97 protein-coding genes, 2 tRNA genes, 2 pseudogenes and 1 riboswitch (1 of these 102 running past the window's edge) are annotated in these 113,812 nt (G+C 72.1%); of the genes and pseudogenes, 60 read left to right on the top strand and 41 right to left on the bottom strand.

All coding sequences use genetic code 11. The features are described from left to right. Positions 1-1,216 carry the 5' portion of a dolichyl-phosphate-mannose--protein mannosyltransferase gene (locus tag ACJ9NR_RS16525; RefSeq protein WP_412488322.1) on the bottom strand. The gene continues 527 nt to the left of window position 1, outside the view, so only the first 1,216 of its 1,743 coding nucleotides appear in the window; the start codon lies at positions 1,214-1,216; its stop codon lies beyond the left edge, outside the window. Between the two features lie 122 nt (positions 1,217-1,338). Between ACJ9NR_RS16525 and rsmI the strand changes: the two genes are divergently transcribed. From rsmI to ACJ9NR_RS16475, 10 genes are all read left to right on the top strand, one after another. Continuing rightward, positions 1,339-2,187, top strand: coding sequence for a 16S rRNA (cytidine(1402)-2'-O)-methyltransferase (gene rsmI, locus ACJ9NR_RS16520; RefSeq protein WP_412488321.1), 849 nt, complete (start codon positions 1,339-1,341; stop codon positions 2,185-2,187). A 258-nt stretch (positions 2,188-2,445) separates the two neighbouring features. Further along, on the top strand, positions 2,446-2,889 hold the full coding sequence (locus ACJ9NR_RS16515) for a hypothetical protein (RefSeq protein ID WP_412488320.1): 444 nt from the start codon (positions 2,446-2,448) through the stop codon (positions 2,887-2,889). Between the two features lie 48 nt (positions 2,890-2,937). Continuing rightward, a complete protein-coding gene (locus ACJ9NR_RS16510; protein ID WP_412488319.1) occupies positions 2,938-3,837 on the top strand; it encodes a TatD family hydrolase in 900 nt (299 codons plus the stop codon). 166 nt (positions 3,838-4,003) lie between these two features. Further along, on the top strand, positions 4,004-5,380 hold the full coding sequence (locus ACJ9NR_RS16505; protein WP_412488318.1) for a resuscitation-promoting factor: 1,377 nt from the start codon (positions 4,004-4,006) through the stop codon (positions 5,378-5,380). Between the two features lie 94 nt (positions 5,381-5,474). Further along, a complete protein-coding gene (gene rsmA, locus ACJ9NR_RS16500; protein WP_412488317.1) occupies positions 5,475-6,359 on the top strand; it encodes a 16S rRNA (adenine(1518)-N(6)/adenine(1519)-N(6))-dimethyltransferase RsmA in 885 nt (294 codons plus the stop codon). Then, entirely contained in the window at positions 6,356-7,270 is a 915-nt protein-coding gene (locus ACJ9NR_RS16495; protein WP_412488316.1) for a 4-(cytidine 5'-diphospho)-2-C-methyl-D-erythritol kinase, read from the top strand. The genes rsmA and ACJ9NR_RS16495 overlap by 4 nt, the downstream gene beginning before the upstream one ends. 109 nt (positions 7,271-7,379) lie before the next feature. After that, on the top strand, positions 7,380-9,185 hold the full coding sequence (locus ACJ9NR_RS16490; RefSeq protein ID WP_412488315.1) for an ABC-F family ATP-binding cassette domain-containing protein: 1,806 nt from the start codon (positions 7,380-7,382) through the stop codon (positions 9,183-9,185). 192 nt (positions 9,186-9,377) lie between these two features. Continuing rightward, positions 9,378-11,180: an outer membrane protein assembly factor BamB family protein gene (locus ACJ9NR_RS16485; protein ID WP_412488314.1), complete on the top strand. Its 1,803-nt coding sequence runs from the start codon at positions 9,378-9,380 to the stop codon at positions 11,178-11,180. A 52-nt stretch (positions 11,181-11,232) separates the two neighbouring features. Continuing rightward, entirely contained in the window at positions 11,233-13,083 is a 1,851-nt protein-coding gene (locus tag ACJ9NR_RS16480) for an outer membrane protein assembly factor BamB family protein (protein ID WP_412488313.1), read from the top strand. Positions 13,084-13,349: 266 nt separating this feature from the next. Continuing rightward, entirely contained in the window at positions 13,350-14,075 is a 726-nt protein-coding gene (locus ACJ9NR_RS16475; RefSeq protein ID WP_412488312.1) for a helix-turn-helix transcriptional regulator, read from the top strand. A gap of 222 nt (positions 14,076-14,297) precedes the next feature. Here ACJ9NR_RS16475 and ACJ9NR_RS16470 read toward each other — a convergent pair whose 3' ends face one another. Continuing rightward, complete coding sequence (locus tag ACJ9NR_RS16470) at positions 14,298-14,651, bottom strand: hypothetical protein (protein ID WP_412488311.1); 354 nt, start codon at positions 14,649-14,651, stop codon at positions 14,298-14,300. 29 nt (positions 14,652-14,680) lie between these two features. Next, a complete protein-coding gene (locus tag ACJ9NR_RS16465; RefSeq protein WP_412488310.1) occupies positions 14,681-16,372 on the bottom strand; it encodes a sodium:solute symporter family protein in 1,692 nt (563 codons plus the stop codon). Positions 16,373-16,573: 201 nt separating this feature from the next. Here ACJ9NR_RS16465 and galT point away from each other — a divergent pair, with 201 nt between their 5' ends. The 3 genes from galT to galK are packed head-to-tail and all read left to right on the top strand — an operon-like array spanning position 16,574 to position 19,787. Continuing rightward, on the top strand, positions 16,574-17,659 hold the full coding sequence (gene galT, locus ACJ9NR_RS16460; protein ID WP_412488309.1) for a galactose-1-phosphate uridylyltransferase: 1,086 nt from the start codon (positions 16,574-16,576) through the stop codon (positions 17,657-17,659). Then, positions 17,659-18,633 carry a UDP-glucose 4-epimerase GalE gene (galE, locus tag ACJ9NR_RS16455; protein WP_412488308.1) on the top strand — a complete coding sequence of 325 codons (975 nt, stop codon included), beginning with the start codon at positions 17,659-17,661 and terminating at the stop codon, positions 18,631-18,633. Before galT ends, galE begins: the two co-directional genes overlap by 1 nt. Further along, positions 18,633-19,787, top strand: a complete 1,155-nt coding sequence (galK, locus tag ACJ9NR_RS16450; protein WP_412488307.1) for a galactokinase — start codon at positions 18,633-18,635, stop codon at positions 19,785-19,787. Before galE ends, galK begins: the two co-directional genes overlap by 1 nt. On the opposite strand, the gene ACJ9NR_RS16445 is transcribed toward galK, so the two are convergent. Continuing rightward, positions 19,780-20,223: a GNAT family N-acetyltransferase gene (locus ACJ9NR_RS16445; RefSeq protein ID WP_412488306.1), complete on the bottom strand. Its 444-nt coding sequence runs from the start codon at positions 20,221-20,223 to the stop codon at positions 19,780-19,782. The genes galK and ACJ9NR_RS16445 overlap by 8 nt on opposite strands. 302 nt (positions 20,224-20,525) lie before the next feature. Here ACJ9NR_RS16445 and ACJ9NR_RS16440 point away from each other — a divergent pair, with 302 nt between their 5' ends. Continuing rightward, the gene (locus ACJ9NR_RS16440) at positions 20,526-21,299 is read left to right on the top strand and encodes a LuxR C-terminal-related transcriptional regulator (protein ID WP_412488305.1); all 774 of its coding nucleotides are present in this window, start codon (positions 20,526-20,528) and stop codon (positions 21,297-21,299) included. Between the two features lie 174 nt (positions 21,300-21,473). Here the strand turns inward: ACJ9NR_RS16440 and tamR are convergent, their stop codons facing one another. After that, entirely contained in the window at positions 21,474-21,971 is a 498-nt protein-coding gene (gene tamR, locus ACJ9NR_RS16435) for a MarR family transcriptional regulator TamR (protein ID WP_412488304.1), read from the bottom strand. Positions 21,972-22,084: 113 nt separating this feature from the next. Here tamR and ACJ9NR_RS16430 point away from each other — a divergent pair, with 113 nt between their 5' ends. From ACJ9NR_RS16430 to ACJ9NR_RS16420, 3 genes are all read left to right on the top strand, one after another. Next, on the top strand, positions 22,085-22,903 hold the full coding sequence (locus ACJ9NR_RS16430; RefSeq protein WP_412488303.1) for a trans-aconitate 2-methyltransferase: 819 nt from the start codon (positions 22,085-22,087) through the stop codon (positions 22,901-22,903). A 4-nt stretch (positions 22,904-22,907) separates the two neighbouring features. Next, positions 22,908-23,276 (top strand): VOC family protein, encoded by a 369-nt coding sequence (locus tag ACJ9NR_RS16425; RefSeq protein WP_412488302.1) that lies wholly within the window; start codon positions 22,908-22,910, stop codon positions 23,274-23,276. Between the two features lie 66 nt (positions 23,277-23,342). Beyond that, positions 23,343-23,516 carry a CsbD family protein gene (locus tag ACJ9NR_RS16420; protein ID WP_412488301.1) on the top strand — a complete coding sequence of 58 codons (174 nt, stop codon included), beginning with the start codon at positions 23,343-23,345 and terminating at the stop codon, positions 23,514-23,516. 83 nt (positions 23,517-23,599) lie between these two features. On the opposite strand, the gene ACJ9NR_RS16415 is transcribed toward ACJ9NR_RS16420, so the two are convergent. Both ACJ9NR_RS16415 and ACJ9NR_RS16410 read right to left on the bottom strand, forming a co-directional pair. Beyond that, the gene (locus tag ACJ9NR_RS16415) at positions 23,600-24,277 is read right to left on the bottom strand and encodes a TetR family transcriptional regulator (RefSeq protein WP_412488300.1); all 678 of its coding nucleotides are present in this window, start codon (positions 24,275-24,277) and stop codon (positions 23,600-23,602) included. Next, on the bottom strand, positions 24,274-25,281 hold the full coding sequence (locus tag ACJ9NR_RS16410; RefSeq protein WP_412488299.1) for an acyl-CoA desaturase: 1,008 nt from the start codon (positions 25,279-25,281) through the stop codon (positions 24,274-24,276). Before ACJ9NR_RS16410 ends, ACJ9NR_RS16415 begins: the two co-directional genes overlap by 4 nt. 310 nt (positions 25,282-25,591) lie before the next feature. Here ACJ9NR_RS16410 and ppc point away from each other — a divergent pair, with 310 nt between their 5' ends. Further along, positions 25,592-28,321 (top strand): phosphoenolpyruvate carboxylase, encoded by a 2,730-nt coding sequence (gene ppc, locus ACJ9NR_RS16405; protein ID WP_412488298.1) that lies wholly within the window; start codon positions 25,592-25,594, stop codon positions 28,319-28,321. A 99-nt stretch (positions 28,322-28,420) separates the two neighbouring features. On the opposite strand, the gene ACJ9NR_RS16400 is transcribed toward ppc, so the two are convergent. The 8 genes from ACJ9NR_RS16400 to ACJ9NR_RS16365 form a co-directional block, all read right to left on the bottom strand. Beyond that, positions 28,421-29,128 (bottom strand): LPXTG cell wall anchor domain-containing protein, encoded by a 708-nt coding sequence (locus tag ACJ9NR_RS16400; RefSeq protein WP_412488297.1) that lies wholly within the window; start codon positions 29,126-29,128, stop codon positions 28,421-28,423. A 136-nt stretch (positions 29,129-29,264) separates the two neighbouring features. Beyond that, positions 29,265-29,780 (bottom strand): hypothetical protein, encoded by a 516-nt coding sequence (locus ACJ9NR_RS16395; protein ID WP_412488296.1) that lies wholly within the window; start codon positions 29,778-29,780, stop codon positions 29,265-29,267. 42 nt (positions 29,781-29,822) lie between these two features. Continuing rightward, entirely contained in the window at positions 29,823-30,425 is a 603-nt protein-coding gene (gene pth, locus ACJ9NR_RS16390) for an aminoacyl-tRNA hydrolase (protein ID WP_412488295.1), read from the bottom strand. A 69-nt stretch (positions 30,426-30,494) separates the two neighbouring features. Further along, entirely contained in the window at positions 30,495-31,088 is a 594-nt protein-coding gene (locus ACJ9NR_RS16385; protein ID WP_412488294.1) for a 50S ribosomal protein L25/general stress protein Ctc, read from the bottom strand. Between the two features lie 242 nt (positions 31,089-31,330). Further along, positions 31,331-32,305 carry a ribose-phosphate diphosphokinase gene (locus ACJ9NR_RS16380; RefSeq protein WP_412488293.1) on the bottom strand — a complete coding sequence of 325 codons (975 nt, stop codon included), beginning with the start codon at positions 32,303-32,305 and terminating at the stop codon, positions 31,331-31,333. A 115-nt stretch (positions 32,306-32,420) separates the two neighbouring features. Beyond that, the gene (gene glmU / locus ACJ9NR_RS16375; RefSeq protein WP_412488292.1) at positions 32,421-33,869 is read right to left on the bottom strand and encodes a bifunctional UDP-N-acetylglucosamine diphosphorylase/glucosamine-1-phosphate N-acetyltransferase GlmU; all 1,449 of its coding nucleotides are present in this window, start codon (positions 33,867-33,869) and stop codon (positions 32,421-32,423) included. A 112-nt stretch (positions 33,870-33,981) separates the two neighbouring features. After that, a tRNA-Gln gene (locus ACJ9NR_RS16370) sits at positions 33,982-34,054 on the bottom strand. A 15-nt stretch (positions 34,055-34,069) separates the two neighbouring features. Then, entirely contained in the window at positions 34,070-34,930 is an 861-nt protein-coding gene (locus ACJ9NR_RS16365; protein ID WP_412488291.1) for a hypothetical protein, read from the bottom strand. 167 nt (positions 34,931-35,097) lie between these two features. Between ACJ9NR_RS16365 and ACJ9NR_RS16360 the strand changes: the two genes are divergently transcribed. Next, positions 35,098-36,402: a sensor histidine kinase gene (locus ACJ9NR_RS16360; RefSeq protein ID WP_412488290.1), complete on the top strand. Its 1,305-nt coding sequence runs from the start codon at positions 35,098-35,100 to the stop codon at positions 36,400-36,402. Positions 36,403-36,431: 29 nt separating this feature from the next. Here the strand turns inward: ACJ9NR_RS16360 and ACJ9NR_RS16355 are convergent, their stop codons facing one another. Then, on the bottom strand, positions 36,432-36,962 hold the full coding sequence (locus ACJ9NR_RS16355) for an SUKH-3 domain-containing protein (RefSeq protein ID WP_412488289.1): 531 nt from the start codon (positions 36,960-36,962) through the stop codon (positions 36,432-36,434). Positions 36,963-37,143: 181 nt separating this feature from the next. Next, on the bottom strand, positions 37,144-37,680 hold the full coding sequence (locus tag ACJ9NR_RS16350) for a YwqJ-related putative deaminase (protein ID WP_412488288.1): 537 nt from the start codon (positions 37,678-37,680) through the stop codon (positions 37,144-37,146). A gap of 358 nt (positions 37,681-38,038) precedes the next feature. Here ACJ9NR_RS16350 and ACJ9NR_RS16345 point away from each other — a divergent pair, with 358 nt between their 5' ends. The 3 genes from ACJ9NR_RS16345 to ACJ9NR_RS16335 all read left to right on the top strand — a co-directional run bounded on the left by ACJ9NR_RS16345 (position 38,039) and on the right by ACJ9NR_RS16335 (position 43,025). Then, entirely contained in the window at positions 38,039-39,127 is a 1,089-nt protein-coding gene (locus ACJ9NR_RS16345) for an SMI1/KNR4 family protein (RefSeq protein ID WP_412488854.1), read from the top strand. A gap of 7 nt (positions 39,128-39,134) precedes the next feature. Next, on the top strand, positions 39,135-41,948 hold the full coding sequence (locus ACJ9NR_RS16340; RefSeq protein WP_412488287.1) for an SUKH-4 family immunity protein: 2,814 nt from the start codon (positions 39,135-39,137) through the stop codon (positions 41,946-41,948). 189 nt (positions 41,949-42,137) lie between these two features. After that, complete coding sequence (locus ACJ9NR_RS16335; protein WP_412488286.1) at positions 42,138-43,025, top strand: coiled-coil domain-containing protein; 888 nt, start codon at positions 42,138-42,140, stop codon at positions 43,023-43,025. Between the two features lie 30 nt (positions 43,026-43,055). Here ACJ9NR_RS16335 and ACJ9NR_RS16330 read toward each other — a convergent pair whose 3' ends face one another. Together ACJ9NR_RS16330 and ACJ9NR_RS16325 are read right to left on the bottom strand one after the other, a co-directional pair. Then, positions 43,056-44,660, bottom strand: a complete 1,605-nt coding sequence (locus tag ACJ9NR_RS16330) for a sodium/solute symporter (RefSeq protein ID WP_412488853.1) — start codon at positions 44,658-44,660, stop codon at positions 43,056-43,058. 26 nt (positions 44,661-44,686) lie between these two features. Beyond that, a complete protein-coding gene (locus tag ACJ9NR_RS16325) occupies positions 44,687-45,133 on the bottom strand; it encodes a DUF485 domain-containing protein (RefSeq protein WP_412488285.1) in 447 nt (148 codons plus the stop codon). A 666-nt stretch (positions 45,134-45,799) separates the two neighbouring features. Between ACJ9NR_RS16325 and ACJ9NR_RS16320 the strand changes: the two genes are divergently transcribed. The 3 genes from ACJ9NR_RS16320 to mfd all read left to right on the top strand — a co-directional run bounded on the left by ACJ9NR_RS16320 (position 45,800) and on the right by mfd (position 53,148). Beyond that, a complete protein-coding gene (locus ACJ9NR_RS16320; RefSeq protein WP_412488284.1) occupies positions 45,800-46,588 on the top strand; it encodes an ABC transporter ATP-binding protein in 789 nt (262 codons plus the stop codon). Then, a complete protein-coding gene (locus ACJ9NR_RS16315; protein ID WP_412488283.1) occupies positions 46,585-49,164 on the top strand; it encodes an ABC transporter permease in 2,580 nt (859 codons plus the stop codon). Before ACJ9NR_RS16320 ends, ACJ9NR_RS16315 begins: the two co-directional genes overlap by 4 nt. Positions 49,165-49,593: 429 nt before the next feature. Beyond that, complete coding sequence (gene mfd / locus ACJ9NR_RS16310) at positions 49,594-53,148, top strand: transcription-repair coupling factor (protein ID WP_412488282.1); 3,555 nt, start codon at positions 49,594-49,596, stop codon at positions 53,146-53,148. 140 nt (positions 53,149-53,288) lie between these two features. Here the strand turns inward: mfd and ACJ9NR_RS16305 are convergent, their stop codons facing one another. Beyond that, a complete protein-coding gene (locus ACJ9NR_RS16305) occupies positions 53,289-53,474 on the bottom strand; it encodes an antitoxin (RefSeq protein WP_412488281.1) in 186 nt (61 codons plus the stop codon). A gap of 227 nt (positions 53,475-53,701) precedes the next feature. On the opposite strand from ACJ9NR_RS16305, the gene ACJ9NR_RS16300 reads away from it, so the two are divergent. After that, entirely contained in the window at positions 53,702-54,418 is a 717-nt protein-coding gene (locus ACJ9NR_RS16300) for an HNH endonuclease family protein (RefSeq protein ID WP_412488280.1), read from the top strand. 230 nt (positions 54,419-54,648) lie between these two features. Here ACJ9NR_RS16300 and ACJ9NR_RS16295 read toward each other — a convergent pair whose 3' ends face one another. Together ACJ9NR_RS16295 and ACJ9NR_RS16290 are read right to left on the bottom strand one after the other, a co-directional pair. Next, a complete protein-coding gene (locus ACJ9NR_RS16295; RefSeq protein ID WP_412488279.1) occupies positions 54,649-55,452 on the bottom strand; it encodes a hypothetical protein in 804 nt (267 codons plus the stop codon). A 43-nt stretch (positions 55,453-55,495) separates the two neighbouring features. Continuing rightward, complete coding sequence (locus ACJ9NR_RS16290; RefSeq protein ID WP_412488278.1) at positions 55,496-56,206, bottom strand: Rv1352/Rv1906c domain-containing protein; 711 nt, start codon at positions 56,204-56,206, stop codon at positions 55,496-55,498. A 193-nt stretch (positions 56,207-56,399) separates the two neighbouring features. Between ACJ9NR_RS16290 and ACJ9NR_RS16285 the strand changes: the two are divergent. The 6 genes and pseudogenes from ACJ9NR_RS16285 to ACJ9NR_RS16260 form a co-directional block, all read left to right on the top strand. Then, positions 56,400-56,792 (top strand): annotated as a pseudogene (locus tag ACJ9NR_RS16285) (helix-turn-helix transcriptional regulator); the annotation flags it as partial. Between the two features lie 420 nt (positions 56,793-57,212). After that, a complete protein-coding gene (locus tag ACJ9NR_RS16280) occupies positions 57,213-59,252 on the top strand; it encodes an N-6 DNA methylase (protein ID WP_412488852.1) in 2,040 nt (679 codons plus the stop codon). 103 nt (positions 59,253-59,355) lie between these two features. Beyond that, positions 59,356-59,946: a hypothetical protein gene (locus tag ACJ9NR_RS16275; RefSeq protein ID WP_412488277.1), complete on the top strand. Its 591-nt coding sequence runs from the start codon at positions 59,356-59,358 to the stop codon at positions 59,944-59,946. A 38-nt stretch (positions 59,947-59,984) separates the two neighbouring features. Further along, positions 59,985-61,478 carry a protein kinase domain-containing protein gene (locus ACJ9NR_RS16270; protein WP_412488851.1) on the top strand — a complete coding sequence of 498 codons (1,494 nt, stop codon included), beginning with the start codon at positions 59,985-59,987 and terminating at the stop codon, positions 61,476-61,478. A 198-nt stretch (positions 61,479-61,676) separates the two neighbouring features. Further along, a complete protein-coding gene (locus ACJ9NR_RS16265; RefSeq protein WP_412488276.1) occupies positions 61,677-62,321 on the top strand; it encodes a SurA N-terminal domain-containing protein in 645 nt (214 codons plus the stop codon). Between the two features lie 186 nt (positions 62,322-62,507). Then, on the top strand, positions 62,508-63,485 hold the full coding sequence (locus tag ACJ9NR_RS16260) for a nucleoside triphosphate pyrophosphohydrolase (RefSeq protein WP_412488275.1): 978 nt from the start codon (positions 62,508-62,510) through the stop codon (positions 63,483-63,485). Positions 63,486-63,593: 108 nt separating this feature from the next. Here the strand turns inward: ACJ9NR_RS16260 and ACJ9NR_RS16255 are convergent, their stop codons facing one another. Next, the gene (locus tag ACJ9NR_RS16255) at positions 63,594-64,832 is read right to left on the bottom strand and encodes a cytochrome P450 family protein (RefSeq protein ID WP_412488274.1); all 1,239 of its coding nucleotides are present in this window, start codon (positions 64,830-64,832) and stop codon (positions 63,594-63,596) included. Positions 64,833-65,038: 206 nt separating this feature from the next. Here ACJ9NR_RS16255 and ACJ9NR_RS16250 point away from each other — a divergent pair, with 206 nt between their 5' ends. The 6 genes and pseudogenes from ACJ9NR_RS16250 to ACJ9NR_RS16225 all read left to right on the top strand — a co-directional run bounded on the left by ACJ9NR_RS16250 (position 65,039) and on the right by ACJ9NR_RS16225 (position 71,148). Continuing rightward, positions 65,039-66,127, top strand: a complete 1,089-nt coding sequence (locus ACJ9NR_RS16250) for a transglycosylase family protein (protein ID WP_412488273.1) — start codon at positions 65,039-65,041, stop codon at positions 66,125-66,127. 195 nt (positions 66,128-66,322) lie between these two features. After that, positions 66,323-66,492: riboswitch (cyclic di-AMP (ydaO/yuaA leader) on the top strand. 3 nt (positions 66,493-66,495) lie between these two features. Then, the gene (locus tag ACJ9NR_RS16245) at positions 66,496-67,176 is read left to right on the top strand and encodes a transglycosylase family protein (RefSeq protein WP_412488272.1); all 681 of its coding nucleotides are present in this window, start codon (positions 66,496-66,498) and stop codon (positions 67,174-67,176) included. Between the two features lie 372 nt (positions 67,177-67,548). Continuing rightward, positions 67,549-68,829 (top strand): phosphopyruvate hydratase, encoded by a 1,281-nt coding sequence (eno, locus tag ACJ9NR_RS16240; RefSeq protein ID WP_412488271.1) that lies wholly within the window; start codon positions 67,549-67,551, stop codon positions 68,827-68,829. A 125-nt stretch (positions 68,830-68,954) separates the two neighbouring features. Continuing rightward, positions 68,955-69,431, top strand: coding sequence for an FtsB family cell division protein (locus tag ACJ9NR_RS16235; protein WP_412488270.1), 477 nt, complete (start codon positions 68,955-68,957; stop codon positions 69,429-69,431). Between the two features lie 85 nt (positions 69,432-69,516). After that, positions 69,517-70,026: pseudogene (locus ACJ9NR_RS16230) on the top strand (DUF501 domain-containing protein); the annotation flags it as partial. Positions 70,027-70,182: 156 nt separating this feature from the next. Continuing rightward, complete coding sequence (locus tag ACJ9NR_RS16225; protein WP_412488850.1) at positions 70,183-71,148, top strand: Ppx/GppA phosphatase family protein; 966 nt, start codon at positions 70,183-70,185, stop codon at positions 71,146-71,148. Positions 71,149-71,174: 26 nt separating this feature from the next. Here ACJ9NR_RS16225 and ACJ9NR_RS16220 read toward each other — a convergent pair whose 3' ends face one another. After that, positions 71,175-71,444 carry a type II toxin-antitoxin system RelE family toxin gene (locus ACJ9NR_RS16220; protein ID WP_412488269.1) on the bottom strand — a complete coding sequence of 90 codons (270 nt, stop codon included), beginning with the start codon at positions 71,442-71,444 and terminating at the stop codon, positions 71,175-71,177. Next, on the bottom strand, positions 71,441-71,713 hold the full coding sequence (locus ACJ9NR_RS16215; RefSeq protein ID WP_107478212.1) for a type II toxin-antitoxin system Phd/YefM family antitoxin: 273 nt from the start codon (positions 71,711-71,713) through the stop codon (positions 71,441-71,443). Before ACJ9NR_RS16215 ends, ACJ9NR_RS16220 begins: the two co-directional genes overlap by 4 nt. A 539-nt stretch (positions 71,714-72,252) precedes the next feature. On the opposite strand from ACJ9NR_RS16215, the gene ACJ9NR_RS16210 reads away from it, so the two are divergent. Both ACJ9NR_RS16210 and ACJ9NR_RS16205 read left to right on the top strand, forming a co-directional pair. Continuing rightward, positions 72,253-73,635 (top strand): NAD(P)/FAD-dependent oxidoreductase, encoded by a 1,383-nt coding sequence (locus tag ACJ9NR_RS16210; protein ID WP_412488268.1) that lies wholly within the window; start codon positions 72,253-72,255, stop codon positions 73,633-73,635. Between the two features lie 208 nt (positions 73,636-73,843). Continuing rightward, complete coding sequence (locus tag ACJ9NR_RS16205; protein WP_412488267.1) at positions 73,844-75,169, top strand: class I SAM-dependent methyltransferase; 1,326 nt, start codon at positions 73,844-73,846, stop codon at positions 75,167-75,169. A 58-nt stretch (positions 75,170-75,227) separates the two neighbouring features. Here ACJ9NR_RS16205 and ACJ9NR_RS16200 read toward each other — a convergent pair whose 3' ends face one another. Together ACJ9NR_RS16200 and ACJ9NR_RS16195 are read right to left on the bottom strand one after the other, a co-directional pair. After that, positions 75,228-77,756: an ABC transporter permease gene (locus ACJ9NR_RS16200; RefSeq protein ID WP_412488266.1), complete on the bottom strand. Its 2,529-nt coding sequence runs from the start codon at positions 77,754-77,756 to the stop codon at positions 75,228-75,230. Continuing rightward, positions 77,756-78,559, bottom strand: a complete 804-nt coding sequence (locus ACJ9NR_RS16195) for an ABC transporter ATP-binding protein (protein ID WP_412488265.1) — start codon at positions 78,557-78,559, stop codon at positions 77,756-77,758. The genes ACJ9NR_RS16200 and ACJ9NR_RS16195 overlap by 1 nt, the downstream gene beginning before the upstream one ends. Before the next feature lie 404 nt (positions 78,560-78,963). Between ACJ9NR_RS16195 and ACJ9NR_RS16190 the strand changes: the two genes are divergently transcribed. The 3 genes from ACJ9NR_RS16190 to ACJ9NR_RS16180 all read left to right on the top strand — a co-directional run bounded on the left by ACJ9NR_RS16190 (position 78,964) and on the right by ACJ9NR_RS16180 (position 81,477). Further along, positions 78,964-79,047 (top strand) — tRNA-Leu (locus tag ACJ9NR_RS16190). 154 nt (positions 79,048-79,201) lie between these two features. Then, positions 79,202-80,377 (top strand): 4-hydroxybenzoate 3-monooxygenase, encoded by a 1,176-nt coding sequence (locus ACJ9NR_RS16185; RefSeq protein WP_412488264.1) that lies wholly within the window; start codon positions 79,202-79,204, stop codon positions 80,375-80,377. Between the two features lie 194 nt (positions 80,378-80,571). Then, complete coding sequence (locus ACJ9NR_RS16180; protein WP_412488263.1) at positions 80,572-81,477, top strand: Bax inhibitor-1/YccA family protein; 906 nt, start codon at positions 80,572-80,574, stop codon at positions 81,475-81,477. An 86-nt stretch (positions 81,478-81,563) separates the two neighbouring features. Here the strand turns inward: ACJ9NR_RS16180 and ACJ9NR_RS16175 are convergent, their stop codons facing one another. After that, entirely contained in the window at positions 81,564-81,794 is a 231-nt protein-coding gene (locus ACJ9NR_RS16175) for a DUF4287 domain-containing protein (RefSeq protein WP_384263702.1), read from the bottom strand. Positions 81,795-81,899: 105 nt separating this feature from the next. Between ACJ9NR_RS16175 and ACJ9NR_RS16170 the strand changes: the two genes are divergently transcribed. After that, positions 81,900-82,211 carry a hypothetical protein gene (locus tag ACJ9NR_RS16170; RefSeq protein ID WP_412488262.1) on the top strand — a complete coding sequence of 104 codons (312 nt, stop codon included), beginning with the start codon at positions 81,900-81,902 and terminating at the stop codon, positions 82,209-82,211. Between the two features lie 80 nt (positions 82,212-82,291). On the opposite strand, the gene ACJ9NR_RS16165 is transcribed toward ACJ9NR_RS16170, so the two are convergent. From ACJ9NR_RS16165 to ACJ9NR_RS16155, 3 genes are all read right to left on the bottom strand, one after another. Further along, positions 82,292-83,062, bottom strand: coding sequence for a hypothetical protein (locus tag ACJ9NR_RS16165; protein WP_412488261.1), 771 nt, complete (start codon positions 83,060-83,062; stop codon positions 82,292-82,294). A gap of 272 nt (positions 83,063-83,334) precedes the next feature. Beyond that, a complete protein-coding gene (locus ACJ9NR_RS16160; RefSeq protein ID WP_412488260.1) occupies positions 83,335-84,555 on the bottom strand; it encodes an acetyl-CoA C-acetyltransferase in 1,221 nt (406 codons plus the stop codon). Between the two features lie 125 nt (positions 84,556-84,680). Beyond that, positions 84,681-85,745, bottom strand: a complete 1,065-nt coding sequence (locus ACJ9NR_RS16155) for an SGNH/GDSL hydrolase family protein (protein WP_412488259.1) — start codon at positions 85,743-85,745, stop codon at positions 84,681-84,683. A 179-nt stretch (positions 85,746-85,924) separates the two neighbouring features. On the opposite strand from ACJ9NR_RS16155, the gene ACJ9NR_RS16150 reads away from it, so the two are divergent. After that, a complete protein-coding gene (locus ACJ9NR_RS16150) occupies positions 85,925-87,310 on the top strand; it encodes a cystathionine beta-synthase (protein WP_412488258.1) in 1,386 nt (461 codons plus the stop codon). Positions 87,311-87,637: 327 nt separating this feature from the next. Here ACJ9NR_RS16150 and ACJ9NR_RS16145 read toward each other — a convergent pair whose 3' ends face one another. Further along, the gene (locus tag ACJ9NR_RS16145) at positions 87,638-88,066 is read right to left on the bottom strand and encodes a hypothetical protein (RefSeq protein ID WP_412488849.1); all 429 of its coding nucleotides are present in this window, start codon (positions 88,064-88,066) and stop codon (positions 87,638-87,640) included. A gap of 181 nt (positions 88,067-88,247) precedes the next feature. Between ACJ9NR_RS16145 and ACJ9NR_RS16140 the strand changes: the two genes are divergently transcribed. The 3 genes from ACJ9NR_RS16140 (at position 88,248) to ACJ9NR_RS16130 (ending at position 91,299) form a co-directional block, all read left to right on the top strand. After that, a complete protein-coding gene (locus ACJ9NR_RS16140) occupies positions 88,248-89,765 on the top strand; it encodes an aromatic amino acid ammonia-lyase (protein ID WP_412488257.1) in 1,518 nt (505 codons plus the stop codon). Further along, complete coding sequence (locus ACJ9NR_RS16135) at positions 89,762-90,622, top strand: MurR/RpiR family transcriptional regulator (RefSeq protein ID WP_412488256.1); 861 nt, start codon at positions 89,762-89,764, stop codon at positions 90,620-90,622. The genes ACJ9NR_RS16140 and ACJ9NR_RS16135 overlap by 4 nt, the downstream gene beginning before the upstream one ends. 92 nt (positions 90,623-90,714) lie before the next feature. Beyond that, positions 90,715-91,299: a hypothetical protein gene (locus ACJ9NR_RS16130; protein ID WP_412488255.1), complete on the top strand. Its 585-nt coding sequence runs from the start codon at positions 90,715-90,717 to the stop codon at positions 91,297-91,299. Positions 91,300-91,302: 3 nt separating this feature from the next. On the opposite strand, the gene ACJ9NR_RS16125 is transcribed toward ACJ9NR_RS16130, so the two are convergent. From ACJ9NR_RS16125 to ACJ9NR_RS16105, 5 genes are all read right to left on the bottom strand, one after another. After that, positions 91,303-91,677, bottom strand: coding sequence for a hypothetical protein (locus tag ACJ9NR_RS16125; RefSeq protein WP_399135891.1), 375 nt, complete (start codon positions 91,675-91,677; stop codon positions 91,303-91,305). Between the two features lie 22 nt (positions 91,678-91,699). Further along, positions 91,700-92,200, bottom strand: a complete 501-nt coding sequence (locus tag ACJ9NR_RS16120) for a roadblock/LC7 domain-containing protein (RefSeq protein ID WP_412488254.1) — start codon at positions 92,198-92,200, stop codon at positions 91,700-91,702. Between the two features lie 13 nt (positions 92,201-92,213). Further along, the gene (locus ACJ9NR_RS16115; RefSeq protein WP_412488253.1) at positions 92,214-93,029 is read right to left on the bottom strand and encodes a transcriptional regulator; all 816 of its coding nucleotides are present in this window, start codon (positions 93,027-93,029) and stop codon (positions 92,214-92,216) included. Beyond that, positions 93,026-93,433 (bottom strand): hypothetical protein, encoded by a 408-nt coding sequence (locus tag ACJ9NR_RS16110; protein WP_412488252.1) that lies wholly within the window; start codon positions 93,431-93,433, stop codon positions 93,026-93,028. Before ACJ9NR_RS16110 ends, ACJ9NR_RS16115 begins: the two co-directional genes overlap by 4 nt. A 170-nt stretch (positions 93,434-93,603) precedes the next feature. Next, positions 93,604-94,980, bottom strand: a complete 1,377-nt coding sequence (locus tag ACJ9NR_RS16105; RefSeq protein WP_412488251.1) for a type III PLP-dependent enzyme domain-containing protein — start codon at positions 94,978-94,980, stop codon at positions 93,604-93,606. A gap of 179 nt (positions 94,981-95,159) precedes the next feature. On the opposite strand from ACJ9NR_RS16105, the gene hutU reads away from it, so the two are divergent. The 4 genes from hutU (at position 95,160) to hutI (ending at position 100,793) form a co-directional block, all read left to right on the top strand. Next, positions 95,160-96,875, top strand: coding sequence for a urocanate hydratase (hutU, locus tag ACJ9NR_RS16100; protein WP_412488250.1), 1,716 nt, complete (start codon positions 95,160-95,162; stop codon positions 96,873-96,875). A gap of 95 nt (positions 96,876-96,970) precedes the next feature. Next, positions 96,971-98,173 (top strand): allantoate amidohydrolase, encoded by a 1,203-nt coding sequence (locus ACJ9NR_RS16095; RefSeq protein ID WP_412488848.1) that lies wholly within the window; start codon positions 96,971-96,973, stop codon positions 98,171-98,173. Then, positions 98,170-99,531: a formimidoylglutamate deiminase gene (locus tag ACJ9NR_RS16090; protein WP_412488249.1), complete on the top strand. Its 1,362-nt coding sequence runs from the start codon at positions 98,170-98,172 to the stop codon at positions 99,529-99,531. The genes ACJ9NR_RS16095 and ACJ9NR_RS16090 overlap by 4 nt, the downstream gene beginning before the upstream one ends. Before the next feature lie 53 nt (positions 99,532-99,584). Beyond that, positions 99,585-100,793, top strand: coding sequence for an imidazolonepropionase (gene hutI, locus ACJ9NR_RS16085; protein WP_412488248.1), 1,209 nt, complete (start codon positions 99,585-99,587; stop codon positions 100,791-100,793). A 1-nt stretch (position 100,794) separates the two neighbouring features. On the opposite strand, the gene ACJ9NR_RS16080 is transcribed toward hutI, so the two are convergent. Beyond that, a complete protein-coding gene (locus ACJ9NR_RS16080; RefSeq protein ID WP_412488247.1) occupies positions 100,795-102,333 on the bottom strand; it encodes a ricin-type beta-trefoil lectin domain protein in 1,539 nt (512 codons plus the stop codon). Between the two features lie 207 nt (positions 102,334-102,540). Beyond that, positions 102,541-103,461, bottom strand: coding sequence for an RNA polymerase sigma factor SigF (locus ACJ9NR_RS16075; RefSeq protein ID WP_412488246.1), 921 nt, complete (start codon positions 103,459-103,461; stop codon positions 102,541-102,543). A gap of 237 nt (positions 103,462-103,698) precedes the next feature. Between ACJ9NR_RS16075 and ACJ9NR_RS16070 the strand changes: the two genes are divergently transcribed. The 6 genes from ACJ9NR_RS16070 (at position 103,699) to ACJ9NR_RS16045 (ending at position 109,152) form a co-directional block, all read left to right on the top strand. Next, the gene (locus ACJ9NR_RS16070) at positions 103,699-104,076 is read left to right on the top strand and encodes an STAS domain-containing protein (protein WP_412488245.1); all 378 of its coding nucleotides are present in this window, start codon (positions 103,699-103,701) and stop codon (positions 104,074-104,076) included. 211 nt (positions 104,077-104,287) lie between these two features. Further along, a complete protein-coding gene (locus tag ACJ9NR_RS16065; protein ID WP_412488244.1) occupies positions 104,288-104,812 on the top strand; it encodes an ATP-binding protein in 525 nt (174 codons plus the stop codon). A 342-nt stretch (positions 104,813-105,154) separates the two neighbouring features. Next, positions 105,155-105,841 carry an LPXTG cell wall anchor domain-containing protein gene (locus ACJ9NR_RS16060; protein WP_412488243.1) on the top strand — a complete coding sequence of 229 codons (687 nt, stop codon included), beginning with the start codon at positions 105,155-105,157 and terminating at the stop codon, positions 105,839-105,841. 103 nt (positions 105,842-105,944) lie between these two features. Further along, complete coding sequence (locus ACJ9NR_RS16055) at positions 105,945-106,772, top strand: hypothetical protein (RefSeq protein ID WP_412488242.1); 828 nt, start codon at positions 105,945-105,947, stop codon at positions 106,770-106,772. Next, positions 106,769-107,845, top strand: coding sequence for a hypothetical protein (locus ACJ9NR_RS16050; RefSeq protein ID WP_412488241.1), 1,077 nt, complete (start codon positions 106,769-106,771; stop codon positions 107,843-107,845). Before ACJ9NR_RS16055 ends, ACJ9NR_RS16050 begins: the two co-directional genes overlap by 4 nt. Positions 107,846-107,907: 62 nt before the next feature. Further along, positions 107,908-109,152 (top strand): hypothetical protein, encoded by a 1,245-nt coding sequence (locus ACJ9NR_RS16045; protein ID WP_412488847.1) that lies wholly within the window; start codon positions 107,908-107,910, stop codon positions 109,150-109,152. A 138-nt stretch (positions 109,153-109,290) separates the two neighbouring features. On the opposite strand, the gene ACJ9NR_RS16040 is transcribed toward ACJ9NR_RS16045, so the two are convergent. Further along, the gene (locus ACJ9NR_RS16040; RefSeq protein WP_412488240.1) at positions 109,291-110,787 is read right to left on the bottom strand and encodes an oligopeptide:H+ symporter; all 1,497 of its coding nucleotides are present in this window, start codon (positions 110,785-110,787) and stop codon (positions 109,291-109,293) included. A gap of 296 nt (positions 110,788-111,083) precedes the next feature. Here ACJ9NR_RS16040 and ACJ9NR_RS16035 point away from each other — a divergent pair, with 296 nt between their 5' ends. Both ACJ9NR_RS16035 and ACJ9NR_RS16030 read left to right on the top strand, forming a co-directional pair. Beyond that, a complete protein-coding gene (locus ACJ9NR_RS16035) occupies positions 111,084-111,761 on the top strand; it encodes a response regulator transcription factor (protein WP_384267095.1) in 678 nt (225 codons plus the stop codon). A gap of 35 nt (positions 111,762-111,796) precedes the next feature. Next, entirely contained in the window at positions 111,797-113,071 is a 1,275-nt protein-coding gene (locus tag ACJ9NR_RS16030; RefSeq protein WP_412488239.1) for an ATP-binding protein, read from the top strand. Between the two features lie 18 nt (positions 113,072-113,089). Here ACJ9NR_RS16030 and ACJ9NR_RS16025 read toward each other — a convergent pair whose 3' ends face one another. Further along, the gene (locus ACJ9NR_RS16025) at positions 113,090-113,632 is read right to left on the bottom strand and encodes a GtrA family protein (protein WP_412488238.1); all 543 of its coding nucleotides are present in this window, start codon (positions 113,630-113,632) and stop codon (positions 113,090-113,092) included. Positions 113,633-113,812: the final 180 nt, after the last annotated feature.

Below are 113,812 nucleotides of genomic sequence, written 5' to 3'. Positions count from 1 at the left end.
GCGGCGAGGACAGGCCGACGTGGAACTTGTAGACCTCGTACTCGTAGTGCCACAGGCTGCGCCACCAGTCCGGGAACAGCCAGGTCCAGTGACCGCCCCTGCCGTCGGTGGCGGCCCAGTTGCGGAAGTAGCCGCCGGAGCCGTCCGTGGGGGAGAGGATCCAGCCGATCCAGGAGAGCAGGTAGGTGGCGATGGCCACCGGCACCGTCGCCAGGACCGTGATGCCCGTGTCCCGCTTGAGGACCGTGCTGTACGGGTGCCGCGCGCCGGCCACCCTGCGCGAGCCGACGTCCCACAGGACCGCCATCACGCAGAAGGCGGCCAGGATGTACAGGCCGTTCCACTTGGTGCCGGTGGCGAGGCCGAGCATCAGGCCGGCCGCCCAGCGCCAGGGGCGCCATCCCAGGCGGGTGTGCTCCGCGGTGTGGGCGTCCGGGCGGACCCTTCCGTCCGCGTCGGCCGGCAGCGCGGCGGCGAGTTTCTCCCGGACCCGGTCGCGGTCGATGACCAGGCACCCGAACGCGGCCAGCACGAAGAACGTCAGCACGCCGTCGAGCAGCGAGGTGCGGGCCATCACGAAGGCCAGCCCGTCCACCGCCATCAGCGCGCCCGCGAGGCAGCCGAGGAAGGTCGAGCGGAAGATGCGTCGCCCGATGCGGCACAGCATCAGCACCGACAGCGTGCCGAGCAGCGCGGTCATGAACCGCCAGCCGAACGGGTCGAAGCCGAACATCAGCTCGCCGAGCCCGATGACGTACTTGCCGACCGGCGGATGCACGACGTACGAGGCGTCGGACGGGATCGTCACGTGCCCGTGCGTCTGCAGGATCAGGTCGTTGGCGTTCTTGTCCCAGTTGACCTCGAAGCCGCGGTGGACGAGCGCCCAGGCGTCCTTGGCGTAGTACGTCTCGTCGAATATCACCGCCTTCGGGCTGCCCAGGTGCCAGAACCGCATCACGCCCGCCATCAGCGTGACCAGCAGCGGACCGCCCCAGCCCGACCAGCGCGCGATCCGCTCGGCGAGCGCCGGCGGCACTCCGAGGACCTGCCACACCCGCGGGCCCGGCCGGACGTACGGCGGCACCAGACGCTCCCGTACGTCGCTGCTGGGCCCGGTCGTGTGGCCGAAGCGGCGCAGCCGCTGCTGCCACGACGGCCGCTGGTCTCGCGGGGCCTGGCCTTGCCGGGTGTCCGGGGAGGACGCGGTACTGGTCACCGCGCCATCGTAGGGAACCGTGCTGTGTGAGTCCCGTGCATGGGCGGTAACGGGCCGGTACGCGTCCGGCCGGGGGCCCCACCCGGGGGTGCCGGGCGGGCGGGTCCTGCGAGGATGGGGGCGTGACTGGAACCCTTGTCCTGGCGGGCACCCCCATCGGCGACGTCGCGGACGCTCCGCCCCGGCTGGCCGAGGAGCTGGCCGGGGCCGACGTGGTCGCGGCCGAGGACACCCGGCGGCTGCGGCGGCTGACGCACGCCCTCGGGGTGACGCCCAAGGGGCGGATCGTGTCGTACTTCGAGGGCAACGAGTCGGCCCGTACGCCCGAACTGGTCGGGGAACTCGTGAACGGTGCTCGCGTGCTGCTCGTCACGGACGCCGGGATGCCCTCGGTGTCCGACCCCGGCTACCGGCTGGTCGCCGCCGCCGTCGAGCAGGACGTCCGGGTCACCGCCGTGCCCGGCCCGTCCGCCGTGCTCACCGCGCTGGCGCTGTCCGGGCTGCCCGTGGACCGGTTCTGCTTCGAGGGGTTCCCGCCGCGCAAGGCGGGGGAGCGGCTGACCCGGCTGCGGGAGGCCGCGGGGGAGCGGCGCACCCTGGTCTACTTCGAGGCCCCGCACCGGCTCGGCGACACCCTCGCCGCGATGGCCGAGGCGTTCGGGGCCGAGCGGCGCGCCGCCGTCTGCCGGGAGCTGACCAAGACGTACGAGGAGGTCAGGCGCGGCACCCTGGCCGAGCTGGCGGAGTGGGCGGCCGAGGGCGTGCGCGGCGAGATCACCGTGGTCGTCGAGGGGGCGCCCGAGACCGGGCCCGAGGAGCTGGACGCCGCCGAACTGGTGCGCCGGGTGCGGGTGCGGGAGGAGGCAGGGGAGCGGCGCAAGGAGGCGATCGCGGCCGTCGCGGCGGCGGCGGGACTGCCGAAACGTGAGGTGTTCGACGCGGTTGTGGCCGCGAAGAACGCCGCTTCCTGAAGTGGCGCCTGAGCAGTCGGCAACTTGCGTCACACCCCCTCTGAGCAGGGCGCATCTCCGCTGAGCGAGCGCCCCACGCGCAGGCAAAGGGCTGTCGCGGAAAGCAAAGCCCCCGCCGCCCCGCCGGGGCCGGTATGGCAAGGAAGGCCCAAATCGCCTCCAACAGTCGACAGGCCTGATGCATTCGCCGCGGCAGAAGCGTCCACTGGTTGAAGGGGACGTATCGGTCCCTTTGTCCAGCGGACAAGAGGAGCTGGCATGAGCGAGATCGCAGGGCACACCGGCCTCCGCGGCGCGGCCACCGCTGTCGTCCACGAGTCGTATTCCTTCGCCTGCATGCACTGCGGGCACGGCTGGGAGCAGTCGTACGAGATAGAGCACCACATGGACGCCGACGGCCACGAGTTCGTGATGTACGTGGCGGGCGGGCAGGTCGTCCCGTCCCCGCTGACCAGGCCGACGTGCCACAACTGCGACAGTCACGTGCTGCGGATCATGCGCCCCGGGCGGGTCTCCTCGGCCCGGGAGGCGGTGCACCGGTACCACGAGGTGCCCGCGGCCGGGCCCGTCGGGGCACCGCGGCCGGGGACCGGGAGCGCCGGGGACAGCGAGGCTTCCGGGGACTCCGCGCACCGCGAGCGCGGCCGTCACCACTGGCACCTGTCCGACCTCCTGCACCCCTTCCGGCGCAGGGCGAGCTGACGGCTGCGGGCGGCGGGGCGGGCATGCCCCCTTCCGTAGGATCGGGGCATGCCTTCGAACACCTCCGGCCCCCGTGAGAAGACCGTCGAGAAGAGCGAGCCGCCGCTCCCGGAACCCCTCCGGGTGGCCGTCGCCGACTCCCACACCCATCTCGACATGCAGTCCGGCACGGTGGAGGAAGGGCTCGCGAAGGCCGCCTCGGTGGGCGTGACGACGGTCGTGCAGGTCGGCTGCGACGTGCGCGGCTCGCGATGGGCCGCCGAGACGGCGGAGCGGTACGACGCCGTCCGGGCGACCGTCGCGCTGCACCCCAACGAGGCGCCGCGCATCGTGCACGGGGACCCCGACGGGTGGTCGCGGCAGGGGGCGCGCGAGCCGGGCGGCACGGCGGCGCTCGAGGAGGCGCTCGCGGAGATCGAGCGCCTGGCCGCGCTCCCGCAGGTCAAGGGCGTCGGCGAGACCGGCCTGGACTTCTTCCGCACCGGGCCCGGGGGCAAGGAGGCGCAGGAGTCCTCCTTCCGCGCCCACATCGAGATCGCCAAGCGGCACGGCAAGGCCCTGGTCATCCACGACCGCGACGCCCACGACGACGTGATGCGCGTGCTCAAGGAGGAGGGCGCGCCCGAGCGGACGGTGTTCCACTGCTACTCCGGCGACGCGGAGATGGCGCGGGTGTGCGCCCGCGCCGGATACTTCATGTCCTTCGCCGGCAACGTCACCTTCAAGAACGCCCAGAACCTGCGGGACGCGCTGGCCGTGGCGCCGCTGGAGCTGGTCCTGGTGGAGACCGACGCGCCCTTCCTGACGCCGGCGCCGTACCGCGGACGGCCCAACGCCCCGTATCTCATTCCGGTCACGGTGCGCGCCATGGCGGCCGTACGCGGCATCGGCGAGGACGCGCTGGCGACAGCCCTCGCGGCGAACACGGCGCGCGCCTTCGACTACTGAGGGTGGATGATTCATAACCCTCGGATAACACCGACGGATCGTCATCCCGGGCCCTACCGCCACTCTGTGTAGTGACATGGCTTTGGAGAGTGACCCGGGCTCCGCTAGGTTCTGATGGCCCGATCCGGACCCTTCTGGACCCCTACGGCCCCTGGAGCGTGTCGGCGTGAGCAGGTCGCAGTACGAGGTGTACGAGGTGTACGAGACGTACGAGGCGCACGGGCCGGACCCGGCGTACCGGCCGCCGGAGTACGGCGGATTCGACGTGCACAGCGCGCAGACGCTGGCGTACGGAATGCCCGGCGCCCACCAGGACACCTACCGGCCCGCCCACGCGGTCCCCCGGCCCGCCGACGCCCCCGAGGCACCCGGGGCACCCGAGCCCGCCGGGCGGACCGCGGCGGGGCGGAGGGGCGCGCGGCGGCGCAAGGCGCGCTACGGCGAGCGCCCGGACGGCACGGTGCGCCGGCTGCTGCCGCAGGCACTGGTCGTCGCCTTCCTGGCCGGCGGCACCACCGCCTTCGTCGCCAAGGACAAGGCGGTCGAGCTGAACGTCGACGGCAGGCCGCGCACCCTGCACACCTTCGCCGACGACGTCACCGAACTGCTCGCGCAGGAGAACGTCGACGTCGGGGCGCACGACGTGGTCGCGCCCGCCCCCGGCACGAAGCTCGCCAGCGGTGACGAGGTCAGCGTGCACTTCGGCCGTCCCGTACGGCTCACCCTCGACGGGCACCGGCACGAGGTGTGGACGACGGCGCACACGGTGCGGGAGGCGCTGGAGCAGTTCGGGGTGCGCGCGGAGGGCGCGTACCTGTCCAGTTCGCGCTCCATGCCCATCGGACGCCACGGGCTCACCCTCGACGTGCGCACCGAGCGCTCCGTGACGGTCATGGCCGACGGCCGCGCCCGCACGGTCCGCACCAACGCGGCGACCGTGGGGGAGGTCGTGGAGGAGGCCGGGGTCACCCTGCACGGCCAGGACACCACCTCCGTCCCGGCGGACAGCTTCCCGCGCGACGGGCAGACCGTCACCGTGCTGCGGATCAGGGGCACCAAGGAGGTCCGCGAGGAGGCGATCCCGTTCAAGGTGCGGCGCACCGAGGACCCCTCGCTGTTCAGGGGCACGGAGGTCGTCGAGCGCGCGGGGCAGCCGGGGCTGCGGCGGGTCACCTACTCCCTGCGCATCGTCAACGGCGTGCGGCAGAAGCCCCGCAGGACCGGTGCGGAGGTGGTGCGCGAGCCGCGGCCCGAGGTCGTGAGGGTGGGCACCAAGGCGATGCCGACCTCCGTGCACGGCGCCGACGGCCTCAACTGGCGGGGCCTCGCGGCCTGCGAGTCGGGCGGCCGGCCGGACGCCGTCGACCCCTCGGGGACCTACGGCGGCCTGTACCAGCTCGACTCCCGGACCTGGCACGGCCTCGGCGGCAGCGGGCGGCCGCAGGACGCCTCGGAAGAGGAGCAGACGCTGCGCGCGAAGAAGCTGTACGTGCGCCGCGGGGCGAACCCCTGGCCGCACTGCGGGGCGCGGCTGCACGGGTGAGCGGCGGCCCGGGCGCGCCGCCGGCAGCGCCGTCGCCGCCTTCCGCCCGCCACCTCCGGCGCGGGCCCGGGCACCGCCCCGTACCCTTGTCGCCGTGAGCACCAGCCCCGTCCCCGACGCCCTCCTGGGCCCCGCCGACGTCCGCGAACTCGCGGCGGCCCTCGGTGTCCGGCCGACCAAGCAGCGCGGTCAGAACTTCGTGATCGACGCGAACACCGTCCGGCGGATCGTACGCACCGCCGACGTCCGGCCGGACGACGTGGTGGTGGAGGTCGGACCGGGGCTCGGCTCCCTGACGCTGGCGCTGCTGGAGGCCGCCGGCCGGGTCACCGCGGTGGAGATCGACGACGTCCTGGCCGCCGCGCTGCCCGCCACCGTCGCGGCCCGGACGCCGGAGCGCGCGGACCGTTTCGCGCTCGTGCACCGCGACGCGATGGACGTCACCGAACTGCCCGGCCCCGCCCCGACCGCCCTGGTCGCGAACCTCCCCTACAACGTCGCCGTGCCCGTCCTGCTGCACATGCTCGAGACCTTCCCGAGCATCGAGCGCACCCTCGTCATGGTCCAGTCGGAGGTCGCCGACCGCCTCGCCGCCGCGCCCGGCTCGAAGGTGTACGGCGTCCCGTCCGTGAAGGCCAACTGGTACGCCGAGGTCAAGCGGGCGGGCGCCATCGGACGCACCGTCTTCTGGCCCGCGCCGAACGTCGACAGCGGTCTCGTCTCGCTCGTGCGCAGGTCCGAACCGGTCGCCACCACCGCCTCGCGGCGCGAGGTGTTCGCCGTCGTCGACGCCGCGTTCGCCCAGCGGCGCAAGACGCTGCGGGCCGCGCTCGCCGGATGGGCCGGCTCGGCCGCCGCGGCGGAGGCGGCCCTCGTGGCCGCCGGGGTGTCGCCGCAGGCGCGCGGGGAGGACCTGACGGTCGAGGAGTTCGCCCGCATCGCGGAGCACGCAGAGCACAAGGAGCAGGGTCACAAGTGAGCGTCACCGTCCGCGTCCCCGCCAAGGTCAACGTCCAGCTCGCGGTGGGCGCAGCCCGCCCCGACGGCTTCCACGACCTGGCCAACGTCTTCCTCGCGGTCGGCCTCCACGACGAGGTCACCGCGACGCCCGCCGACGCGCTGCGCGTCACCTGCGAGGGGCCGGACGCCGGGGAGGTGCCCCTGGACACCACCAACCTGGCGGCCCGCGCGGCCCTCGCGCTCGCCGGGCGGCGCGGCATCGAGCCGAACGTGCACCTGCACATCGCCAAGGACATCCCGGTCGCGGGCGGCATGGCCGGCGGCAGCGCGGACGGCGCGGGCGCGCTGCTGGCCTGCGACACGCTCTGGCAGACGGGCGCCTCCCGGGCCGAACTGCTCTCCATCTGCGCCGAGCTGGGCAGCGACGTGCCCTTCGCCCTGGTCGGCGGGGCGGCCCTGGGCACCGGGCGGGGCGAGAAGCTGCGGGTGCTCGAGGTCGGCGGCACCTTCCACTGGGTCTTCGCGATGGCCGGCCGCGGGCTGTCGACCCCGGCCGTCTTCCGCGAGTTCGACCGGCTGGCGGAGGGGCTGGAGATCCACGGACCCGTCGCCTCCGAGGAGATCGCCGAGGCCCTCGCCAAGGGCGACCCGGAGGCGCTCGCCGCGGCCGTCTCCAACGACCTCCAGCCCGCCGCCCTCTCCCTCTTCCCCGGCCTCGCCGACACCCTCGCGGCCGGCCGCGCCGCCGGCGCCCTCGCCGGCCTCGTCTCCGGCTCCGGACCCACCACGGCCTTCCTCGCCCGGGACGCGGAGTCGGCGGAGAGGGTGGCGCGGGCGCTGACGGCGTCCGGCACCTGCCGGACGGTGCGCACGGCGCCGGCTCCCGCACCGGGCGCGACGGTGCTGGGCGCGCCGGTCACGGGCGGCTGACCCCGGGGCGCGGGGCCCGCCGCCGGCCCACCCGTTGCCGTACCCGTGAGAGGCGGTGCCCGCGGCCGACTACCCTGGAGGGTCGATCGATCCCCGGGGCAGGAGAGTCATGGCCGTCAATCTGGTCAATGTCGAGAACGTCAGCAAGGTGTACGGCACCCGTGCCCTCCTCGACGGCGTCTCCCTCGGCGTCTCCGAAGGCGACCGGATCGGCGTCGTGGGGCGCAACGGCGACGGCAAGACGACCCTCATCCGGATGCTCGCCAAGCTGGAGGAGGCCGACACGGGGCGGGTCACCCACTCCGGCGGACTGCGCGCGGGCGTGCTCACGCAGCACGACTCCCTCGACCCCGGGGCCACCGTCCGCCACGAGGTCATCCGGGACCTGGCCGACCACGAGTGGGCGGGCAACGCCAAGATCCGCGACGTGCTCACCGGCCTGTTCGGCGGCCTCGACCTGCCGGGCTTCCCGCAGGGCCTGGACACCGTCATCGGACCGCTCTCCGGCGGCGAGCGGCGCCGTATCGCCCTCGCCAAGCTGCTCATCGAGGAGCAGGACCTGCTCGTCCTCGACGAGCCCACCAACCACCTCGACGTCGAGGGCATCGCCTGGCTCGCCCGGCACCTGCGCGAGCGGCGCTCCGCGCTCGTGTGCGTGACCCACGACCGGTGGTTCCTCGACCAGGTCTGCACGCGCATGTGGGACGTGCAGCGCGGTGCCGTCTACGAGTACGAGGGCGGCTACTCCGACTACGTCTTCGCCCGCGCCGAGCGCGAGCGGATCGCCGCCACCGAGGAGACCAAGCGGCAGAACCTGGTCCGCAAGGAGCTCGCCTGGCTGCGCCGCGGAGCCCCCGCCCGTACGTCCAAGCCCCGCTTCCGCGTCGAGGCGGCCAACGAGCTCATCAAGGACGTACCGCCGCCCCGGGACAGCAGCGAGCTGATGCGGTTCGCCTCCTCGCGGCTGGGCAAGACCGTCTTCGACCTGGAGGACGTCACCGTCCAGGCCGGCCCCAAGGTGCTGCTCAAGCACGTCACCTGGCAGCTCGGGCCCGGCGACCGGATCGGCCTCGTCGGGGTCAACGGCGCCGGCAAGACCTCCCTGCTGCGGGCCATGGCGGACGCCGCCCGCAGCGAGGGCGAGGTACAGCCCGCCGGCGGGCGGGTCGCCGTCGGCAGGACGGTCAGGCTCGCCTACCTCTCCCAGGAGGTCGCCGAGCTCAGCCCGCAGCTGCGGGTCCTGGAGGCCGTCCAGCAGGTCCGCGAGCGCGTGGACCTCGGCAAGGGCCGGGAGATGACCGCCGGGCAGCTCTGCGAGACGTTCGGCTTCAGCAAGGAGAAGCAGTGGACGCCCGTCGGGGACCTCTCCGGCGGTGAGCGGCGCCGGCTGCAGCTGCTGCGGCTGCTCATGGACGAGCCCAACGTCCTCTTCCTCGACGAGCCCACCAACGACCTCGACATCGAGACCCTGACCCAGCTCGAGGACGTCCTCGACGGCTGGCCCGGCTCGATGATCGTCATCTCCCACGACCGGTTCTTCGTCGAGCGCACCACCGACCGGGTGTTCGCCCTGCTCGGCGACGCCACCCTGCGGATGCTGCCGCGCGGCATCGACGAATACCTGGAGCGCCGCCGGAAGATGGAGGAGGCGGCGGCCGCCTCCGCCCCGCAGGCCCCCCAGAAGGCCGCGCCCGAGAAGAGCGCCGCCGACCAGCGCGCCGCCAAGAAGGAGCTGCAGAAGATCGAGCGGCAGCTCGACAGGATCTCCGAGCGGGAGGCGAAGCTGCACACGCGCATCGCCGAGAACGCCACCGACTTCGCGAAGGTCGCCGAACTGGACGCGGAGCTGCGCGGCCTGACGGGCGAACGGGAGGAACTGGAGCTGCGGTGGCTGGAACTGGCCGAGGACGCGTGAAGGGTGCGTGAAGGCGCATAACAGGGGCGTCACGGGCCGGTCCTCCCTTGGGAACAGGGGGTGAGACGGCCCGGTGCGGTGTCGGTACCGAGTGATAGAAAGAGCCGTCTGAGAACTTTCTGAGTGCGACTCTGGGTCATCACGTACCTCAGGGCGTGGCTAAAAATCAGTGAACGAGGGGGAGACGCGCTGATGACTCAGCCGCCCAGCCAGCCGCCGCGGCCGGAGCCGCAGGGCGGTTTCGGAGCTCCGCAGACTCCACCGCCGCCGCAGGGTCCGCCACCGCCGCAGGGCCCGCCCCAGACGCCGCCGCCCCCGCAGTCCCCGCCGCCCGGCGCCCCCCAGCCCGGCTACGGCTACCCGCAGGTACCGCAGCAGCCCGGCCCGTACTCCCCGCCGCCCGGCCCGTACGGGCAGCCCGGCCCCTATGCCCAGCCCGGTCCCTACGGCGGGCCGGCCGGTCCCTACGCGCAGCCCGGCCCGTACGGCCCGCAGCCCCCTCACGGCTATCCGCAGCCGCAGTTCCCCGGCGCGCCCGGCACCCCGCCGCCCGGCTCCGGCTCCAGGAACCCGTTCAAGGGCAGGCCCGCTCTCGCCATCGGCGCGGCGGTCGCCGCACTGGTCGTCATCGGCGGCACTGTCTTCGCCCTGACCAGCGGTGGTGGCGGCGACGGCAAGAAGCCGGTGGTCGCCCGCAAGAGCGACGACCCGAAGCCCTCCGCCAGTGTCCCGGTCAACCCCGGTGACGGCAGCGGCGACGGCGGCGCGGACCCCGAGGACCTCAACTCCGGCCGCCGGCCGGGCGAGGCGAAGGTGCTCTGGTACAAGGAGGCGCCGGACGCGCCCGGTTCGGGTGCCGACGCCCCCGGCATGTGGATCACCGACAAGACGGCGGTGAAGGCGGCGTACAAGGAAGTCGTCGCCTACGACGTCGGCAACGGCAACCCCGCCTGGGACCCGATCACCTTCCCGCAGAAGATCTGCGCCGTCACCCCGCGGCAGTCGTCCGACGGCAAGGTCGTGGTGGCGTACGAGAGCGGCACCAGCGACCGCGCGAAGTGCAACCAGCTCCAGCAGATCGACCTGGCCACCGGCAAGAAGGGCTGGAAGACGCAGCTCGGCGAGGGCGCGCTCTTCGACAGCACCATCACCGTCTCCCTGTCCGTCACCGGCGGGACGCTGATGGTGGGCCGCTCGCAGTCGGGAGTGGCGTACGACATCGACTCCGGCAAGAAGCTCTTCGACAAGCAGAAGTACGGCGACGCGTGCTTCCCGACGGCCTTCGCCGGCGGCAGCAGGCTGATCGCCGTGTCCTCCTGCGACGCCACCGGGTCGAAGGAGCACGACGAGATGCAGGAGCTCGACCCGAAGACCGGCAAGGCCAGGTGGACGCGGAAGTTCGCCAAGGGCTGGACGGTCGCGCGGACGTACTCGGTCGACCCGCTGGTGGTCTACAGCACGAACGAGGACAAGAAGGCGTGGAACATCTCCGCCTTCAACTCCAACGGCACCTTCAGGTCGCAGGTGAGCTTCGACGAGCACTTCGCCCCCCAGTGCGGCTGGGCGATCCTCCAGCGTGACCTCCAGGGCTGCAAGGGCGTGGCCTCCGACGCGAGCACCCTCTACCTGCCGACCGAGGCGACCACCGGCGCCAACGAGGTCGTCGCGATCAACCTCGCCACCGGCAAGGAGAAGTGGCGGGTGAAGTCCCCGGCGGACGAAACGATGCTGCCGATCAGGACGGAGGGCGGCAAGCTCATCGCCTACGTGGAGCCCTCGTACGACGCGGGCGGCGAGGTCGTGTCGATCGCGACCGGCGGTTCCGGCCACAAGCCGGTGAAGCTGCTGCAGAACCCTTCCGGCGCCGCGCAGGTCGAGAACGGCTTCTTCTCCAAGGACTTCGACTGGGTCGACGGGCGCTTCTACCTCTCGACCACCCGGCTGAACGGCAACGACGACACGAAGGAGAAGTTGATGCTCGCCTACGGCAAGTGACTCCTCCTTCGCCCGTGCCGTCCCCGCCGTTCCTCCCCGAGGTGCCCACGTCATGACCCAGCCCCCGCCCCCGCCGCCCAACGAGCCGCCCCAGCAGGGTGGTTTCGGCCCGCCGCAGGACACACCGCCGTCCCTGGACAAGGCCGAGCAGCAGCCCCAGCAGCCTCCGCAGACGCCGCCCGCGCCGCCGCAGCAGCCCGGCTTCGGTGCCCCGCAGCAGCCGGGATACGGCGCCCCGCAGACGCCCCCGCCGCCGCCCGGGCAGCAGCCCGGCTACGGCTACCCGCAGGCGCCGCAGGCGCCGCAGACGCCGCCGGGCTACGGCTACCCCGGCCGGCAGCCGAACCCGTACGGCCAGACCCCCAACCCCTACGGCCAGCAGCCCGGTTACGGCTATCCGCAGCCGACCGTGCCGCTCCAGCCGCAGCCCGGCCGGCCCGGCGGCCGCAAGGGGATCAACGCGCAACTGGCCATCATCGTCGCGGCGGTCGTCGCGATCGCGCTGATCGTCGGCGGCGGCATCTGGTACGCGCACTCCGGCAAGAGCGGGGGCAAGAAGGACGACACTGCGAACTCCAGCGGCGGCAGCGGCGGCAGCGGCGGCAAGGACGCCGGGGGCGGCACCGGCGGCACGTCCGGCAAGGGATCGGAGAAGGTGCCGTCCGACCCCGCCTCCAAGGTGCTCTTCCAGGTCCCGGAGCCCAAGGTGGACGACAGCACCGTCGTGTCCGGTTCATGGCTCACCGACAAGGCGTACGTCAAGTCCGGCGTCGCCGAGATCAACGGCTACGACCGGGACAAGGGCACCAAGCTGTGGACCATCAAGCTGCCCGGCCCGGTGTGCGAGGCCAGCACCCACACCACGGCGGACGGCAGGACGGCCGTCGTCTACCAGCCGAAGATGCCGCCGAAGAACAGCTCGGCCGGGTGCAGCCAGGTCTCCGCGATCGACCTGGGCGCGGGCAAGAAGCTGTGGACGAAGACGGTCAAGTCCGGTGACCGGCCCATCAGCCTGGACAACGTGACGGTCAGCGCGAACACCGTCGCCGCGGGCAGCACCAGCGGCGGCGCCGCCTGGGACATCACCTCCGGCAAGCCCCTGTGGGCGCCGAAGCCGACGGACACCTGCTACGACGCCGGGTACGGCGGCGGCGCGAAGCTGGTCGCCGTGCGCAAGTGCGGCACCTACGACCAGCGTGAGCTGCACATCCAGACCATCGACCCCAGGTCCGGGAAGGTGATCACGGAGTACCGGATGACGACGGGCATCGAGTACGCCTCCGTGGTCTCGACCGACCCGCTGGTGGTCGCCGCCGACGTGGGCGACAGCGCGGGCGACGGCAGCGGCATCTCGGACTTCTTCTCCATCGACAACAAGACCGGCAAGCTGATCACCCGGATCTCCGCGCCCGGCGACAAGTACGCGGCCAGGTGCGACGGCATCACGAAGATCGAGTCGTGCACCGGCATCGCGGTGGGCAACGGCAAGCTGTACATCCCGACCGAGCAGCACGACGGCACCGGGAACTACAGCCGGACCAACGAGATCGTCGCGTTCGACCTGGCCACCGGCAAGCAGACCGGCCAGCGCGCGGACGCCGGCGACGGGTACACGATCACGCCACTGCGCATGGACGGCGCCAACGTGATCGCCTACAAGCGCCCGCCGTACGACAAGGGCGGCCAGATCGTCAGCATCGACGGCGGCTCGTTCAAGGAGACCAAGCTGCTGGAGAACCCGTCCACGGAGCAGGTGCGGGACGCGGAGACCCGGATGTCGCCGGACTACTCCGAGATCCTCTACAGCCAGGGGCACCTCTACATGTCCGGGGTCTACGCGGACAAGCCGTCGACGACGGGCGACAAGGAGTACCTGGCGATCGCCTTCGGCGCCTCCGGCTGACGCCCCGCACCGCCCGGCCGCGACGGCCCCGTCCCTGTTCAGGGGCGGGGCCGTGCGCGTACCGCGCATCGTCCTCGAATGCCAGAATTTCCGTCGATCCGGGGCACTTATCACCGGTAGGGGGAGCGCTTCGTCGAACAAGCGTGTAGCTTCCGGGGGCATGAAGAGCGGGGGAGCCGGGAGGGGGCTTCTCTCCGCGTGGACCAGTGGACATCCATAGTGGGGCTCGGCGTGGAAATCCATTGGGGGGACTGGGGGGTTGCTCGATGGGAGTGCGGCTCATGGTGGTCGACGACCACCGACTGCTCGCGGAGGCACTGGCCTCGGCGCTGAAGCTGCGGGGGCACCGGGTGCTCGCCGCGGCGGCGCCCGCGGCGGGGGCGGCGGAGCTGGTGATCACGCGCGCGCCGGAGGTGTGCCTGCTGGGTACGGCGACACCGGCCGAACCGGGCATCTTCGACCCGGTGGTGAAGATCAAACGGGAGCGGCCGCAGGTGGCGGTGCTGGTGCTGGGGCCGGTGCCGAGCCCGCGCGGCATCGCCGCCGCCTTCGCCGCGGGCGCCTCCGGCTACGTACGCCACGACGAGCGCATAGAGGGGGTCGAGCGCGCCATCATGAAGGCGCGGGCGGGTGAGGCCGCGGTGGCCCCGCAGCTGCTCCAGGGAGCCTTCAGCGAACTGCTCAATCCCGCGGCCCAGCCGGACGACGAGGGCCAGCGGCTGCTGCAGATGCTCACCCCGAGGGAGGTCGAGGTCCTGGTCCGGGTCGCCGACGGCGAGGACACCCGGAGGATCGCGGCCGGCATGGGCATCGCCCCGTCCACCGCGCGCACCCACGTCCAGCGGGTCCTGATGAAGCTGGGCGTCGGCTCCCGTCTGGAGGCGGCGGCCCTGGCGGCCCGGACGGGCCTGCTGGACAGAGCGGGACCGGTGCCGCACTCGCCTCCGGCGGGTCCGGAGTCCGGGCCGGGCCCGGGGCCGAGGGCGCTCTGACCCGTCACCCGGCACCACCGGGTGTCGGTTGACGGGTGACGTCGGTGTGCGGGCGGGGTGGCCCCGGCCGGGCGGGCGGGACGGGGTCTGCCCCGTGCGGCCGGGGCAGTGGACGCACCCGGCCCCGTGACCCGCCGCCGGGCCCGGCGGAGCGGGCGGTGCCGGACCTCGTGCACCCGCCGCCGGGACCGGGGCCGTCGTGGTCTGCGGCCCCGGCGGTCCTCACTCGCCCGGCGCGGCCGGTTCGTCGTCCGGTCCCGGCGTGATCTCCGGGGCGGGGGGCGGCGTCGGCCGCAGCGTCAGCCAGACGAGGAAGAAGACGCCGAGGAGCAGCATGGCGATGCCGGTCCAGAGGTTGATGTTGACGCCCTGGGCCTTGTCGATGGCGGCCTGGCCGTCGGTGATGCCGGTGATCGTGACGATGATCCCGTACAGCACGAACAGGCCGCCGATGATGCGGCGGAGGTCGAAGATGCGGGCCGCGGTCGCGGACTTCTGCTGCAGCTCGCTGACCTCGCGCTGGACGTCCTTCTCGGAGTATCCGAAGGATCCGGGGTTCGGGGACTGATCGGTCATGGTGGTTCGTACTCCTCAGTCGGATGCCGTCAGATCGAGAAGGGGATGTAGCAGGCGGCGGCGATGGCGATCGCGCCCCAGCCCAGCAGGGCCGGCTTGCGGTACCAGGCGTCGTCGCCCTCGCCGGGTGGTTCGTCCATGCCCGGGGAGCGGGTGCCGTAGACCAGGCCCTCCAGCTCCTCGGCCGGCTTGGGCCTGGTGAACAGGGACACCACGAACATGACGACCGCGCCGGTGACGAAGCCGACGATCGCGGAGACGAAGTTGGCGCCCTGGTCGGAGGGGATGCCGATGACGCCCTGCTTGTAGATCCAGAAGTAGTTGACCATCGCCGACACGGTGCCCGCGAGCAGGCCCCAGAACCCGGACCTGGCGGACGCGCGCTTCCAGAACATGCCGATGATGAAGACGACGAACATCGGCACGTTGAAGAAGGAGAACAGCGTCTGCAGGTAGGCCATGATGTTGGAGAACGACGACGCCAGGAAGGCCGTGCCGACCGAGGCGCAGACGCCGATGACCGTGATCAGGCGGCCGAAGCGGACGTAGTAGCCGTCCTCGCGGCCCCGGACGACGTACCGGGCCCAGATGTCGTTGGTGAACACGGTGTTGAAGGACGAGACGTTGGCGGCCATGCCCGCCATGAAGGCGGCCAGCAGTCCGGTCACCGCGATGCCGAGGACGCCGTTGGGCAGCAGTTCCTGCATCAGGTAGGGGATGGCGTCGTTGTACTGGTAGCCGGAGCCGGGGGTGCCGAACTTGGGCACCAGGGCGGCGGCGACCAGGCCGGGGATCATCACCAGGAAGACGATGAAGATCTTCGGGTAGGCGGCGATCAGCGGGGTGCGCTGCCCGGCGGAGAGGTTCTTCGCGGACAGGGCGCGCTGCACCTCGGCGAAGTTGGTGGTCCAGTAGCCGAAGGAGAGCACGAAGCCGAGGCCGAGGACGATCGTCAGCCAGTTGGCGCCGAGCGGGTTGGTGCTGCCGATGCCGGTGCCGCCCCAGGCGGTGGTGAAGTTCGCGCCGTGCGTCGCGGTGAGCTTGTCGGTCAGGCCGCCCCAGCCGCCGACCTTCCTCAGGCCCAGCACCACGATCGGGATGAGGGCCGCCAGGATCACGAAGAACTGGAGCACCTCGTTGTAGATCGCGGAGGAGAGACCGCCGAGGGTGATGTACGCGAGCACGAACGCGCCCGCGACCACGATCGCCACCCACTGCGGCCAGCCCAGCAGTGCCTCGACCACGATGGCGAGGGCGTACAGGTTGACGCCGGCGATCAGGATGGCGGCGAAGGCGAACAGCAGGGAGCTCAGCAGGTGCGCCCACTTGTCGAAGCGCAGCAGCAGCATCTCGGGGACCGAGCGCACCTTGCTGCCGTAGTAGAAGGGCATCATGACCAGGCCGAGGAAGACCATGGCCGGGATGGCGCCGATCCAGTACCAGTGCACGGTGTAGGCGCCGTACTGCGCGCTGTTCGCGGCCATGCCGAGGATCTCGGTGGCGGCCAGGTTGGCCGAGATGAAGGCGAGGCCGGTGATCCACGCGGGCAGCGAGCGTCCCGAGAGGAAGAAGTCGAGGCTGGTCTTCACCGATCTGCGGGCCGCGAAGCCGATGCCGAGGACCACGGCGAAGTAGATGCCGAGGATCGTGTAGTCGAGCCCGTTGGTGGGGAGTCGTAGCTCGGCGGCCAGCTGCACGGCTGGATGTGTGGGGGTTTGCATAGAAACTCACTTCGTTGCGTGAACTGATCCAGAGCGGAAACTACGCCTCTGTGTTCAGTAATTGAACACTTTTGTTGATCCTCTTTGTTGGATTGTGATGTTGACGACTGTGGGGAGTTGTGTTTCGATGTGTTGGGTTCTGTTTGGTGAGTGATCAGTTGTACCGGTGACTGATCGAGTGGCCCGGATAGGGAGTCCGCAGTGAAGAAGACCTCGACCCGCCTGGCCGACGGCCGCGAGTTGATCTACTACGACCTGCGCGACGACCATGTGCGCGACGCGGTGGACCGCCGCCCGCTGGAGCGGACCGTCACCACCTCCGAGATCCGCCGCGACCCGCTGCTCGGCGACTCGGTGGCCGTGGCCTCGCACCGGCAGGGCCGCACCTACCACCCGCCGGCCGACGAGTGCCCCCTGTGCCCCTCGCGCGACGGCAGGCTCAGCGAGATCCCGGACTCGTCCTACGACGTGGTGGTCTTCGAGAACCGCTTCCCCTCCCTGGCCGGGGACTCGGGCCGCTGCGAGGTGGTCTGCTTCACCTCCGACCACAACGCCTCCTTCGCCGACCTGAGCGAGGAGCAGGCGGCGCTGGTGCTGGAGGCGTGGGCGGACCGGACGTCCGAGCTGTCGCATCTCCCCTCCGTGGAGCAGGTCTTCTGTTTCGAGAACCGGGGCGCGGAGATCGGGGTGACGCTCGGTCATCCGCACGGCCAGATCTACGCGTACCCCTTCACCACGCCCCGCACCGCCCTGATGCTGCGCTCGCTCGCGGCCCACAAGGAGGCGACGGGCGGCGAGAACCTCTTCGACGCCGTCCTGGAGCGTGAACTCGCCGGTGAGCGGGTCGTCCTGGAGGGTGAACACTGGGTGGCCTTCGTGCCCCACGCCGCGCACTGGCCCTACGAGGCGCATCTGTATCCCAAGCGCCGGGTGCCCGACCTGCTGGCGCTGGACGAGGCGGCGCGCACAGAGTTCCCCAAGGTCTATCTGGAACTGTTGAGGCGCTTCGACCGGATCTTCGACGGCGGGCCGGCCGGCGGGAAGGCGGGCGGGCACGGGTCGCCGACGCCGTACATCGCGGCCTGGCACCAGGCCCCGTTCGGCCAGCTCGCGGAGTTCGACGGCGTCAACCGCGACGACTTCGCGCTGCACCTCGAGCTTTTCACCATCCGCCGAACCTCCGGCAAGCTGAAGTTCCTCGCGGGTTCCGAGTCCGGCATGAGCGTGTTCATCAACGACGTGCCGCCGGAGCGCGCGGCCGAGCGACTGCGAGAGGTAGCGAGTTGATGAGCGGTAAGTACCTGGTGACGGGCGGCGCGGGCTACGTCGGCGGGGTGGTCGCCCAGCACCTGCTGGAGGCGGGCCACGAGGTCGTCGTGCTCGACAACCTCTCCACGGGCTTCCGGGAGGGCGTCCCGGCCGGGGCCGCCTTCGTCGAGGGCGACATCCGCGACACCGCCAAGTGGCTGGACGCCTCCTTCGACGCGGTCCTGCACTTCGCCGCGTTCTCGCAGGTCGGCGAGTCGGTGGTGAAGCCCGAGAAGTACTGGGACAACAACGTCGCCGGCACCATGGCGCTGCTCGGCGCGATGCGCGAGGCGGGCGTGCGCACCCTCGTCTTCTCCTCCACGGCGGCCACCTACGGCGAGCCGGAGGAGGTCCCGATCACCGAGTCGGCGCCGACCTCGCCGACCAACCCCTACGGCGCCTCCAAGCTCGCCGTGGACCACATGATCACGGGTGAGGCGGCGGCGCACGGCCTGGGCGCGGTCTCGCTGCGCTACTTCAACGTGGCGGGCGCCTACCGCGGCCAGGGCGAGCGCCACGACCCCGAGTCGCACCTGATCCCGCTGGTGCTCCAGGTGGCGCAGGGCCGGCGCGAGGCGATCTCCGTCTTCGGCGACGACTACCCCACGCCGGACGGCACCTGCGTGCGCGACTACATCCACGTCGCCGACCTGGCCGAGGCCCATCTGCTCGCCCTGCGGGCCGCCACCCCGGGCGAGCACCTCATCTGCAACCTGGGCAACGGCAACGGCTTCTCGGTGCGCGAGGTCGTCGAGACCGCCCGCCGGGTCACCGGCCACCCGATCCCGGAGGTCGTGGCCCCCCGCCGGGGCGGCGACCCGGCGGTCCTGGTGGCCTCGGCCGCCACCGCCCGCGAGAGGCTGGGCTGGACCCCCTCCCGCGCGGATCTCGCCGACATCGTCGCGGACGCGTGGGAGTTCGCGCGGAACATCAGCACAGCGAGGGAGCACTAGTGGGGGCACAGCAGGTGCGGGACGGTTTCCGGGAGCTGTACGGGACCGCCCCCGAGGGTGTCTGGTCGGCGCCGGGCCGGGTCAACCTCATCGGTGAGCACACCGACTACAACGACGGCTTCGTGATGCCCTTCGCGCTGCCGCACACCACGGTCGCGGCCGTCGCCCGGCGCGCGGACGGCGTGCTGCGCCTGCACTCGGCGGACGTCGGGGGCGGGGTCGTCGAGCTGCGCCTGGAGGACCTGGCGCCCGGGAGCGACCGGAACTGGACGGCGTACCCGGCGGGTGTCGTCTGGGCCCTGCGCGAGGCCGGCCACCCGGTCACCGGCGCCGAGGTCCACCTCGCCTCGACGGTCCCCTCCGGTGCGGGCCTGTCGTCCTCGGCGGCCCTGGAGGTCGTGATCGCGCTGGCGCTGAACGACCTGTTCGACCTGGGCCTGCAGCGCTGGCAGCTGGCGCGGCTGTGCCAGCGCGCCGAGAACGTCTACGTCGGCGCCCCCACCGGGATCATGGACCAGACGGCCTCCGCCTGCTGCGAGGAGGGCCACGCGCTCTTCCTCGACACCCGGGACCTCTCGCAGCGGCAGATCCCCTTCGACCTGGCCGCGGAGGGCCTGCGGCTGCTGGTGGTGGACACCCGCGTCAAGCACGCCCACAGCGACGGCGAGTACGGCAGGCGCCGGGCGGGCTGCGAGCGGGGCGCCGCGCTGCTGGGCCTCGACGCGCTGCGCGACGTCCCCTACGACGGGCTCGGCGCGGCGCTCGAGCGGCTGGGCGGCGACGAGGAGGCGGTCCGCCTGGTCCGTCACGTCGTCACCGAGGACGAGCGGGTGGAGAGGACCGTCGACCTGCTCCGGGCGGGCGAGACCCGGGCGATCGGCCCGGTCCTGGTCGCCGGGCACGCCTCGCTGCGCGACGACTTCCGCATCTCCTGCCCGGAGCTGGACCTGGTCGTCGACACCGCCCTGGCCTCCGGCGCGCTCGGCGCCCGGATGACCGGCGGCGGCTTCGGCGGCTCGGCGATCGTGCTGGCGGAGGTCGCGGACGTGGACGCGGTCACCAAGGCCGTCGAAGAGGCCTTCGCCGCGGCCGGTCTCACTGCCCCGCGGGTCTTCGAGGCGGTGCCGTCGGCGGGCGCGCGCAGGCTCAGCTGAGCCGTTTGGTCAGGGTGTACTCGGTGATCCCCGGCGGATAGTCGGGGATCTCGCACACCACGTCGTAGCCCTGCTTCTGGTAGAACCCCGGCGCCTGGAAGTCCCAGGTCTCCAGGCGGCACGAGGTGCAGCCCCGCTCCCGGCGGGCACGCTGTTCGGCCTCCGCGAGCAGCCGCGCGCCGAGCCCGGCGCCCCGGTGGCGCTCGTCCACCCAGAGGTAGGCCACGTGCAGCCAGGTCGTCCAGGTGTGACCGACCAGCCCGGCCACGAGATCGCCGCGGTCGTCCAACACCCAGAGGTGGAGCGGAACTTCACGCTCACCCGGGGTTCCGCGCAGGGCGCGCAGGACTGGTGAGGCCGCCGTGTTCGTCTCCCGCAGCCGCCTGCGGAGAAGATCGCACCGGGTTTTGTCGACTTCTGTCTCCAGACGAAACATGTGGCTCACGATAAACGCGGCGGCCAGCCAGTTCTGCAAATTACCTTCCGCTCCTGGCCCCCGGCCGTACCCTGATGAACAGCACCGGTGGGGGCCGGTGCCGATCAGGGGGCGAGACAGTCGGGTACGACGCCCGAAGTGGGGGTAGCAGATTCCGCATGGCGGCGGCCGTGCGGTGTGCCGATCCGGTCCCAGGTGGTCACCGGCGACCTGGGATCACTTCGGGTGCCGTGCCCGCGCCCGTGTGTTCTCCCGCCGATGGGGTATCCCCTGCTCTTTGAGAGCCTGGGGAAGGGGGTTTCGTGGTTCGCATCCGAGTCCTGGTCGTGGACGACCATCGCATCTTCGCCGAGTCGCTCGCCGCAGCCCTTGCGGCCGAGCCCGACGTCGACGTCTCCGCGGCCGGAAGTGGTCCCGCCGCGCTGCGCAGCCTGGAACGCGCGGCGGCCGAGGGGCGCCGGTTCGACGTCCTGCTCGTCGACTCCGACCTGGGCGGCAACGTGCCGGGCATACGGCCGGCCGTGCCCGTCCAGGAGAACAACGAGGACGGACTCGTCGACGGCATCTCGCTGGTGGCCGGGGTGCGCACCGCGCAGCCGGGCGTACGGATCGTCGTGCTGGCCGAGAAGGACGATCCGCGCCGGGCCGCTCTCGCCCTGCAGGCCGGGGCCTCCGGCTGGGTGGCCAAGGACTGCTCGCTGTCGCGGCTGCTCAACGTCATCCGCGGCGTGCTGCGCGACGAGACGCATCTGCCGCCCGCCCTGCTCACCGGTGTCCTGCGGGAGCTGACCGCCGCCCGCAAGCACCGCACCGAGAGCGAGCGGCTGGTGGAGTCGCTCACCCCGAGGGAGCGGGAAGTGCTGCGGTGCATGGTCGCGGGGCTCGGCAGGAAGGCGGTCGCCGAGCGGCTGTTCCTCTCGCCCCACACCGTGCGCACGCACATGCAGAACGTCCTGGGCAAGCTGGGCGTCCACTCCACCCTCGCCGCCGTCGCGCTCGCCCGCCGGGCCGGGGTCGGGCCCGTCGACCTGGGGCCCGCCGGGCGGATCATGCCGGAGGAGAGCAGCAGCGCCTGAGCGGGGCCGACGAGCGTGCCGCCGGGCGGCACGCCTCTTGAGGCCCCCGGAGCGGCGCGGGACCGTGACACCTCGCGCCCGCCGCCGCGCCGGGCGGCGGTCCGCCACGCCTCACCGCGGCCCGGCGCCGGCGGACCACGGCGGAGCCGCTCACCGGCACCGCCCCCGCTGCGTTCAGCCGGGGACGTTGTCGAACGGGGCGGTCAGCTGGCGCAGCAGACCGGCGAGCTCGGCCCGCTGGGCCCGCGAGAGCTCGCCGAGGATCGCCCGCTCCTGGTCGAGCAGACCGGCCAGGGCCTGATCCGCCCTGTCCCGGCCCTCGTCGGTGAGCCGCACCAGGACCCCGCGCCGGTCGCTGGGGTCGGGCAGCCGCTCGACCAGGCCCTTCTTCGCCAGGCGGTCGATGCGGTTGGTCATCGTGCCCGAGGTGACCAGGGTCTGCGTCAGCAGCTGCCCCGGCGAGAGCTGGTACGGCGCGCCCGCGCGTCTGAGCGCCGTCAGCACGTCGAACTCCCAGGGCTCCAGGCTGTGCTCGGCGAAGGCCAGCCGCCGTGCCCGGTCCAGATGCCGGGCCAGCCTGCTCACCCGGCTGAGCACCTCGAGCGGTTCCACGTCGAGGTCCGGACGCTCCCGGCGCCACGCTGCGACCAGCCGATCGACCTCGTCCTCCATGAGGATCATTGTAGTGGTTGTGTCGACATGAAGTCTCTTGACATCAAGCATCTTGACATCGAAGAAAATCGGGGGTGAGGGTGGGTACCAGTCCAGTAAGCCGAGGAGGCTCCATGCCCGCCGTCCCCACCACCTGGGACCCCACCCAGTACCTGCGCCACGCCGGCCACCGCGCCCGCCCCTTCGCCGATCTCCTCGCCCGCGTCCCGGACCTGCCCGGCAGCCCGCCCCGCATCGCCGACCTCGGCTGCGGCCCCGGCAACGTCACCGTCCTGCTCGCCGGCCGCTGGCCCGCCGCGCACATCACCGGCTACGACAACTCGCCCGAGATGCTGGACAAGGCCGGCGCCGAACACGCCGGCACCACCCCCGGCGGCGGCCGCATCGACTTCGCCCCCGCCGACGTACGCACCTGGACGCCCGGCCGGCCCTGGGACCTCATCGTCAGCAACGCCACCCTGCAGTGGGTCCCCGGGCACGCCGACCGGTTCGGGAAGTGGGTCGCGGGCCTGGCACCCGGCGGCACCCTCGCCTTCCAGGTCCCCGGCAACTTCGGCGCCCCCAGCCACCGGCTGATGCGCGAGCTCGCCCGCTCCGCCCGCTGGCGGGAGCGCCTCGGCGGCCTGCTGCGCCACGAGGACGCCGTCCTCCCGCCGGAGGCCTACCTGGAGCGCCTGACCGCCCTCGGCTGCACGGCGGACGTGTGGGAGACGACCTACCTGCACCTGCTCACCGGCGAGGACCCCGTGCTGGACTGGGTGAAGGGAACCGGTCTGCGGCCCGTCCTCACCGCACTCGCCGACGACCCGGCGGCCCGGGAGGAGTTCCTGCACGAGTACCGGGCGGCGCTGCGGCAGGCCTATCCGGCCACCGGGCACGGCACCGTGTTCCCCTTCCGCCGCATCTTCGCCGTCGCCCGCAAGGAGGCGTAGACAAATGATCACTGCCGTCGACCACGTCCAGCTCGCCGCACCGCCCGGCTGTGAGGACCGGCTGCGGACGTACTACGTCGATGTCCTCGGGATGACCGAGATACCCAAGCCCCCGGTGCTCGCGGCGCGGGGCGGGTGCTGGTTCCAGGCGGGCGCCGTCCAGCTGCACCTCGGGATCGAGGAGGACTTCCGGCCCGCCGCGAAGGCCCACCCGGGACTGCGCGTCACCGGCATCGAACGCTACGGCGCCCGGCTGCGGGCCCACGGGGCGCCGGTGGAGTGGGACGAGCACCTGCCCGGCCACCGGCGGTTCTACTCCAGCGACCCGGTGGGCAACCGGCTGGAGTTCCTGGAGCCGCTGACCGCTGTTTGAGCGGCGGTCGAGGGGCAACCCGACGGGATGACCGACCGACGTCGAACCTCACGAGGAGTGAGTGACGTGGCGCAGGAAGAGAAGAGCAGGGCCAAGAAGGAACAGCTGAAGGGCAAGGCCAAGGAGGCCATGGGCCGCATGGTCGGCAACGAGAGCAAGACCGCCGAGGGCAAGGCCGACCAGGTCAAGGGCGACGCCCGCGAGGCCAAGGAGAAGGGCAAGGACACCTTCAAGCACTGAGCTCCAAGCACTGAGCGAGCCGGGCACCGAACGCCCCGGGCCGCCGGGCCGCCCGCGCGAGCGGCGCCCCCGGCCGGCCCCGGTCAGGCCTTGCGGTGCCCTATCAGCCGCGGCTTCGGCTCCAGCCCGTCCAGACCGTGCCACGCCAGGTTCACCAGATGCGCGGCGACCTCCGCCTTCTTCGGACGGCGGACGTCCAGCCACCACTGGCCGGTCAGCGCCACCATGCCGACCAGCGCCTGCGCGTACAGCGGGGCGAGCTTGGGCTCGAAGCCGCGGCTCTTGAACTCCCGGCCCAGAATGTCCTCCACCTGGGTCGCGATGTCCGAGATCAGCGAGGCGAAGGAACCCGTCGACTGCGGAATGGGCGAGTCACGGACCAGGATGCGGAAACCGTCCGTGTACTCCTCGATGTAGTCCAGCAGCGCGAAGGCCGCCTGCTCGCACAGCTCACGGGGATGACCGGCCGTCAGCGAACTGGTCACCATGTCCAGCAGCCGCCGCATCTCACGGTCCACCACCACCGCGTACAGCCCCTCCTTGCCGCCGAAGTGCTCGTAGACCACCGGCTTGGAGACCCCGGCCTTCGCCGCGATCTCCTCCACCGACGTGCCCTCGAAGCCTCTGGCGGCGAACAGGGTGCGGCCGATCTCGAGCAGCTGCTGGCGGCGCTCCGCTCCCGTCATCCGGGTGCGGCGCGCCCGCCGCGGCTTCTCATTGCTCGGGGTGCTGCTGGGATCGGTCGCCACGGCGTCAATCATGCCGCCTCGGCCGTGTCCTTCCGGCGGCGAGAGCCGTCTTCGCCGGTGTTACGGCGTGAATCGATACGCGAGCGTGACGGCCAGCGCACGTCGTAGGCCCAGCCGAGCCGCTCGCACCAGCGGATGATGCGCGCCGATGAGTCCAGCTGCCAGCGCTCCACACCGTGCCGCGCGGAGGTCGGGTCGGCGTGGTGCAGGTTGTGCCAGGACTCGCCGCACGAGAGCACGGCCAGCCACCACACGTTGCCCGAACGGTCCCGCGACTTGAAGGGGCGCTTGCCGACCGCGTGGCAGATCGAGTTGATCGACCAGGTCACATGGTGCAGCAGGGCCACCCGGACGAGCGAACCCCAGAAGAACGCCGTGAACGCGCCCCACCACGACCAGGTGACCAGACCGCCGATCACCCCGGGCAGGGCCAGGGAGAGGATCGTCCAGTACACGAACTGCCGGGAGATCGCCCGGATCGCCGGGTCCTTGATCAGGTCCGGGGCGTACTTGTCCTGCGGCGTCTGCTCCTCGTCGAACATCCAGGCGATGTGCGCCCACCACAGGCCCTTCATCAGCGCCGGGAGTGTCTCGCCGAACCGCCACGGAGAGTGCGGGTCACCCTCCGCGTCGGAGAACTTGTGATGCTTGCGGTGGTCCGCCACCCAGCGCACGATCGGGCCCTCCACGGCCAGCGAACCCGAGATCGCCAGCGCGATCCTGAGCGGCCGCTTCGCCTTGAACGAGCCATGCGTGAAGTAGCGGTGGAAGCCGATCGTGATGCCGTGGCAACCGACGTAGTAGAAGAGGACCAGCAGGCCGAGATCCAGCCAGCTCACGCCCCAGCCCCAGGCCAGCGGTACCGCGGCGACGAGTGCCAGGAACGGGACGACGATGAAGAGCAGCAGCGCGATCTGCTCGATCGACCGCTTCTTCTCACCGCCCAGCGTGGCCGAGGAGTCAAGGGTGTCGGTCGTCTTCGGGGCGTCGTCGATGACATCGGAACTCGTGGTCATGGGCGTCCCCTGGGGGGTCGAGGATTGATGCAGGTGCCGGGTCGGCTGCCGGAACCCTGCCCGGGTTCCGTTACAAGGGTCCCTACGGTTCCGTAACCTACGGCATCGTAAGTATGGCAGCGAGCCGCCCGGCGGCAAGAGCCCGAAATACTGCGCGTCCGCATGGACACCTATCCTTGGAGTCGGTCGGACAGCGCGGTCCGCTCTGAATTCCTTCCCGGATGCCAGGGCCGTATGCGGCGCCCGCCGCGCGGCCCCCGGCGCCGGGTTCCCCCCTGGACGAGCTTCAACACTGCAAGGAGCCGCACCTGTGAGCAGTGCCGACGACCAGACCACGACGACCAGCGAGCTGCGTGCCGACATCCGCCGGCTCGGAGACCTCCTCGGCGAGACCCTCGTCCGGCAGGAGGGCCCCGAACTCCTCGAACTGGTCGAGAAGGTCCGCCGCCTCACGCGCGAGGACGGAGAGGCCGCCGCCGAACTGCTGCGCGGCACCGAACTGCAGACCGCGGCCAAGCTGGTCCGCGCGTTCTCCACCTACTTCCACCTGGCCAACGTCACCGAGCAGGTCCACCGCGGCCGCGAACTGCGCGAACGCCGCGCCGCCGAGGGCGGACTGCTCGCCCGCACCGCCGACCGGCTCAAGGACGCCGACCCCGAACACCTGCGCCAGACCGTCCGGCACCTCAACGTCCGGCCCGTCTTCACGGCGCACCCCACCGAGGCCGCACGCCGCTCGGTCCTCAACAAGCTCCGGCGCATCGCGGCGCTCCTGGAGACCCCCGTCATCGAGTCCGACCGCCGCCGCCACGACACCCGACTGGCGGAGAACATCGACCTCGTCTGGCAGACCGACGAACTGCGCGTCGTGCGCCCCGAACCCGCCGACGAGGCCCGCAACGCCATCTACTACCTCGACGAACTGCACGCCGGCGCCGTCGGCGACGTCCTGGAGGACCTGACCGCCGAGCTGGCGCGCGTCGGCGTCAAGCTCCCCGACGACTCCCGCCCCCTCACCTTCGGCACCTGGATCGGCGGCGACCGCGACGGCAACCCGAACGTCACCCCCCAGGTCACCTGGGACGTGCTGATCCTCCAGCACGAGCACGGCATCAACGACGCCCTCGACCTGATCGACGAGCTGCGCGGCTTCCTGTCGAACTCCATCCGCTACACCGGCGCCACCCAGGAACTCCTGGACTCCCTCCAGGCCGACCTCGACCGGCTGCCCGGCATCAGCCCGCGCTACAAGCGCCTCAACGCCGAGGAGCCCTACCGCCTCAAGGCCACCTGCATCCGGCAGAAGCTGGAGAACACCAAGCAGCGCCTGGCCAACGGCACCCCCCACCAGGCCGGCCGCGACTACCTCGGCACCGGCGAGCTGCTGCAGGACCTCACCCTGATCCAGAGCTCCCTCAGGGAACACCGCGGCGACCTCTTCGCCGACGGCCGCATGAACCGCACCATCCGCACCCTGGCCGCCTTCGGCCTCCAGCTCGCCACCATGGACGTACGCGAGCACGCCGACGCCCACCACCACGCCCTCGGCCAGCTCTTCGACCGCCTCGGCGAGGAGTCCTGGCGCTACACCGACATGCCCCGCGAGTACCGGGCCAGACTCCTCGCCAAGGAACTGCGCTCCCGCAGGCCCCTCGCGCCCACCCCCGCACCCGTGGACGCGGCCGGCGAGAAGACCATCGGCGTCTTCCAGACCGTCAAGCGGGCCCTGGACGTCTTCGGGCCCGAGGTCGTCGAGTCCTACATCATCTCCATGTGCCAGGGCGCCGACGACGTGTTCGCCGCGGCCGTCCTCGCCCGCGAGGCGGGCCTGCTCGACCTGCACGCCGGCTGGGCGAAGATCGGCATCGTGCCGCTGCTGGAGACCACCGACGAACTCAAGGCCGCCGACACGATCCTGGAGGACATGCTCTCCGACCCCTCCTACCGGCGCCTCGTCGCACTCAGGGGCGACGTCCAGGAGGTCATGCTCGGCTACTCCGACTCCTCCAAGTTCGGCGGCATCACCACCTCCCAGTGGGAGATCCACCGCGCCCAGCGCCGGCTGCGCGACGTCGCCCACCGCTACGGCGTCCGGCTGCGCCTCTTCCACGGCCGCGGCGGCACCGTCGGCCGCGGCGGCGGCCCCTCCCACGACGCCATCCTCGCCCAGCCCTGGGGCACCCTCGAGGGCGAGATCAAGGTCACCGAACAGGGCGAGGTCATCTCCGACAAGTACCTCGTGCCCTCCCTGGCCCGGGAGAACCTCGAACTCACCGTCGCGGCGACCCTCCAGGCATCCGCCCTGCACACCGCCCCGCGCCAGTCCGTCGAGGCCCTCGCCCGCTGGGACGCCGCCATGGACGTCGTCTCCGACGCCGCCCACGCCGCCTACCGCAGGCTCGTCGAGGACCCCGACCTGCCGACGTACTTCCTCCTCTCCACGCCGGTCGACCAGCTCGCCGACCTGCACCTGGGCTCGCGGCCCTCCCGCCGCCCCGGCTCCGGTGTCTCGCTCGACGGACTGCGCGCCATCCCCTGGGTGTTCGGCTGGACCCAGTCCCGGCAGATCGTGCCCGGCTGGTTCGGCGTCGGCTCCGGCCTGAAGGCGCTGCGCGAGGCCGGCCTGGACACGGTGCTCGACGAGATGCACGAACAGTGGCACTTCTTCCGCAACTTCATCTCCAACGTCGAGATGACGCTCGCCAAGACCGACCTGCGGATCGCCGCGCACTACGTCGACACCCTCGTACCGGAGGAGCTCAAGCACGTCTTCGACACCATCAGGGCCGAGCACGAGCTGACCGTGCGCGAAGTCCTGAAGGTGACCGGGGAGAAGGAACTGCTCGACGCCCAGCCCGTGCTCAAGCAGACCTTCGCCATCCGCGACGCCTACCTGGACCCGATCTCCTACCTCCAGGTGACACTCCTCAAGCGCCAGCGCGACGCGGCCGCCGCGGGCGAGGAACCCGACCCGCTGCTCTCCCGCGCCCTGCTGCTGACCGTCAACGGCGTGGCGGCCGGCCTGCGCAACACCGGCTGACACCCCGCACACAACAAGGGTGCCCCCGAGCTCCGTACGGGCTCGGGGGCACCCCTCTTTATTCCGTGGACCTCTTCCGCGGACCCTGACTCCGGCGCCTCAGGCCCGGCGCCGCCGGGCCACCAGGTAGCCGCCGCCCGCCACCAGCGCGGCCGCCAGGCCGGACAGCAGACCCACGGGCGCGCCGTTGCCGGTCTCGGCGAGGTTGCCGGAACCGCTGCCGCCCTGCGCGGACGGCGACGAGGAGGCCGCCGGCACCGCACCGGCCGACCCGCTCGGGGACGCCGCGGGCGACGAGCTCCCCGCGGCCGGCGAGGACGACTCCGAGCCCGGCGTGGAAGCGGACGCGGACGCCGTGGGCGTCGTACCGCCACCGCCCTGCGAGTCCGCGCAGTCCGTCCAGAAGACCTTGTGCTTCGCGGCGCCCTTCTCACCGTCGAAGTTCCAGAACAGCTTGTAGTGCCCGTCGGGCAGCGACAGGTCGTTCGTGCGGCCGTGACCGGTGTCGTCGAGCGTGATGGCGCCGGTCTTCACCGTCTCGCCCTTGGTGTGCGCGGTCGGGGCCCAGGCCTCGATGTGCCAGTCGACCTGCTGGACGCCGTCGAAGCCGAAGGCGTCGAGGTAGAACGTGCAGACGTGCGGCTCGTTGCGACGCAGCTCCTTGCCGGTCTTCGCGTCGTGGATCTTCACGGTGCCGTTGTCACCGGGGCGCGCGGCAACGGGTGCGGCGTGAGCGGCGACCGGGGCGCTGAGCAGCGCGGCCGCGGCGACGGCGGACAGAGCGCCGACGCGGGAAAGGATACGCATGGGGCAAATCCATCTTCGAGTTACGGACGGGAAGATGTGGAGGGGGCGGCTCAGCATCCAGCCGCCATTGACCCAAGGTCAAGCACGAACGGACAACGGTCCCTTCCTCCACGGACGTGGAGCACGGAGAAAACCGTCAGACGGTGACGAACGCCGCCGTCAGCAGCGCGACTCCCAGCCCCGCCATCGCCCACGCCACCCGCGTCCGCCGCAGCCCGCCCGCCACGACCACCGACGCCAGCAGCAGCGCCCCGCCCATCGGCACCCACGCGTACAGCACCCCCGCCGGACCCGAGCGCACGACTTCACGCCCGCCCGGCTTCACCACCACCGCGTACGTCCGCCCCTTGCGCACCGCGACCGACTTCCCGATGACGACCCGGTCCGGTCCGGGCGAACCCGCCGAGGCGGGCGTGAAGGGACCGGTGCAGGTGTCCTGACCGCACCGCGTCACCTCGATCGTGCCCCGCTCCCGTCCCTTGGTGAGCATCACGTACGGAGCCGTCCGCCACGACGCCCACACCCCCGCGACCAGGATCAGCGCCGCGACCGTACCCATCGCCGCGAGCCGCCCGAACCGCAGCGCGGCCACCGAGGCCCGGCGGGAGACCTGACGCGAGGAACTGGCTGTGGCAGGCATGGCCGGGATCATTGGCCATGGCCCTGCGAGCGGTCAACTCGCATGGGCGACAAGTCAGGAGTTGTACGAGCTCTGCGCCGGCTCCAGCCCCTCGGTCACCAGAGCCTCCACCGCATCCGCCGCCCGGTCCACGAAGTAGTCCAGCTCCTTGCGCTCCCCGGCCGAGAAGTCCCGCAGCACGAAATCCGCCACCTGCATGCGCCCCGGAGGCCGCCCGATCCCGAACCGCACCCGGTGATAGTCCGCACCCATCGCCTTCGTCATCGACTTCAGACCGTTGTGCCCGTTGTCCCCGCCACCGAGCTTCAGCCGCAGCGTCCCGTAGTCGATGTCCAGCTCGTCGTGCACGGCCACGACACGGGCCACCGGGACCTTGTAGAACTCCCGCAGCGCGTTCACCGGACCGCCCGACAGGTTCATGTACGACATCGGCTTGGCGAGCACCACCCGGCGGCCCGCCGGACCCGGCGGACCGATGCGCCCCTCCACGACCTGCGCCTGCGCCCTGCCCGCCCGCTTGAACCTCCCCCCGATCCGCCCGGCCAGCAGATCGGCCACCATGAAGCCGACGTTGTGCCGGTTCATGGCGTACTCGGCTCCTGGATTGCCGAGGCCCACGATCAGCCACGGGGCATTGGCATCGGTAGTCACGTCCATGTCTCCTTGATGCGCGCCAGCCGCTGCCCCGAACGGGAACAGCGGCTGACCGAACGACGAAAGCGAGGATCAGGCCTCGGCGGCCTCTCCCTCGGCCTCCTCGCCCTCGCCGGCCTCCTCGGCCTGCGCGGACAGCACCTGCAGGACCACCGTGTCGTCCTCGACGGCCAGCTTGGTGCCGGCAGGCAGCGGGATGTCCTTGGCCAGGACGGAGTCACCGGCCTGCAGTCCCTCGATGGAGACGGTGACCGACTCGGGGATGTGCGTGGCCTCGGCCTCGACCGGCAGCGCGTTCAGCACGTGCTCCAGCAGGTTGCCGCCCGGCGCCAGCTCGCCCTCGGTGTGGACGTAGATCTCGACGGTGACCGTCTCACCGCGCGTGACCAGCTGCAGGTCCACGTGCTCCAGGAAACCCTTGATCGGGTCACGCTGGACCGACTTCGGGATGGCCAGCTCGTTCGTCTTGCCGTCGATGTCCAGGGAGATCAGGACGTTCGGCGTGCGCAGCGCCAGCAGCAGGTCGTGACCCGGCAGGGTCAGGTGCAGCGGGTCGGAACCGTGGCCGTACAGCACACCGGGAACCTTGTCGTCACGGCGGATACGGCGCGCCGCACCCTTGCCGAACTCGGTGCGGGTCTCGGCGGCCAGCTTCACTTCGGACATGAGCACTCCTCGTGGATTCAGGAACGGACGTGGTCACCCGGCCACGAACGGCCTGCTACGAAGAGCGCGTCGATAACGGACCGCCGTACCCCGCGGAAAACGGGTACGGCCTCCCTCGCCGAGCAACCCGGGCAGTCTACTCGGAGAGGGAGGCCGCACCCAAAAGGATCTTCCCTGCGCGGAACCCCTGTGCGAACCCCCGCGCGGAATCCCTGTGCAGAACCCTTACTGCAGCTCGGTTCCTACTGCTCGTCGAACAGACTCGTCACCGAGCCGTCCTCGAACACCTCACGCACCGCACTCGCGATCGTCGGCGCGATCGACAACACCGTGATCTTGTCCAGATCCAGCTCACCCGGCGTCGGCAGCGTGTTCGTGAACACGAACTCACTCACCTTCGAATTCTTCAACCGGTCCGCCGCCGGACCCGACAGCACACCATGCGTCGCCGTCACGATCACATCCTCCGCACCATGCGCGAACAACGCGTCCGCCGCGGCGCAGATCGTGCCACCCGTGTCGATCATGTCGTCGACCAGGACACACACCCGGCCCTTCACCTCACCGACCACCTCGTGCACGGTGACCTGATTGGCGATGTCCTTGTCCCGGCGCTTGTGCACGATCGCCAGCGGCGCACCCAGACGATCACACCAGCGGTCCGCGACCCGCACCCGGCCCGCGTCCGGCGACACCACCGTCAACTTGTCCCGATCGACCTTCTTGCCCACATAGTCCGCCAGCAACGGCAACGCGAACAGATGATCCACCGGACCGTCGAAGAAACCCTGGATCTGATCCGTGTGCAGATCCACCGTCAGGATCCGGTCCGCACCCGCCGTCTTCATCAGATCCGCGATCAGACGCGCCGAAATCGGTTCACGACCACGGTGCTTCTTGTCCTGCCGCGCGTAACCGTAGAACGGCACGATCACCGTGATGGAACGGGCCGACGCACGCTTCAACGCGTCGATCATGATCAACTGCTCCATGATCCACTTGTTGATCGGCGCCGTATGGCTCTGGATCAGGAAACAGTCCGCACCACGCGCCGACTCCTGATAACGCACATAGATCTCACCGTTGGCGAAGTCGAAGGCCTTCGTCGGGACAACCCCGACACCCAGCTGGTGGGCGACCTCCTCGGCAAGCTCGGGGTGGGCGCGGCCGGAGAAGAACATCATCTTCTTCTCGCCGGTCGTCTTGATCCCGGTCACAGCACTGTCTCCTCAGAGGTGTCTCAGCTGGGGGCGATGCGAGGTGTCTCAGCTGGTGGCGGTACGGCTGTCTGCAGATATCACGGTACGCCGTGTTTGACGCACCCGAATCCGGTCAGCCCTCACCCTCACCCTGCCGGGAAGCCACCTCGGCCGCCTTCGCCGCCGCACTCCCCGGACGCTTACGAGCCACCCAACCCTCGATATTCCGCTGCTGACCACGGGCCACAGCCAGCGAACCGGGCGGCACATCCTTCGTGATCACGGACCCCGCCGCGGTGTACGCGCCGTCCCCGACCGTGACAGGAGCCACAAACATGTTGTCCGAACCCGTACGGCAATGCGACCCCACCGTCGTGTGGTGCTTCTCCTGCCCGTCGTAGTTCACGAACACGCTGGCAGCCCCGATATTCGTGTACTCGCCGATCGTCGCATCCCCCACGTACGACAGATGCGGAACCTTCGTCCCCTCACCGATCGACGCGTTCTTCGTCTCGACGTACGTACCGATCTTGCCCCGCGCACCCAGCCGGGTACCCGGCCGCAGATACGCGTACGGCCCCACCGTCGCCCCCGGCCCGACCTCGGCCCCATCGGCCACCGTGTTGTCCACACGAGCGCCGGCCCCCACCCGGGTGTCCTTCAGACGGCTGTTGGGACCCACCTCCGCACCCTCACCCAGATGCGTGACACCGTGCAACTGCGTACCCGGATGAACCACCACATCCCGCTCGAACGTGACCGCCACATCGACCCACGTCGTCGCCGGATCGATCACCGTCACACCCGCGAGCATGGCGTGAGTGAGCAACCGGTCGTTCAGAATCCGCCGCGCCTCACTCAGCTGCACCCGATTGTTGATCCCCGCGATCTCCCGGTGATCGCCGGCCACGGACGCCCCCACACGGTGACCGGCCTCCCGCAGGATCCCCAGGACATCGGTCAGATACTCCTCACCCTGACTGTTGTCGGTCCGCACCTTCTTCAACGCATCCGCCAGCAACTGCCCGTCGAAGGCGAACACACCCGAATTGATCTCACGGATGGCACGCTGCGCCTCGGTCGCGTCCTTGTGTTCGACGATCTCGGTGACCGCACCCGTACCCTCGTCGCGCACGACGCGGCCGTAACCGGTGGCATCCGGCACCTCCGCACTCAGCACGGTCACGGCGTTGCCGTCCGCGGTGTGCGTCTCGGCCAGCCCGCGCAGAGTCTCGCCCGTCAGCAGAGGCGTGTCGCCACACACGACGACCACCGTCCCGTCGACGCCCCCGCCGAGTCCCTCCAGGGCGATCCGCACCGCGTGACCGGTGCCGTTCTGCTCCGCCTGCACCGCGGTGCGCACGGCCGGGTCGATCTCGGCGAGGTGGGCCCCGACCTTCTCGCGCGCGTGCCCGACCACCACGACCAGGTGCTCGGGCTCCAACTCACGCGCGGCGGCGAGCACATGCCCCACGAGGCTGCGTCCGCAGAGCTCGTGGAGGACCTTGGGTGTGGCCGATTTCATACGGGTGCCCTCACCCGCTGCGAGAACGACGACGGCTGCCGGGCGAATGGCGCTCACGGGGTTGCCCTTCGGCTGTGGACGGGTGGGGACATCCGCAGGATACCGGGGCGTTTCGTGGGGGGATGTGGGAGCGGGCCCTGACTGTGGGGTCAGGGCCCGAACCGAGCAGCTCCGCCAGCTGGATTCGAACCAGCACTACAGGGCTTCAAAGGCCCGCGGGCTACCAGTTACCCCATGGCGGATGGCTGCGTCAGACCTTACCTGAGACGCGCGGAAGCCTGATCCGCCATGCCCTTCCACCAACCTTCAATCTGGCGGTACAGCTCGGCTCCCTGCGATACGCGGATTACCAGGCAGCCGCGGTAGTTGTCCCCGACGTTCTTGCGCACTGTCTTGGGGTTGTGCTTCTTGATGGTCGTCTTCTGGAAGGCTGAGGCATCGACGCCTACTAGGTCGGCCCAGTATCGTACCGCCCCCTCCACGTCCGCAGTCAGGTGGATCATCACGCGGTACGACAGGCGCTCCCGAGCTACACCGAGAAGGCCGAGCCAAGCCAGATAGAGCTGAATCACGGTGGGGTCGCTGTTGACGAAGAGGACGTTCTCCCGACGGGCGTACGGTTTGTCCTTGGTGCCCTCGGACCAATACAGGGCGATACCCAACATGAGCAGATCGCGGTCGGACATCTCGCCGATCTGCTCCGCTGCGGCCGCCTTGGTTTTCTGGCGCTCTTCCTCCCGGATCGCCAGCTCGTGTTCCCACCTCTTGCGGGCCGCAAGCTTCGCCTGCTCCGACGGGTCCCGCCGTTCCGGCTTCGGTAGATCCCGTACCCACAGCGAGATCGAACTCTTGGAGCATCCCAGCTCGACCTGGATGCGGTCGTAGGTCCAGCCTTGCAGCCGCAACTCCCGTGCCTTCTCGCGCAGGTCGTCCTTCGCGTTTGGGCGCTTCGTCCAGTTCGGGGGCGGTTCGCCTTCCAGGAGGCGGTTGAGGATGTCGTTGTTGTCGATGTGCAGGCGGTCGCGGATCTGGCGGCGGCTGAGTCCGGCACGTCGCAGTGCGACCGCCCGTTCCCGCAGTGCCTCGAAGTCGGCGTACCTGCCGTGTGAATGTGCCATGGGCATACCGTCCGGGGGGAATGATCCGTTCCGGGATCGAACGGTGTGCGATTCAGCAGTTCGAGGGAAAGTGGGCGGTTTCGTGCGCGTTCGGTTACGGAGTGTGGTCTAAACCCGTCGCGGAAACTCACCGGAAAACGGGGCGGCGGCGCCCGTAGGCTGGAGGCATGACCACGACGGGGGAAGAGCACGCCACGGGCCGGAAGGGGCCGTGGTGGTGGGCCAGGTGGCGCAGCGCGGCGCTGGATGTGGGCCTGGCGGTGGCCTCCGCGCTGGAGTGTGCGTTCGAGGGGGTGCGGTTCGCGCGGGACGCGGGGATCCCGGTGGCCGCGGGGGTGGTTTTCGGGGTGCTGGCCGGTTCGGCGCTGGTCGTGCGGCGGCAGTGGCCGATCGCCGTCGTGCTGGTGTCGATCGCGATCACTCCGGCCCAGATGGGTTATCTGATGGGCGTGGTCGGTCTGTACACGCTGGCGGCGTCCGAGTTGCCGCGGCGGATCATCGCCTCGCTCGCGGGGATGTCGCTGGTCGGCATGCTGATCGTGATGTTCGTGCGGGTGCGGCAGGACATGGCGCGGGGGACGTGGGACCTGGGGGACTGGTTCGTGCCGTTCGCGGCGATCACGACGGCGATCGGGATGACGGCTCCGCCGTTGCTGCTCGGGTTGTACGTGGGTGCGCGGCGCCGGCTGATGGAGAGTCTGCGGGAGCGGGCGGACAGTCTCGAGCGTGAGTTGCAGTTGCTCGCCGAGCGGGCGGAGGAGCGGGCCGAGTGGGCGCGGGGTGAGGAGCGGACGCGGATCGCGCGGGAGATGCACGACGTGGTGGCGCATCGGGTGAGTCTGATGGTGGTGCATGCGGCTGCGTTGCAGGCCGTTGCCCGCAAGGATCCGGAGAAGGCGGTGAAGAACGCGGCTCTGGTGGGGGACATGGGGCGGCAGGCGCTGACGGAGTTGCGGGAGATGCTCGGGGTGCTGCGCAGTGGTGGTGAGGTGCGGCGCGGCGAGCAGGGGGTGCCGTTGGCGGCGGTGGGGGTCGCGGCGGCGGTGGCGGCGGAGCGTGCCGTCGATGAGGGGGAGGGGCCGAGTCTGTCCGAGTTGGAGGAGTTGGTCGGGCAGTCGGCGGCGGCGGGGATGGTGGTGCATCTGTCGGTCGAGGGGGATGCGCGTGCGTATGCGGCGGAGGTCGAGCAGACGGCGTTCCGTGTGGTGCAGGAGGCGTTGACGAACGTCCACAAGCACGCGGCGGGGGCGAAGACGCATGTGCGGTTGGCGCACCGGGTGTCGGAGATCGCGATGCAGGTGGAGAACGAGCCGCCGCCGGAGGTGTCTTCGGCGTCGTCGGCGCGGTTGCCGTCGGGAGGCAATGGCCTGGTGGGGATGAAGGAGCGGGTGACGGCGCTGGGGGGCGTGTTCGTGTCGGGGCCGACGGACGCGGGGGGTTTCCGGGTGTCGGCGGTGATTCCGGCGGTGTAGTGCTGCGGGCCCCTGGGGGAGGGCCGTGTTCAGCCTGCGGTGAGCCGTACGGGTTCGATGCCCGTGACGAGGCCGGTGAGGGCTTGGTCGATGTCGGGGCCGAGGTACCAGTCGCCGGTGTGGTCGAGGGCGTAGACGCGGCCCTGGGCGTCGACGGCGAGGAGGGACTGGTGGTCGGTCTCGGTGCCGAGGGGGCTGACGTCGGTGTCGAGGGCGCGGCCGAGGTCGGCGAGGGTGCGGGCCATGTGGAGGCCGTGCAGGGGGTCGATGTGGAGGGTTGTGGGGGCGACCTGGCGGCCGGGCCCGGTGGGTGTGATGTGGAGGCCGCCGAACTCGGCCCAGGCTTCGACGGCGGCGGGGAAGACGGCGTGGCGGTGGCCTGCGGGTGAGGTGTGGTCGCGCAGGGTGTCGGCCCAGATCTCGGCCTGCTTTATGTCCCAGCGTCCGGGTTGCCAGCCGGCGGCGCGCAGGGTGGCGTCGACGGGTGCGGGGAAGCGGGACGGGGTTCCTCCGGGTCGGGGGGAGCCGAGGCTGGGGGTGTCGGTGCGGTCGGGGTGCATCTGCCCTTCGATCGTCGAGTTGCTGTGGTGGTGCGGGGCCCGGGCGGTGGTGGCCGGTGGCCGGGGCGGTCCGTGTCCTGAGGGCCGGGGCGGCCCTGTGTTCTGAGGGCCGGGGCGCTCGTGGGTGCTGACCGGTGGCCGGGGTGGCGGGCCTGTGTTCTGGTGGCTCGTGTCAGGGGGGTCAGCCGTCTGCCGCCGCGGGGTCGACGACGCGGACGCCGAAGTGGGCGCTGAGCGCGGTGCAGGCGCGGCAGGGGGTGGCGAAGCCGCCGTGCAGGGGGTCGCCGTCCTCGCGGATCCGCCGGGTGGTGAGTTTGGCCTGCTTGAGGGCCTTGCGGGCCTCGCCGTTGGTCATGGGCTTGCGGGCGGCGCGCTTGCTGCGGGCGGCGTCGGCGGAGGCTATGTGGCGGGAGATGAGGATGGTCTCGGCGCAGCGGCCGGTGAAGCGGTCGCGTTGGGCGCTGGTGAGGGTGTCGAGGAAGTCCTGGACGAGGGGGTGCAGGGGTGGTGGCTGGTCGCCGCGGGCGGCGGTGCCGGTGAGGGTGGCGCCGCGCACGGAGAGTGCGGCGGCGACGGTGGGGAGTATGCCGTCGCGTCTGTGGCGGAGGGTGGGGGCGTGGGGGGTGTCGGTGGCGCTCCAGCCGATGCGGGGGTCGCCGGAGGTGCCGGTGTGCGGTGCGGTGTCCGGTCCCGTCTGCGTCACGTTCATGGTCGTCATTCCCTCCCGAGCTTCCCCCGGACGTCACAGAGTGCCAAACGCCGTGGCTGGTGCGGAAGCTGGGGCAGTGCGACACGCCAGGGTTTGGGCGGGCTGTCACGGCGGGGTGACGGCTGGTCACGGAAGCGGAGGGCGGCTGACCGGGGCCCGGTGACCGGTGCGGTCGTACCGCATAGGCTGTCGGCACCGTGGTCCGTGCGGTCGGTGCGTGGTGACACACGCGGTGGCGCGTGGTGACGGGCGCGGTGAGGGTCGAGACGCCAAGTCGAGACGGACGAGACAGGTGATACGGGGCGTGGTGGGCGGTGCGGAGCCGGCTGCCGCGGGTCGTACCAGAGTGCCGCAGGGGGCAACCGCCATGACGACAGGTCGGCTCGGGCTGGGGGCGCCTCCCGGCCGCCAGGCCGGGGGACAAGCCGTGCCGCCGAACGCGGCCTACGCCGGGCAGGTCGTGCATTTCCCGGATCCGGTGCGGGCCGCACGTCACCCGAGAGGGGTACGTGTCGACGAGCGGGGTTATCCCTCTTTCTCGGCCTACGCCCGTGCGGCGGCGGAGATCGCGGAGCCGCCGGAGGGTTTCGGGGTCGACGAGTTGCGGCTGACGGACTACGTGTCGGCGAACGCGGCGCTGGCGGCGACGGGTCACGAGTTGTGGGACACGGTGCCCGCGGTGGCGACGCCGCACGGCTGGACGTGGCATCACGTGGTGGGTTCGCGGCGGCTCGAGCTGGTGCCGGTCGAGGTGAAGGCGCTGCTGCGGCACCACGGCGGGATAGCGACGTCCGGCGTCGACCAGGGCAAGCGCGGTACACGGCCGTTGCAGGAGACGCGGCCGGCGCATTTCGGGCTGCCGAAGTCGGGGGTGGCGGTGACGGAGGCTCAGGTGCAGCAGGTCGAGGAGGATCTCGGCTACCGGTTGCCGGGTGCCTACCGTTCGTTCTTGAAGGCGGCGGGTGGCTGTGCTCCGGTGGGCGCGGCGCTCGACGCCGAGTTGGGGCTGCTGATCGACCAGCCGTTCTTCACGGTGCGGGAGGAGGCGGCGGTGAACGACCTGGTCTACGTCAACAAGTGTCTGCGTGACCATCTGACCAAGGATTATCTGGGTGTCGGTTTCGTCCAGGGCGGTCTGCTCGCGGTGAAGGTGAAGGGGGAGCGGGCCGGCTCGGTGTGGTTCTGTGCCTACGACGACGTCCGGGACTGCGATCCCTCGTGGGCGCCGGCGGAGCGTGTGGAGCGGCTGCTGCTGCCGTGCGGTGAGGACTTCGACCGGTTCCTGTCGCGGCTGGCGGGTGATCCGCCGGAGCTGGAGACGGTGGCGAATCTGATGGTCGACGGCGGTTTCGCGCGTGCCGTCCCGGTGTCGTCGGATTCCTCGGTGCCGGGTTCGTCGGCTTCCGGTTCGTCGGCTTCCGGTTCTTCGGTGTCCGGTTCTTCGGTGGGGGAGTGAGCGTCCGGTGGTGACCTTCGCGCAGGCGCAGGAGCGTGCCGAGGAGTGGATCAACGGTGATCTGCCGGCGTACCAGCACCGTGAGGTGCGGGTGCGGGAGTTCGAGCTGGGGTTCGTGGTGTGGGCCGAGGACCGGGCGGGCGGGCCGCGTTCGGACGGTGGCGGTCAGCGGCTGGTGATCGCCCGCGACAGCGGTGACGCGACGCTGTGGCCCGCGTTGCCGGTGGGTGAGGTCGTGCGCCGGTACGAGGAGGAGTACGGCCGCCGGGAGGAGGATCCGCAGCCGGCGCCGCCCGCTGCGGCGCGGGTGGATCTGAATCAGACGTCGTTCCTGCTGAGTCCGCCGGAGTGGCTGCAGGAGGCGGCGGACAAGCTGGGTATCCCGGACCGGCGCAGCGGCCGGGGCGGCGCCGCTGCCGCTCCGGGTGCGGCGGCTTCCCCGGGCGGGGGCGACCTGGCCGAGACGCAGGCCGGGGCGCCTGTCCGTCCGGCGGCGCCCGCCGCGCCGGGTGGTGCGGCCGGATGGCCGGAGGCCGGGTCGAGCGGTGAGGTCGCGGCCGGTGCTGGTGCGGGGGTGCCCGGCGGGCCCGCCGGGGGGACTCCCTGGGCCGGGACCGACACCAACGCGGACTCCGGTGAGGACGACCGTTCCGTACCGCTGCCCGCGACCGTGTTCGCGCCGCAGCTGAGGGAGGGCGAGGACGACTCGGACACGCCGCCGGACGCCGAGACGAAGCTGATGTCGGGCGGCAGCGGGTTGCCGCGGACGACGGTGGCGCCGTCGGTGGACGGTCCCGAGGCCCCGGCCCGGCCGGACACGCCTGCGCCGGGTGCCCCCGCTGCCGGTGGCCCGCCTCCGCCGTCGACGTACGGCTATCCGCAGGGTGCTCCCGCGCCCGGCGCCACGCCGCCTCCGCCTCCGCCCGCGACGTACGGCTATCCGCAGGGTGCCCCCGCTCCCGCGCCCGGTGCCACGCCTCCGCCTCCGCCGTCCATGTACGGCTATCCACAGGGGCCCGGAGGGGCGCCGGGTGGGCCTCCGCCGCCGGCCGCTCCGGGGCGGCCGGCGGCGCCGAGCGCCGGGGACATCGCGGACGCCGCGACGAGCAAGGCCGGGCCCGCGCCGCGTCGCGCCTCGGCCACGCCGCCTCCGCCGAGCGCCCCCGGGGCTCCGGGCGCGCGGCCGGCGGGTACGCCTCCGTCTCCGCCGGCACCCGGCGCGGGCGGCGGGTACGTGCCGACGCAGATGGTGTCGTCGCTCGGTCCCGACGGGCCGGACGGCGTGTCCGGTCCCGGAGCCCCGCAGGCTCCGGGCGCCGCGCCGCCCTCTCCGCCCGGCGCGCCCGGTGCTCCGAACCCTTCCGGTGCTCCGCAGCCCCCCGGCGCCCCGAACCCGCCCGGCGCACCCGGCACCCCGGGCGGTACGCCCCCGGGTGGGGTTCACCATGCGGCCACGATGCTCGCCGACCCGGGCCGCGGCCCGGCCGGTGGCCCTCCGCAGCCTCCGGGCGCCCCAGGTATGCCAGGCGCGCCCGGCGCGCCTGCCGCTCCTCAGCCCCCCGGCGCCCCCCAGCCCCCCGGCATGCCTCCCGCGCCCGGCGCGCAGGGTGCTTCGGCCGGCGGGCGTGGGGGTGCCGTTCACCACGCGGAGACGGTGCTGGCCGCGCCGCCCGTGGGCGGGCCCGGTGCTCCTGCGGTGGGTCCTCCCGGCACGCCTCCGCCGCCGCAGGCGCCCGGCATGCCGCAGGGGGGCCGGCCGCCCGTGCCGCCCGGTGGGATGCCGCCGCCCGGCGCGATGCCGCCGCCGGGGCAGCAGCCGTCGTACGGCTATCCGCCGCCGCAGGGGCAGCCGACGGTGGGGCCGGGCTATCAGGCCGTGCTCCGCTACCGGGCGCAGGACGGGTCCGAGCAGCAGCTGATCCGGCGGTCGGCGCCGGGCACGCCGCACCCGGAGTGGCAGATCTTCCACGAGCTGCGCGGCATGAACGTGCCGCCGGAGCAGGTGCTGGAGCTGCACACGGAGCTGGAGTCGTGCGAGCTGCCGGGCGCGTACTGCGCGCGGATGATCCGGGAGCAGTGGCCGCAGGCGCGGATCGCGTCCATCGCGCCGTACGGCACGGACCATGCGAGCCGGCAGCAGGGGATGCAGCAACTGCTCGCGCACCAGGGCGAGTTGCACCAGGTCGCGGACGGTCCGGCGCGTCCGGCGCCGGTGCGTGCGCCGTTGCCGCCGGTGCAGGCGGCGCCGCCGTTGCCGCCGGAGGGGATCGCCCAGGAGCTGGCGGGTGCCTTCGGGCCGGGGATCTTCCGGTTCGAGCAGGCGGCCGTGTCGCGCCAGGGCGTGCCGCCGGTGGTGGCGCACTCGCTGGTGGTGGCCGGGCTGCCGATGGACATGGGCCCGTTCTTCTGGGCGCAGGCCCAGCCGGGACGGCCGGTGCCGACGCTCGCCGAACTGGCGCAGGAGCGCGGGGTGCAGCCGTCCGCGGACGCGGGCTCGTACCTGGTCATGGGCAGTGACTTCGGCAAGGCGGTCTGTGTGCAGTACGGCACCGCGAACATCGTGGCCGTCCCGGTGGAGGCGGGTCCCGGCGGGGCGCCGGTGGCGCCGCAGTTCGTGAACACGGGGCTGCCGGAGTTCCAGCGGTGTCTGGCGCTGCTCGGCCGGATGTGGCGCTTGCGGTTCGGGCTGAATCCGGAGCAGGCGGGCCGCTGGACCGTGGACTTCCAGGCCCAGCTGGCCTCCCTGGACCCGGCGGCGCTCGGTTCGCCGGAGAGCTGGTGGTCGGTGCTGCTGGAGCAGATGTGGGACGGACTGCTGTGATCCGCTGCCGCTGACCCGTCTGATCCGACCCCGAGGGGCCGGGCCGGTCGTCCTGACCGGCCCGGCCCTTTCGCGTGCCGCCGCCCGGAGTGTCGCGTTATGAACACTTCAGTCCGATATATCAAAATGTGCGCTAAATCATCATTTCGCGCCCGTTCGGCGGAGGGTTCGGCGGAGAGGGGTTCCAGGATGAGCGGCACACCGGTCTCACCCCACGGCTTCGGAGTCGTACGAGGACGTGGTTACTGTCCCGAACAGGTCGACGCCTGCGCCGACGCGCTCTGCCGGGACCGGGACGCCGCCTGGGAGCGGGCGGCCCGGCTCACCGTGCTGGCCAGGGACATGGAGGTGGAGGCCGAGCTGCTGCAGGAGTCGGTGGCGCAGCTGGCACCGCAGTCGTACGAGACGCTCGGGGAGGGTGCGCGGCGTCTGTTCCAGTGCGTGCTGGAGGAGGCCGAGGCCGTGCGGGAACGGGCACGGCAGGAGGCCCGGCGCGTCCGGGAGGCGGCCGAGGAGCAGGCGAACGGTGTGCGGGACGCGGCGCGGGCGCAGGCCGACGCCGTACGCGCCGAGGCCGAGGACCGCGCCCGCCACCGGCTCCTGGCGGCGCAGGCCGAGGCGGACGAGATCCGCATCGGTGCCCGGCGTGCGGTGAAGGAGGGCCGCGGTGAGGCGCTGGCCGCGCTGCGGGAGGTGCGGCAGCGCACCTCCGCGATGCTCGCCGAGCAGGCCAAGGAGTGTGCCGAGCGGTGGGCCGAGGTGGAGCGGCTGGAGTCCGACCGCATGGCCGGGCGCGATGCCCGGGGTGCCGAGCGGACGGCCCGCGCGGAGGCGGAACTGGCCGAGGCGGAGCGGATGTTCGCCGAGGCGCAGGAGCATGACCGCCGGTGCCAGGAGGAGGCGCGCGAGCGTGCCGCCGAGATCCTCGCGGCGGCGCGGCTGCGTGAGGAGCAGATCGCCCGGGAGACCGAGCGGGTGGTGCGCGAGCACGGTGAGCGGTCCGGGGACGTGCAGGCGGAGATGGACGTCGTACGCAACAGTCTTACGGCGCTTACGGGTTCGGCGTCGGGGGAGTGACGGCCGGGGCGCGTGGGCCCCGGCCGCGCCTCACCGGTGCGTCAGCCGTTCCCGCGTGCCGCTGCCGCGCACGGCTCCCGCCAGGATCCAGCCCTCCACGGCGTCGTACTGGCGCCGTTGGTCCTCCGACGCCCTGCGGCCGGAGACGACCGTGCCGAGCCAGCCGAAGGCGAAGCCCAGCGGGATCGTCAGTACGCCGGTCGTGGTGAAGGGGAACCAGTTGAAGTCGGCGTGGGGGAACGCCGAGACGGGTGAGCCGGAGACCAGGTTGGTGCCGGGCATCACGAGCAGGACCGCGACCGTGCCGCCGATCAGCGTCCACAGCAGGCCCGTCCGGGTGTAGCGGCGCCAGAAGAGGCTGTAGACCAGGGCGGGGGCGATGGCGGAGGCGCCCAGGCAGAAGGAGAGCGTCACCAGGGGCTGCAGGCTGCGGTGCTGCACCAGTGTCGCCAGCAGGATCGCGGGGACGCCCACCGCGAGGGCCGAGACGCGGGCCAGTGTCATCTCCCGGCGCTCCGACATCTCCCGCACGCGCGCGGCGAACACGTCGTGGGCGAGGGAGTTGGCGCAGGCGAGGATCATGCCGGCGACGGAGGCGAGCAGGGTCAGGAAGATCGCCGTGGTCACCGTGGTGAACAGCAGCGTCTCGGCGGTGGAGACCTCCGTGCCGAAGGCCGCGCGGGAGCCCAGCAGGTAGGCGGTGTTGCCCTGCGGGTCGGCCTGGGCGATCACGGCCCGGCCGATCAGCGCGGTCGCGCCGAAGCCGATCACCGTCATGATGAGGACGAACAGCACCACCGAGGACACCGCCCACGACATCGAGCGCCGGACCTGGCGGGCGCTGCGCGCGGTGTACATGCGCATGGTGACGTGCGGCAGGCAGGCGCCGCCGAGGACGACGGTGAGCTCCGAAGTGATCATGTCCAGGCGGGGGTTGGAGCTGCCGGCGAACTCGACGCCGGAGTGCAGGAAGCGGGAGCCGACGCCGCTCTGCGCGGCGGCCGTGGTGAACAGGGCGCCCGGGTCCCAGTCGAACCGTTTCAGCATCAGTACGGCGACCACGGCGCCCGATCCGAGGAGCATCACGATCTTCATGATCTGGATGAGGGCGGTGCCCTTCATGCCGCCGATGGCCGCGTAGCTGATCATCAGGGCGCCGAGCCCGATGATGCAGCCGGTCTGCAGCGAGTCGCCGGAGAAGCCGAGGATGAAGGCCAGCAGCTGCCCCGTGCCCGCGAGCTGGACGAGCATCAGCGGCAGCAGGGCGGCGATGGTCACCAGGCAGGCGGTGATGCGCACGCCGCGTCCCGGCATGCGCCGGGCCAGCGCGTCGCCCATGGTGAAGCGGCCCGCGTTGCGCAGGGGTTCGGCCAGCAGGAACATCAGCAGCATCAGCGACAGGGCGGTGCTCAGGGCCAGTGCGATGCCGTCGTAGCCGCACAGGGCGATGACGCCGCCGGTGCCCAGCACGCTCGCCGCGGAGATGTAGTCGCCGGCGATGGCGAGGCCGTTGCGCATGGGGGAGAGGGAGCCGTAGCCGGTGTAGAACTCGTCCAGGTCGTCGCCGTCCGGACCGGTCATCACGCACAGCAGGAGCGTGATGGTGGCGATGGCGGAGAAGGCGACCAGGGACATCGCCTGGGCGTTTCCGCTGAAACCGGTCACCGTGCCGCCTCCCGCTTGGCGTCCACTTCGGACTGTCTGCGGATGCGGGCCGCGATCGGGTCGACGCGGCGGCGGGCGGTGTGCTCGTAGAGCGCGATCGCCAGCCAGGTGACCGGGATCTGCGCCAGCGCGAGCACCAGCCCGGTGGGCAGGCCGTCGGTGAGCTCGCCGGTCATGAACGACGGTGCGAACGCCGACAGGATCAGGAACAGCGTGAAGTAGCCGAGCGCGGTGAGCGTGGCGGTGCGCCGCTGCCAGCGGTAGGCGCCGCGCAGGATCCGCAGATCGCTGTGGTGCCCGAGGGCGGGCTCGGGCGGGCGGCGCCACGGGTCCGGTTCGGGTCCGGTGGCGGGTGGCTGCCAGGGGTAGGTGGCGCCGTGGGCGGGGGACGGTTCGTGGGGCGGGTGGCGGTAGGGGTGGGGCGGGGACGGTTCGTAGGACATCCCGGTGCTCCTTGCGTGGCTCGGGTCCTGGCGGAGGACCGCAGGGAGGTGGGGGGCGGGTGGTCCCCGCACGCTACTCGCCGGTTCGGCACCGTGGGGGGTTTTCACCAAACTGATCGGTCGGTATGCGCTTGCATCGCTGACCTCGGGTGTTACCGCGATTAACTCAGATTTTTGGCGGGCGGGACGTGCGACAGAACGGGTCCGCGTGTACGCCCGGACGCCGGTCCCCGAACACCGGGGAGCGCCTCGGCACGGGGAACGGCGGCGCCCTTCCCGCTGGACCCTCACGCGACGGCAGGGTGGAAGGTGAGTGGGCCGGTGGGTGGAGCGACCCCTCAGATCGGCTCCACCCGTCGGTGGAGGTCCCTTAGGGGTTCCTCCGTACTACGGCTCGGGGAGGGTTCGTCCCGCCGGAGGACGAGACGGGGGAGGGGGCGTCCTTAACCTGGCTTTACGCCGCTGGGGAGCGGCCGGGAAGCCGCCGGGGGGCGGTTTCCCGAACCGGCGGGGGTGGGGTTTTCCCCCGTAGAAGAGGGTGCCGGGCACCAGCGCGAAGCACCCCCCGGCGGCGAAAGACTCAGCACATAGCGCTTCACCGTTCCAACCGCACAGCTCATCCGCAGGCCGCAGATCCGATCTGCAGCCCGACATAGGAGACTTACCATGACTTCGGCCGTGACCATTCCCAGGCACGGGGGCACTGGAGGGCGTACGGCCGTAGCCGCGCGGGCGCGGCAGGTCGTCAAGGCGTACGGGTCGGGGGAGACCCGCGTCGTCGCCCTGGACCACGTCGACGTGGACATCGCCCGCGGCCAGTTCACCGCGATCATGGGCCCCTCGGGGTCCGGCAAGTCCACGCTGATGCACTGCCTCGCCGGCCTCGACACCGTGACCTCCGGCCAGATCCACCTGGACGAGACCGAGATCACCGGGCTGAAGGACAAGAAGCTGACGCAGCTGCGCCGGGACCGGATCGGCTTCATCTTCCAGGCGTTCAACCTGCTGCCGACGCTGAACGCGATCGAGAACATCACGCTGCCCATGGACATCGCCGGGCGCAGGCCCGACCAGCAGTGGCTGGCCCGGGTCGTCGGCACCGTCGGGCTCTCCGACCGGCTCAGGCACCGGCCCACCCAGCTCTCCGGCGGTCAGCAGCAGCGCGTCGCCGTGGCCCGCGCGCTGGCCGCCCGGCCCGAGATCATCTTCGGTGACGAGCCCACCGGGAACCTGGACTCCCGGGCCGGCGCCGAGGTGCTGGGCTTCCTGCGCCGCTCCGTCGACGAGCTCGGGCAGACCATCGTGATGGTCACCCACGACCCCGTCGCCGCCTCGTACGCGGACCGGGTGCTGTACCTCGCCGACGGCCGCATCGTCGACGAGATGTTCAAGCCGACCGCGGACGCCGTCCTGGACCGCATGAAGGACTTCGACGCCCGGGGGCGTACGTCATGACCGTCCTGAGGACATCCCTGCGCAATTTCTTCGCGCACAAGGGGCGCATGGCCCTCTCGGCCATCGCCGTGCTGCTGTCGGTGGCCTTCGTCTGCGGGACGCTGGTCTTCACCGACACCATGAACACCACCTTCGACAAGCTGTTCCAGGCGACCTCCTCCGACGTGACGGTCAGCGCCAAGGGCGCCTCCGACAGCGGCGAGACGACCAGCGACAACGGCCGGCCGCCGGTCATGCCGGCCTCCGTGCTCGGCGAGGTGCGCTCGGCGCGGGGCGTGAAGTCGGCGGAGGGCACCGTCTTCTCGACCTCCGTCACGGTCGTCGACGCCAAGAAGGACAACCTCTCGCCCACCAGCGGCGGCCCGACCATCGTCGGCAGCTGGAACGGCAACGACGCCCGCACCATGAAGATCACCTCCGGTGCCGCGCCCAAGGGGCCCGGCCAGGTGATGGTCGACGCCGACACCGCGCACAAGCACCACCTCCGGCTCGGTGACGAGCTCGGTGTGATCAGCGCGGTCGGTACGCACCGGGCGAGGATCTCCGGCATCGCCGACTTCCAGGTCACCAACCCCGGCGCGGCGATCTTCTACCTCGACACGAAGACCGCGCAGCAAACGCTCGTCGGCCGCACCGGTGTCTACACCAACGTCAACGTCACGGCCGCCGCCGGCGTGAGCGACCCGCAGCTGAAGAACAGCGTGCGCGCGGCGCTCGGCACCGGCTACAAGGTGCAGACCGCCAAGGAGACCGCCGACGCCAACCAGAAGAGCGTCGAGGGCTTCATGGACGTCATGAAGTACGCGATGCTCGGCTTCGCCGGAATCGCCTTCCTCGTCGGCATCTTCCTGATCATCAACACCTTCTCGATGCTGGTCGCCCAGCGCACCCGCGAGATCGGCCTGATGCGGGCCATCGGCTCCTCCCGCAAGCAGGTCAACCGCTCCGTGCTGGTCGAGGCGCTGCTGCTCGGTGTCTTCGGCTCGGTGCTGGGGGTCGGCGCGGGCGTCGGGCTCGCGGTCGGCCTGATGAAGCTCATGGGCCAGATGGGGATGCACCTGTCCACCAGCGATCTGACGGTCGCCTGGACGACCCCCGTGGTCGGCCTGCTGCTCGGCGTCGTCGTCACCGTCCTCGCCGCCTACCTGCCCGCCCGCAGGGCCGGCAAGGTCTCCCCGATGGCCGCGCTGCGCGACGCCGGAGCGCCCGCCGACGCCCGGTCCGGGCGGATCAGGGCCCTGGTGGGCCTGGTGCTGACCGGCGCCGGCGGCTACAGCCTCTTCCTGGCCGCGGGCGTGGACAAGGCGAAGGACGGCTCGCTGTGGCTGGGCCTCGGCGTGGTCCTGACGCTCATCGGGTTCGTCGTCATCGGCCCGCTGCTCGCGGGTGGCGTGGTGCGCGTCCTGGGCGCCGTACTGCTGCGGATGTTCGGTCCGGTCGGCCGCATGGCCGAGCGCAACGCGCTGCGCAACCCGCGCCGCACGGGTGCCACGGGCGCCGCCCTGATGATCGGGCTCGCGCTGGTCGCCTGCCTGTCGGTGGTCGGCTCCTCCATGGTCGCCTCCGCCACCGACCAGCTCGACAAGACCGTCGGCACGGACTTCATCGTCCAGTCCGACAGCGGCCAGCTGATCACCCCGCAGGCGGTCAGGGCCGTCAAGAACACGCCGGGGCTGGCGCGGGTCACCGAGTACAGGTCGACGCAGGCCGACTACACCACGCCCGACGGCAAGCTCCTCAAGAACACCGACATCACGGCGGCCGACCCGACGTACGCGACGGACCTGCGCACCAAGACGGTCGCCGGCAACCTCAAGGACGCCTACCGGCCGGACTCCATGTCCGTGCACGAGAAGTTCGCCGAGGCGCACGACATCCACCTCGGTTCGAAGATCAAGGTCGCGTTCAAGGACGGCCGCACCGCGAACCTGACCGTCCGGGCGATCACCAGCAGTGACGTCGTGATCGACCAGGGCGCCAAGTACACGTCGATCGCGACGCTCGCCAAGTACGTCCCGGCCGACAAGATGCCGCTGGACCAGCTGGTCTTCGCCACCGCCAAGGACGGGCAGCAGGACACCGCGTACAAGTCGCTGAAGTCCGCGCTGCACGACTACCCGCAGTACAAGGTGCGCGACCAGACCGACTACAAGCAGGCGCTGAAAGACCAGATCGGCCAGCTGCTGAACATGATCTACGGCCTGCTGGCCCTGGCGATCATCGTCGCGATCCTCGGCGTCGTGAACACCCTGGCCCTGTCCGTGGTCGAGCGGACCCGGGAGATCGGGCTGATGCGCGCGATCGGTCTCTCCCGCCGCCAGCTGCGCCGCATGATCCGCATGGAGTCCGTGGTCATCGCCCTCTTCGGTGCCCTGCTCGGCCTCGGCCTCGGCATGGGCTGGGGCGCCACGGCCCAGAAGCTCCTCGCCCTGCAGGGCCTGAAGGTCCTGGAGATCCCCTGGCCGACCCTGACCGCCGTCTTCCTCGGCTCGGCCCTGGTGGGCCTGATCGCGGCCCTGATCCCGGCGTTCCGCGCGGGTCGGATGAACGTCCTGAACGCCATCGCCACCGAGTAGGGGCCGCGCAGGGAGAACGGAGGGGAGCGCAGGAAGGGAGAGCTGGAGGGAGAGCAGGGGGAGTACGGCCACCGCATACGGGGGTTGCGGGGGAGCGCCCGGCGCCGGGGAGTCCTGGAGGACTCTCCGGCGCCGGGCTCTGCCGTGCGCTCGGGTCCTCGGGCGGCCTCCGGGGGAGGCCGCTCTCGCGCCGGTCGGTCCTTTCAAGCCCGTCCGGCGGCCGGGGCGCAGGCCGCTCAGCACGAAGCGGGAGCCCGGGACGGGGCGGCGTCCCCCGGGTGCGTGCACGACCGCCCCGGGCAGCGGTGATCGGCGTTGTCCACAGGCGGCCGCGCCCCCGCGAAGGGCGACGTACGCTGGAGGGACCCCCGGCCCGCAGCGCGCGTCGGGCGATTCGCGTTGCCCACCCCCGGACGAAAGCCGCCCCGAATGAGCCTGCACGGTCTGCTCGACGCCGTCGTCAAGGACACCGCCCTCGCGGAAGCCGTCAAGGCGGCAGCGGGGGCCGGCCGCATGCACGTCGACCTGGTCGGGCCCCCGGCGGCCCGCCCCTTCACGGTGGCCGCCCTGGCCCGCGAGACCGGCCGCACGGTGCTGGCGGTCACGGCGACCGGCCGCGAGGCCGAGGACCTGGCGGCCGCCCTCAGGTCCCTGCTGCCGCCCGACGGCGTCGTGGAGTACCCCTCCTGGGAGACCCTCCCGCACGAGCGGCTGAGCCCGCGCAGCGACACCGTGGGCCGTCGCCTCGCCGTCCTGCGCCGCCTGGCCCACCCGAGCCCCGACGACCCCGAGACCGGCCCCGTCTCCGTCGTCGTGGCGCCGGTGCGCTCCGTGCTGCAACCGCAGGTCAAGGGCCTGGGCGAGCTGGAGCCGGTCGCCCTGCGCACCGGCCGCACCGCCGACCTGAACGACGTCGTGGACGCCCTCGCCGCCGCCGCGTACGCGCGCGTCGAGCTCGTCGAGAAGCGCGGCGAGTTCGCCGTACGGGGCGGCATCCTCGACGTCTTCCCGCCCACCGAGGAACACCCGCTGCGCGTCGAGTTCTGGGGCGACGACGTGGAGGAGATCCGCTACTTCAAGGTCGCCGACCAGCGCTCCCTGGAGGTCGCCGAGCACGGCCTGTGGGCGCCGCCCTGCCGTGAGCTGCTGCTGACGGACGACGTGCGCGCCCGCGCGCGTGCCCTCGCCGAGGACCACCCCGAGCTCGGGGAGCTGCTCGGCAGGATCGCCGAGGGCATCGCGGTGGAGGGCATGGAGTCCCTGGCCCCCGTCCTCGTGGACGACATGGAACTGCTGCTCGACGTGCTGCCCGAGGGCGCCATGACCCTCGTCTGCGACCCGGAGCGGGTCCGCACGCGCGCCGCCGACCTCGTGGCCACCAGCCAGGAGTTCCTGCAGGCGTCCTGGGCCGCCACCGCGGGCGGGGGCGAGGCGCCCATCGACGTCGGCGCGGCCTCCCTGCGGTCCATCGCGGACGTCCGGGACCGGGCGCGTGAGCTGGACATGATGTGGTGGTCGGTGTCGCCGTTCGCCGCCGACGAGGAACTCACGGAGACATGTGCCGCTGACGCGGCGGGGGACACCCTCAAGCTCGGCATGCACGCCCCCGAGACCTACCGCGGCGACACCGCCAAGGCCCTCGCCGACACCAAGGGCTGGCTCGCCGAGGGCTGGCGCACGGTCTTCGTCACCGAGGGCCACGGCCCCGCGGCCCGCACGGTCGAGGTGCTGGGCGGCGAGGGCATCGCGGCCCGCCTGGACGCGGAGCTCGAAGAGATCTCCCCGTCCGTGGTGCACGTGGCGTGCGGCTCGATCGAGTACGGCTTCGTCGACCCGGGCCTGAAGCTCGCGGTGCTGACCGAGACCGACCTCTCCGGCCAGAAGGCGGCCGGCAGGGACGGCGCCCGGATGCCGGCCCGCCGCCGCAAGAGCATCGACCCGCTGACCCTGGAGGCGGGCGACTACATCGTCCACGAGCAGCACGGTGTGGGCCGCTACATCGAGATGGTCCAGCGCACGGTGCAGGGTGCCACGCGCGAGTACCTGGTCGTCGAGTACGCCCCCGCCAAGCGCGGCCAGCCCGGCGACCGCCTCTACATCCCCACCGACCAGCTGGAGCAGATCACCAAGTACGTCGGCGGGGAGGCGCCCACCCTGCACCGCCTGGGCGGCGCCGACTGGACCAAGACCAAGGCGCGCGCCAAGAAGGCCGTCAAGGAGATCGCGGCCGACCTCATCAAGCTCTACAGCGCACGCATGGCGGCCCCCGGGCACTCCTTCGGCCAGGACACCCCGTGGCAGCGCGAACTGGAGGACGCCTTCCCGTACGCGGAGACGCCCGACCAGCTCACCACCATCGCCGAGGTCAAGGACGACATGGAGAAGACGGTCCCGATGGACCGCCTGATCTGCGGCGACGTCGGCTACGGCAAGACCGAGATCGCGGTCCGCGCCGCCTTCAAGGCCGTCCAGGACGGCAAGCAGGTGGCGGTCCTGGTCCCGACGACCCTGCTGGTGCAGCAGCACTTCGGGACCTTCAGCGAGCGCTACTCCCAGTTCCCGGTCAACGTGCGGGCGCTGAGCCGCTTCCAGACGGACACCGAGGCGAAGGCCGTCCTGGAGGGGCTGCGAGAAGGCTCGGTGGACGTCGTCATCGGCACCCACCGCCTGTTCTCCTCCGAGACCAGGTTCAAGGACCTGGGCCTGGTCATCGTCGACGAGGAGCAGCGCTTCGGCGTCGAGCACAAGGAGCAGCTGAAGAAACTGCGGGCGAACGTCGACGTCCTGACGATGTCCGCGACCCCGATCCCGCGCACCCTGGAGATGGCGGTCACCGGCATCCGCGAGATGTCGACCATCACCACCCCGCCCGAGGAGCGCCACCCGGTCCTCACCTTCGTCGGCCCCTACGAGGAGAAGCAGATCGGCGCCGCGATCCGCCGTGAACTGCTGCGCGAGGGCCAGGTCTTCTACATCCACAACCGGGTGGAGTCGATCGACCGGGCCGCGTCCCGGCTGCGCGAGATCGTCCCCGAGGCGCGGATCGCCACCGCGCACGGCCAGATGTCGGAGTCGGCGCTGGAGCAGGTCGTCGTCGACTTCTGGGAGAAGAAGTACGACGTCCTGGTGTCGACCACGATCGTCGAGTCCGGCATCGACATCTCCAACGCCAACACCCTGATCGTGGAGCGCGGCGACAACTTCGGCCTCTCCCAGCTGCACCAGCTGCGCGGCCGCGTCGGCCGCGGCCGCGAGCGCGGCTACGCCTACTTCCTCTACCCGCCGGAGAAGCCGCTGACGGAGACCGCCCACGAGCGGCTGGCGACCATCGCCCAGCACACCGAGATGGGCGCGGGCATGTACGTGGCGATGAAGGACCTGGAGATCCGCGGCGCCGGCAACCTCCTGGGCGGCGAGCAGTCCGGCCACATCGCGGGCGTCGGCTTCGACCTCTACGTCCGCATGGTGGGCGAGGCGGTCGCCGACTACCGCGCCGCCCTGGAGGGAGGGGCCGAGGAGGAGCCGCCGCTGGAGGTCAAGATCGAGCTCCCGGTCGACGCGCACGTCCCGCACGACTACGCCCCCGGTGAGCGCCTGCGCCTGCAGGCCTACCGCGCCATCGCCTCCGCCGACTCGGAGGAGGACATCAGGTCCGTACGCGAGGAACTCGTCGACCGCTACGGCAAGTTGCCCGAGCCCGTCGAGAACCTGCTGCTGGTCGCCGGACTGCGCATGCTCGCCCGCGCGTGCGGCGTCGGCGAGGTCGTCCTGCAGGGCAGCAACATCCGCTTCGCGCCGGTGGAGTTGCGGGAGTCCCAGGAGCTGCGGGTCAAGCGGCTGTACCCGGGTGTCGTCATCAAGCCGGCGGTGCACCAGGTGCTCGTACCGCGCCCGAAGACCGCGAAGGTGGGCGGCAAGCCGCTGGTCGGCCGCGAACTGCTGGGCTGGGTCGGCGAGTTCCTGACCTCGGTCCTGGGATCGTAGGAGCCGCGCCGGCACGGGAGAGGGGGCCCGTACGCCGTACGCCGCACGAGAGACGGGACGGCAGAAGCCGTCCGCGTGGGCCGGGGGCCTGGCGGACGGCTTCGCTCAGGTCCGGAGAACGGCCTGCGAGCCTCCAGGTGCTACGGCTGCTCGGGCCTGTCCCGGTCCATGCCAAGCCGGCCCTCGATCTTCTGCTGCGCGTCGTCGACCTGGCTCTCGTACTTGTCGCCGGTCCTCTCGTTGACCTTCTTCTCCGCCATGTCGGACACGTCCTTGGCCTTGTCCTGCGCCTGGCGGTTGCTCTTGAACCTGTCGAAGATGCCCATCCAGAGCTCCTTCCGGAGTTATTCCTCTCGACACTACGACCGAATTGCGTGGATCGACCACTTGAGTCCCGGATTGGTCTGGACCTCCTGAGGGACTCCGGACCCGGTGAAAGACTCCGGACCCCGTCAACGACTCCGTGCGCCCTGCCGCTACGGTGTGCGCCAAGCCGTGGACGGGAAGACGCCCCCTGCGGGGACGGGCCCGGGTGGCAAGGGGAGGGTGCACCGTGAGGTGTCTGAGGGGCGGGGCCGCGGCAGCCGTCGTGCTGGTGTTCGCCGTGGCCGGATGCAAGGCGGAGACGAAGACGGGCACCGCCGGGCCCGAGCGGACGGGGGGCGGGGGCGCCGCCCTCACGGCCGCCGAGTCGCTGACCGTGAAGGGCCGGGCGCCGAAGACGGGATACGCCCGCGACAGGTTCGGCACCGCCTGGGCCGACACCGACTCCAACAGCTGCGACACCCGGGACGACATCCTCAAACGGGACCTGGACCAGGTGAAGTTCACCGGCGGCACCTGCAAGGTGTCCTACGGCGTCCTGAAGTCCGACCCGTACTCGGGCAAGCGGGTCACCTACCGGCGCGGCCGCAGCCAGGTCGACATAGACCACATCGTGGCCCTCTCCGACGCCTGGCAGAAGGGCGCGAAGTACTGGGACGCGAGCAAGCGCATAGCCCTCGCCAACGACCCGCTCAACCTCATAGCCGTCGACGCGAGCACCAACCGCGCCAAGGGCGACGGCGACACGGCCACCTGGCTGCCGCCCAACAAGGCCTTCCGGTGCGCCTACGTCGCCGGTCAGGTCGCCGTGAAGAAGAAGTACGGGCTGTGGGTGACCGCCGCGGAGAAGGCCGCGATGAAGAAGGTCCTCACCTCCTGCCCGGACCAGAAACTGCCCTCGGGCGGCAACCCGACGAAGGCGCCGAGCCGGTTCCACGCGGACTGAGCCGCGGCGCCCCGCGCGGTGCGCCGCCGAAGAAAGCGGTGTCCGTACGCGGTGCGCCGCGGAAAGCGGTGTCCGGTCGTGCGATGTCCCACGGTGCGGCCCCGGCCCCCGTGCGGCCCCGGCCCCCGTGCCGCCCCAGACCCGTGCCGCCCCGGCCCCCGTGCCGCCCCAGACCCGTGCGGCCTTCAACCTCCGTGTGCCTTTCGGCCTTTGTGAGGCCCGCGGGCCGTTCAGCCGCCCAGCGCGTCCAGGTCCAGGATCTTTCCGGCGGGCTTGTGCGCCGGCACAGGCTTGCCGAATTCGCTGAAAGTGAGGGAGCCCGGGTCCTTCGCGGTGCTGTCCAGGCGCAGCAGATACGGCGTGCCCTCGGTGGCGACGTACATCGTGTAGCGCTCCTTGCCGTCCTTGAGCTTCAGGACGGCCGCCGTCTCACCGGCGACCTGAGCCGTGCCGGCCCGGGTCGCCGTGGGGTCGTCCGCGCCGCCCGAGGAGCCGCCCGAGCCGACACCCTCGGCGCCGCCGAGCACCCCCTCGAGGTCGCAGAAGCTCGCGATGTCCTTGGCGTCCGAGCCCTTGGCGGACATCTTCGTCCACTTTCCGGCCAGCATGCTGACGGCCGCGTCGGTGTCCGACTTGGAGTCGCCCTTGCCCTGCTCGCGCAGGAACGCCTCGTCGTACTTCATGTAGACGGTGTCGCCGGCCTTGATCAGGTCGGCCTTGCCCTGGCCGCCCATGCCGAGCGTGCCGACGCACTCCTTCTTCTTGTCCAGGGCCATGTCGATCCGGATCGTGCCGGCGCTCTCGTCGTCCTGGATGGTGCCCTTCATCCGGAGCGAGGACGCGCCGGTGGTGGCCTTGATGGCCCGGTCGCCGATCTCGTCGGCGCTCAGACCGGCGAAGGGCTGCTTCGGCTTGCTCGACGTGGCCGCGGCGGATGTACCGCCGTCGGCCTTGTCCTTGCCGGACTGGCAGCCGACGAGACCTGTGGTGGCCGCGGCGAGGAGGCAGACGGCGGCAAGAGCGGTACGGCGCATGGGGATTCCTTGGTGGAGATCGGGATGAGATGAGGTGGGGGGGTCAGCCGGTCTTCTGCCAGTCGTGGCACCCGGTCGTCTTGAAGTAGCCGTCCGAGGCGCTGATCGTAACGACGGCCGTACCGGTCACGTTGTTGTTCGCGATGATCGAGTGGAGTGAGTGGTCGGCGTCCCTGGCCCGCTCCCAGTAGCAGGAGTCGTCCGAGTTGCCGGTCGACCTGTACGTGCCGGGCGCGATGTCCGAGCCGACCCGGAACATGCCGCCGTCGCCGGCCATCCTGCCCGAGGGCGTGCCCTCGGCCTTGGGGCCGACGGCCTCCCAGTCCTTGCAGCCGCTGGACTTGAAGAGCTTGTCGGTGGCTTTGACGGTCACGTAACTGGTGCCGCTGACGTTGTCGTTGGCCAGGATGGAGTCCATCTCGCCCTTGGCGTCCTTCGCCCGCTCCCAGTAGCACATGCCGTCGCCGTTGCCCGTGGTGCGGTAGGTGCCGGGCTTGACGTCCGAACCGACCCGGAAGTCGCCGTCGCCGGCGAAGGCGGCCTTCTTCGCGGCGGAAGAAGTCCCGCCCTTCGCGGCCTTCTTCCCGGAGCCGGAGCCGGAGCCGGAGCCGGAGCCGGAGCTGTGCTGAGCGGACGCCGAGGAGTCCTTGCCGGAGCCGCCGTCGCCGTTCCCGCCGCCCCCGTGCGTCGACGCGACACCGATGATGACGACGCCCACGACGGCGCCCAGCGCGATCTTGCCCTTCATGCCCATGGCTGTGTCCCCCCTCGGACCGCGACCGCCGCTGTTCGGCTGTCGCTCGTTCGCTGGGTCAATAAGAGCAGAGACTGTGAACCGAGTCAACACAGTTCACGAGTCACATCGGATACACGCCCGTGAACCCATGGATCTTGCGCACGTCGGTATGCTCGCCTCACACGGTGGGGGACGACGAGGGGAGCCGCCGGTGCAGGACAACGCGACAGAGGTGACCGCCGCGGGCATCGCGCGGCTCGCCGGGGTCGGCCGCGCCGCCGTCAGTAACTGGCGCCGCCGTCATGCCGACTTCCCCAAGCCGGTCGGAGGCACCGAGACCAGCCCGTCCTTCGCGCTCGCCGAGGTCGAGGCCTGGCTGCGCGAGCAGGGCAAACTCGCCGAGGTCCCGCTGCGGGAGCGCGTCTGGCAGCAGCTCGCCGGCCATCCCGCGGGCCCCCTCACGGCGCTCACGCACGCCGGCTGCGTCCTGCTGCTCATCCACGCCCGGCCCACCGTGTGGCTGGAGGTGAGCGCCGGATCGGACGAGCGACTGACCGCCCGGCTGCCGCAGGCCCTGGAAGAGGTGCTGGCACCCCGGTTCGGCTCAGCGACCGGGACGGAGCCGGCGGCCGGGAACGGGCCCGGCTCCGGGTATGGGCCCGCGTCTGGGTATGGGCCCGCGTCTGGGAGTGGGGCCGGGTCTGGGTATGGGCCTGGCTCCGGGTATGGGCCCGCGTCCGGGAGTGGGGCCGGGCCCGGGTATGGGCCTGGCTCCGGGAACGGACCTGGCTCCGGGAAGGGATCGGCGGCCGGGCAGGGATCCGTGGCCGGTGACGGATCGGCGGCCGGGCAGGGATCCGTGCCCGGTGACGGACCGGCGTCCGGTATGGGATCGGCGAGCGGGATCGGTGGACCGGCGGTCGGAAACGGACCGGCGGTCGGAAACGGACCGGTGGCCGGGAACGGACCGGTGGCCGGGAACGGACCGGTGGCCGGGAACGGACCGGTGGCCGGGAACGGACCGGTGGCCGGGAACGGACCGGTGGCCGGGAACGGACCGGTGGCCGGGAACGGACCGGCGGTCGGAGCGGGCCCGGAGACCGGGGCAGTACCGGCGACTGGGATGGGACCGGTGGTCGGGACGGGCCAGGCGGTCGGAGGGGGCCCGGAGACCGGGGCAGTACCGACGGCTGGGATGGGACCGGCGGTCGGAGGGGGCCCGGCGGTCGGAGCGGGCCCAGAGACCGGGGCAGTACCGGCGACTGGGACGGGACCGGCGACTGGGACGGGACCGGCGACTGGGACGGGAGCGGTGGCTGGGACGGGACCGGCGGTCGGAGCGGGGCCGGTGGCCGGCATGGGACCGGAGGCCGGGGCGGGAGGCGCGGTGGCCGGGAGGGGGGCCGTGGTCGCGGAGGGGGCGGCTGTGAGCGGCCCGCCGGCCGTTCACGCCCCCACCGGACCGGAGCTTCTGCCGTCCTGCCCCCTGCTGCGCGGTGCCGCCGAGCTCGCCGCCGAGTTGGGTGCCCGGCAGACTTTCGAGTTCCTGCTCGGCCGGTACCTCGACGCCAACCCGCGCCAGTACACGCCGACCCCCGCCGACCTGGCGGGCCTGATGGCCGACCTGGCCGGCCCCGTGCGCACCTTCCTCGACCCGGCCTGCGGCACCGGCGCCCTGCTGCGCGCCGTCGCCCCCCGTCCCGCCCAGGAGCTGTACGCCCAGGACAGCGCTCCCGAACTGGCCGCGCTCACCGCGCTCCGCCTCGCCCTGCGCAGCCTGGCCGCCGTGCGCACCGCCACAGGGGACACGCTCCGCGCCGACGCCTTTCCCGACCTGCGCGCCGACGCCGTCCTGTGCCATCCGCCGTTCAACGAACGCAACTGGGGGCACGACGAACTCGCCTACGACCCCCGCTGGGAGTACGGCTTCCCCGCCCGCAACGAGTCCGAGCTGGCCTGGGTGCAGCACGCCCTCGCCCGCCTGAAGGACGGCGGCACCGCCGTGCTCCTCATGCCGCCCGCCGCCGCCTCCCGGCGCTCCGGCCGCCGCATCCGCGCGGACCTGCTGCGCCGCGGCGCGCTGCGCGCCGTCGTCGCCCTGCCCGTCGGTGCGGCACCGCCGTACAACATCCCGCTGCACCTGTGGGTGCTGCGGCGGCCCGGCAGGGTGCTCGCGCAACCGGAGTTGCTGCTCGTGGACACCGGGCAGTTCGCCACCGAGGGCCGCGGCGGGCCCGACTGGCGTGCCGTGCGCGAGAGCGTCCTCGACGCCTGGCGGGCCCACGACTCCGCCGGCACCCTCGAAGAGCGCCCCGGCCTCGCGCGCTCGCTGCCCGTCATCGACCTCCTCGACGACGACGTCGACCTCGCCCCGGCCCGGCACCTGCCGCCCCCCGCGGCGGCCGACGGCGCCGGCGCGCTCACCGCCGTACGCGAACGCCTCGGTGAGACCCTGCGGCTGACCGCCGACCTCACCCCGCCGCCCGCCGATCCCGCACCGCCCGCGCGCTGGCCGCTCACCACGGTCGGTGAACTCGCGCGTGGGGGAGCCCTGGTGATGCGCACCGGAGGAAACGGCGGGCACGCGCGCGTGCCCGTGCTCACCGACCATGACGTCCTCGCCGGTACGGCACCCTCCGGGGCCCTGCCCGAGAGCGACGAGGAGGCCGTGCTGACCGAACCGGGCGACGTGGTGGTGCCGGTGCTCGGCGGCGGCGCGGTCGCGCGCGTGATCGACGGCGCGACCAGCGGCGCCGCCCTGGGGCGCAACCTCGTTCTGCTGCGCCCCGTTCCCGCGGCCCTCGACTCCTGGTTCCTCGCCGGCTTCCTGCGCGGCACCGCCAACAACCGCCAGGCCAGCAGCTACGCCTCCACGGCGACCCGGCTCGATGTCCGCCGCCTCCAGCTGCCCCGGCTCCCTCTCGACGAACAGCGCCGCTACGGCGCCCGCTTCCGCGCCCTCGACGATTTCGAGCGCGCCCTCAGGCAGGCGGGCCGGCTGGGGGAACAACTGGTACGCGGGATGTACGACGGGCTGACGGACGGGACGGTCGCCCCGGGCTGACGCGGACAACGGTTCGGTACATCCCGGGACCGGTTGTCCCTGTCGGCCTATACGCTCGGACCCGGCACCCACGTTCGTCCACATCAGGTCCCCAGGAGCAGCCATGCAGGGCCACGGCTACGCCCCGCCTCAGCAGCGCCGACCCCCGACCGGGGTGCTGGTGCTGCTGCGCGTGATCTTCGTGGCGGTGGCGATCCTCAGTATCGGGTTCCTGTCCTGGGTGGCGACGCTGCGGGCGGCGATCGTGACCCGCAGGCGCGGTGACTGGTGGGTCTTCGGGGGCTCGCTGGCGGTCCTCGGCGTCAGCTTCGGGTTCCTCGCCACCGACCACACGGACGACTTCAGCACGGTGAACGGCAACATCGGAATGGCCATCCTGCTGCTCAACGCCGCAGCCTGCGCCGGCTACTTCCTGTACGCGGACATACGTCACCACCGGCCGTACGTCCCCGGTTATCCGCCGCCCCCCGCCCAGGGCGTGAACTACGGCTATCCGCAGGGCCCGTCGCCGTACGCGGCCACAGTCCCGCAGACCCCGGCCGCCCCCGCGCCGCAGATGCCCGTCCCGCCGCCCCCGCCCCAACGCCCCGCCCCCGCCCGTATCGACCAGGTGCGGGCCGAGCTCGACGAGCTCAGCGACTATCTGCGCCAGCACCCCGGCCGGACCGACGGCGGCCACGAGGGCGGAAGGTGACGGCGACGACAGGGCGGGTGGTCGCCGGCCGGTATGCGCTGTCCACACTCATCGGACAGGGCGGCATGGGCCAGGTGTGGACCGCCTACGACCAGCGGCTCGACCGGCGCGTGGCGGTGAAGCTGCTGCGCCCCGACAAGGTGGCGGGCCAGGAGGCCGACGAACTGCGCCGCCGCTTCGTGCGCGAGTGCCGGGTGACCGCGCAGGTCGACCACCCCGGCCTGGTCACGGTGCACGACGCGGGCAGCGATGACGAGGAACTGTTCCTCGTCATGCAGTACGTCGACGGCGCCGACCTCTCCGACCACCTCGCCGAGCACGACCCCTACCCCTGGCGGTGGGCGGTCGCGGTCGTCGCGCAACTGTGCGCCGTGCTCAGCGCCGTGCACGCCGTGCCGATCGTCCACCGCGACCTCAAGCCGCGCAACGTCATGGTCAAGCAGGACGGCACGGTCACCGTCCTCGACCTCGGCGTCGCCTCCGTGATGGACACCGACACCACGCGGCTGACCCACACCGGTTCGCCCATCGGCTCGCCCGCCTACATGGCACCCGAGCAGGCGATGGGCGGTGCGGTCGGCCCCTACACCGACCTCTACGCGCTCGGCGTGCTGCTGCACGAACTCCTCAGCGGCGACGTCCCCTTCGCCGGCTCCACGGCCCTCGGCGTGCTGCACCGGCACCTCTACGAGCCGCCATTGCCCGTGCGCCGCGTCCGGCCCGAGGTCCCGGAGGCGCTGGAGGCCCTGGTCCTGCGCCTGCTCGCCAAGGACCCGCAGCACCGCCCCGCCTCCGCGCAGGAGGTCTACGAGCACCTGGAACCGCTCCTGCCCGCGCGCGGGACGCCCACGGGGGCGCCCCTGGACCCCACGCGGCCCTTCCTGCGTCCGCACGCCCCCTGGCCGGACCGCGCGCGCACTCCCGCACCCCGGCCCGCCCCGGCCGCGCCGACGGCCGAGAGGGCGGAGCGGCCGGACGTCGCCCACGCCGTCGACGAGGTCAAGCGCCTGCTCGGCGAGGGACGCATCACGCAGGCCGTCGACATTCTCGGCGCGATCCTGCCCACCGCCGCCGAACAGCACGGCGAGCACTCCCCGGTGGTCCGCACGCTGCGCAAGCAGTACGCGGCGACCCTCATGGACGACGGCCAGTACCGGCGCGCGCTGCCCGAACTGCGCCGCCTCGCCGACGAGCGCGCCGCCGAGGCCGGACAGGCCGACCCCCAGTCGCTCCGCTTCCGCTACGAGGCCGCCCAGTGCCTGGAGTCGCTCGGCGAACCAGCGGCCGCGCTGGCCGAATACCGCGCGCTGCTGCCGTACTACGAGAACCAGTACGTGGCCGGAGACCTCGAGCTCTCCCACGACGTCCGCCGCCGCATCGGCCACCTCCTGCTCGCCCTCGGCGACCGGGCCGCCGCCCACGACACGCTCGCCCGCCTGCTGATGGACGTGGAGCGCCTGCGCGGCCCCGGCCACCCGCTCGCGGTGGAGGTACGGCGGACGCTCCAGTGGCTGGGACAGGTGCGCGGCTAGGACCGCGACGCCTGGGACGGGCCGGTGGCCATCACGGGCTGACACCCGCACGCGCGCGTGCCGCGCCGCGGGGGCGCGGCGGTGCCCGAAGTCGTGGTGAATCGTTGGTCGAATGGGTTGGCCAGAGCCTGCCCACTGCCTACCATCGATCATCGCAAGACTTTGTGCATCGCCGCACAATCTCCTCGGGAGGTTCCCTTGCACCGCCGTCGCACCGCGCTCGTCCTCACTGCCGTGGTCGCCGCCGCGGCTCCCCTGCTCACCGCCTGCGGAAGCGACGCGCACCCCGGCGCGGCCGCCGTGGTCGGCGGGCAGCGGATCACCGTTGCGCAACTGGAGAACCGGGTGAGCGAGGTGCGCACGGCACAGCGCGCGGCCGTGAAGGACGACGCCCAGTACCAGCAGGCCCTCGCGCAGACCGGCAGCCTCACCCGCGACACCCTGCACAGCATGGTCCTCGACCGGGTGCTGCACCGGGCCGCGAGGGACGCGGGCGTCACGGTCACGTCCAAGGAGATCCAGCAGATGCGCACCGGCCTGGAACAGCAGGTCGGCGGCTCCAAGGCGCTGGAGACGGCCTGGCTGCAGCAGTACGGGGTCGCGCCGAAGCGCCTCGACGACAACCTGCGCCTCCAGCTGGAGGCGCAGAAGCTCGCCCAGAGCCTCGGCACCGACACCAGCAAGCCGGCCTTCTGGAAGGCCCTCTCCAAGGCGTCCGAGGAACTCAAGGTCGACCTGAACCCGCGCTACGGCGCCTGGGACGTGAAGAAGAGCAGCCGCGTCGACGCGAAGACGCCGTGGGTGCGCGAGGTCACGGCATCGGGGACGCAGCAGTCGGCGTAACGGTACGGCGGGGCGTGCCGCCCTGTAGCTGACCTGCCTGTGACCGCCTGCCTGTGACCGCCTGCCTGTGACCGCCTGCCTGTGACCACCTGCCTGTGGACGGCCGGCGGGCGGCCGGCCGGTCCGGCGACGGGCTGCCTGTGGACAACTCCCGGGTCGGTCGGCGGCGTGGGTTACTTTCGGATCGTGAACGCAACCAGCTCCGAAGAGGCGCCCGGCCGCATCGTCCTGCTCACCACCAGCCACCGCGTCGCGCCCGGCCTGCTGTCCTGGCCCGCCTGGCAGGCGCTGCGCGCCGCCGACCGCGTGCTGTGCGCGGACGGCGCGCATCCGCAGCTGCCGTATCTGCGCGAGGCCGGCATAGCCGTCGACGAGGCGTCGCCCACCGCCGAGGAGCTGGTCAGTGCGTGCGCCGGGGGCCGCACGGTCGTGGTCGTGGCCACCGGGGAGGGCGAGCCGGCCCTCACCGACGGCCTCGCGCGCCTCGCGGGCTCCGGGCGGGTGCGGATGCCGGAGCTGGAGCTGCTCCCCGCCTCCTACGACCTGCCGGGCGCCCGCCTCCTCGATCTCGTGCAGGTCATGGACCGGATCCGCGTGGAGTGCCCGTGGTCCTCCCAGCAGACCCACAAGGGGCTGGCGAAGTACGGCATCGAGGAGGCGTACGAACTCGTCGAGGCGATCGAGGACGGTGACCGCGAGGAACTGCGCGAGGAGCTCGGCGACGTCCTGCTCCAGGTGGTCTTCCACTCCCGTATCGCCGAGGAGGACCCGGACGCGCCCTTCTCCGTCGACGACGTCGCCGCCAGCATCGTCACCAAGCTCATCCACCGCCACCCGCACGTCTTCGGCGACGAGACCGCGTCGACGCCGGAGGAGGTCAAGGAGCACTGGCTGCGCACCAAGGCGGTGGAGAAGCGGCGCACCTCGGTGACGGAGGGCGTCCCCCTGGGCCAGCCCGGCCTCGCCCTCGCCGCGAAGCTGGCCTCCCGCACCCGGACCGCGGGCCTGGACGTGCCCCTCCCGCGGTCGGAGGGCGTCGGCTACGAGCTGCTGGCCCTCGCGGTACGCGCCGAGGCCGAGGGCGTGGACCCGGAAGCGGCACTGCGCGCGGCGGCCCGCGCCTACCGCGACGCGATCAGACAGGCGGAGGAGACCACCCGGTAGGGCGGACAGTAGGGCGGGCGGTAGGACGGATGGGAGGACGGGGGCCGGGAGGACGGACGACAAGACGGGGACGGGGATGACGCCCGTCAGGACGGGAGACGGCGCCCGTCAGGACGGCGTGAACCGTACGGGCAGTTCTCGCAAGCCGCGCATGATGAGCCCGCCGCGCCGGCGCAGGTCGGCCGGGTCGGCGGCGAGGTCGAGGTCGGGGAGGCGGCGGAGCAGGGTCTCCAGCGCGGTGCGGGTCTCCAGGCGGGCCAGGGGAGCGCCGAGGCAGTAGTGGATGCCGTGGCCGTAGCCGAGGTGCGGGTTGTCGCGGCGGGAGAGGTCCAGGGTGTCGGGCTCGGTGAAGCGGGCGGGGTCGCGGTCCGCCGCCGCGAGGACGACCAGGACGGGATCCCCGGTGGCGACGCGCTGCCCGCCGATGGCGAGCGGCTCGGTGGCGAAGCGCCAGGTGGCCAGTTCCACGGGGCCGTCGTAGCGGAGCAGTTCCTCGACGGCGGTGTCGAGCAGCGCCGTGTCACCGTGCTCGACCGCCTCCTGGAGCCGCGCCCGCTGCCCCGGGTCGCGCAGCAGCGCGTACGTGCCGTTGCCGATGAGGTTGATGGTGGTCTCGAAACCGGCGAAGAGGAGCACGAAGCACATCGCGGCGGCCTCGTTCTCGGTCAGATGCTCGCCGTGGTCCGAGGCGCGGATGAGGCCCGAGATCAGGTCGTCGCCGAGGTCGCCGCGCTTGCGGTGGATGAGTTCGGCGAGATAACCGCGGATCTTCTTCACCGAGCGGGCGACCCCGCCGCGCGGCCCCCCGCCGTGCCGGATCATCATCCCCGCCCACTCGCGGAAGTCGTCCTGGTCCTCGCGCGGGACGCCGAGGAGGTCGCAGATGGCGTGGATGGGGAGGGGGAAGGCGAACTCGTGGATCAGATCGGCCTCGCCGCGTGGCGCGAACCGGTCGATCAGGCCGTCCGTCAACTCCTGCACCCGCGGCGTGAATTCCGCCACCCTGCGCGGCGTGAACGCCTTGGACACGAGACGGCGCAGCCGGGTGTGGTCCGGCGGATCGAGGTTGAGCAGGTGCGTCATCAGATTGGCGCTGCGCTCGCCCGGGATGCCGGTCCTGCTCTTGCCCTGCGCGTCCTCGGCGTGATGGTCGGGGTTCTTCGACAGCCGCCCGTCCGCGAGCGCCTGACGTGCGTCGGCGTAGCGCGTGACCAGCCACGCCTCGACCCCGCTGGGCAGTCTCGTCCAGTGGACGGGGGAATGCTCGCGCAGCCAGGCGTAGGCCGGGTAGGGATCGGAGGCGAATTCCCACGTGAACAGTTCGGGGGCGGCGTTCGGGACGGTCACGGAACGACCGTATAGGCACCGGCCGCTGATCGCCCGACCGTGCGGAACAGGTCAAAGATGACACGCCTTCAACTATGTGATCTTCACGTGATCTGCGCGGCATTAACTTGTGACAAGTGATCGTCAGCCGATACTTTCACCCACCAGCGCGGTGTGCGGAGCGCCATGCGCCGCGCCGGTCAATGCTGTCTCCGAAAGGCCCTCGCATGCTCTCCGGGAACGGTCGGCACCGTCGCCCCCGCCAGGCCCCCGCCATCATCGTCGCCGCCGGGGTGACCGGTTCCGCGATCGCCATCCCGCTCCTCGCCGCCTCCGCCGCGAGCGCCGCCGACGACGGCGCCACGTGGGACAAGGTGGCGCAGTGCGAGACCGACGGGGCCTGGAGCCAGAACAGCGGCAACGGCCTGTACGGCGGCCTGCAGTTGAGCCAGGACGACTGGGAGAGGTACGGGGGTCTCGACTACGCCCCGCGGCCCGACCTGGCCAGCCGCAACCAGCAGATCGCCGTCGCCCAGAAGATCCTCCAGGACCAGGGCGTGGGTGCCTTCCACACCTGCGGGCTGACCACCGGGCTGAGCAAGGCCGCGGACTCGGCCGACATCGACACCGGCGTGCTGGACGGCGGCAGCGGCTCGTCGGGTTCGTCGGGCTCGTCGGGCTCCTCCGATTCCGGAGCGACCTCCGGCTCCCTCGGCCTGTCGAATTCCCTCGGCCTGTCCAACTCCTCGGGCGGCTCGTCCGGGGGCTCCGGGTCCTCTTCGTCGGATCCGTCCGCCGATCCGTCCTCGGACCCCTCCGGCAGCTCGTCTCCTGCCTCCACCGGCAAGGCGGACAACTCAGCCGAATCCGGGACGTCCGCCTCGCCGTCCGCCTCCGCCTCCACGTCCCCGTCCCCTCGCGGCCCGAGTGCTTCACAGGGCGGCGGCTCGGCCGCGAACCCGGCGGAGACGGACGACCCGGACAACGCTCGGCAGGCCGCGGGTTCCTGGAGCCTCGTCGACACCGGCGCGCTCGGCGCCGCCGCGTCCGGCAGCGCCGCGTCCGGCAGCGGCGCGTCCGACAATGGCGCGCTCGGTACCGGCCGCCACCGTGGCGCGAGCGCGGACGAGACGACCGCCGACGGCCACGCGGACGCCGGCTACACCGTCCGCGCCGGCGACACCCTCGCCTCCATCGCGGACTCCCGTGACGTGAGCGGCGGGTGGCGCGCGCTGTATGACGAGAACAAGAAGGCCATCGGCGACGACCCGAACCACATCGTGGCCGGTCAGACCCTGCGACTCGGTGACGAATAGGGCCAAAACCAGCGGGAGTTCACGTCACGCTTCGCTCGGGAATGTCCGGTTTGGTGAAAGTGTGGGATGAGTCTCAGAGGCCCTGATCGTCTTTGAATTTCCGCGGAGGGCGTGTCTACGGTCTTCATCGCTCGTCAACACGAGCCCCGTCCGCCGCAACGCCGAATCCTGCCAGCGGCCGTACGGGAACAGTCGTCGCGTCAAGCGCCGTAGGCAGGAGCGGGGGACCCAAGGTAAGTGCCCCACCGGGAAGTTGCCGGTGGCGGCTAGGGGTGTAGCCGTGCCGAGCGAGAGCGAGGCACGACCGGGCAACTCAACCGGCCCGAACCCGACAGCTCACCTCGCAGGCGTCGGTGAGGGGATCAACCATGCTGTTTTCCGGCCAGGGCAAGCACCGTCGTCCGTCCAAGGCCACCCGGGTCGCCGCGTTCGCCGGCATCACCGGTGTCGCCATCGCCGCCCCGCTGATGGCGGCCGGCAACGCCTCCGCCGCCACCGCCTCCGAGTGGGACACGGTCGCCCAGTGCGAGTCGGGTGGCAACTGGTCCATCAACACCGGCAACGGCTACTACGGCGGCCTGCAGTTCTCCGCCTCCACCTGGGCCGCGTACGGCGGCACCGCCTACGCCCCGCAGGCCAACCAGGCCAGCAAGGCCCAGCAGATCGCCGTCGCCGAGAAGGTCCTCGCCTCCCAGGGCAAGGGTGCCTGGCCGGTCTGCGGCACGGGCCTGTCCGGCGCCGCCTACAACGGTGCCGCCGCCTCGAAGCCGAGCACCACCACCCGCTCCACCGGCTCGCAGGCCGCCTCCCGCTCCTCCGAGCGTCCGGCCGTGAAGCCGCACAAGAGCCAGAAGACCGTCACCACCCCGACCGGCAAGAAGGTCAAGAAGGGCGATGGCGAGTACAAGGTCGTCAAGGGCGACACCCTCAGCTCGATCGCCGCGAGGCACCACGTCGCCGGTGGCTGGGCGAAGCTGTTCAAGCTGAACAAGAACATCGTCCAGAACGCCGACCTCATCTACCCGGGCCAGCAGCTGCACCTGAAGTGACAGCGGGCCGGCAGTCGCCCCTGACGTGACGGCGGGCCCGCAGGCGCCCCTGACGTGACGGCGGGCCGGTAGCCGGACTCGCGGTGCCCTGACAGTCGCGCCCTCCAGCAAGGGGGCGCGTGAGGGGCCGCCCCGTCCCCCACGGGCTCCCCGCCCCGGTGCGTGTTCCCCCGTACGCACCGGGGCGGGGCTTTTCGCGCGCCCGAGCGTGCGCTTCCGTGCCGGTTTTTGTTCCGTTCGGAAACAATTTACTCTCGGTTCTGCTCAAGGGGTGGGCGACCGCGTGGCTGAACGGCCGGAGCCGGTTAGGCTCGTCTCGCAGAGCCACCGCGCTACTGCCGTAGCCGTGTCACATCCATGAAGGAGATGCTCGTGCCGTCCATCGACGTCGTCGTAGCCCGGGAAATCCTGGACTCCCGAGGCAACCCCACGGTCGAGGTCGAGGTCGGCCTCGACGACGGCAGCACGGGTCGTGCCGCCGTCCCGTCCGGCGCCTCCACGGGCGCCTTCGAGGCCATCGAGCTCCGCGACGGCGACCCGGGCCGCTACCAGGGCAAGGGCGTCGAGAAGGCCGTCCTCGCCGTGATCGAGCAGATCGGCCCGGAGCTGGTCGGCTACGACGCCACCGAGCAGCGCCTGATCGACCAGGCGATGTTCGACCTGGACGCCACCGACAACAAGGGCTCGCTCGGCGCCAACGCCATCCTCGGCGTCTCCCTCGCCGTCGCCCACGCCGCCTCCGAGGCGTCCGACCTGCCCCTCTTCCGCTACCTGGGCGGCCCGAACGCGCACCTGCTGCCGGTGCCGATGATGAACATCCTGAACGGCGGCTCGCACGCCGACTCCAACGTGGACATCCAGGAGTTCATGATCGCCCCGATCGGCGCGGAGTCCTTCTCCGAGGCCCTGCGCTGGGGCGCCGAGGTCTACCACACCCTCAAGAAGGTACTGAAGAGCAAGGGCCTGGCCACCGGCCTCGGCGACGAGGGCGGCTTCGCCCCGAACCTCGGCTCCAACCGCGAGGCCCTCGACCTCATCCTGGAAGCGATCAAGGAGGCCGGCTACGCCCCCGGCGAGCAGATCGCCCTCGCGCTCGACGTCGCCGCCTCCGAGTTCTACAAGGACGGCAAGTACCTCTTCGAGGGCAAGGAGCGCTCGGCCGCCGAGATGACGGAGTACTACGAGGAGCTGGTCGCGGCCTACCCGCTGGTCTCCGTCGAGGACCCGCTGTTCGAGGACGACTGGGCCGGCTGGAAGGTCCTCACCGACCGCCTCGGCGACAAGGTCCAGATCGTCGGCGACGACCTGTTCGTCACCAACCCCGAGCGCCTGGCCCGCGGCATCGAGGAGGGCAGCGCCAACGCCCTCCTGGTGAAGGTGAACCAGATCGGCTCGCTGACCGAGACCCTGGACGCCGTCGAGCTGGCCCAGCGCAACGGCTTCAAGTGCATGATGTCCCACCGCTCCGGCGAGACCGAGGACGTCACCATCGCCGACCTCGCCGTCGCCACCAACTGCGGCCAGATCAAGACCGGCGCCCCGGCCCGTTCCGAGCGCGTCGCCAAGTACAACCAGCTGCTGCGCATCGAGGAGATCCTCGACGACGCCGCGGTCTACGCCGGCCGCAGCGCCTTCCCCCGCTTCAAGGGCTGACCGGCCTCGAGGCCCTCGAGGTCTGACCCTTCCGGGGTCAAGCCCTCGCCAGTCGTACGTACGTCCCCGCACCGGTCCCGTACCGTGTGCGGGGACGTACGCACGTGTGACCGGGAGGCGGGGACATGGCCGTGAAGGACCGGGACCGGTTCTCGACCGCGACCAGGATCAGGCTGCTCGGCGAGCAGACGGCGGCCCGTGTCTACCGTTCGCAGACCAAGCGGCAGGCCCGCCGCTCGCGCCTGACCGGTCGCGCGGCCCTGCTCGCCCTGGTCGTGTGCTCCCTGGTCGTGGCGCTCGCGTATCCCATAAGGCAGTACGTCTCCCAGCGCTCCCAGATCTCCGATCTGCAGCGGCAGAAGCAGCAGGCCCAAAAGCGGGTCGAGCAGCTGCGCGACCTCAAGGCGCGCTGGCAGGACGACTCCTACGCCGAGCAGCAGATCCGGCAGCGGCTGCACTATGTGATGCCGGGCGAGACGGGTTACGTCGTCGTCGACCCGAACGCGGCCAAGCGCTCCCGGTCCGAACTGGGGGCGGCCGACCGCCCCTGGTACACGAACGTCTGGGACGACGTCGACAAGTCGGACGCCGCCGACCGGTGAGCCTCCGGCCCGTGGACCTCGGGCCCGTGAACCCGGGCTCGTGAGCCGCCGGCCCGTGAACCCCCGAACCAGCAGAAAGACAGGCATGGAAACGCCCGCCCGACGCCCGGCCACCGCCCCTCAAGGACAGCCCCCCACGCTGAAGCGTTCCGATCTGCCGCCGACCCCGCGCACCGAGCCCACCGCCGCGGACGTCGAGGCCTTCGAGCAGCAGCTCGGCCGGCCGCCGCGCGGGCTGCGCGCCATCGCGCACCGCTGCCCCTGCGGGCAGCCGGACGTCGTCGAGACCGCGCCGCGGCTGCCCGACGGCACGCCCTTCCCGACGACGTACTACCTGACCTGCCCGCGCGCCGCCTCCGCGATCGGCACGCTGGAGGCGAACGGCGTCATGAAGGAGATGACCGAACGGCTGAGGACCGACCCGGAACTCGCCGCCGCCTACCGCGCCGCGCACGAGGACTACATCGCGCGGCGGGACGCCATCGAGGTCCTGGAGGGCTTCCCGAGCGCGGGCGGCATGCCGGACCGGGTGAAGTGCCTGCACGTGCTGGTCGGCCACGCCCTGGCGGCGGGACCGGGTGTCAACCCGCTCGGCGACGAGGCCATCGAGATGCTGCCCGCGTGGTGGCGCAAGGGCCCGTGCGTGCAGCCGCTGGCGGCGCCCGACCCGGCGGACGAACACCCCGGCGAGGAGGGCGAGGTGCGCGGCCCCGCCGCGGTCCGCGGCGGCGTCCGCGCCGGCGCGCCGCCGGTGCCCGCGGGCTTCAGCCGGGTCGCCGCCGTCGACTGCGGCACGAACTCCATCCGGCTGCTCGTCGCCGACGTCGACGCGGCCACCGGGGAGCTGCGGGAGCTCGACCGGCGCATGACGATCGTGCGGCTCGGGCAGGACGTCGACCGCACCGGCCGGCTCGCTCCGGAGGCGCTGGAGCGGACCTTCGCCGCCTGCCGGCAGTACGCGGAGGTGATCCGCGGACTCGGGGCCGGCAAGGTCCGGTTCGTGGCCACCTCGGCCTCCCGGGACGCCTCCAACCGCGACGACTTCGTCCGCGGTGTCGTGGACATCCTCGGCGTCGAGCCGGAGGTCGTCTCCGGCGAGCAGGAGGCGGAGTACTCCTTCACCGGGGCGACGCGGGAACTGGCCGGCGGCGACCACCTGGCCAGGCCGTACCTCGTCGTGGACATCGGCGGCGGCTCCACCGAGTTCGTCGTGGGCGACGACCGGGTGCGCGGGGCGCGTTCGGTCGACGTCGGCTGCGTGCGGATGACCGAGCGTCACCTGGTACGGGACGGGGCGGTCACCGACCCGCCCGCCGAGGAGCAGATCGCGGCCCTGCGGGCCGACGTCGAGCGGGCCCTCGACCTCGCCGAGGAGACGGTCCCGCTGCGCGAGGCGCGCACGCTGGTCGGCCTGGCGGGCTCGGTCACGACCGTGTCGGCGATCGCGCAGGAGCTGCCCGGGTACGACTCCTCGCGCATCCACCACTCCCGGGTCTCCCGCGAGAAGGTCCGCGAGATCACCGAGTGGCTGCTGCACTCCACCCACGCCGAGCGCGCGGCCGTTCCCTCGATGCACCCGGGACGCGTCGACGTCATCGCGGCGGGCGCCCTCGTACTGCTCTCGATCATGGAGCGGACCGGCGCGCGGGAGGTCGTGGTGAGCGAGCACGACATCCTCGACGGGATAGCTCACAGCTGCGCCGCCGAGGCGCGCTGAGGGACGTTGTCAGGCCGGGCGGGGCGTCACAGGTTGCGGTGGACGTCCCGCCGGTCGCCCACCTTGACCACGAGGACGACGAGTTCACCATCGTTGATCTGGTAGGCGACCCTGTAGCTTCCGACCCGGAGCCGGTAGAGGCCCGACGCGCCGGTGAGCTTCTTGACGTCGGCGTCCTGGCGGTACGGGTCGTCGCCGAGTGCGGTCAACGCGGTCAGGATGCGCATGGCGTCGGGTCGGCTGACGGCCCGGAGCTGCCGCTGTGCCGCCGTGGTGAACCGGAAGGCGTACTTCACGCCGCCTCGCCGTCGTGCTCGGTGAACAGGTCCGCGAGCAGTTCCGCCATGGTCACGGTGGTGCCGCCCTCGGCCAGCACCGCTTCGGCCTCGCGCGCCAGCATCACGTCGGCGGCTTCCTCCAACGCTTCGAAGTCCGAGATCGGGACCACGGCTGCCACCGGGGCGCCATTGCGCGTGATGACGGTCGGGACACCTTCCTCAGCCCGGTTGATGTGATCGGCGAGGTGCGCGCGGGCTTCCCGTACGGTCACGGTGTTCTCAGTCATGAAGTCAGTGTACGCGTGCACGTGTACACGCGGGCGTCCGTCGGGAGTCGCATCCGTGAGCGACGCTCGACGGCATCGCCTGGTCGGTGGCGTAGGTCTCCTTTGCTACTGATCAGTAGCTCTCGGACGAGCAGGTCGGATAGCGTATGAGCGTGGCCGAGGGGCCTTCCGGGGCCCCTCGGCGGCGCCCCGCCGGCGAAGTTCGTGAAGTTCTTCACAAGGAATTTCGCCTCGTGGGCGCGCGAAACAGGCGCCGGTTGGGCTTTCCGGGGGTCAACAGGCCCTTGAACGTGTTCAATCGGGACGGATGGGGGGCGTCCCGAAGGGTGCTTTCGCGGGGGTGTCCCGGAGGGCTGACGGTGGCCGCCGCGCGGCGGAGCACCAGCTCACGCGGCATTGACAACGGGACGTACCGACCCGGCACCCTTCGCGGCGCGACCGGGTGCGACAGGCGGGTCGCGGAGGATAACACACCCCCTGCCGATGCTTGTGAAGGGGCGCACGAGCCCACCCCCTGAGGCAGGTGGATACTCGATGGCATGAGCACCACGGAGCGTCCCAGGATCCTCGTAGTAGGCGGTGGGTACGTAGGCCTGTACGCAGCTCGGCGCATCCAGAAGAAGATGCGCTACGGCGAGGCGACCGTCACGGTCGTCGACCCCCGGTCGTACATGACCTACCAGCCCTTCCTCCCCGAAACCGCCGCCGGCAACATCTCCCCGCGCCACGTCGTCGTCCCGCTGCGACGCGTGCTGCCGAAGGCGGAGGTCCTCACCGGCCGGGTCACCGGCATCGACCAGGACCGCAAGGTCGCCTCGATCGCCCCGCTGGTCGGCGAGGCGTACGAGCTGCCCTTCGATTACCTGGTGATCGCGCTCGGCGCGGTCTCCCGCACCTTCCCGATCCCCGGCCTCGCCGAGCAGGGCATCGGCATGAAGGGCATCGAGGAGGCCATCGGCCTGCGCAACCACGTCCTCGAGCAGCTCGACAAGGCCGACTCCACCACCGACGAGGAGATCCGCCGCAAGGCACTCACCTTCGTCTTCATCGGCGGCGGCTTCGCCGGCGCGGAGACCATCGGCGAGGTCGAGGACCTGGCCCGGGACGCGGCCAAGTACTACAAGAACGTCTCCCGCGAGGACATGCGCTTCATCCTCGTCGACGCCGCCGACAAGATCCTGCCCGAGGTCGGCCCGAAGCTGGGCGCCTACGGCAAGGACCACCTGGAGAGCCGCGGTGTGGAGATCTACCTCTCCACCTCCATGGACTCCTGCGTCGACGGGCACGTGGTGCTCAAGAACGGCCTCGAGGTCGACTCCGGCACGATCGTGTGGACGGCCGGCGTCAAGCCGAACCCGGTCCTCTCCCGCTACGGCCTGCCGCTCGGCCCACGTGGCCACGTCGACACCGAGCCGACCCTCCAGGTCAAGGGCACCGACTACATCTGGGCCGCAGGCGACAACGCCCAGGTCCCCGACCTCGCCGGCCGCAAGGCGGGCAACGAGAACGCCTGGTGCCCGCCGAACGCCCAGCACGCCCTGCGTCAGGCCAAGGTCCTCGGCGACAACGTGATCTCCGGCATGCGGGGCTTCCCGCAGAAGGAGTACAGCCACGCCAACAAGGGCGCGGTGGCCGGCCTCGGCCTCCACAAGGGCGTCGCGATGATCGTCCTGGGCAAGATGAAGATCAAGCTCAAGGGCCGGCTGGCGTGGTACATGCACCGCGGCTACCACGGCCTGGCGATGCCGACCTTCAACCGCAAGATCCGCGTCTTCGCCGACTGGACGCTCGGCATGTTCCTCAAGCGCGAGGTCGTCTCCCTCGGTGCCATGGAGAACCCGCGCGAGGAGTTCTACGAGGCCGCCAAGCCGGTGCCGGCGGCCCAGCCGGAGAAGGCCAGGAGCGAGGCGAAGGCCTCCTGACCGGGGCCCGCTGAACCGACCAGGGGACCTCCCGCCATCCGTGGTGCGGGAGGTCCTCCGGCGTTTCCGGGCGGCGTGCACCCGGAAGCAAGATGGCGTCTACATCTGTTTTGCCCAGCCGTAACGCGCATGGGGGACTGCGCAGTGCCCCCTCAGGTGTTTACGTGGTGAGTGGACATCCGGGATCGCTGTCACGGAGGTGTACGCCATGGCTGACGCCGCGCTGCGGCTGAAGAGCCTCGTCGAGCAGTTGCTGGGGGTGCCGTTGCCGGTGCGCATCCGCGCCTGGGACGGTTCGCAGGCGGGGCCGCCGGGCGCACCCGCGCTGGTCGTGCGCAACCGCCGGGCCGTGCGCCGGCTGCTGTGGAAACCGGGGGAACTGGGCCTGGCCCGGGCCTGGGTCGCCGGGGACCTGGACATCGAGGGCGACCTGTACGCCGCCCTCGACCTGATGGCGTCGCTGGTGTGGGAGCGCGGCGAGGACGCCAGGACGCTGCTCCAGGCGCTCAGGGACCCGCAGGCGCGGTCCGCCGCGCGCGGGCTGGTGAAGATGGCCGGACTGCCGCTGCCGCCCGCCCCGCCGCGCGAGGAGATCCGCCGGACCCGCGCGCACCTGCACACCAAGCGCAGTGACCGGCGCGCCATCAGCCACCACTACGACGTGGGCAACGACTTCTACGAGATCGTCCTCGGCCCCTCCATGGTGTACTCCTGCGCCTACTGGCAGCAGGGCGGCACCCTGGAACAGGCCCAGCGCGACAAACTCGAACTGGTCTGCCGCAAGCTCGATCTGAGCCCCGGTCAGCGGCTGCTCGACGTCGGCTGCGGCTGGGGCTCCATGGCCGTCCACGCCGCGCGCGAGCACGGCGCGAGCGTCGTCGGCGTCACCCTCTCCCACGAGCAGGCCGCCTACGCCCGCAAGCGCGTCGCCGACGAGGGTCTGACCGACCGGGTGGAGATCCGGGTGCAGGACTACCGGGACGTCGCCGACGGGCCGTACGACGCCATCTCCTCCATCGGAATGGCCGAACACGTGGGCGCGGAGCGGTACCTGGAGTACGCCCGGGTCCTGCACGGTCTGCTGCGTCCCGGCGGGCGGCTGCTCAACCACCAGATCGCCCGCCGGCCGCAGCGCGACGAATCGACCTACAACGTCGACGGGTTCATCGACGCCTACGTCTTCCCGGACGGCGAGCTCGCCCCGATCGGCACCACCGTCACCCAGCTCGAGCGCGCCGGGCTCGAGGTGCGCGACGTGGAGTCGATCCGCGAGCACTACGCCCTCACGCTGCGCCGCTGGGTGGCCAACCTGGAGGCGGACTGGGCGCGTTCGGTGCGGCTGACCGGTCCGGGGCGCGCCCGCGTCTGGCGGCTGTACATGGCCGCCAGCGCGCTCTCCTTCGAACGCAACCGCATCGGGGTCAACCAGGTGCTGGCCGTGCGGACGCCGGAGGGCGGCGCGTCGGGCATGCCGCTCAGGACCCGTACGTGGGGTGCGCCCGGGTCGCGGGAGGACTCCCGGCCCCAGGCGTAGACAGCACGTACGGAGGGGCCCCGCCCGGTCACCGGACGGGGCCCCTCCGTACGTGCGGCTACTCCGACTTGATGGCCGCCAGCATGTTCAGGCGGGCCGCCCGCCTGGCCGGCCACAGGGCCGCCAGGACGCCGACCGTCGCGGCCAGCAGGAGGAAGACCGCCATCCTCGTCCAGGGCAGGACCAGTTCGTACGTCGCCATCTTCGTGCCCAGCAGCTCGCCGGCCGCCCAGCCGAAGAAGACGCCCAGGCCGATCCCGAGCACGCCGCCGAACAGGGAGATCACCAGGGACTCCAGGCGGACCATGCGCTTGATGCCCTTGCGGTCCAGGCCGATGGCGCGGAGCATGCCGATCTCCTGCGAGCGTTCGAAGACCGACATGGCCAGGGTGTTGATGACGCCGAGCACCGCGACGATCACCGCCATGGCGAGCAGGCCGTAGAGCATGTTCAGCATCAGCGTGAACATCCTCGCGATGTCGTCCGAGAGGTCCTGCTTGCTCTGCACCTTGATGGCCGGGTTGCTGCCGAGGGCCTTCTCCAGCTTGTCCTTGGTCGCGCCGGACGCGCCGCCGGCGGTCTTCACCAGGACCTGCATGTCGCCCGGGTCGCTCATGTGCGGGGTGACGGTGGCGCTGTCGACGAGGATGCCGCGGATCAGCTCGTTGCCCTCGTAGACGCCGGAGACCGTCAGCGGGGTCGACTTCCCGTCCTCGTAGTGCGCGGTGAAGCTCGAACCCTCCTTCCAGCCGTGGGACTTGGCCGTGTCCTGGTCGACCACGACGTGGCTGCCGCCGACCTCGAAGGCGCCCTCGTCCACCTTGAGGTCGGTGAGCTTCGCGATCGCCGCGCCGTTCACCCCGGTCAGGGACTCGCCCGTGCCGTCGATGCGCGAGTAGACGTTGCGCAGCGGGCTGGTGTCGGTGACCTCCCCGGTGGCCGCGAGCTTCCTGTCGACGCCGGGCGAGAGTTCGTTGCCGTTGGCCATGGAGACCACGTAGTCGGCCCTGATGGCGGACGAGGCCATCTTGTCGATGGACTTCTGCAGGCTGCCCGCCATCACCGTCATGCCGGTGATGAGGGTGAGCCCGATCATCAGCGCGGAGGCGGTGGCCGCCGTGCGGCGCGGGTTGCGCACCGAGTTCTGGCGGGCCAGCTTGCCCGAGATGCCGAAGAGGCGCAGGACCGGCGCCGCGGCCGCGATCAGCGGGCGGGACAGCAGCGGCGTGAGGATGAAGACGCCGATGATGAGCAGGACCGCGCCCAGGCCCATCGGGGCCTGGCCGTCCGAGCCGTTCATCGTGGTGGCCGCCAGGACCACCGCGACGCCCGCGCCGCTGAACAGCGCGCCCAGCGTGTTGCGCAGCACCAGCGACTTGGTCGTCGCCTTCGCGTGGACGCTGCTCATCGCGGCGACCGGCGGGATCTTCGCGGCGCGGCGGCCGGGCAGCCACGCCGCGAGCATGGTGATGACGACGCCGACCGCGAGGGCCGCCGCGACCGTGCCCGGCGTGATGACCAGCGGGCCGTCCGGGACGCTGCCGCCCAGCGTGCCCATGAGGGCGCGCAGGCCGGCGCCGATGCCGATGCCCGCGACCAGTCCGGTGACGCCGGCGACCACACCGACCACGAACGCCTCGATCAGCACCGACCGGGTGACCTGGCGCCGCGAGGCGCCGACGGCGCGCAGCAGCGCCAGCTCCTTGGTGCGCTGGGCGACCAGCATGGTGAAGGTGTTGGCGATGATGAAGGTGCCGACGAAGAGCGCGATGCCCGCGAAGACCAGCAGGCCCTGCTTCAGCCCGCTCATCGAGGAGGAGATCTGCCGCGCCTGGTCGTCGGCGAGCTTCCTGCCGGTGGTGGTCTCCAGCAGCCTGGTGCCCAGCGCCTTGTCCAGCCCGGCCTTCAGCGCGGTCTGGGAGGTGCCGGCGGCGGCCTTCACGTCGATCTCGTCGTACGTGCCGGGCTTGCCGAACAGCTTCTGGGCGGTGGCCGTGTCGAAGAGGGCGAGGCTGCCGCCGGCGGCGACGTTGCCGTCGTCGGTGGTGAAGACGCCGCTGATCGTCGGGGTGAGGACCGGGCCGTCGACGGAGAGGCGGACGGTGTCGCCGACCTTGTACCCGGTGCGCTCGGCGGTCTTCGCGTCGATGGCGACCTGGTGCGCGCCGTGCGGAGCGCTGCCGGACTTCAGCGGGTACCGGGGGTCCTTGGTGCCCCAGTAGTTGCCGCCCTGCGACTGGAAGCCGCGGCCGACGAGCTTGCCGTCCTTGCCGGCGACGGCGGTGAAGCCGCTGACGACACCGACGGCGCGCGCCGCGCCCGGCACCTTCGCGCTCCTGTCGAGCATGGCCTGGGTCAGCTCGGGCGCCTTGCTGATCGTGTTGCCCTTGTCCGCCCGGGACTTGGCCCGGACGGCCACGTCGACCTGGTCGAACCCCTTGGTGGAGCTGTTCTGGAAGGCGTCGGAGACGGTGTTGGTGAAGACCAGCGTCCCGGACACGAAGGCCACGCCGAGCATCACGGCGAGCACGGTCATCAGGAGCCGGGCCTTGTGCGCAAGGACGTTGCGCAGGGCGGTGCGGAACATCAGCTCGTACGGCCCTTCGCCTCGAACTCGGTGGTCCGGGGGTTTCCCCCGGGGAACTGCCGCATGAAGTCCAGGACGGTCTCGGCGGTCGGCCGGTACATCTCGTCGACGACCCGTCCGTCCGCGAGGAACACCACCCGGTCCGCGTACGCCGCCGCCATCGGGTCGTGGGTCACCATGACCACCGTCTGCCCCAGCTCCCGTACGGAGTTGCGCAGGAAGCCCAGCACCTCGGCACCGGAGCGGGAGTCGAGGTTTCCGGTCGGCTCGTCGCCGAAGACGATGTCCGGCCTGGAGGCGAGGGCGCGGGCCACGGCGACGCGCTGCTGCTGGCCGCCGGAGAGCTGGGCGGGCCGGTGGCCGAGGCGGTCCCTGAGACCGACCATCCCGATCACCGTCTCCACCCACTGCTGGTCGGGCTTGCGGCCCGCGATGTCCATCGGGAGGGTGATGTTCTCCAGGGCGGTCAGCGTCGGCAGCAGGTTGAACGCCTGGAAGATGAAGCCGATCTTGTCCCGGCGGAGCCTGGTGAGCTGCTTGTCCTTGAGGGAGCCGAGTTCGGTGTCGCCGATGCGGACGGAGCCGGAGGAGAAGGTGTCGAGCCCGGCCACGCAGTGCATCAGCGTGGACTTGCCCGACCCCGAGGGGCCCATGATCGCGGTGAACTCGGCCTGCCGGAAGTCGACGCAGACCCGGTCGAGGGCGACCACCTGGGTCTCGCCCTGTCCGTAGATCTTCGACAGGTCCGTGGCGCGCGCGGCCACGGTGGCGGTGGCCCGGCCGGCGACAGGTGTGGTGGTCACGGGAAGGAACTCCTCGGGGGGCGACGTCGTGAAGGGGACGTGTTCCATCGTGGTCGCCGCGGCGGCCCGTGGAGTCAGCCGCTGTTCCGGTTCCCGGGGGCGACTCGGGTCGGACCACCTGCCGCGTAGTCATACCTGGGGATGACGGGGACCCCTGACTCCGCCGCCCGTGCGGGCGTGCGTCGAGAACCGGTGGAGCACCCTCGTTCGGGCGGTGAAATTCCGTCATTCCGCATGCGCCGGGAACCGCCGCACGCAAGGCTATTGGCAAGTGCGGATGGCGCGTACCACGGGCTGATGCACCCTCAGACGCCAATAAAATAAGACAACATCGGTCCACCGGTCGGCTGTTCGGGGGACGTATCCCGATAGGCTCGGGACGCTCGAAGCGGAGCCCATGGCCTGCCCGGATGGTGGAATGCAGACACGGCGAGCTTAAACCTCGCTGCCCCTTCGCGGGCGTGCCGGTTCAAGTCCGGCTCCGGGCACTTCCCCTCATCGTTTCCGTGCACCCTCCATTGAGGACTTCACCGTCTGTTGACAGCGGGCGCGTGTGGCCGGAGACTCGCGGTCAGAAGTTGGTGAATAAAACTTCACCAGACGAACATCATGGCCATGGCGCCCACCCGAAGGGAACGACCGATGCGTACCACCGTCGGCATCATCGGAGCCGGTCCGGCCGGACTGCTGCTCGCCCGGCTGCTGCACGACGCCGGCGTCGACTCGGTCGTGCTCGAGAGCCGCGACCGGGCCTACGTCGAGCAGCGCCAGCGGGCCGGGATACTGGAGCAGGGCACGGCGGACGTGCTGCGCGCGGCCGGGGCCGGGGAGCGCATGGACCGCGTGGGCCTGCGGCACGACGGCATCGAGCTGCGCTACGCCGGGCGGCGCCGGCGGATCGACTTCCCCGCCCTCACCGGCGGCCGGTCGGTGATGGTGTACGCCCAGACCGAGGTGTGCAAGGACCTCATCGCCCTGCAGCTCGAGGAGGGCGGCCCGCTGCTGTTCGAGGCGGAGGCGCTGGCGGTCGAGGGAGCGGAGGGCGACAGCCCGCGCGTCCGGTTCCGGCACGGGGGCGCCGAGGACGTCCTCCGGTGCGACTACGTCGTCGGCTGCGACGGCTTCCGGGGTGTCTCCCGGAAGGCGGTCCCCGGGGAGCTGACCCGCGTCTTCGAGCGGACGTACCCCTTCTCCTGGCTCGGCGTCCTCGCCGACGTGCCCCCCTCGCACGACGAGCTGGTCTACGCCCGCCACGACCGCGGCTTCGCCCTGCTGTCCATGCGCTCCCCGGCCACCTCGCGTCTCTACCTCCAGGTGCCCGAGGGAACCGACGCCGGGGCGTGGAGCGACGAGGAGATCTGGCGGGAGCTGGAGCGCCGCCTCGAGACCGGGGACGGCTGGCGGCTGGAGCGCGGACCGATCACCCAGAAGTCGGTGACGCCGATGCGCTCCCACGTCCACGAGCCCATGCGGCACGGCCGGCTGTTCCTGGCCGGCGACGCCGCGCACATCGTGCCGCCCACGGGCGCGAAGGGCCTGAACCTCGCCGTCGGGGACGTCGTCACCTTCGCGCGGGCGCTGACCCACCTGGAGCGCACCGGCTCGGCGGAGCTCCTCGACGCCTACTCGCAGACCTGCCTGCGCCGCGTCTGGCAGGCCGAGCGGTTCTCCTACGACATGACGACCATGCTGCACCGCGCACCCGGCGCCACCCCCTTCGAGGAGCGGCTGCAGCTCGCCCGGCTGGAGCGCATAGCCTCCTCGCGGGCCGCCGAGACCGACCTCGCCGAGGGCTACACGGGCTTCCCGTTCGGCTGAGTGATCTCCGACCGGTTCCGGCCAGGTCGCAGATCGGTCATGAATGGCCCGCCGCGGTGAGGGGAATCACGGATCCGCGTAGCGTGTTGCGCAGCACGACGAGGGAAAGATCCTCCCCAAGCACCAGGGTCAATCCTTTGCCGATCCATTACCCTTGATGCCAAGGCCGCGTCGTGCGGCCATGGAGGAGTGCAATGAGGAGCAGAAACCCGGTCTTCTCGCGACGGGGGTTCAGCCGCGACAACGGCTACGCGGGCTTCAACGCCGCGCCGGGGGCCGGGGGACAGGCTGTCGGCACGCAGGGCAACCCCTACGCGCAGCCCGCCGGCAACCCCTACGCGCAGAACCCGTACGCGCAGAACCCCTACGCCCAGCAGGGCCTGCAGGGCGCCCCGCCGCAGGCCCCGGCCACCACCGGCCGGATGACGATGGACGACGTCGTGCTGCGCACGGCGTCGACGCTCGGCATCCTGGTCGTGACGGCCGCGCTCGCCTGGGCGCTGCTGCCGGTCGACGACGCCCACATCAGCCGGTCCTACGGCATCGGTATCGGCGCGGCGCTGATCGGCATGGTCCTGGCGTTCGTCCAGTCCTTCAAGCGCAAGGCCTCGCCCGCGCTGATCATGTCGTACGCCGCGTTCGAGGGTGTCTTCCTCGGCGTCGTCTCCAGCATCGTCGACAACCGCATCGCGAGCGGCGCGGCCATGCAGGCCGTGATCGGCACGATGGCGGTCTTCGCCGGTGTGCTGCTCGCCTACAAGGCGGGCTGGATCCGCGTCAACCGCCGCTTCTACGGCTTCGTGATGGCGGCCGCGCTCGGCTTCGTGCTGCTGATGGTGGTGAACCTGCTGTTCGCCGTCTTCGGCGGCGGTGACGGCCTGGGCTTCCGCAGCGGCCCGCTCGGCATCTTCTTCGGTGTCGTCGGCATCCTGCTCGGCGCCTGCTTCCTCGCCCTGGACTTCAAGCAGGTCGAGGACGGCATCGCCTACGGCGCGCCGAAGGACGAGGCGTGGCTGGCCGCCTTCGGCCTGACGCTGACGCTGGTGTGGATCTACATGGAGTTCCTGCGGATCATCGCGATCCTCAACAGCAGCGACTAGCGCTCGACGGCCGCGCCGCGCGCGGCGGGAACAGCGAAGGGCCCCGGGTTCCTCCCGGGGCCCTTCGTCGTCGTCCAGTTGCGCGCCTAGAGCAGTTTGCGCGCGGCCCTCCTCAGGTCGTACTCATGAACAATCGCCTTGGCGTGGCCGTACGCGAGATTGTGCTCGTGGCGGAGCCAGCTGACCTTTTCCTCGAAGTTGAAGAGAGCCGGGCCGTCCTCGACGGCGCGGAGCCAGTCGGTGACCTCACGACCGGTGCAGTGCGGGATGCGGGCGAGCAGGTTGCGATGGGTCTCCTCGGAGAAGACTTGGGACATCGGCGCCTCCGGACGAAAAAGGGGATGTAAGCCGGTCCTTCAGGTCACCGTGCCTGAGCGTTCGCCTGTTGGCAACAGTGCGGCGGGTCCGCGTACGCTCGGTCCGTGGTTGATACGACGCCCCTGACGCGAGCCGTGGATCATTTCGCCGACCGTCTGAGGGCGGCGCCGCAGAGCCGCCTGCAGCGGGGTGGTGCCGCGGAGGCGCTGGCGCTGGCACGGGAGTTGAGCCGGCGGGCGCAGGCTCTGGAGGAACCCGGGGCGGAGCCCCGGGAGATGCCCGACGCGGGGATGTTCGCCGCGGCCGATCAGATCACCGTCGCGGTTCACGACCTGGCCCTCGTGCTGAGTGACGAGGGCCAGGTCGACGAGGCTGTGCGGTTGGTGGGGGAGGCGCAGGACCGGGCGGGGGTCTGAGGCTCGGGCGCGGCTGCGGGCCGCCGTGGCTGCTCGCGCCGTTCCCCGCGCCCGTTCGGTGCGCTGCGGGGCCCGGCGCGCTACAGCGAGGCGATGACCCGGTCGGCCAGGATGTAGACGTTCTCCTCGCCGCACTCGAACGTCAGCGTGTACGCGCCCGAGATGCCCGAGCCGCCCAGGAGGACCGGGCTCTCGCCGGCCCGGAGGGCCGCCGCGAGGCGCTCGGCCGTCTCACGGTGGCCCGGGGTCATGCAGAGGGTGGTGCCGTCGGCGAAGACGTACACGTCGAGGGTGCCCAGCGGCCCCGGGCGGACGTCGGCCAGCTCGACGCGGGAGGAGGCGAGCTCCTCCAGGGTGGCGACCGTGCGCTCGTGGTCGTTCACGACCGGTGACTGGACCGGGACGAAGTCCGGGTGCGAGGGGTGGCGGCGGCGGGCGGCGGCCAGCTCGGCGGACTCCCCCGTGAACTCGTCGGTGTCCGCGGTGGGCTCGCTCACCGGCTCCAGGCCCACGAAATCGGCCTGGCGGGGCAGGAACAGCTCGCTGTCGGGCAGGCCCAGCAGCGACGGCGCGTCGGAGTCGCGGGCCTCCTGCGCGGCCCAGAAGGCACGCGCCTCGGCGAGCTCGCGCTCCCGCTCCTCGGCCAGCGCCGCGGCGACCGCGGCACGTATCTCGTCGGCCTCGGAGGAGCGGGCGGCCGGTACGAGACCGCGCGCGGAGTTGTTCTCGGCGAGCTGGGTGTGCAGTACCGCGACCTCACGGCGCAGCACCATGAGCGTGCGCAGGACGGCGACGCCCACGGCGCCCGTGGCGGCCGTGATGACCAGCAAGGCGATCGGCATGGCGCTCACTGACGTACTCCCGGTTCAAAGTCGACCCCCGACTTCCTACATCAGCTTGAAGGGCGGACTAACCAGCTGTCAGTGCGTAACGTCACGAAACGGGCGGGACTTTGGACCCGGGCTTCACTGACGCAACGACGCTGACCTGCGTAAATCCCCTCCGTCAGGGAGATAGGTCACATCCTGGGGGAGATTGGATCACAAAACGGCCCGGAGGCCCGGGGTTTCCCGGACTCCGGGCCGTCGGCTCACGGTGTGTGCTACGGCGGTCACCGACAGGTTCAGCTCAGGCGCTCGATGACCATGGCCATGCCCTGGCCGCCGCCGACGCACATGGTCTCCAGACCGAACTGCTTGTCGTGGAACCGGAGGGAGTTGATGAGCGTGCCGGTGATGCGGGCGCCGGTCATGCCGAAGGGGTGGCCGACGGCGATCGCGCCGCCGTTCACGTTCAGCTTCTCCAGCGGGATGCCCAGCTCGCGGTAGGAGGGGATCACCTGGGCGGCGAACGCCTCGTTGATCTCGACCAGGTCGATGTCGTCGATGGTGAGGCCGGCCCGTCGCAGGGCCTGGTTGCTCGCGTCGACCGGACCGAGCCCCATGATCTCGGGGGACAGGCCGGAGACGCCGGTGGACACGATGCGGGCGAGCGGGGTGAGGCCGAGCTCGCGTGCCTTGGTGTCGCTCATGATGACCACGGCCGCCGCGCCGTCGTTCAGCGGGCAGCAGTTGCCGGCGGTGACCAGGCCGTCGGGGCGGAAGACCGGCTTGAGTCCCGCGACGCCCTCCATGGTGACGCCGGCGCGCGGGCCGTCGTCCTTGGCGACGACCGTGCCGTCGGGCAGGGTCACCGGGGTGATCTCGCGCTCCCAGAAGCCGTTCTTGATGGCCTCCTCGGCGAGGTTCTGCGAGCGGACGCCGAACTCGTCCATGTCCTGACGGGTGATCCCCTTGAGGCGGGCGAGGTTCTCGGCGGTCTGGCCCATCGCGATGTAGGGGTCGGGGAGCTTGCCGTCCTCGCGCGGGTCGTGCCAGGTCGTGCCCTCCTGCTGGGCGACCTCGGCGGTGCGGGCCTCGGCCTCGGCGAACAGGGGGTTGTGCGTGTCCGGGAGGCTGTCGGAGTTGCCCTTGGTGTAGCGGGAGACCATCTCGACGCCCGCCGAGATGAAGACGTCGCCCTCGCCGGCCTTGATGGCGTGCAGCGCCATGCGGGAGGTCTGCAGCGAGGAGGAGCAGTACCGGGTGATGGTGCAGCCCGGCAGGTGGTCCATGCCCATCTGCACGGCGACGATGCGGCCGAGGTTGTTGCCCTGCTCGCCGCCGGGCAGGCCGCAGCCGAGCATCAGGTCCTCGATGTCCTGCGGGTCCAGCCCGGGGACCTTGGCGAGGGCGGCCTGGATGATCGTGGCGGTGAGGTCGTCGGGGCGCAGGTCCTTGAGCGAGCCCTTGAAAGCGCGGCCGATGGGGGAGCGGGCGGTCGAGACGATCACGGCTTCGGGCATCACGGCTCCAGTGGCGTACGTGTGGCGATGGGCAGGGCTTCCTGGGGAAGTTACCCGTACGTATGGTCAGGGTCACGGGTGGCGCGGTGTGACCCTGACCGCAATTTTCTAAGCGCTTGCTTTGTTCAGGCTCCACCGGAGGCGGCGCCCCCGGGCAGCCGGGTGCGCGAGGACGCCGGTGGTGTCCGCGTCTCCGGCTCCTGCACCCGGCGCCTGCGCCTGCGCTTGAGCAGCGCCCAGGGGCCCCGGGGTCCGGTCGGCATCGCCGCCGTGACCTCCGTGCCCGCCTCGGAGGCGGCCTCCGCCGCCGCCCTGGCGACCGGGAGGAAGCCCTCGTGGCGGGAGACGTCGGGGCGCTCCTCCTCGGCCGGCCAGAGGCCGAGGGCCGCGCAGACCGTGGGGAGCACGGCCATGGCGGCCGTCGCGTAGCCCTCCGCCGAGGGGTGGTAGTTGTCGGGTCCGAAGAGCTCGCGGGGGTTGGCCTCGAACTCGGGGCCGAGCAGGTCGCCCAGCGACACCGTGCGCCCGCCCTGCTCGACGACGCCGATCGTCTGGGCCGCGGCGAGCTGGCGGGAGGAGCGGCGGGCCAGCCAGCGCAGCGGCTGCTGGACCGGTTCGATGGTGCCGAGGTCGGGGCAGGTGCCGACCACCACCTCCGCGCCGGCCGTGCGCAGCCGGCGTACCGCCGCCGAGAGATGGCGCACCGAACGGGTCGGCGGCATGCGGTGGGTGACGTCGTTGGCGCCGATCATGACCACGCAGACGTCGGGCGTGCGGGTGGGGTCCGCCAGCACCAGCGCCACCTGGCGGTCCAGGTCGTCGGAGGTGGCTCCCGGCAGGGCCACGTTGTGCAGCTCCACCGGGCGCTCGGCCACCGCGGCGAGGCCCGAGGCGAGCAGGGCGCCCGGCGTCTGGCCCGCGCGGTGCACGCCCTGGCCCGCGGCCGTGGAGTCACCGAGCATGGTCAGGCGCAGGGGCGGTTCGTCGGGGACGGTGTAGGACGTGCCGTACAGGCCGTCCGCCACCGGGACCCGTCCGCTGGTGCCGTTGCCCACGTGCCGCCTGGCCAGGCGGACCTCCGCCAGCAGCAGTCCCACGGCGGCCGCGCCGGCCAGCCCGATCCCGCCACCGCCGAACGCCGCGCCGGCCGCGATCCGCCGGGCCACCCGCGCCCTCGACATGCTCGTCATACGTCGCCGCCACCTCCTCCTAGCCGTACAACAATTCCTTGCCCCGTACCGGCCGTGCGCCAATCTCCGCCGGGTGTGCCGTGGCGTCCGGGGGAAACCCCCGGACTGCCGGGCGGCGGTGAGCCGTAGGCTGGCGGCACCATCACGGCCACATCTTTTGCAAGCATCCGGAGACAACGGTGCAATTCCACGACTCGATGATCAGCCTCGTCGGCAACACCCCGCTGGTGAGGCTCAACAGCGTGACCAAGGGCATTCGGGCGACCGTCCTGGCCAAGGTCGAGTACTTCAATCCGGGCGGTTCGGTGAAGGACCGCATCGCCCTGCGCATGATCGAGGCGGCGGAGAAGAGCGGGGAGCTGCAGCCGGGCGGCACCATCGTCGAGCCGACCAGCGGCAACACCGGGGTCGGGCTCGCCATCGTGGCCCAGCAGAAGGGGTACAAGTGCATCTTCGTGTGCCCCGACAAGGTGAGCACCGACAAGATCAACGTGCTGCGGGCCTACGGCGCCGAGGTCGTCGTCTGCCCGACCGCCGTGGACCCCGGACACCCGGACTCCTACTACAACGTCTCCGACCGGCTGGTGCGCGAGACGCCCGGCGCCTGGAAGCCCGACCAGTACTCCAACCCCAACAACCCCCTCTCCCACTACCACTCCACCGGCCCCGAGCTGTGGGAGCAGACGGAGGGCAGGATCACCCACTTCGTGGCGGGCGTCGGCACCGGCGGGACCATCTCGGGCACCGGCCGCTACCTGAAGGACGTCAGCGACGGCAGGGTCAAGGTGATCGGCGCCGACCCCGAGGGCTCCGTGTACTCCGGCGGCTCCGGGCGGCCGTACCTGGTCGAGGGCGTCGGTGAGGACTTCTGGCCGACCGCCTACGACCGGACCGTGGCCGACGAGATCGTCGCGGTGTCCGACAAGGACTCCTTCCAGATGACCCGCCGGCTGGCCAAGGAGGAGGGGCTGCTGGTCGGCGGCTCCTGCGGGATGGCGGTCGTCGCGGCGCTGGAGGTCGCCTCCCGGCTCGGCGAGGACGACGTCGTCGTGGTGCTGCTGCCCGACAGCGGCCGCGGGTACCTCAGCAAGATCTTCAACGACGAGTGGATGGCCGACTACGGCTTCCTCGAGGACACGGGCCCGAGCGCGCGGGTCGGCGACGTCCTGAACGACAAGGAGCACGGCGCCATCCCCTCCCTCGTCCACATGCACCCGGACGAGACCGTCGGCCAGGCCATCGAGGTGCTGCGCGAGTACGGCGTCTCGCAGATGCCGATCGTGAAGCCGGGCGCCGGTCACCCGGACGTCATGGCCGCCGAGGTCGTGGGCTCGGTGGTGGAACGGGAACTGCTCGACGCCCTGTTCACCAAGCGGGCCTCCCTGGAGGACCCGCTGGAGAAGCACATGTCCGCGCCGCTGCCGCAGGTCGGCTCCGGCGAGCCGGTGGCCGACCTGATGTCCGTGCTCGGCGCCGCGGACGCGGCGATCGTCCTCGTCGAGGGCAAGCCGACCGGCGTGATCAGCCGGCAGGACCTGCTGTCCTTCCTGGCCAAGGTGAAGTGACGCCGGACCCCGGGTGACGTGCCGGTGGCGGTGGCGAGGCCGCGGCCACCGGCCACCTCCGCGGACTTCGCGGAAGTGGTACGAGCGCGTCACGTCCACGCAGCACCGGCTTAACACGGCTTTGGCACCTTAGGGGGTGTCGGCAGGGCGGGAGCGGCTCCCCGCCCCGGCCGGCACCCGAACGTCCAAGGACCTCCGGAGCGGCTCCCGGACCTCCATGGACGCCCCGACGCACGGCCGGGCCTGACCCGGTCGGCGTCCTCGCGGGGACCGCCGTCGTCCCGCCCCCCGTTCGCGGGGGTGCGGCGGTCCCCGCGCAAGTCCTTCTCACTCCTCCCAGCGGTCCCCGTCCTCGCTCCGCCGCCGGCGCCGGCCGAGGAGCTCGGGGTTGCCGCGGGCGGCCTGGACGAAGTTGACGCCGACGATGCCCGCCCAGGCGGCGAACAGGCCGGGCAGATGGCCGAGCGAGCCGCCGATCGCGGACAGCGGAACGGCGAGCACCAGCGAGACCAGGCCGAAGCCGAAGCGCTCGCCCCAGGTGTCGGTCGGCTTCGGCGCCCGGGCGCCCCGGGCCACCACCATCTGCTGCTCGGCGAGCTGCCTGCGCACCCGGCGCTCGACCGCGCCGTCGATGCGCTGGTCGACCTTCTCCAGGAACGAGTCGACGAGTGCGGACTCGTAGTCCTCGCCGAGTTCCCTGCGCGCCTGCAGGGTGGCGTTCAGTTCCTTCTTGAGCTCGGCGTCCCGCGCGTCCATACCGGTCTCCATTCCCGTCATGGAACACCACGGTAAGGAGCCGTACGGCCCGCCGCACTGGGGTTATCCCCCCTGTTCGGGCCGTCCCGCCGGTCACTTCCCTTGCCCGGCTGTATGGCGTCATGCAGAGTTCTTGGCATCTGAATAGGCGGGTGTCCGGACGGATGGGGGTTTGAGGTCGATGTCGTCTCGGATCGTGGACACTTCGGAGACTGCGTCCCCGGGACACACCGGCCTGGTGGTCCTCGACGGGATCGGGCTCGGCGTCGCCGACGTCGTACGCCTCGCCGAGGGGACCGCCCGGCCGGTCCCCGGCACGGACGCGATGAAACGGGTGGCGGAGTCCTGGGACGCCGCCCGGCAGATCGCCGCGACCGGGCGCGTCTACGGCCGTTCCACCGGCGTGGGCGCCAACCGCAACGAGGACGTGCCCACCGAGCGGGCCGCCGAGCACGGCCTGAGGCTGCTGCGCAGCCACGCCGGCGCCATCGGCGAGGAGCTGCCCGCGCGCGAGGTGCGGGCGATGCTCGCCGTCCGCGCCAACCAGCTCCTCGCGGGCGGCGCCGGCCTGCGGCCCACCGTCGTCACCGCCCTGTGCGAGGCGCTGGAGAGCGGCGCCCACCCGGCCGTCAACGAGTTCGGCTCGGTCGGCACCGGCGACATCGCGGCCCTCGCGCAGGCCGCCCTGGCGCTCGCCGGCGAGGCCCCCTGGCGGGGGCCGGGCGCCCCCAAGCCGCAGCAGCTCGACAACAACGACGCGCTGGCCTTCATCAGCAGCAACGCCCTCACCCTCGGCCAGTCCGCGCTGGCCCTGCACGAACTGCGCGCGCTGGTGCAGGCCACGCAGGTCGTCGCCGCGCTCTCCCTGCTGGCCGTCGACGGCTCGCACGAGGCGTACGCCGCCCCCGTGCACGCCGCCCGGCCGCACCGGGGCTCCACCGAGGTCGCCCGCCGGATGCGGGGACTGATCGGCGCGGCGGACCGGCCCACCCCTCCGCTCGGCCGGATCCAGGACCCCTACGGCTTCCGCTGCCTGCCCCAGATACACGGGCCGGCGCTGGACGCGGCGGACGGCCTGGAGGAGATCATCGGGATCGAGGTCAACGCGGCCGCCGAGAACCCGCTGATCTCGCCCGAGGACATGGCGGCCTACCACCACGGCGGCTTCTACCAGGCCCAGCTCGCCCTCGCCCTGGACCACTTCAGACTCGCCGTGACCCAGGTCGCCCGGCTGTCGACCTCCCGGCTGTCCACCCTCAACGAGCCCGCCTTCACCCGGCTGCGGCCCTTCCTGGCGAACGACGAGCCCGCCGCCTCCGGCGTGATGATCCTCGAGTACGCCGCCGGGGCCGCCCTCGGCGACCTGCGCGCCTTCTCCGCCCCCGCGTCGCTCGGCCACGCTGTACTCTCCCGGGGCGTCGAGGAACAGGCCAGCTTCGCCTCGCTCGCCGCACGTCAGACGCTGCGCGCCTGCCGCGCGTACCGTCTCGTCGTCGGCTGCGAACTCGTCGCCGCCGTTCGGGCGCTGCGCCAGCGCGGCCTGCGGCCCGAGCCGGAGCTGCCGGTGGGCCGTGCGCTGGAGCTCGCCGAGGCGGTGCTGTCGCAGGACCAGGCCGACCGGCCGCTCACGGACGACGTGACGGCGGCGGCCGCACTGCTGGACCGCTTCACGGACATCTGGAGGGGGAACGAGTCATGAGCGCGGAGAGGGAGGTGAGCGTGGTGGACAGTCCTGCGGGGCGCCTGCAGGCGCTCTTCGAGGGGCACCGGCTGACGCCGACCCAGCGGCGCATCGCGCACAGCATGGTGCGGCGCGCCGCCGACGTGCCCTTCCTGTCCAGCGTGGAGCTGGCCGAACTCGCCGGGGTCAGCCAGCCCTCCGTGACCCGGTTCGCCGTCGCCCTCGGCTTCGACGGCTACCCGGCCCTGCGCAGGCACCTGCGGGAGGTCGCGCCCGCCGAGCAGACGTCCGCCACGGGCTCGTACAACGAGTACCAGCAGGCCGTCGAGGCCGAGATCGAGAACCTCAGGCACCTCGCGGAGCTGCTGGCCGACCCGCGTCCGGTCCGACGGGCGGGGCGGCTGCTCGCCGCGTCCCGGCCGCTGCCCGTGCTCGGCCTGCGGGCCGCCGCCGCCCAGGCCTACGGCTTCGCCTACTTCGCCGGCAAGGTCCACCCGGACGTCCGGCTGCTCGACGAGGGCGGCACGATGATCCAGGACCGCATCGAGGCCGCCGTGCGGGCCGGGGCGAGCGCCCTGCTGTGCTTCGCGCTGCCCCGGCACCCGCGTGAGGTCGTGGACGCCCTCGCCTTCGCGAAGGAGGCCGGGCTGGCGGTGGTGACGGTCGCCGACTCCGCCTTCGCGCCGGTGGCCAAGGTCTCCGACCTGCTCCTGCCGGCCGCGGTCGGCACGGGTCTCGCCTTCGACACGGCCTGCGCGCCCATGCTGCTGGGCCGGGTCCTGCTGGAGGCCATGTGCGACGACCTGCCGGACGCGCAGGCCCGCCTGGAGGAGTTCGACGCGCGGGCGGCGGCGCGGGGGCTGTTCGTGGAGTGACACCCGCCGCGGTGTGCTCTCAGACTGATCTCACCTTCCCCCGCTAGCGTGCCTCCCACGTATGCCGCGCAGAGACGGGACGGAGGCCGAACGTGGCACGTGGAGGACAGGGACTGGCCCGGGTGGCCGTCGTGGTGCGGGCCGGAGCCGCGCCGCTGTGCTGGGCCGGGGTGTTCGCGGCCGGGGTCGGGGCGCTGGTGCCGGGACTCACCGGGCGCCGGATCGGGGTCATGGCGGGGGCCGCGCTGTTCGTGGTGGCGGCGGCCGTGGCGTCGTACGCGCGCCGCAAGCGGTACACCGGGCTCATCCGGTCGGCCGTGCGCGCCGGGAAGTACGACGTGCTGCAGGACCGTGCGGTGAGCGTGCGCGCCTGGCGCCGGGGGCACCGCTGGTGGCTGCTGCTGGCGTTCGCGCTGGCCCTGGTGAGCGCGTTCGCGGTGCCGGCCGCGGGCGGCATGCTGCTGGCCGGTGCCGGCACGGGGCTGCGGCTGAAGGCCGCCTGGCTCGGGCGGCGCGAGCGGGCCGGGGACGCCCTGCTGTGGGTGCGGGTCGACTGGCTGGCCGCGAACGGCGGGCGCCCGGCCGGCAAGGCGGTCAGGGCGTACCGCAGCACGGGCATCGCGGCGGGCGACGCGGCCCCGGGCGGGGCGCGGCGCCGCACCGCGGCGCTCGTGTGAGACTCAGACCTCCAGGTCGGCCTCGATCGACTTCAGCTGGTGGCGGGCCATCGCCAGGTTGGAGCGCTTGGCGTCGAGCACCAGGTACAGGAACAGCCCGTTGCCGCCGCGCCCGCTGATCAGGCGGATCAGGTGGTACTGGTCGCTCAGCGTGATCAGGATGTCCTCGATCTGGCCCTTCAGCCCGAGGTGCTCCATGGTGCGCATCTTGGCGCGGACGACGTCGGTGTTGCCGGCGGCGGCCACGTTCAGGTCGAAGGCCTTGCTGCCGCCCATCGTGCCGAGCGCCATGCCGCTGGTGTAGTCGACGAGCGCGACGCCGGTCGCTCCCTCGATGGAGGCGAGCGCTTCTTTGAGGCAGGTTTCGGTGTTGGCCATGATCGGTTTCCTCGGTTTCCTCTCAACTATCGGTGGCAGTGCGCGCGTTGTTGGTCGTGGTGCGTGGCGCGCGGGTCGTTCTGGTCCGTGGTGCGGCCGTCTTGGCCGGCGGTTTGGCGGGCTTGGCCGGCTTGCGGCCGCCCGCGGTCGAGCTGTGGCCGTCGAGGAGCTCGGCGACACGGGCGGCCGCCCGGCGGCCCTCCAGCAGGAGCCGCCCGACGTTCACCCGGTCCTGGGCGAGCAGGGTCAGTACGGCCGCGTCGCCCGCCGCGAACGCCGCCACGTAGCCGTACACGCCCCGCACGAGCAGCTCGCGCGACTCGCCCTGCCCCGCCGCGTCCGCCAGCCTCGCCGCCGTTGCGTACGCGGTCGCGGTGAGCGTGGCGAGGCCGTCCGGGTCGACGCCGGGGGTGTCCTGGGCCAGCACGCGCCCGTCGGCACCGGTCGCGAGCGCGCCCGTCAGCTGGGGGACGCGGGCTCTCAGACGGCGCAGCTCGTCGAGCATGTGGGGGTCGGCAGACATCCGGGGTCTCCTCTCAAAGGGCCTCCAGCGCATCCCTGAGCCTCTTCAGCAACGTGATGTGGGGATCGGTCGACAGCAGTGCGAGGTCGGGGGGCGCCGGGGGCGGCTCGCCGCGCACCTCCACGAACCCCGCCGCCGTCAGCCGGCGGACGTCCACCAGAGTGTGGAACGCGAGACGGCCCACCGCGCGGGCGATGTCCGAGGCCGTACGGGCGCCGTCCACCTGGTTCAGCACCGACCGCTGGCGGCGGGTGAGGGCGGGGCCCGCCACCAGGTCCGCGCGGACCAGGGGGGCGGTGTCCGGGCCCGGGTCGGGCCAGATGCGGTGCAGGAGGTCGCGGCGGCGCAGCGTCTCGCGCTCCAGGGCGGCGACCGGCACCGGGTGCTCCGGGCCGCCGGGGTGCGCGCCGCCGTAGCGGAAGCGGCCGGGGGTGCTGCTGGAGGCGAGGGCGAAGTACGCCGCGTCGTACAGGGCCGCCAGCCGGCACAGTTCCAGCGCGCCGGGCGCGAGGAGGCCGCCGTCGACCAGGAGACGGCCCGGGTCCCGGTCCTCGTCCGCCTCCTTCAGCGCCCGCTGCCAGTCCTCGAGGGCGCAGGTGCCGCGGGAGGTGAGCAGGACGCCCAGGCCGGGCGCGAACGGGCTCTCGGCGTGGACCACCAGGCCCTCGGCGAGGTGGAGCGTGCCGTGCTCGCGGAACAGCACGCCGGTGGCCCGCTCGGTGGCGAGCCGGGTCAGCATGGGCGAGACGCCGCTCCACGCGCGTGTGTGGGCCGTCGCCCGGTCGCGCACGGGCAGGCGCGGGGGCTCGGTCGTCCGGGCGGTGGTCATGCCAGCACCAGCCGTTCCGCCATCTCGCCCAGCCGGATGCGGGCCAGCGCCAGGTTGCCCTCCGCGCGGGCCAGCCACAGGTGCAGGAACACGCTGCCGTCGAACGACGACCCGACGAACCGCAGTACGTGGTAGCTGTCCCGGTTGCTGACGATCAGGTCCTCGACCGGCGGGTCGGCGTCCGCGGTCACGCCGGCCTCGAGGTCGCCGTCCGGCGCGAAGGCGTGCTGCTCGGCGGCGAGCCGGGCGATCTCGGCGGCCTCCACCGCGGCCGTCTCCTGGTCGCCTCCGGGGGACTCCCCGACGGTGCCCAGGGCCAGCCCGCTCGTCCAGTCGATCAGTGCGGCTCCCCGGGCACCGGGCAGCCGCATGGCTTCGAGCAGACACTCGTCGATTCCGGGCACCCTGGCTCCCCTCCCGCCGGCGGTTCGGCTGAGTGACGCCGAAACTACGCAACGTGTGCGCGAGGGGTGAGGGATCTGGCATTTTCCGATGGAATTTGCGGCGAGGTACTAAGGTGGGTCAACTTGCCTGCGTTTCCGGGCCGTTGACCAGCACGTCCACCGGAGTCGCGTCAACGTCGCCCGGGCGGGCGGAGGGTGGTGAGCGCGTCGGCGTGCGCCCCTCCCGATTCGGCCACGATCGCGTCGACGTCCTGCGGTTCCCGGACGGTCGCGAAGCCGACGCCCCCGCTGCCGTCCGGCGCGAAACCGTAGATCCCGGGCCGGGTCAGGGAGTTGTACGCGTAGTGGTGCGCGAAGTAGTACGCCCCCGTGTCCAGCGCCGCCGCGTGGTCCCCCTGCTCCAGCAGGGGCAGCGCGCGCCCCTCGGCCAGCAGGTCGCCCGAGAAGCAGGCCGGCCCCGCGACGTCCTGCATGACCCTGGGCCCCTCCTTGGGGCGGCCCTTGGCGTCGTACGCGGCGATCCGCAGCGGCCAGGCCCCCGGCGCGTACACCGTCCGCGTCGCCACCTGCACGCCCGCGTGCGTGACCGCGACCGGCCGCCCGCCCGCGGTCTTGGCGTACTCCACCCGGGCCACCACCGTGCCGTGCTTGGCCAGCAGCGACCGCCCGAACTCGGTGACCAGCCCGTACCGCCCGTCGAACAGCCCCGGCACCGCCTCGCTCAGCAGCCGCGCGTACTGCGCGTACGTCGGGGTCGTCGCGTCCGAGCCGAAGTTCACCGGCAGTCCGCCGCCGATGTCGAGCGTGTCGATCTGCGGGCGCCCGACGCGCCGGTTGATCTCCTCGGCGAGCGCGTACGTCTCGGCCACGCCCTGCGCCATCAGTGACAGCGGAATGCCCTGCGAGCCGGTGTGGGCGTGCAGCCGGGTCAGCCACGGGCGCTGCGCGTACGCCCCCACGACCCACTCCCGCGCCCCTTCGTCGCGCAGCGCCACCCCGAACTTCGAGGTCGCCGTCGCGGTCGAGGTGGCTCCGATCGATCCGCCGCCGACCTGCGGGTTCACCCGGATCCCGAGCGGGGAGCGGCTGGTCGCGGACCGCATGAGACCGTCGATGCGGTCCAGCTCCTGCGGGTTGTCCGCGTTGACCGCGATGCCCAGCGCGAGCGCCTCGCGCAGCTCGGCCGGGGTCTTGGCGGGGGAGTCCAGCACGGTGCGGGCCGGCGGTATCCCCGCCGCGCGCGCCAGGGCCAGTTCACCTGGGCTCGCCACCTCGGCGCCGATGCCCTCCGTGTGCAGCAGCCGCAGCACCGGGACCAGCGGGGTCGCCTTCACCGCGAAGGCGTGCAGCACCGGCGTGCCGGGTGCCACGACCGCGTCGAACGCCGACCGCAGCTCCGCGGCCGACTCCCGGATGCCGGTGACGTCGAGCAGCCCCACGATGGGGGTGCCGGGCCCGAGCAGTCCCTGTTCCACCGCGGCCCGCACCGCCTCGTCGCGCCGGTCCGACCGCCGCGCGCCGACCCTGTCCGCGTAGCTACCGCCCATCGTGAGCCCCCGCTCCCTGTCGACCGTGACCACGCCGCCACGGTGCCTGTGCGCCCAGCCAAACACCTGCGGCGGGACCGTGCTGGCCGACGGACGTATTGACTAGCCATATTCAGGAAGTCAGGATGTGAATATCCGCAGTAACAACACGCTGGGAGCGATCCGCCAGGAGGCAGACCATGTCAGGACCCCGCCCGCCCGTCTCCCGCCACGCCGGAACGACGCCCTACGGGCCGCCCCCCGGTGGAGTCCGGGCACCGCGCGGTACGGAACGGAGCGCCCTGGGATGGCCGCAGGAAGCCGCCCTCCGGATGCTGCAGAACAACCTCGACCCGGAGGTCGCCGAGCACCCCGAGAAACTCGTCGTCTACGGCGGCACCGGCAAGGCGGCCCGCGACTGGCGCTCCTTCGACGCGATGGTGCGCACGCTGAAGACCCTCAGGCAGGACGAGACGATGCTCGTCCAGTCCGGCCGCCCGGTCGGCGTCATGCAGACCCACGAGTGGGCCCCGCGCGTGCTGATCGCCAACTCCAACCTGGTCGGCGACTGGGCCAACTGGGAGGAGTTCCGCCGCCTGGAGGCCCTGGGCCTGACCATGTACGGCCAGATGACCGCAGGCTCCTGGATCTACATCGGCACCCAGGGCATCCTCCAGGGCACCTACGAGACCTTCGCCGCCGTCGCCGCCAAGAAGTTCGGCGGCACCCTCGCCGGGACGATCACCCTGACCGCCGGGCTCGGCGGCATGGGCGGCGCCCAGCCGCTCGCCGTCACCATGAACGACGGCGTCGCCATCTGCGTCGACTGCGACCCGCGCGCGATCGAACGCCGCATCGAGCACCGGTACCTGGACGTGCGGGCCGACAGCCCGGAGCACGCCCTCCGGCTCGCGGTCGAGGCCCGGGACGCCCGCCGCCCGCTCTCCATCGGCCTGCTGGGCAACGCCGCCGAAGTGCTGCCGCGGATGCTCGCCGAGGGCGCGCCCGTCGACATCGTCACGGACCAGACCTCCGCCCACGACCCGCTGGCGTACCTGCCGCTCGGCGTCGACTTCGACGACATGGCGGCCGCCGCGGCCAAGGACCCGGCCGGCTTCACCACCCGGGCCCGCGAGTCCATGGCGAAGCACGTCGAGGCGATGGTCGGCTTCATGGACGCCGGCGCGGAGGTCTTCGACTACGGCAACTCCATCCGCGGCGAGGCCCAACTCGCGGGCTACGAGCGGGCGTTCGCCTTCCCCGGCTTCGTCCCCGCCTACATCAGGCCGCTGTTCTGCGAGGGCAAGGGCCCCTTCCGCTGGGCCGCGCTGTCGGGTGAGGCGTCCGACATCGCCAAGACGGACAGGGCGATCCTCGACCTGTTCCCCGAGAACGAGTCCCTCGCCCGGTGGATCAGGATGGCCGGGGAGCGGGTCCACTTCCAGGGCCTGCCCGCGCGTATCTGCTGGCTCGGCTACGGCGAGCGGGACAGGGCGGGCGAGCGCTTCAACGACATGGTGGCCTCCGGTGAGCTGGCGGCTCCGCTCGCCATCGGACGCGACCACCTCGACTGCGGGTCCGTCGCGTCCCCCTACCGGGAGACCGAGGCGATGCTCGACGGCTCGGACGCGATCGCCGACTGGCCGCTGCTGAACGCGATGGTGAACGTGGCCTCGGGCGCGTCCTGGGTCTCCATCCACCACGGCGGAGGCGTGGGCATGGGGCGGTCGATCCACGCGGGGCAGGTGACGGTGGCCGACGGGACGAAGCTGGGCGGCGAGAAGATCCGCCGGGTGCTGACGAACGACCCCGGGATGGGCGTCATCCGGCACGTCGACGCGGGGTACGACATCGCGGAGTCGGTCGCCGGGGAGCGGGGCGTGCGGGTTCCCATGCGCGAGGGTGACGACGCGTGACCCTTCCCGGAGACGAACGGGGCGGCAGCGGTCCGGCGGCGGGCGTGCCGTCGCGGGGTGCGGGCCCGGCCGGCGGCGGTGGCTCCTTCCACTCGATGTGGCGTGAGCTGCTGCCCGTCGGGCGCCACCCCGGCTCCCGCGGCTACCGCCGGTACGCCTGGACCGGCGCCGACGCGGAGTGCCGGGCCTGGTTCCGGGAGCAGGCCGAGGGACGGGGGCTGACCTACGAGGTCGACCGGAACGGCAACCAGTGGGCCTGGCTCGGGGACCCGGCCGCCGGGGACGCCGTCGTCACCGGGTCGCACCTGGACTCCGTGCCCGACGGGGGCGCCTTCGACGGGCCCCTCGGAGTCGTGTCCTCCTTCGCCGCGCTCGACGAACTGCGCGGCAGGGGCGTCCGGTTCGGCAAGCCCCTCGCCGTCGTCAACTTCGGGGACGAGGAGGGCGCCCGGTTCGGGCTCGCCTGCGTGGGCTCGCGGCTCACCGCCGGGCGGCTCTCCGTCGAGGACGCGCACCGGCTGACCGACGGCGACGGCATCAGCCTGCCCCGGGCCATGGAGGCCGCCGGCCACGATCCCGACGCCATCGGCGCCGACCCCGAGCGGCTCGCCCGTATCGGCGCCTTCGTCGAGCTGCACGTCGAGCAGGGCCGGGCGCTGGACCTGTCCGGCGACCGGGTCGGCGTCGCCAGCGCCATCTGGCCGCACGGGCGCTGGCGGTTCGACTTCCGGGGCGAGGCCAACCACGCCGGCACGACCCGGCTCGCGGACCGGCACGACCCCATGCTGCCGTACGCCGAGACCGTGCTCGCCGCCCGCCGGGAGGCCGCACTCGCCGGTGCCGTCGCCACCTTCGGCAAGATCGCCGTCGAGCCGAACGGCGTCAACGCCATCCCCTCGCTGGTGAGCGGCTGGCTCGACTCCCGCGCGGCCGACCAGACCACCCTCGACACCGTCGTCGGCGGTGTCGAGAAGGCGGCCCGCGAGCACGCCGCCGCGCACGGCGTCGACCTCGGCGTCGTCCGCGAGTCCTTCACGCCCGTCGTCGAGTTCGACCACGCCCTCCGCGACGAGCTGGCCCGCATCCTGGGCAAGGACACCGGCATCACCGTCCCCGTCCTGGGTACCGGTGCCGGACACGACGCCGGAATCCTCTCCGGGAGCATCCCGACCGCCATGCTGTTCGTGCGCAACCCCACGGGCGTCTCGCACTCCCCGGCCGAGTTCGCGGCCGAGGACGACTGCGTGGCCGGGGTGCTCGCACTCGCCGACGTACTGGAAGGGCTGGCCCGCAGGTGACGCACTCCCGCACGCGGACGTACTGGCTGGAGCACGCCTGGCTCGGCACACACGTCGAGCCGGGGGTCGCCGTCGAGGTGGCGGACGGCCGGATCGCGGCCGTCCGCACCGAGGTGCCCGCCCCGCCCCCCGGCGCCGAGCCCCTGCGCGGCCTGACGCTCCCGGGGCTGGCCAACGCCCACTCGCACGCCTTCCACCGCGCCCTGCGCGGGACCGTCCAGGTCGGCTCCGGCACCTTCTGGACCTGGCGCGAGGTCATGTACTCCGTCGCCGACAAGCTGACCCCGGAGAGCTACCACGCGCTCGCCCGCGCCGTGTACGCGGAGATGGCCCTGGCGGGGATCACCGCCGTCGGCGAGTTCCACTACCTCCACCACGCGCCCGGCGGCACCCCCTACAGCGACCCCAACGCGATGGGCGAGGCCCTCATCGCGGCCGCCGCCGAGGCCGGCATCCGCATCACCCTCCTCGACACCGTCTACCTCGCCTCCGGCATCCTGGACGAGCACCGCGGCGAGGCACCCGACACCCACCAGCTCCGCTTCTGCGACGGCAGCGCGGAGGCCTGGGCCGAACGCTGTTCAGTTCTCAAGGAACGGGATCACGCGCGGATCGGAGCGGCCGTCCACTCGGTACGGGCCGTGCCCGCCGGGCAGCTCGCGACCGTGGTGCGCTGGGCGGAGGAGCGGGGAGCCCCGCTGCACGTGCACCTGTCCGAGCAGACCGCCGAGAACGACGCCTGCCAGGCCGCCCACGGGCGCACCCCGACCCGGCTGCTCGCCGACCACGGCGTGCTCGGGCCGCGCACCACCGGCGTCCACAACACCCATCTGACGGACGAGGACATCGCGCTCATCGGCGGCACCCGCACCGGCACCTGCATGTGCCCGACGACCGAGCGGGACCTGGCCGACGGCATCGGCCCCGCCGCGGCCCTGCAGCAGGCCGGCTCGACGCTCTGCCTCGGCTCCGACAGCCACGCCGTCATCGACCTGCTCGAAGAGGCACGCGCGATGGAGCTCGACGAGCGCCTGCGCACCCGCAGCCGGGGCCACTGGACCGCCGCCGCCCTGCTGCGTGCCGCCACCGCCGACGGACACGCCGCGCTCGGCTGGCAGCGGGCCGGAGCCATCGAGGCCGGTGCCCTCGCCGACCTGACGACGATCGCGCTCGACTCCGTCAGAACAGCGGGGCCGCTGCCCCGGCTCGGCGCCGAGACCGCCGTATTCGCCGCGTCGGCCGCGGACGTACGGCACACGGTCGTGGCCGGGCGGCAGGTCGTGCGCGACGGCGTCCACGCGCTCGTACCGGACGTGCCGCGGGAACTGGCGCGAGCCGTCGAAGCCCTGCGCGGCTGACCGCCGTCACGATCCCCGACACCCCGTCCGCCGCCACCCACGAGGACACGACGATGAGCAGCACCGTCATCACCAACATCGCCACGCTGGTCACCAACGATCCCTCCCTCGGACGGGGGTCCCCGCGCTCGAGCAAATTCGAGAGCGGGGAAAGCTCCCCGCTCGGTCTGATCCAGGACGCGGCCGTCGTCGTCGACGGCGACCGCATCGCGTGGACCGGTGAATCAAGCAAAGCACCCGCCACTGACAACCGGGTCGACGCCGGCGGCCGGGCGGTCCTGCCGGGCTTCGTCGACTCGCACTCGCACCTGGTCTTCGCGGGCGACCGCACCCAGGAGTTCAACGCCCGTATGTCCGGGCGGGCGTACAGCGCGGGCGGCATCCGCACGACCGTCGCCGCCACCCGGGCCGCGAGCGACGAGGAGCTGACGGCCAACCTCACCCGCTACCTCGCCGAGGCGCTGCGCCAGGGCACGACCACCCTCGAGACCAAGTCCGGCTACGGGCTCACCGTCGCCGACGAGGCCCGTGCCCTGCGCATCGCCTCCGCGCACACCGACGAGGTCACCTACCTCGGCGCCCACATCGTCGCGCCCGAGCACGCCGGTGACCCGGCCGCCTACGTCGCCCTGGTCACCGGAGAGATGCTCGACGCCTGCGCGCCGCACGCCCGCTGGATCGACGTGTTCTGCGAGAAGGGCGCCTTCGACGGCGACCAGGCCCGGGCGATCCTCACCGCGGGCAAGGCCAGGGGCCTGCACCCGCGCGTCCACGCCAACCAGCTCTCCTACGGCCCCGGAGTGCGGCTGGCCGTCGAGCTGGACGCCGCCAGCGCGGACCACTGCACCCATCTCACCGACGCGGACGTGGACGCCCTCGCGAGCGGCAACACGGTCGCCACCCTGCTGCCCGGCGCCGAGTTCTCCACCCGCGCCGCGTGGCCGGACGCCCGCCGCCTCCTCGACGCCGGCGTCACGGTCGCCCTGTCCACCGACTGCAACCCCGGGTCGTCCTTCACCTCGTCCGTCCCGTTCTGCATCGCGCTCGCCGTACGGGACATGGGCATGACGCCCGACGAGGCCGTCTGGGCGGCCACGGCGGGCGGTGCCCGGGCCCTGCGCCGCGGCGACGTCGGCCGGCTGACCCTCGGCGCCCACGCGGACCTGATCGTCCTCGACGCCCCCAGCCATGTGCACCTCGCCTACCGGCCGGGCGTGCCGCTGGTCACCGGCGTGTGGCGCCGGGGCGTGCGCGTGCTCTGAGTCAGGGGGCGCCCGCCCGCCACCGCTGCGCCGCACTGCCGTCCAGCGGACGCAGGGCCACGCCGTCGCCGCCGTAGGGCGTCATCGCGGTCTCGATGGCGATCGCGGGCCGGATCACACCGTCGTCGTCGACGGTGAAGCGCAGGTTCTCGCCGTGGTCGCCGTCGACCGAGCCGCAGTCCCAGATGCCGACGCCACGCTCGACGTCGCCGCGGCTGTCGAGGCAGAAGCCGGAGTCGGCGGCGGACCGCACCACCCCGCGCGAGGCGTCGACGCGCCAGCGCTGGGTGAGGGCGCCGGAGCAGGGCGCCGTCACCACGTCGGTGCCGTTCTCCAGGTAGCCGTCGCGGATGTCCAGGCAGCGGCCGGTGGCGACGTTCACGACCTGGGCGGCGGTGCCGTCCGGGGCGTGCGTGGGGGAGGGGGAGGGACGCGGGGACCGCGCGGGCGGCCTGGCGGCGGAGCTGTGGGTCGGGGACGGGGAGCCGGCGGTCCGGGACGGCGAGGGCGCCGGTGCGGACGACACCGTCGCCGTGACCGTGACCCGCGGCGCGCTCGTCGGAGCGTGCACCGCGCCCGCCGCCCGCCGGGGCGGCGCGGCGGGGTGCGTGCCGTGGGTGAGCAGGAGGACGAGCACCGGGGTGAGCACCAGGCCGAGGGCGAGCGCGACCAGCGTCGGGCGCCGCAGCGGCGGCCGGGGCGCCCTGGCCGCGGGGGTGTCGGGGCGCGGCGCGTCGCTCGTGCCGTACGCCGTGCCGGCCCACGGCAGCAGACCCTCGGCCAGCGTGGCGCGCGGGGCGTCCCGCAGCGCCGACAGCTCCTCGTACGCCGCCGTGCAGTGCGGGCAGTGCGCCATGTGGGCGTGCAGGTCGGCGCTGTCGCGGGGTGAGTCGGGCCGCACCGACTCCTCGATGAGACGGCCGAAGTTGCCGCAGCGCGGGTCGGGCGAGGCGGCGAGGCGGGAGCGCAGGCAGACCTGGCCCATGGCCTGGAGCGCGGCGGCGGTCTCGTAGGCGACGTCCACCGGGGTCAGGCCCAGCAGGACCGCCGTGCGCTCCGGCGTCTGCCGTTCCACGACGCCGTACCAGACCAGGCCCTGGGCGCGGGAGGGGAGTGCCCGGAAGGCGGCGAGCATCGGCGGTACGGGGCCCTGCGGACCGGATGCGCTCAGCACGAGCAGCAGCCCGGGGTCCAGGCCCGCGGCCCGCTCGTCGGCCGCCCAGGACGCGGCCACCTTCCCTGCGAGCAGCAGCAGCCGCAGCCGCAGCGGGACCGGGGGTTCGGTGCCGCGGGCGGTCTGACGCGCCGCCAGGGTGAAGGCCTGGGCGGCCAGTTGCCGGGCGGAGGAATCGCTCGCCGTGCACAGCCGGGCGTAGCGGAGAACCGCCGGCTGGTGGCGGGCGCGCAGTTCCCGCAGGGCCGGATAGGCGGTGGGGGTGCTGGTGCGCAGCAGTTCGGTCAGCCGTGCGTCGGACGCATCCGCGTCGACCCCGCTCCCGGTCGCGACAGCCTTGTCGTCGATCCCCTCGGCCCGAGCCATCCACCCGCCTCCTCACCCCCTGCCGCCCGCCGCGCACAGGGCCAACCGGCGGGCATCGGGGGGCCCATAGTGATGGAGGGGAACCTGCGGGGAAAGAGTTTCTGTGGGTAACTCAGAAAACGTCCGAGCGCGGTGCGCCCCGGTGTTCCCGGGGCGCACCGCGCTCGGACGGAGACGTGTCACACGGCGGGTGTCACTCCTCGGCCGTCACTCCTCCACGGTCAGACCCTTGCGCAGGCGCACCAGCGTCCGCGACAGCAGCCGCGACACGTGCATCTGCGAGATGCCGAGCTCCTCCCCTATCTCCGACTGGGTCATGCCCGCGACGAAACGGAGGGAGAGGATCTTGCGGTCCCGCGGCGGGAGCTCGGCGATCAGCGGCTTCAGCGACTCGACGTACTCGATGCCCTCGAGGCCGTGGTCCTCGTACCCGATCCGGTCCGCGAGCGCGCCCTCGGCGTCGTCCTCCTCCGGCTGGGCGTCCAGCGAGGAGGCGGTGTACGCGTTCGACGCCGCCATGCCCTCGACGACCTCGTCCTTGGTGAGGTCGAGGCGCTCGGCGAGCTCGGCCACGGTCGGCGCCCGGTCGAGCTGCTGGGCCAGTTCGTCACCGGCCTTCGCCAGGTCGAGCCGGAGTTCCTGGAGCCGGCGCGGTACGCGCACGGACCACGAGGTGTCGCGGAAGAAGCGCTTGATCTCGCCGATGATGGTCGGCATCGCGAACGTGGGGAACTCGACGCCCCGGGCCAGCTCGAAGCGGTCGATGGCCTTGATCAGACCGATCGTCCCGACCTGGATGATGTCCTCCATGGGCTCGCTGCGCGAGCGGAAGCGGGCGGCGGCGAACTTCACCAGCGCGAGGTTCAGTTCGACGAGCGTGTTGCGGACGTACGAGTACTCGTGCGTGCCTTCCTCGAGGGACTCCAGCCGCTCGAAGAGGGTCTTGGACAACGCTCGTGCGTCTACCGGTCCCACTTCGTCGTACGGAGGGATCTCCGGAAGCCCGGTCAGCCCGGCGAGCGCTTCCGCGTCGTCGCCCTCGAGGGGGTACAGGTGTTCCGGAGAGGAAGCCGACGTCGCCTCCTGTGTGTGCGATGCGTCGAGCCGGGGTGACATGATGTCCTCCATCGTTCTCGGCATATGGCTGCCGAAGCCAGTGCGTGCACTGCGGTGTGCGGCGCCTCCAAAGCCGGCCGTGTCGGTTACGTATCTCTACTAGCCCTACCCGCTTTCCCGTACTCGCCGCAAGTGCGTTCTGTGTGCATATGTCCGTTTGTGGGCGGATGTTCGGGTGCCGAAGAGGGGGAGGAAGGCGTAGTGTTCGAGGGCGTGAGTCAGCAGCCACGACGTCGGGAGAAAGACGGCATGGACCACGGGACGGTCGGCAGCGCGCAGTCTGGCCGGCTACTGGTGGAGGTCAGGGAAGAGGGCCCCAGTGCCGTCGTGACCCCGGCGGGTGAGTTGGATCACCACACCGCCGACCTGTTGCGTGAGCCACTCGAGGAATGCCTGGCCAAGGGATTCAGCCGGCTGGTGGTGGACTGCTCACGCCTGGAGTTCTGCGACTCCACGGGGCTCAACGTCCTGCTCGGCGCCCGCCTCAAGGCGGAGGCGGCGGGGGGCGGGGTGCACCTCGCGGGCATGCAGCCCGTGGTGGCGCGCGTCTTCGAGATCACCGGGGCGGAAGCGGTCTTCACTGTCCATGACACGCTTGAGGCGGCCCTGGCCGACACGGCCGGCTGAACCTCCGGCGGCCCGAGCCTGTGTACCGGCCGGGCCGCCCCTGTGCGACCGGCCTGAACGGACGCCCCGCCCCGGTGCCGAACAAGGGGGTGTTCCGCCGGTCCGGTCGGGCAGGAGACATCCTGAACACGTCGGCAGCAAGGCGGGCCCACCGTCGATCTGCGTACTGACTCTTGAATCGTGAACGGTGAATCGGTGAGGTGAAGCGCTGATGAGCACCACCCGGCCTTGCTCGCCGGGCGACCGCGGCCCGGAGCCCAGCGGCGCTTCCGTGGCGTCCGAGGGCGAGGCGACCGCGTCGTCGGCCGGGCCCGGATCGCCCGGGGGCGGCCAGGCCCGGAGGCTGAGCTTCGACGGCGAGAGCGGCGTCGTGCCGCTGGCCCGCGACTTCGCCCGCCAGGCGCTGTACGCGTGGGGCTGGCTGCCCGCCGCCACGGCCGACCGGCGGGCCGCCGCCGAGGACGTGCTGCTCGTCGTCTCCGAGCTGGTCACCAACGCCTGTCTGCACGCCGAGGGCCCGGACGAGCTGTGGATCGCCTGCGACAAGAAGGTCATCCGCATCGAGGTCTCGGACAAGGGGACGGGCCAGCCGGCCCCCCGCACCCCGCACCGCGCGGGCCGCCCCGGCGGGCACGGCATGTTCATCGTGCAGCGGCTCTGCCTGGACTGGGGCGTCGTACGGGCGCCGGGGGTCGCGGGCAAGACCGTGTGGGCGGAGCTGGGCGCGCCCGCGTAGCGCACCTCACGGCGCGGGCCCCGCCGCCCGCCCCGTCCCCGGCGGCCCGGTCCGCGACGCCCCGCCGGCCCCGTCCGGGCCATTGCCCGACGGCCCCGCCGGCCCCGTCCCCGACGCCGCGCCGGTCCCGTCCGGCCGTTCCCCGGCGCCCCGCCGGCCGTGCCGGCCCCCGGCCCGCGCTCTCGGGTTACCGACGGTCACCCTCTCCGCCCGGTCTGCCTCCGGCGCACGCCGGATCCCCACAACTCCGGCGCGCTCCGTCTCTTCCCTCCTCAAGACCCCGGGCGTACCTTGACGGCCGAATCTGATGTGCCGTCAGGAACTCGCAGAGGGAGCGGAACCGTGTCGTACCGGAAACGAACCGCCGCGCTCGCGTCCGCCGCGGCCCTGGCCGGCTCGGCGGTGCTGCTCGCCGCCCCCGCGGCGGAGGCCAAGGTCGTCGACGTCGACTACCAGTGCAAGACGCCGATCGGGAACAAGAGCGCCGTCTCGCCCATCGACATCAAGGGCGTCAGGAGCGGCGGCGGCTACAAGCTCACCATGTCCTGGCAGAAGGGCGTCTCCTCCAGCCCCGTCGAGCTGGGCAAGGGCGCGATGAACCCGAGCGCCGTCATCAAGGTCGGCGGCGCCGACAGCGGCACGGTGAACGTCTCCGGACCCGCGAACCAGGCCGCCATCCCGGCCAACACCCCCATCAAGATCAGCGACTTGACGGGTACGTACACACCGCGGAAGACCGGCAGCGTCACCTTCACGCCGGGCGTGCTCACCATCAAGGCGCTGGGCACCACGACCACCTGCACGCCGTCCAACAACCCCGGCCCGGCCCTGACGCTGGCCGTGACGGCGGCGGGCGGCGGCTCCTCCGGCGGAACGAGCCAGAGCGGCAGCGAGTCGGGCTCCTCCCTCCCGCAGACCGGTCCCGACGACTCCGCGATCGCCCTCGGCACGCTCGGCGGCACCGTGCTCCTCGCGGGCGCGGCGGGCGCGCTGTGGATCACCCGCAGGAACCAGCAGGCCCGTCGCTGAGGCCCCCCGGTCCGGCCGCCGGGCCCCCGAGGGCCCCGCCGGACCGAGCGGGACCCCGCCCGACCTGCCCAGACCTTGGCCGCACGACCGCTGGAGCCGCCGGATGTCGCCTGGTGCACGTGTCCTGTTCACGTCCCTGCTGCTGGTGCTGGCCGCCGCCCCGCCGGCCCGGGCCGGCGACGGCTGGTCCCTCGCGCCGTCCGGCGGCGGGCGCCCGTCCTTCTACGCCGAGGGCGCGCCCGGCACGGTGCTCCAGGACACGGTGTCCGTGACCAACCGCGGCGGGCGGGCGGTCACGGTACGGTTGAGCGGCAGCGGCGTCACGGTCACCTTCGCCGAGAGCCGGGTGCGGGTACCGGCCCGCACCCGCGCCGAGGTCCCGTTCACCGTGAGCGCGCGCGAGGACCGCACCGGCGCGATCACCGCCCGCGGCAGCGACGGCCGGACGGCCAGGGTCCCGGTCCGCCTGCGGATCGCCGGAGCGGCCCTGTCCGCGCTGACCGTCGAGCACGTCTCGGTGCACGCCGACGGCATCTCCTACGAGCTGGTCAACCGCGGCACCACCACGCTCGTCCCGCGTCTCGCCGTGCACGCGGACGGTCTGTTCGGCCCGGTCCTGGACCGCGCCCCGCGCGCCCTGCCGGTGCGCCTCGCGCCCGGCCGCGACGTGCGGCTGACCGAGCCCTGGCCCGGCCGCCCCGCCCTGGACGCGGTCGACGTACGGCTGACCGTGACGGCGCCCGGCGGCGCGCGCGCCACGGCCGGGGCGTCGGCCCGGTTCGTCCCCTGGGGCCCGCTGGGCGGGCTCGCGGCGGCGAGCGCCGCCGGCGGCGCGCTGCTGCTCCTACGACGTCGCAGGCGCCGTACGGGCGACGGTGAGGCGCCCGTATCCCCGCGCAGGGAAGCCGAGTTGACGGGAGCGGCGAGGTGAACCGCAAGGTGTGGACGGCGGCCGTGCTCGCGCTGCTCCTGCTGGCCGTCACGGCCGGTCCCGCGAGGGCGGACGGACCGGCCGTGAAGCTCTCCCGCTCCCAGGCGGGGACCGGCGGTTCGATCACCGTCAGCGGTACCGGCTGGCGGCCGCACGCGCTGCTGATGATGCTGATCTGCGGCCGGTCCGTGCCGGCGCGGGGCGTGATCGGCGGCACCAACTCCTGCGCCAACGCCGACGGCAGGGCCGTCACCACCGACGCCAAGGGCTCCTTCCGCAGGAAGCTGCCGGTCGCCGAGCCGCCGGTGCCCTGCCCGTGCGTGGTGCACGTGGCCACCGTGACCGGTGCCGATGCCGTCGCCGACGCGGTCTTCCAGGTGGCCGGGCACGCGGTCGAACCGCTGCCCGCCGACACCTCCGGCGGGCGGCTGTCGGTCCTCACGGAACCCCGGCTGGACGGCTCCGGCGGGCTGCTCACCTGGTTCGGCGCGCCGCCCGCGCGCACGCTGGTCCTCACCGTCGGAAACGTCGGCACGAGCACGGTCAAGAACCCCGTCTTCCAGGTCGGCACCTCGCACGGCGTGTTCGCCCCGCAGTGGGAGGACCAGCAGTGGCACGGCACCATCCGGCCCGGCGGGAAGGCGCGGATCGAGCTGCCCGTCGAGCTGACGGCGGGCGCGCACGGCGACTACACCGTCTCCCTCAAGTACACCGGCAAGGTCCTCGCCGAACAGCCCTGGGGCGTGGGCCGGCCCTGGGGCGTGACCCTGTTCTGGGTCCTGGTCTGCCTGGTCGTGCCGGCCGCGGTGTTCCGCGCCGGGATGGCGGTCGTGGACCGGGTACGGCCGCCGCGCGCGGGCGGTCTGCGCCACCGCGGCCTGCGGCTGCCCGAACTCACCCTGCGCCTGCCCGCGTTCGGCCCGAGGGCGGCCCGGCAGCCGCCCTCGGCCTCGTCCTCGACCCTGCCGTGGTTCACCCCGGACTCCGATCCGGGCACGGCCGGTCGGCTCTCCGCACCGCACGACGACAGCCCGACGAGTCGTACGACTCCCACCACGAAGGGACCCACGTGAGAAAGCGAAGGAGAGTCACCACGGCCGGCACGGGGAGGCTGGGCGCGGCGGGCGTCGCGCTGGTGCTCGGCGGCGCGGGCGCCCTGCTGGGCCTGGCCGCCGGGTCCGCGCAGGCCGCGGAGGTGTCGTTCGCGACGCACTGCGTGCCGCCCGCGGGCATCGACCCCGTCGACGGCACCACGAAGGTCGACATCACCGCGCCGGCCACCGCGAAGGTGGGCGACACGGTGACCGTCGTATGGAAGTTCGCGCAGGCCGCGTCCAAGAACCCCGACATCATCGACCTGCCCGCCAACTCGGTCCAGCCGTCCGGGACGCTCAAGGCGGCCGGCGCGCAGACCGCGGAGATCGCGATGCAGGGGACGCGGGAGAACCCGGCCATCCCCAAGGGCGCCGCCATGGTGCTGTCCGACATGAAGGGCACCCTGAAGCTGACCGCGCCGGGCGCGGTCACGCTGACGCCGGACGCGTACACCGTCAACGCCATGTCGACGGACACGAAGTGCACGCCGACGCAGACCGTGCAGAAGGCGGCGACGATCGAGGTGGCGCCGGTCGACGGAAGCTCCTCGGGCACGACACCGGATCCCACGGACCCGTCCTCGCAGCCGCCGTCCCCCACGGCCTCCGCCTCCCGAACCTCGCAACCGTCGGCGTCCGCCAGTGACGGCACGGGCAGCGACGGAAGCGAGTTCACCGGCAAGGAGGTCGACATCCCCTACACCTGCCAGTCGCCCATCGGCCAGAAGAAGGCGACCTCGCCCATCCAGATCGACGCCAGGAAGAACGGCGGGAGTTACGGCCTGACCGTGCGGTTCAAGAAGTCGGTGATGGACAGCCCGGCCGACATCCCCAAGGGCTCGGTGAAGCCGTCGATGGAGGTCGTCCTGGGCGGCGCGGACAAGGGCACCGTGCACGTCGAGGGCCCGACGAACGCCAAGGACATCAAGTCGGGCGACCCGATCGAGATCCCCGACCTCACCGGCACCTACAAGCCGGGAGCGGACGGCAGGTCGACCCTGTCCCCGGGTGTGCTGACCATCAACGCCCTCGGCACGACCACGACCTGCAAGCCGGACCGGACGGCGGTCTCCCTGACCCTGGACACGTCGGCCCAGGCGAGCGGGGCCTCGGGCGGCTCGTCGTCCACGTCGGGCGGCGGCACCTCGTCCTCGTCGGGCGGCGGACTCGCGGCGACGGGCTCGGACGACCACGGCGCCCTGAAGGCACTGGGCCTGGTCGCCGGGACGGCGGTGCTGCTGGGCGCGGCGGTCTTCACGTTCATGCCGAAGCGCCGGACACGCTGAGGCTTCCCGAGGGCCGCGGGCGGGCGCGCGACCGGCCACGCACGACCCGCGGAACGCCCGGGCACAGCAGCGCGTACGGCGAGAGGGTCACCGCACGACAACGTGCGGTGACCCTCTCGCCACCAGGACCGGACCACGTCAGTGCACGTCGCCCATGAGCTCCTTGACCCGCTTGCGGTACATCCACACGGCCGCGCCGGCCAGCACCGCGAGCATGGCCTCCAGGGCCACCACGCCCGTCTTGTTGAGGTCGACGCCGGCGATGGAGAGCAGGCCGGTCGTGGCGTCGCCCGCGGTGACCGCCAGGAACCAGACACCCATCATCTGGGAGGCGTACTTCGCGGGCGCCATCTTCGTGGTGACCGACAGGCCGACCGGGGAGAGCAGCAGCTCACCGACGGTCTGGACGAAGTAGATGCCCACCAGCCACAGCGCGGCCGCCTTGTGACCGCCGTCCGCGATCGAGAGCGGGGCGAGGAAGAGGAAGAAGGACGCGCCGATCAGGACCAGGCCGCCGGTGAACTTCACGGCCGTGCTCGGTTCCTTGCCGCGCCGGGCCAGCGCCAGCCACGCCCAGGCGAAGACCGGCGCGAACGCCATGATCATGACCGGGTTGACGGACTGGTACCAGGAGACCGGGAAGTGCCAGCCGAAGACCGTGTTCTTCGCCGAGGACTCGGCGAACAGCGACACCGTCGAGCCACCCTGGTCGTAGATCATCCAGAACACGGCGGCGGCGACGAAGAACCAGATGTACGCGGACATCTTCGACCGGTCGGCGCGGTCCAGTTCCTTGTCCCGCTTGATGCGGGCGATCACGACGACCGGGATGAGCAGGCCGGCGACGGTGATGGGCACCAGCAGCCAGTTCAGCGTGTAGACGCCGGAGACCCCGACGACGGCGTAGAAGACGGCGGCGACGCCCGCCCACAGGGCGGCCTTCGTCAGCGTGGCCTTCTTCTCGGCGTCCGTCAGCGGCGTCGGCACGAGGTTCGAGCGCGCGTCCAGGTGGCGGGTGCCGAGCAGGAACTGGGCCAGACCCAGCGCCATGCCGAACGCGGCGAGCGCGAAGCCCAGGTGCCAGTTGACGTTCTCACCGACGGTGCCGATCACCAGCGGGGCGGCGAAGGCGCCCAGGTTGATGCCGATGTAGAACAGCGTGAAGCCACCGTCGCGGCGCGAGTCCTCCGGGCCGTCGTAGAGGTGGCCGACCATCGTGGAGATGTTGGCCTTCAGCAGACCCGAGCCGATGGCGACCAGACCGAGGCCCGCGTAGAAGGTGCCCGCGTTCGGCAGCGCCAGGGTGAGGTGGCCGAGCATGATGACGGCGCCCGCCACCGCCACGGTCTTGCGGGGACCGAGGACCCGGTCGGCGAACCAGCCGCCCGGGAGGGTGAGCAGGTACACGAGCGAGAGGTACACCGAGTAGATCGCGGTCGCGGTGGCCGCGCCGAGGTGCAGGCCGCCCGGCGCAACCAGGTACAGCGGGAGCAGTGCCTTCATGCCGTAGTAGGAGAATCGCTCCCACATCTCGGTCATGAAGAGGGTGGCCAGGCCGCGGGGGTGGCCGAAGAAGGTCTTCTCGGAACCGGGGGTGCCCGGGCGCACCGAGTCCTTCGTCAAGCTGGACGCCATGGATGTTCCTTGCTGGTGGGGGTCTACCGCACACAAAAGAGACCTTCAGCGCGAAAGTGGTCGCCAAAGGTCCCCGCAGTGCTACAGGCGTGGATTCACCATACGGCAGGACACTGCCGGATATGGAAGGACTTGAGACGCGGATCACAGGCGATCAAGGAACCGTACGCACTCTTTCCAAGGTCTCCACGGGAATCACCCGACAAGACACAGGTTCGCACCCGCACCGCCCAAAGTAAGAACGACGGGTGCCGATCACACCCCAGCACGTGTCGGGAGCGGACTACCATCACCTCATGACCCGTGTACTGCTCGCCGAGGACGACGCGTCCATCTCGGAGCCGCTGGCCCGCGCACTGCGACGGGAGGGCTACGAGGTCGAGGTGCGCGAGGACGGACCCACCGCGCTCGACGCCGGAATGCAGGGCGGCGTCGACCTGGTCGTGCTGGACCTCGGGCTGCCCGGCATGGACGGACTGGAGGTCGCCCGCCGGCTGCGCGCCGAGGGCCACACCGTGCCGATCCTCATCCTCACCGCGCGCGCCGACGAGGTGGACACCGTCGTCGGCCTCGACGCCGGCGCCGACGACTACGTCACCAAGCCCTTCCGCCTCGCCGAGCTGCTGGCCCGCGTCCGGGCCCTGCTGCGGCGCGGCGCCGCCGAGCCGGCGCAGCCGCCCGCGACGCACGGCGTACGGATCGACGTGGAGTCGCACCGCGCGTGGATGGGCGAGGAGGAACTCCAGCTCACGGCCAAGGAGTTCGACCTGCTGCGCGTCCTGGTGCGGGACGCCGGCCGGGTCGTCACCCGGGACCAGCTGATGCGCGAGGTCTGGGACACCACCTGGTGGTCGTCGACGAAGACGCTCGACATGCACATCTCCTGGCTGCGCAAGAAACTGGGCGACGACGCGGCGAACCCCCGGTACATCGCCACCGTGCGTGGCGTGGGCTTCAGGTTCGAGAAGAGCTGAGCCCCCACCCGTAGACCGACCCAGGTACAGAGGACATGCGCCGCCGCCTGATCCAGTCCACGCTCGCCGTGGTCCTCGTCGTGATCGCCGTCTTCGGCGTCTCCCTCGTCATCGTCGAGACCAGGACGATCAGCAACAGCGCCCAGGAACGGGTCAGCTCCGAGGCGCAGCGCCTGGCCTCCATCGTGGACAGCCGTCTCATCGGGGCGGGAACCGTCAGCGCGGACGTCCTGAAGAGCCAGGTCACCGGCGACCGCTACGCCGTCGTCGAGATCCCCGGCCAGTCGCCCATCGAGGCCGGCACCAAACCCGGGGGCGAGGCCATCCGCGGCCGGGCCACCGGCGAGGAGGGCGAGCGGGTCACCGTGGAGGAGCCGCGCTCGTCGGTGACCCGCGAGGTCGGCCGCACCCTGCTGATCATCGGCCTGGTCGCCCTGCTCGCGGTGGTGGCCGCCGTCCTGCTGGCGATCCGCCAGGCCAACCGGCTCGCCTCCCCGCTCACCGACCTCGCGGAGACCGCCGAGCGCCTCGGCTCCGGCGACCCGCGCCCCCGCCACAAGCGCTACGGCGTCCCTGAGCTGGACCGGGTGGCGGACGTGCTGGACGGCTCCGCCGAGCGCATCGCGCGCATGCTCACCGCCGAGCGGCGGCTGGCCGCCGACGCCTCCCACCAGCTGCGCACACCGCTGACCGCGCTGTCGATGCGGCTGGAGGAGATCACCCTCACCGACGACCCGGACACGGTGAAGGATGAGGCCAACGTCGCGCTCACCCAGGTCGAGCGGCTGACGGACGTGGTGGAGCGGCTGCTCACCAACTCCCGCGACCCCCGCACCGGCAACGCCGTCTCCTTCGACCTCGACGAGGTCATCCAGCAGCAGCTCGCCGAGTGGCGCCCCGCGTACCGCAGCGCGGGCCGCGCGATCGTCAGCTCGGGCAAGCGGCATCTGCAGGCGGTCGGCACACCGGGCGCGGTCGCCCAGGTGCTGGCCGCGCTGATCGAGAACTCCCTCATGCACGGCGGCGGCACGGTGGCACTGCGCACCCGCGTCACCGGCAACCAGGCGGTCGTCGAGGTGACCGACGAGGGGCCCGGGGTCCCGGCCGACCTCGGAGCGCGGATCTTCGAGCGCACGATCAGCGGGCGGAACTCGACCGGGATCGGCCTCGCCGTGGCGCGGGACCTCGCGGAGGCGGACGGCGGACGCCTGGAGATGCTCCAGACGCAGCCGCCGGTGTTCGGGCTGTTCCTGTCGCGCACGCCACCGCTGAAGAGGCCGGCGCCGGAGGAGGAGCCGACCGTCAGGTGACCGGTCCGGCAGGGTGGCTCAGCTGACCCACTGCTTCGCCTTCGGCCGCGGGGCCCTGCCCTCGGCGGCCGTCCCGCCCTCGGCCTCCGCCTCGGGCCCGCCCAGGAAGAACCCCGCGTCCGCGACGCCCTCGGGGGCCGGCAGCGCCCGGAACACCCAGGTGCGGTAGGACCAGAACCGGAACAGCGTGCCGAGCCCGATGCCGACCACCTTGAAGATGTTGCGCTGCAGCGAGCTGTCCCAGCCGAAACCGTAGATCGCGGCGTACAGGACGCCGTTCTCGATCACCAGGCCGACCACGCTGAAGGCCAGGAACAGCGAGAGTTCCTTGGTCCGCGCGCTCTTGTCGCGGTCGCGGTAGGTGAAGTACCGGAAACCCAGATAGTTGACGCAGATGGCGACGATCGTGGCGATCACATTGGCGCGCACCGCCTGCAGGCTGGTCAGATGCCACAGCAGGTTGGAGACGCCGAAGTTCACGACCGTGCCGAGCGCGCCCACCGCGCCGAACCTGGCGATCTCGTGCGCGAGCCTTCGCAGCCCTGAGGAGCCCTGTCCCATGGTCCTGAAGGCCCCCGTCCGGTAGGTGCGCGGTCGTTGTCGTCAACCCAGCCATGCTAACCACCCCCCTTCACAAACTCCTGTGGATGCGCTCACAGGTCGGAAACAGGTTGGAAAGAAGGGAGAAAGAGAGGAAACGTCCGTGAAGAGGCGGGTAAGAGTGCCGGGGAACGGCCGGAA

Origin of the sequence: Streptomyces sediminimaris (assembly GCF_047049295.1) — a bacterium.
Classification (GTDB): Bacteria; Actinomycetota; Actinomycetes; order Streptomycetales; family Streptomycetaceae; genus Streptomyces; species Streptomyces sediminimaris.
Note: the sequence above shows the minus strand (reverse complement) of the source record. Positions and strands in the feature narration are given on the sequence as shown.

What these genes read in the sequence shown, in the direction of transcription:
- ACJ9NR_RS16095 (WP_412488848.1), top strand. Translation starts at nt 96,971, where the DNA reads ATGTGGCGTGAGCTGCTGCCCGTCGGGCGCCACCCCGGCTCCCGCGGC.
- ACJ9NR_RS16065 (WP_412488244.1), top strand. Translation starts at nt 104,288, where the DNA reads ATGAGCACCACCCGGCCTTGCTCGCCGGGCGACCGCGGCCCGGAGCCC.
- ACJ9NR_RS16035 (WP_384267095.1), top strand. Translation starts at nt 111,084, where the DNA reads ATGACCCGTGTACTGCTCGCCGAGGACGACGCGTCCATCTCGGAGCCG.
- tamR (WP_412488304.1), bottom strand. Translation starts at nt 21,971, where the DNA reads ATGGAGGACGAGGTCGATCGGCTGGTCGCAGCGTGGCGCCGGGAGCGT.
- ACJ9NR_RS16075 (WP_412488246.1), bottom strand. Translation starts at nt 103,461, where the DNA reads ATGGAGGACATCATGTCACCCCGGCTCGACGCATCGCACACACAGGAG.
- ACJ9NR_RS16385 (WP_412488294.1), bottom strand. Translation starts at nt 31,088, where the DNA reads ATGTCCGAAGTGAAGCTGGCCGCCGAGACCCGCACCGAGTTCGGCAAG.
- ACJ9NR_RS16105 (WP_412488251.1), bottom strand. Translation starts at nt 94,980, where the DNA reads ATGGGCGGTAGCTACGCGGACAGGGTCGGCGCGCGGCGGTCGGACCGG.
- ACJ9NR_RS16355 (WP_412488289.1), bottom strand. Translation starts at nt 36,962, where the DNA reads ATGCACCCCGACCGCACCGACACCCCCAGCCTCGGCTCCCCCCGACCC.
- ACJ9NR_RS16320 (WP_412488284.1), top strand. Translation starts at nt 45,800, where the DNA reads ATGACTTCGGCCGTGACCATTCCCAGGCACGGGGGCACTGGAGGGCGT.
- ACJ9NR_RS16445 (WP_412488306.1), bottom strand. Translation starts at nt 20,223, where the DNA reads ATGTTTCGTCTGGAGACAGAAGTCGACAAAACCCGGTGCGATCTTCTC.
- ACJ9NR_RS16125 (WP_399135891.1), bottom strand. Translation starts at nt 91,677, where the DNA reads ATGGCCAACACCGAAACCTGCCTCAAAGAAGCGCTCGCCTCCATCGAG.
- ACJ9NR_RS16080 (WP_412488247.1), bottom strand. Translation starts at nt 102,333, where the DNA reads ATGGCTCGGGCCGAGGGGATCGACGACAAGGCTGTCGCGACCGGGAGC.
- ACJ9NR_RS16335 (WP_412488286.1), top strand. Translation starts at nt 42,138, where the DNA reads ATGAGCGGCACACCGGTCTCACCCCACGGCTTCGGAGTCGTACGAGGA.
- ACJ9NR_RS16295 (WP_412488279.1), bottom strand. Translation starts at nt 55,452, where the DNA reads ATGCGCCGTACCGCTCTTGCCGCCGTCTGCCTCCTCGCCGCGGCCACC.
- ACJ9NR_RS16330 (WP_412488853.1), bottom strand. Translation starts at nt 44,660, where the DNA reads ATGTCCCTGGTCGCCTTCTCCGCCATCGCCACCATCACGCTCCTGCTG.
- ACJ9NR_RS16140 (WP_412488257.1), top strand. Translation starts at nt 88,248, where the DNA reads ATGTCGTCTCGGATCGTGGACACTTCGGAGACTGCGTCCCCGGGACAC.
- ACJ9NR_RS16490 (WP_412488315.1), top strand. Translation starts at nt 7,380, where the DNA reads ATGGCCGTCAATCTGGTCAATGTCGAGAACGTCAGCAAGGTGTACGGC.
- ACJ9NR_RS16470 (WP_412488311.1), bottom strand. Translation starts at nt 14,651, where the DNA reads ATGACCGATCAGTCCCCGAACCCCGGATCCTTCGGATACTCCGAGAAG.
- ACJ9NR_RS16120 (WP_412488254.1), bottom strand. Translation starts at nt 92,200, where the DNA reads ATGTCTGCCGACCCCCACATGCTCGACGAGCTGCGCCGTCTGAGAGCC.
- hutU (WP_412488250.1), top strand. Translation starts at nt 95,160, where the DNA reads ATGTCAGGACCCCGCCCGCCCGTCTCCCGCCACGCCGGAACGACGCCC.
- ACJ9NR_RS16430 (WP_412488303.1), top strand. Translation starts at nt 22,085, where the DNA reads ATGCCCGCCGTCCCCACCACCTGGGACCCCACCCAGTACCTGCGCCAC.
- ACJ9NR_RS16350 (WP_412488288.1), bottom strand. Translation starts at nt 37,680, where the DNA reads ATGACGACCATGAACGTGACGCAGACGGGACCGGACACCGCACCGCAC.
- ACJ9NR_RS16115 (WP_412488253.1), bottom strand. Translation starts at nt 93,029, where the DNA reads ATGACCACCGCCCGGACGACCGAGCCCCCGCGCCTGCCCGTGCGCGAC.
- ACJ9NR_RS16135 (WP_412488256.1), top strand. Translation starts at nt 89,762, where the DNA reads ATGAGCGCGGAGAGGGAGGTGAGCGTGGTGGACAGTCCTGCGGGGCGC.
- ACJ9NR_RS16275 (WP_412488277.1), top strand. Translation starts at nt 59,356, where the DNA reads ATGCAGGGCCACGGCTACGCCCCGCCTCAGCAGCGCCGACCCCCGACC.
- mfd (WP_412488282.1), top strand. Translation starts at nt 49,594, where the DNA reads ATGAGCCTGCACGGTCTGCTCGACGCCGTCGTCAAGGACACCGCCCTC.
- ACJ9NR_RS16415 (WP_412488300.1), bottom strand. Translation starts at nt 24,277, where the DNA reads ATGATTGACGCCGTGGCGACCGATCCCAGCAGCACCCCGAGCAATGAG.
- ACJ9NR_RS16480 (WP_412488313.1), top strand. Translation starts at nt 11,233, where the DNA reads ATGACCCAGCCCCCGCCCCCGCCGCCCAACGAGCCGCCCCAGCAGGGT.
- ACJ9NR_RS16185 (WP_412488264.1), top strand. Translation starts at nt 79,202, where the DNA reads ATGCGTACCACCGTCGGCATCATCGGAGCCGGTCCGGCCGGACTGCTG.
- ACJ9NR_RS16180 (WP_412488263.1), top strand. Translation starts at nt 80,572, where the DNA reads ATGAGGAGCAGAAACCCGGTCTTCTCGCGACGGGGGTTCAGCCGCGAC.
- galE (WP_412488308.1), top strand. Translation starts at nt 17,659, where the DNA reads ATGAGCGGTAAGTACCTGGTGACGGGCGGCGCGGGCTACGTCGGCGGG.
- ACJ9NR_RS16025 (WP_412488238.1), bottom strand. Translation starts at nt 113,632, where the DNA reads ATGGGACAGGGCTCCTCAGGGCTGCGAAGGCTCGCGCACGAGATCGCC.
- hutI (WP_412488248.1), top strand. Translation starts at nt 99,585, where the DNA reads ATGAGCAGCACCGTCATCACCAACATCGCCACGCTGGTCACCAACGAT.
- pth (WP_412488295.1), bottom strand. Translation starts at nt 30,425, where the DNA reads ATGGACGTGACTACCGATGCCAATGCCCCGTGGCTGATCGTGGGCCTC.
- ACJ9NR_RS16070 (WP_412488245.1), top strand. Translation starts at nt 103,699, where the DNA reads ATGGACCACGGGACGGTCGGCAGCGCGCAGTCTGGCCGGCTACTGGTG.
- ACJ9NR_RS16200 (WP_412488266.1), bottom strand. Translation starts at nt 77,756, where the DNA reads ATGTTCCGCACCGCCCTGCGCAACGTCCTTGCGCACAAGGCCCGGCTC.
- ACJ9NR_RS16325 (WP_412488285.1), bottom strand. Translation starts at nt 45,133, where the DNA reads ATGTCCTACGAACCGTCCCCGCCCCACCCCTACCGCCACCCGCCCCAC.
- ACJ9NR_RS16245 (WP_412488272.1), top strand. Translation starts at nt 66,496, where the DNA reads ATGCTGTTTTCCGGCCAGGGCAAGCACCGTCGTCCGTCCAAGGCCACC.
- ACJ9NR_RS16345 (WP_412488854.1), top strand. Translation starts at nt 38,039, where the DNA reads ATGACGACAGGTCGGCTCGGGCTGGGGGCGCCTCCCGGCCGCCAGGCC.
- ACJ9NR_RS16210 (WP_412488268.1), top strand. Translation starts at nt 72,253, where the DNA reads ATGAGCACCACGGAGCGTCCCAGGATCCTCGTAGTAGGCGGTGGGTAC.
- ACJ9NR_RS16145 (WP_412488849.1), bottom strand. Translation starts at nt 88,066, where the DNA reads ATGGACGCGCGGGACGCCGAGCTCAAGAAGGAACTGAACGCCACCCTG.
- ACJ9NR_RS16475 (WP_412488312.1), top strand. Translation starts at nt 13,350, where the DNA reads ATGGGAGTGCGGCTCATGGTGGTCGACGACCACCGACTGCTCGCGGAG.
- ACJ9NR_RS16425 (WP_412488302.1), top strand. Translation starts at nt 22,908, where the DNA reads ATGATCACTGCCGTCGACCACGTCCAGCTCGCCGCACCGCCCGGCTGT.
- ACJ9NR_RS16395 (WP_412488296.1), bottom strand. Translation starts at nt 29,780, where the DNA reads ATGATCCCGGCCATGCCTGCCACAGCCAGTTCCTCGCGTCAGGTCTCC.
- ACJ9NR_RS16510 (WP_412488319.1), top strand. Translation starts at nt 2,938, where the DNA reads ATGCCTTCGAACACCTCCGGCCCCCGTGAGAAGACCGTCGAGAAGAGC.
- ACJ9NR_RS16465 (WP_412488310.1), bottom strand. Translation starts at nt 16,372, where the DNA reads ATGCAAACCCCCACACATCCAGCCGTGCAGCTGGCCGCCGAGCTACGA.
- ACJ9NR_RS16515 (WP_412488320.1), top strand. Translation starts at nt 2,446, where the DNA reads ATGAGCGAGATCGCAGGGCACACCGGCCTCCGCGGCGCGGCCACCGCT.
- ACJ9NR_RS16360 (WP_412488290.1), top strand. Translation starts at nt 35,098, where the DNA reads ATGACCACGACGGGGGAAGAGCACGCCACGGGCCGGAAGGGGCCGTGG.
- ACJ9NR_RS16205 (WP_412488267.1), top strand. Translation starts at nt 73,844, where the DNA reads ATGGCTGACGCCGCGCTGCGGCTGAAGAGCCTCGTCGAGCAGTTGCTG.
- ACJ9NR_RS16305 (WP_412488281.1), bottom strand. Translation starts at nt 53,474, where the DNA reads ATGGGCATCTTCGACAGGTTCAAGAGCAACCGCCAGGCGCAGGACAAG.
- ACJ9NR_RS16250 (WP_412488273.1), top strand. Translation starts at nt 65,039, where the DNA reads ATGCTCTCCGGGAACGGTCGGCACCGTCGCCCCCGCCAGGCCCCCGCC.
- ACJ9NR_RS16400 (WP_412488297.1), bottom strand. Translation starts at nt 29,128, where the DNA reads ATGCGTATCCTTTCCCGCGTCGGCGCTCTGTCCGCCGTCGCCGCGGCC.
- ACJ9NR_RS16485 (WP_412488314.1), top strand. Translation starts at nt 9,378, where the DNA reads ATGACTCAGCCGCCCAGCCAGCCGCCGCGGCCGGAGCCGCAGGGCGGT.
- ACJ9NR_RS16055 (WP_412488242.1), top strand. Translation starts at nt 105,945, where the DNA reads ATGTCGCCTGGTGCACGTGTCCTGTTCACGTCCCTGCTGCTGGTGCTG.
- ACJ9NR_RS16315 (WP_412488283.1), top strand. Translation starts at nt 46,585, where the DNA reads ATGACCGTCCTGAGGACATCCCTGCGCAATTTCTTCGCGCACAAGGGG.
- ACJ9NR_RS16155 (WP_412488259.1), bottom strand. Translation starts at nt 85,745, where the DNA reads ATGACGAGCATGTCGAGGGCGCGGGTGGCCCGGCGGATCGCGGCCGGC.
- ACJ9NR_RS16160 (WP_412488260.1), bottom strand. Translation starts at nt 84,555, where the DNA reads ATGCCCGAAGCCGTGATCGTCTCGACCGCCCGCTCCCCCATCGGCCGC.
- ACJ9NR_RS16030 (WP_412488239.1), top strand. Translation starts at nt 111,797, where the DNA reads ATGCGCCGCCGCCTGATCCAGTCCACGCTCGCCGTGGTCCTCGTCGTG.
- ACJ9NR_RS16410 (WP_412488299.1), bottom strand. Translation starts at nt 25,281, where the DNA reads ATGACCACGAGTTCCGATGTCATCGACGACGCCCCGAAGACGACCGAC.
- ACJ9NR_RS16290 (WP_412488278.1), bottom strand. Translation starts at nt 56,206, where the DNA reads ATGGGCATGAAGGGCAAGATCGCGCTGGGCGCCGTCGTGGGCGTCGTC.
- ACJ9NR_RS16365 (WP_412488291.1), bottom strand. Translation starts at nt 34,930, where the DNA reads ATGGCACATTCACACGGCAGGTACGCCGACTTCGAGGCACTGCGGGAA.
- ACJ9NR_RS16215 (WP_107478212.1), bottom strand. Translation starts at nt 71,713, where the DNA reads ATGACTGAGAACACCGTGACCGTACGGGAAGCCCGCGCGCACCTCGCC.
- ACJ9NR_RS16235 (WP_412488270.1), top strand. Translation starts at nt 68,955, where the DNA reads ATGGCCGTGAAGGACCGGGACCGGTTCTCGACCGCGACCAGGATCAGG.
- ACJ9NR_RS16175 (WP_384263702.1), bottom strand. Translation starts at nt 81,794, where the DNA reads ATGTCCCAAGTCTTCTCCGAGGAGACCCATCGCAACCTGCTCGCCCGC.
- ACJ9NR_RS16040 (WP_412488240.1), bottom strand. Translation starts at nt 110,787, where the DNA reads ATGGCGTCCAGCTTGACGAAGGACTCGGTGCGCCCGGGCACCCCCGGT.